Origin of the sequence: Embleya sp. NPDC127516, assembly GCF_044765325.1 — a bacterium.
Taxonomy (GTDB): domain Bacteria; phylum Actinomycetota; class Actinomycetes; order Streptomycetales; family Streptomycetaceae; genus Embleya.
Genome location: NZ_JBIWJT010000009.1, coordinates 228,289 through 343,631, shown reverse-complemented (window position 1 = coordinate 343,631; position 115,343 = coordinate 228,289). Strand labels below are relative to the sequence as shown.

Genomic DNA, 115,343 nt, shown 5'->3' with positions numbered 1-115,343 from the left:
TGTACACGCTCGCCGGCACCCACTCGGCGAAGCCCTCCACCCACGCGCACCCCGTCGAGGACTTCGCCGAGACACCGTGCGGGCTGCAGTTGGGGATGGGCGGCGCGTTGTCCTCGTAGACGTCGCCCATGATGGCGTGCGTGAGTTCGTGGACCACGGTCATGTGCGAGTCGGGGGCGTCCGCCTTGAGGTGGATCTGCTTGTTCCCGTAGTAGTTGCCGACCGTCGAGTCCGGTGCCCAGTTGAGCACGACCTGCCGGCACGTGGTGTCCAGGCCGTCCCAGCAGGTGTTGCCCGGTACCCACTTCCACGCGTCGTTGAGCGCGTCGAACGCGTGCAGCGCGCGCATCCTGTCGGCCGCGCCGGGCTTGCGGTCGCCGAACGAGGTGGTGCTTCCGTTGGCGACGTTGGAGACCGTGGGCGTGTTGAACGTGAACGCGTTCGTGGTGCCGGTGGCCTGGACGCGCCAGTTCTTGTTGGTGGTGGTGAGCTTGACGTAGACGTCCTGGCCCGAGTTGTTGCTCTCGGCGTTGTCGAAGCACAGTTTGTACTCGCCCTTGGTCCCGGTGAGGCCGGAGGCGAGCCGGTCGTGCGCGTTGCTCGTGTCGGCGTCCCACGCCTCGACGGTCATGTTGACCACCGGCCGGGTGACACCCTTCTCGTCGACGTACAGCCACTTGCCGGTCGCGCAGGCGGTCGGTGCCGCGGCGGCGGCGAGGGCGCGCGGTGCCGGCGGGTCGTCGCCGGCGGGTGCGGCCAGACCGGCCGGGGACAACGACTCGGCCGTCAGGTGCGGTGTCGATTCCTGCGGCGTGACGTCGGGCGAGACCTCGACGGAGTCCGCGTCGGTCGACCGCTGCGCGCCGAAGCTCGACATGCCCGGGGCCGCGCCCACGGTGAGCGGGATCAGGTCCTCGGCGGCGTCCACTCCCGCGCGCAGGTCGGCGGCGGCGCGCACCTTGACCTCCGCGGGACCGGCCGCCTTCGCGACGATCCGTCCCGTGTAGGTGACGGACTGCCCGGCCTTGAACGAACGCACGGTGCCCGCACGGTTGATGCCGCCCAGGTGCACGGGGTTGGGCGAGGGATGCGAGGACAGGGTCAGTCCCACGGGCGGGTCGACCCAGGCGAGGTTGGCGGGCAGATCCGCCTCGACGCGCACACCCTTCGCCGCGATCTGGGCGCTCACCACGAACCGGACGCCGGCGGTCTCGCCGACCGCGAGGGCGTGATCGACGGTGGCGTCCACCGAGAAGCAACCGCGCTCCTCTCCGGCCTCCGGCGCGTCCGGATTCGGGCGGGTGGTGCACGCCTGCGGTCCGGCGGAGCCCTTGGTCGAGCTCCCGTCCAGGGCCGCGAACGCCCCGGCCCCCAATCCGACCTGAATCGCCACGGCGCCGGCGACGACTATCAGCACACGTCGTCTGGACCGTACGGATTTTCGGTTGATCATGGTGGTCGAACCTAGCCACACACGTCGGGCGCCACTATCCGATGTGCGCGAGGGGACCGGGAAGTGCCGGCCTCGGCCGGATCGGGGCTCACGGGTGGCGCCGGGTCGGGAGGCTCGCGGGTGGTGTCGGGGCGCGGTGCGACGACCACGCACGGGGAGGACGGTCGGTGTCCTGCCCCGCGCGGAATCGGTGATCGGGATCCCGGGTGGGGGTTCGCGGCGTGCTGTCCAGGCCGCCGATCGCCACTGCCCGGGATACCCGATGTGGCCCACCGCGTGGATTACGGACGGGGCTCGGCGCTCCCTGCCGAAGTACTACCTCCGGCCAGGCCCCCGAGTCGCCCGCAGCCCGCCCGACCACGCGTGTGGGTGTGTTGCCCGAGACGCCGATCCATGTCGTTCGTCGTCTCTCGGGCAGCCTGTCGCATGTGCCCGGTGGTGCCAAGTGATGCAGCCCCAGGATCGGTTGGCGTCCGGGCCACGACGTCTGGGCCTGCGTCGAGGCGCGTCGGCGGCGCGCACACGGGGACTGCGCGTGCTCGGCGTCTGCTCGGCACGCGCCGACGGGCGGCTGCCTCCCTGCGCCTACTTGACGTAGAGCGCGAAGTAGCCCAGGAGGATGTCGTACGGACACTTCCAGGTCGAGAAGCCCTCACGCTGGTACTGCTGGCCGGCGTCCACACACTTGTTCCGGGTCGTGTAGTAGTCGATGAACAGCCAGCCGGCCGCCGCCTGGGCCGGGGCCGACGCCACCGTCGTCGAGGCCGGTGGGGCCTTCGCCGTCGTCGCCTGGGCCGGGGCGCCGAGCGCCGTCATCGACGCGATGGCGAGTGTCGTGGTCAGCAGTGCGGCACGCTTGCGCATGAGAAATTCCCTCCGGGAATGCGAGTGGAAGAGGCAAAGCGCCCCCGATCCTTGTTCGCAAACTCCGTACCGCGCAAGGCATTTGCCGGCTTTGCGGGGGGCAAACGCCGACCCCTCGGGCCGCCCGGACCACGCGTTTTCGGCCACCCGATGCCCTGCCGCACGCTCTCCGACCACACTCTCCGACCACGCTCTCCGACCTTGATTGCCGAGCACTCCGCCCCGCGAAGTCCGGCCCCGCCGTTACCGGCCGACCCGCTCCCAGCCGCGTCGGGGTTCCGTCGCGCCCGGCGAGCGGGTATCGCGGCTGCGATAGACGACATACGGGCGGAAGAGGTAGCCCAGTGGCGCGCTGAAGGCGTGCACGAGGCGGGTGAACGGGAACAGCGCGAACAGCAGCATCGCGAGCACGACGTGTACCCGGTAGGTGGTCGGTGCCTCGGCCATCAGCTCCGTTCTCGGCCGCAGGTAGGACAGGCTGCGGAACCACGGGGCGATCGTCTCGCGGTAGTTGTGCTCGTGCGGGCCCACCGTGTTCCACAACGTCGCGGCGGTGCCCGCGAGGATGGTGCCGGCGAGGAAGACGTACATCAGCTTGTCGTTGCGGGTGGTGGCCGAGAACACCGGGCCGGTGGTGCGCCGGCGCAGGATCAGCAGCACGATGCCGGCGATTGTCATCAGCGCGGCGACCAGCCCCAGGGCGGTGGCCGCGACGTGGTAGGCGTGTTCGCCGACGCCCACCGCGTCCGTCCACGACTGCGGGATCAACAGGCCCACGACGTGCCCGGCGATCACGAACAGCAGGCCGTAGTGGAACAGCGGGCTGCCGATCCGTAGCAGTCGCGACTCGTACAACTGGGAGGAGCGGGTGGTCCAGCCGAATTTGTCGTAGCGGTGGCGCCAGACGGTCCCGCCGACGAGGACGACCAGGGCCAGATACGGCAGCACCGCCCACAACATGGTGTTCATCGCTCGACCCCGCGCGCTCGATAGCCGTCCAGGCCCACGTCCTCGCGCGGTGGCCCGGTGTGCGCGAGGGCGCGGGCCTGGGCGCGGTCCGCGGGGGAGGCGCCGGGCAGCGTTGCGCACACCGCCTCCAGGACGCCCGCGTACGGGGTCCCCACGTCGAGCAGCGCGAACCGCAACAGCTCGATGCCGGGGCGGTGTTCGCCCAGCAGCGCCTCGCCGGCCGCGGCCGGTCCGGGACCGCCGGTGGCGGCGAACTCCAGCACCGCGGGCAGGAAGTCCGGCAGTTCCTCGCCGGTGAACTCCAGGCCGTGCTCGCGATAGATGCGCTTGAAGGTCACCAGTGCCTCGCCGCGCCGTCGGGTGTCGCCCTCGCGCCACCAACTCAGGTACAGACTCCGCCGGTTGCGCATATCGAAGACGGTCACGTAGTGCGCGGCAAGCTCGGCCGCCGGCCACGCGCACACGTCGTCGAGGAAGGCCGTCAGCAGTGCGCCGGCCGGCCTCGGACCGATCTGTGCCAGCGCGCCGCGCACCAGCGGCACCCGGGAGTGGAAGATCTCGTCCGGGTAGTGCAGGCACAACGCGGCGGCCTGGCGGATCACCGCCGTCGAGTACCGGTCGTCGAGCCGGGCCGACTTGGCCCGGAACCGGTTGGTGAGCGACCTCATCGGTGCGTGCCCCCCTCTTCGCGTTCGGGGAACAGCCCGGCCGGTCGACCGTTGCCGTCCCAGTTGAGCAGGTTCACCCGGGCGCCGGGGCCCGAGGTGTCCGCGGGCCGGTCGGCGGTGCCGCGGTCGCGCAGGGCGTGGAAGTTCTCCACGCTCACCGGTACCGGTCTCCCGGACGCCTCGCCGAAGGGCCCGGATCCGCCCATTCCCGGCCCGCCGTCGAAGTCCAGGCTGCATCCGCCGGGCAGCGCGGATTCCTCCAGGCGGCGGGCGTCGCCGATCGCGGCGGTGGGGATCACGTAGCGCTCGTCGTACTTGGCGATCGCCAACAGGCGGTACAGGTCACGCACTTCCTGCCCGGTAAGACCGGCCAGGGCGGCCACGGCCTCGTCCGGTTCCTCGTCGAGGTTGATCGCCCGCATGTAGGAGCGTATGGCCGCGAGCCGTTCCAGCGCCGCGCGGACCGGCGCGGTGTCGCCGGCGGTGAACAACTCGGCGAGGTACTCGAGCGGGACGCGCAGGGTGTCGATCGCGCCGAAGAGGTTGCCGGCCTCCTCACCGTCGAAGCCGGTCGAGGTCAGCGCGTCGACCACCGGGGACAGGGGCGGGATGTACCAGACCATCGGCATGGTCCGGAACTCCGGGTGCAGGGGCAGGGCGACCCGGTACTCGGCGATCAGCGCGTACACCGGTGAGCGGCGGGCCGCCTCGATCCAGGCGTGGGTGATGCCGGCCTCCTCGGCCGCGCGCCGCACGGCGGGGTCCTCGGGGTCCAGGAACACGCCCAGTTGGGCCCGGTACAGGTCCCTGTCGTCCTCGACGGAGGCCGCCGCCAATACCGCGTCCGCGTCGTAGAGGACGACGCCGAGGTAGCGCAACCGGCCCACGCAGGTCTCCGAGCACACGGTCGGCAGCCCCACCTCGATCCGGGGGTAACACATCGTGCACTTCTCGGCCTTGCCGGTCTTGTGGTTGAAGTAGACCTTCTTGTATGGGCAGGCGGTGACGCACATGCGCCAGCCGCGGCAGTCGTCCTGGTCGACCAGGACGATGCCGTCCTCGCTGCGCTTGTACATCGCGCCGGACGGGCAGGCGGACACGCACGAGGGGTTGAGGCAGTGTTCGCAGATCCTGGGCAGATAGAACATGAAGGTCTGTTCGAACTCGAAGCGGACCTTGTCCGCGACCTTCTCCCGGGTCTTGGCCACCATCGGGTCCAGGTGCCCGAGTTCGGCGGTGCCGCCGAGGTTGTCGTCCCAGTTGGAACTCCAGGTGATCTCCATCGGCTCGCCGCTGAGCAGCGAGCGCGGACGGGCGACCGGGATGTCGTCGCCGAGCGGGGCGTCGGTGAGGTTGCGGTAGTCGTAGGTCCAGGGCTCGTAGTAGTCCGCGATGGTCGGCATTCTCGGGTTGGAGAAGATCCGCGAGAGTCGGTGCAGCCGTCCGCCGGAAGCCAGTTGCAGCCTTCCGCGCCTGTTGCGCCGCCAACCTCCCTGCCACTGCCGTTGGTCCTCGTAGCGGCGCGGGTAGCCCTGGCCGGGGCGGGTCTCGACGTTGTTGAACCACGCGTACTCCACGCCGCCGCGGTTGGTCCAGGTCTGTTTGCAGGTGACCGAGCAGGTGTGGCAGCCGATGCACTTGTCGAGGTTCATCACCATGGCGATCTGGGCCATCACGCGCATCTCAGTACTCCACGTCCTGCGAGCGGCGGCGGATCACGGTGACCTCGTCGCGTTGGTTGCCGGTCGGACCCAGGTAGTTGAAGGCCCAGCTCAGTTGCGCGTATCCGCCGATCAGATGGGTGGGTTTGAGCAGGACGCGGGTGAGCGTGTTGTGGATGCCGCCGCGTTTGCCGGTGCTCTGCGCCTTGGGCACGCCCACGGTGCGATCCTGCGCGTGGTGCATGTAGACGGTGCCGGTGGGCATCCGGTGCGAGACCACCGCGCGGGCGGTGACCACACCGTTGCGGTTGACCGCCTCGATCCAGTCGTTGTCGCGGACCCCGATCGCCCGCGCGTCGGCGGTGCTCAGCCAGATGCCCGGTCCGCCGCGCGAGAGCGAGAGCATGAAGAGGTTGTCCTGGTACTCGGAGTGGATCGACCACTTGTTGTGCGGGGTCAGATAGCGGACCGTCACCTCGCGGTTGCCGTCCGGGCCCAGGCGGGGTTCGCCGAACAGGCGGTGCATGTCCAGCGGCGGCCGGTAGACCGGCAGCGCCTCGCCGAGTTCGTGCATCCAGTCGTGGTCGAGGAAGAAGTGCTGGCGGCCGGTGAGGGTGTGCCAGGGTTTGAGGTGTTCGGTGTTGAGGGTGAACGCGGTGTAGCGACGGCCGCCGGCCTCGCTGCCGGACCACTCCGGCGAGGTGATCACCGGCTCGGGCCGGGCCTGGGTGTCCGCGTAACCGATGCGCTTGCCCTCGTGTTCGGCGGCCAGGTGCGCCATCGGCTGTCCGGTGCGCGCCTCCAGGGTGCGGAATCCTTGAACGGCCAGCCTGCCGTTGGTCGTTCCGGACAGGGTCAGGATCGCGTCGCAGGCCCGTACGGCGGTGTCGACGAGCGGGCGGCCGTCGGCGACCCCGCCGCGCGCGGTGCCGTTGAGCCGGCGCAGGTCCTCGATCTCGGCCCGCACGTCGAAGGTGATGCCCTTGACCGGCAGGCCCAGCGCCTCGGCGAGCGGTCCCAGGGTGGCCATCTTGGCCGCCACCGCGGTGTAGTCGCGCTCGACCACGGTCAGGTTCGGCATGGTCCGGCCCGGCACCGGCGGGCACCGACCGGCGCGCCAGTCCGGCGCGGTCCCGCCGGGTTGGGCGATCTCGCCGGGGGTGTCGTGCTGGAGCGCGGTGGCCACCAGGTCGCGGCGGGTGCCCAGGTGTTCGCGCGCCAGTTCGCTGAAGCGCGCGGCGATCGCGTGGAACGTGTCGAAGTCGGTGCGAGCCTGCCACGGCGGGTCGATCGCGGGGGTGAACGCGTGCACGAAGGGGTGCATGTCGGTGGAGGACAGGTCGTGCTTCTCGTACCAGGTCGCGGCCGGCAGCACCACGTCCGACATCAGCGTCGTGGACGTCATCCGGAAGTCCAGCGACAGCAGCAGGTCGAGCTTGCCCTCCGGGGCCTGTTCGCGCCAACGCACCCCGCGCGGCCGGGAGTTCGGCGGCGCCTGCTCGGCGCGCAGCGAACTGTCGGTGCCCAGCAGGTGTTTGGTGAAGTATTCGGCGCCCTTGGCGGAGGAGCCGAGCAGGTTGGAGCGCCACACGGTGAGCACCCGCGGCCAGTTCCGCGGCGCGTCCGGGTCCTCGCAGGCGAAGCCGAGTCTCCCGTCGCGCAGGGCCTCGACCGTGTGCTCGACGGGGTCGGCGCCGGCGCGGTCGGCCTCGTCGACCAGGTCCAGCGGGTTGCGGTCGAAGGTGGGGTACGAGGGCATCCAGCCCAGCCGGGCCGACATCGCCAGGCAGTCCGCGCCGGTCATCCCGCTCAGGTCGCCCGCGCCCAGCGGCGAGGCCAGCACGTCGGCGGTGAAGCCGTCGTAGCGCCACTGGTCGGTGTTGAGGTACCAGTACGCGGTGCCGATCATCTGCCGCGGCGGCCGGGACCAGTCGTTGGCGCTCGCGAGGGTGGCCCACCCGGTGGCCGGCCGACACTTCTCCTGACCCACGTAGTGCGCCCAGCCGCCACCGTTGCGGCCCTGGCAGCCGGTGAGTTGCAGCAGGGCCAGGAAGGTGCGGTAGATCGTCTCGGAGTGGAACCAGTGGTTGGTGCCGGCGCCCATCAGGATCATGCAGCGGCCCTTGGACCGCTCGGCGGTGTCGGCGAATTCGCGGGCGATCTTGACCGTGCGCGCCGCCGGCACCGAGGTGAGCGTCTCCTGCCACGCGGGTGTGCCCGGTTGGGTCGCGTCGCCGTAGCCGGTGGGCCAGGTGCCCGGCAGGCCCTCGCGAGGCACTCCGTACTGGGCGAGGAGCAGGTCGAACACCGTGGTGACCAGGGGGCCGTCGGGGGTGAGTCGACGGGCCGGTACACCCCGGCGCAGCACCTCGCCGCGCCCTTGGCCGTGGGCGCCGCCCTCGGTGTCGAAGCGGGGCAGCAGCACCTCGACGCCGTGTGCGCGCGGATCCCGGTGCAGGGTCAGTCGCGGGCGGACGCCGGCCAGGTCGAGGTTCCAGTGGCCCTTCCCGGATTCGGTCCAGCGGAAGCCGATCGAGCCGCCGGGGACGACGGGTTCGCCGGTGCGCTCGTCCAGGAGCACGGTCTTCCAGTCCGCGCCCTCGTCCGCCGGGCCGGTCGGCCCGTGCGGGTGTGCGCCCGCCGCGATCGGGTCGGCGAGATCGGCGGCGCGCAGGAACTTGGCGGGGGTGTACGCGCCGGGCTCGTCGGCGCGTTCGGTCAGGGTGACCAGGAACGGCAGGTCGGTGAACTGTTTGACGTAGCCGTCGAAGAAGTCGACCGTCCGGTCGACGAAACACTCCTTGAGGATCACGTGGCCCATCGCCATGGCCAGCGCGGCGTCGGTGCCCGGGTGCGGGTGCAGCCATTCGTCGGCGAACTTCGCGTTGTCCGCGTAGTCCGGCGCGACCACCACCACCTTCTGCCCGCGATAGCGCGCCTCCGCCATCCAGTGCGCGTCGGGCGTACGGGTGACGGGCACGTTGGAGCCCCACATGAACAGGTACGCCGCGTCCCACCAGTCGCCCGACTCGGGCACGTCGGTCTGGTCGCCGAACACCTGCGGCGAGGCCACCGGCAGGTCGGCGTACCAGTCGTAGAAGGACAACATCGGCGCGCCGATCAGGCTCATGAAGCGCGCGCCGGCCGCGTGCGAGACCATCGACATCGCCGGGATCGGCGAGAACCCGGCGACCCGGTCGGGGCCGTGGGTCTTGATGGTGTGCACGTGCGCGGCGGCGACCATCTCGACCGCCTCGTCCCACGTCGCCCGGACCAGACCGCCCCGGCCCCGGGCGCGTTGGTAGCGCCGGCGGCGTTCGGGGTCGCCGACCACGTCGGCCCAGGCCAGGACCGGGTCGCCGAGGCGCTGTAGGGCCTCGCGGTACATCCGGAGGAGCACCCCGCGCACGTAGGGGAAGCGCACCCGGGTGGGGGAGTAGGTGTACCAGGAGAACGCGGCACCGCGCGGGCAGCCGCGCGGTTCGTATTCGGGCCGGTCGGGACCGACCGAGGGATAGTCGGTGGCCTGGGTCTCCCAGGTGATCACGCCGTCCTTGACGTACACCTTCCAGCGACACGAGCCGGTGCAGTTGACGCCGTGGGTGGAGTCGACGACCTTGTCGTGGCTCCATCGCTCGCGGTAGAAGACGTCGCCCTGTCTGCCGCCCCGGCGGTATTGGGTGCGCAGGTCCGGCGAGACCACCGCGTTGCGCCGGAAGAACCGGCCGGTGCGCAGGAGCAGGTCGCTCGCGGGACCGTCCAGGCCGGGTGCCGGGGGCGGGTCGAAGGGCGGCGGGCCGATCGGGAGCGGGTCTGCGGGTGAGGCGTCCGAGGATGACGGGTCTGCGGACGATCGGTCTGCGGGCGGGGGCGAACCGTTGTCCATGACGACCCTTCGAGGCGACTGCTCCGCGTCCTGAATGCGAGTCAATGTCCTATATATAACGGTTCGGTCATCGGATTCGGGTGCATAGCTCACCGTGTCCGGCCACCTGGGCGCAGAACACGCGAAGGGACCATCACACGTGGAGCAGACTCGGCCTGCGGCTCGGGCGAGGGGTGCCCGGGTGCCGCGCGCCGCCTGGGTCAACCTCGCGGTCGCCACCTTCGGCATCCTGATCAACTTCTGGGCCTGGGGCCTGATCAGCCCGCTCGGCCCCACCTACAAGGAAGACCTCGGGCTCAGTTCGTTCCAGCAGTCGTTCCTGGTCGCCGTGCCGGTCCTGGTCGGCGCGCTCGGGCGGATCCCGGCCGGCGCGCTGACCGACCGCTACGGCGCGCGGATGATGGTGCCGGCGATCAGCTTCCTGACCGTGCTGCCGGTGCTTGCCCTGAGCGTGTTCGACTCGTTCGCGATGCTGCTCGTGGTCGGGTTCGTGCTCGGTGTCGGCGGCAGCTTCTTCGCGGTCGGCGTGCCCTACGTCAACGCGTGGTTCCCGCCGGACAAGCGCGGTACCGCGATCGGCGTCTTCGGCATCGGCACCGGCGGCACCGCGATCGCCGCGTTCTTCACGCCCCGGCTGCTGCGCTGGGTGGACGACCCGAACTTCCAGTTCTACCTGGTCGCGTGCGTCCTGATCGGGTACGGCCTGATCGCCGCCCTGGTGGTGCGGGACGCCCCCGGGCGCACCGTGCCCGACCGGTTGTTCGGTCCGCGCTTCACCGCCGCGCTCAAGCAGCCCTCGACGCTGCCGATGGCGCTGCTGTACGCGGTGTCCTTCGGCGGGTTCGTCGCGTTCGGCGTGTACCTGCCCACCTACCTGCGCGAGGTGTACGCGGTGAGCCAGGACTCGGCGTCCACCCGCGCGGCCGGCTTCACCGTGATCGCGGTGTTGTGTCGGCCGATCGGCGGCGCGCTGTCCGACCGGATCGGGCCGGCGAAGGTGCTGATCGGGTCGTACGCGGTGCTCGGCGTGGCGGCCGTGTGGCAGGCGTTCAGCCCGGACCTGATGCCGCAGGGCACGATCGCGTTCCTGGTAATGGCCGGCATGCTCGGCGCGGGCAGCGGCGCGGTGTTCGCGCTGGTCGCCAACCTGACGCCGAAGGACAAGGTCGGCACGGTCACCGGTCTGGTCGGTGCGGCGGGCGGTCTCGGCGGCTTCGTGCCACCGCTGATCATGGGCTCGGTCTACAGCGGGACCGGCTCGTACGCGATCGGCCTGATGCTGCTGTCCGACGCGGCCTTCGCGGCCATGGTGTACTGCGCGGCGCGGCTCCTGGGGCACGATCGTCGACCTGCCGAATCGGCGGAGTCGGCGGAGTCGGCGGAGCCGGGGAAGTCGGCGGAGTGGCGAGCGGGCACGGGGGCCGGGGCCGAGACCCGTTAGGTCCCGGATCCGGCCCGGCGCGCACGGATCGCCGACCGTGCGCCGGCCGGTGGTTCGGCCCGCTCAGCACGCTTCCCGGGCGACGGGGCGCGGACGCGGCGGGTCGGCGTGCGGGTCCCGGGGTTCGGGGCTTGTGCGGGCGCCCGTGCGGGTTGCGCCGATGCCGGCGATCACCACGAAGACGACGCCGGCCGCGGGTACCGGACCGGGTATCTGGTCGAGCACCAGCAGGCCCATCAGGAGCGCGATGGTCGGCTCCAGGCTCATCAGCGTGCCGAAGGCGGACGTGGTGAGCCGGCGCAACGCGAGGAATTCGAGGGTGAACGGCAGTACGGCGCTCATCGCGGCCAGCCCCAGCATGGCCGCGAGCAGGGGCCAGGTCAGGCCACCGAACCCGGTGGGAGCGGCGACGAGGACGGCGAGGAGGCCGGCCACGGACATCGAGACGGCCAGCCCGTTCAGGCCGGTGACCCGATCGCCGATGTGTTGGGTCAGCAGGATGTACGCCGCCCAACAGACCGCGGCGGCCAACGCGAAGCCCACACCGGCGAGATCGGTGCCCGCGTGCCAGGGTTCGGTCAGCAGGAGCACGCCCGCGCCGGCCATGGCCGTCCAGTGCCTGCGTCCACCGCCCGATCCGTACAGGGAGACGGCCAGCGGCCCGAGGAACTCCAGGGCACTCGCGGTGCCGAGTGGCAGGCGCGCCACGGCGAGCATGAAGAAGAGCATCATGCCGCCGCTCACCGCACCGAGCATGACGCACGCCCCCAGGTCCCGGCCGGCGAAGTCGCGGCGGCGCGGGCGCACGAGGACCAGCAGGAGCACGCCGGCCCACGCCAGGCGCAGCCCGGCGGTTCCCAGCGCGCCGAGCCGGTCGATCAGCGGTACCGAGAGCGCCAGCCCGAGCTGGACGGTGGACATGGAGACCACGGCCATCAGGGCTCCGGTCGCCGGGTCCGGCAGGCGCGGCCGGGCGATCGCGAGGCGGGTGCGTGATTGCGGCGTGCTCATGGGATCAAGTAGATGACCTCGGCATTGTTCGTGTCCACGTGCCGATTCGAAACATATCGTTCGTCAATCGTGGACAATGGGGAGGTGGAGACCCGACGGCTGCAGATATTGGTGGAATTGGCCCGGCTGGGATCCATGCGCGCGGTCGCGGACATGTTGGAAACCACCACCTCGACGGTCTCGCAGCAGGTCGCCGCGCTGGCCCGAGACATGGGTGCCGCCCTGATCGAGCCGCAGGGGCGCCGGGTCCGGCTCACTCCGGCGGGGCGTCGGCTGGCCGAACACGCCGTGACCATCCTCGCCGCGGTGGAGGCGGCGCGGCACGACCTCTCGCCCGGCGCGGAGCCCAACGGCACCGTGCGCGTCGCCGGGTTCGCCACCGCCATCCGGACCCGTCTGCTGCCCGTGGTCATCGACCTCGCCGTCGCCCATCCGCGGGTCCGGGTCCTGATCCGCGAGCACGAACCCGCCGAGGCGCTGGAACTCCTGGCGGAGGACGGTACGGACCTTGCGCTCACCTACGACTACAACCTGGCGCCGGCCGCCGAGGACCCGAGCGTGCGGACCACCGCGCTGTGGACCGCCCGATGGGGGCTGGGCGTTCCCGCGCACGCCGACGCCGGCGAGGGGACGACAGCGGAGGTGTTCGCCCGCTTCGACGCCCACTCCTGGATCGTCAACTCCCGCAACACCGCGGACGAGACCGTCATCCGTACGCTCGCCTCGACTGCGGGGTTCACCCCGCACATCACGCACCAGGCCGACAGCCTCGACCTGGTGCAGGGCATGATCGTCGCCGGTCTCGGCGTGGGCCTGCTGCCCATGCACACCGAGCCGTTGCCCGGGGTGCGGCTGGTCCCGCTCGCCGTCCCGGAGGTGGAACAGCGCGTCTTCGCGGTAGCCCGCCACGGCCGGCTGAACTGGCCCCCGCTCGCCCTGGTGACCGATCTCCTCCTGCGGCGGACCGGCGAGGTCGCTGCCGGGGGACCGGGTGAGGTGTCCTCCGGGGGTGCGTGACGCGCCTTCCGGTGGGATGCGACGCCTCTTCCGGCGGCGTGTGACGCCTCTTCCGGTGGACCGCGTGACGTCCGCGCGCCGGCGGCGGCGGGGGCCGGTGCGGCCGTACGGGTGGAATCGCCGGGGCGTGTTCGGGGGCGCGGGGGCCGGGGCCGGGGCGGATGGTGATCTTGGCCGACAAAGTCCCCGCACTCCCGGAAGAGACGTCCCGCCATGCGTCGTGCCCCCGCCTGCCGACTCGCCACCGCCCTGTTCGCCCTCACCGCACTGGTCCCGCTCACCCTGACCGCGCCCGCGGCACAGGCCTCGCGGCCGACGACCGTCGTGGTCGCCGCGGACCCGCACAACGACGACCGTCCCCCGCACCACGGACTCGACCCCGCGCTCGTGGCCCGCCTCGACGAGGCGATCGAGCGCACCCGCCAGGAGGCCGGCGTGCCCGGCGTGACCGTGGGGTTGTGGCTGCCCGGACGCGGCAACTACGTCCGGTCCACCGGCGTGGCCGACAAGGAGACCGGTGCGCCGATGACGCCCGACCTCAACATGCGGATCGGCAGCGAGACCAAGACCTTCACCATCACCGCCCTGCTGGAACTGGTCGACGACGGACTGATCGGGCTGGACGACCCGATCTCCGACTACATCGACGGCGTCCCCGACGGCGAACACATCACCATCCGGCAGATGGCGGAGATGCGCAGCGGCCTGTTCTCGTACACCTTCGACGAGGAGTTCGTGACCACCCTGCTGGGCGACCCGACCCGCCCGTGGACCCCGCAGGAACTGCTGGCGTACGCCTTCCGGCACCCGAACGTCTTCGCTCCGGGTACACAGTTCCAGTACTCCAACACCAACACCGTCCTGCTCGGTCTCGTCGTGGAGAAGCTCGGCGGGATGCCGCTCGCCGAGTTCATCCACCGACGCGTCACCGGCCCGGCCAAGCTGCGCCACACCCTGTTCCCGGAGGGCGCCGAGTTCCCGTCGCCGCACGCGCACGGGTACACCGACCAGACGCTGTCCGGCGAGGTCGTCGACGCGACCGACTGGAACCCGAGTTGGGGCTGGGCGGCGGGCGCGATGATCTCCGACCTGCACGATCTGCGCCGCTGGGCCAAGGTGGTCGCCACCGGCACGCTGCTCTCCCCGGCTACCCAGGCGGAGCGGGAGAAGTTCATCCCGGTACCGAACTTCGACGACGCCGGGTACGGCCTGGGCCTGTTCCGGACCCACGGCTGGGTCGGGCACAACGGCTCGCTGCCAGGCTACGAGAGCGTGACGATGTACCTGCCGGAGCAGGACGCCACCATGGTGATCCTGCTCAACACCGACATCCTGCACGACGGTTCCGAGCCGAGCACGCTCTTCGCCAAGGCGATCACGTCCATCATCACTCCGGACGACGTCTACGATCTGCCGCCTCAGGGCTGATCGCAGCACGGTGCGACGCACCGCACCGCGCCACAGCACACCGCACCGCACCGCACCGTTTTGTTCGCACGGCAGCGTGTGCCGCGAGTCGCCCGGGTCTCCGGGGGGCTCGTGGCCGCGCTGCCGGCCGCGTTTCGACGTCGCACCGCTGTTCGGGCTTTGTCGGCGGCGCGATGGGTCGGTCCTATATCGTGATCCGATATCGGGGTCCGTAATGGATGTGAAGCGCGGTCGGGGAGCGAGCGATGGGGATGTCGGCGGCGTCTGCCGAGGCGGGGGAGCTGAAGCGCCATCTGGGCGTTTTCGACGCCGTGGTGATCGGGCTCGGGTCGATGATCGGCGCCGGCATCTTCGCGGCGCTCGCGCCGGCCGCGGGCGCGGCGGGCTCGGGTCTGCTGCCGGCTCTGGCGCTGGCCGCGGTGGTGGCCTACTGCAACGCCACCTCCTCGGCCCGGCTGGCGGCCCGCTACCCGCAGTCCGGCGGCACGTACGTGTACGGACGCGAGCGCCTCGGCGACTTCTGGGGCTACCTGGCCGGGTGGGGCTTCGTGGTCGGCAAGACCGCCTCGTGCGCGGCCATGGCGCTGACCGTCGGCTCCTACGCGTGGCCGGGCCAGGCGCACGCGGTCGCCGTGGCCGCGGTGGTGGCGCTGACCGCGGTCAACTATGTCGGGGTACAGAAGGCCGCGTGGCTGACCCGGGGGATCGTCGCGGTCGTGCTCGCGGTGCTCGCCGCCGTGGTCACCGCCTGCCTCACCGGCGGTACCGGCGACGGCGCGCACCTGCGGATCGGCGCGGACGCCACGTTCGGCGGAGTGCTCCAGGCGGCCGGTCTGCTGTTCTTCGCGTTCGCCGGGTACGCGCGCATCGCCACCCTCGGCGAGGAGGTCCGCGACCCGAAGCGGACCATCCCCCGGGCGATCCCGACCGCGCTGGGCATCACCCTGGTGGTGTACGCGGCCGTCGCCGCGGCAGTGCTCGCGGTGCTGGGACCCGAGCGCCTCGCGCACACCGCCGACCCGCTCGCCGAGGCCGTACGCGCCGCCGGCGTCCCCGAACTCGCGCCGCTGGTGCGCGTCGGGGCGGTCGTCGCGGCGCTCGGCTCGTTGCTGGCGCTGATCCTGGGCGTCTCCCGCACCACGCTGGCGATGGCCCGCGACCGGCATCTGCCGCACGTCCTGGCCGCCGTACATCCGCGATTCGAGGTGCCGCACCGCGCCGAGCTCGCGGTCGGCGCGGTGGTGGCCGTACTGGCCGGCACGACGGACGTGCGCGGCGCGATCGGGTTCTCCTCGTTCGGCGTGCTGGCCTACTACGCGATCGCCAACGCCAGTGCCTGGACGCTCACTCCGACCGAGGGCCGCCCGCCGCGGGCCGTGCCGATCCTCGGCACGGCCGGTTGCCTGGTGCTGGCCTTCTCGCTCCCCGTGGCCTCGGTGGTGTGGGGGGCCGCGGTGCTCGCGGCGGGCGCCGCCGGCTACGGCCTGCGCAGGAGGTTCGCCGGCGCCTGACGGATCGTCGGGTCGTCGTGGGGGAACCGGCCGCCGGCTACCGGCGGGGCCGGTCCGCTTCGGGCAACACCTCGCGGGCCAGTTCCGCCAGCGCCCGGCGGTCCTCGGCCAGCGCGGCCAAGCCCGCGTCGGTCGCCCGATACACGCGGCGGGTGCGGCCCTCGACCACCCGCTGCTCGGAGGTCAGCAGCCCGTCCGCCTCCATGCGGTGCAGCGTCGGGTAGAGCGTGCCCGGGCTGATCCGGTAGCCGTGACCGGCCAGTTCCTCGGCCATCCACGCACCGTGGATCTCGTCCTCGGCCGCGTGGTGGAGGATGTGCAGTCGCACCGCACCTCGTTGGAACTCCCGCACCCGTCGACCACCCCTCCCCGGGTCACCCACCAGGTGACGAATCCGATATCGAACTCCGATACTACGGGCGGTCGGTCACGGTGCGCGTCGGGTCGTTCGCGTCGCCGGCGGCCCGGTTTCGGGAGGGCCGGGTGGGAGTGGCGGCGACTTCGCGCGGGTCGGGGCGCGGTGACGGGCTTCCGGTTGCGCGGGAACGGTGAAACCCGATTACTCGACGTGTGCGATCGACTACGTTGAGGACATGGGTGGATCCGGAGCCACTCCGCAGCGAGTCCGGAGCGAGTCCGGAGCCGCGCGGCTCGGCCGCGACGGTCGAGGCGAGCCGGTCGAATCCGACCCTTCGGTGAGTCGTTCTTGTTCCTTTTCGACCCATGCGCGCGATGCCGCGCGCCCTATCCCGGGAGCAGCCCGTGTTGATCCGCCGTCTTGTCGTCGCCGTCGCCGTTGTCGTCGCGGTGCAATGCCCGATTCCCTCCGCCGTCGCGCGCACGGTGGACCACTTGACCGTGACGGTTGCCGACAACCCCGAGGGGGTGATCACGTACACCCTGGCATGTCACCCCGCGGGCGGCAGCCATCCCGAGTCGCGGGCGGCCTGCGATCGACTGGACGCCACGACCACCGGCGGACGCGACCCGTTCGCGCCGGTCCCCGCCGGCGCGCACTGCACGATGATCTATGGCGGACCCGCCACCGCGGCCATCACCGGCACCTGGGCGGGCCGTTCGATCGACGCCGGCTTCAAGCGTGTCGACGGTTGCGAGATCTCCCGCTGGGACAACCTCGTCCCGGTCCTGCCCCGGGCTCGCTGATCCCCCGCAGGCGCGCCCCCGGTTGATCCCCCGCGCCTGTCCCAGGCATGCGATGCCCGAACGAACTCCGTGACCGCGTACGAGTGGTGCGCGCAGGCGACGCCCGCGCGGCGGGCGTCAGGGCTTCGGGGAATGCGGCATTAGTGGCAATGTCACCGCCCGTTCGGCGCGCTCCGGGCGCGCCGGCGGCCGGGGCGTGGTGGAGTCGACGGCGAGCCGGGTCGTGGGCGCGAGGACGAACGCGCCCACGATTCGGACGAAGCGTCGGCGTGACAGGCCCGGACAGGAGCGGTGATGACTCCCGACATCCACATCGAGGACCAGGAGGACCGGGGCAGGCGGTGTCCGTTGGGCGCGTGCTCGTCGCACGCGTGCGGTGGACCCACCGACGAGAGCGGCGTGCCGATGCTCGGCCGGGTGCCCGGGATCGCCGAGGTCGACGACAGCCCGCCCGGGTGCGGCGTGCATCTGGGGGAGGCCTTGGTGACGCGGGACCCGGAGTTGTGGGTCGGCCTGGTGTTCGAGACGCCCACCGGTGACACCGATCCGGACCGTGAGGCGCGGGCGGCGGTGACGGAATTCGCCGAACACGTCGCCTTGGACGTCCTGGATCAGCGCGCCGAGGCGGTCGAGGACCCGGACGAGGTGGTGTTGCGGCCGGTGGACGCGGACGAACTCGCGCGGGCCGTGGAGTACGCCCTGGCCGCGGTCGGCGTCGCGTAGGACGCGTCGCCGGCATGGCGGGCGGGTCCGGGTCGGACCGGGCCTGCCGGCGCTCCACTCCGGAGCGTCGTGGGCCCGGTCCTCACCCTGGGTCCGGCCGCTTCCCCGCATCCGGTGGGCACGCCCGCCCAACGAGCCGGCGACCGCGCGGTGACGGGTGGAGGTGGCTCGCGGCCGTGCCCGTTCGTACCCGCGCGTGACCACGACCGGCCGGAAGCGCATGCCCGCGCCCGATGTGCCGTTGCCGAATCGGCAACGAAGTTTGCTGATGCGTGGGTCGCGGGCGCACGCTCGGGGTGGAGGTGATCGCCTTGAGCGATACGACGAACGATGTGCGCGCCACCTGGACCGGCGACGACGATGTGTACGACGTGGTGATCGTGGGTGCGGGTGCGGCGGGGCTGAGTGCGGCCCTCGTGCTGGGTCGGTCCCGTCGCCGGGTCGCGGTGGTCGGCGCGGGCGAGCCGCGCAACGCTCCCGCGGCGCACATGCACGGATTCCTGTCCCGGGACGGCATGGCGCCGGGCGAGTTGTTGGCGGTGGGTCGGGCCGAGGTCGCCGGCTACGGGGTGGACCTGTTCGAGAACCGGGTGGATCGCATCGACCCCGGTTTCGTGGTCGGGCTGGACGGCGGCGTGGTGTTGAAGACCCGCCGGGTGGTGGTGGCCACCGGGCTGCGGGACGAGCTCCCCGATCTCCCCGGCGTACGGGAACGCTGGGGCAGGGACGTGCTGTTCTGCCCGTACTGCCACGGGTACGAGGTACGTGACGCGCCCATCGGTGTGCTGGGTACCCATCCCGGGGCGGTGCAGCACGCGCTGCTGATCCGGCAGTGGTCGCACGATGTCGTCCTCTTCACGCACACCCTGGACCTCGGCGCGCCGGAGCGCGACCGGCTGGCCGCGCGCGGCGTCACCGTCGCCGATGGTGTGATCAAGCGCCTGGTGGTGGCGGAGGACCGGGTGTGCGGCGTCGAGTCGGTCGACGGCCGGGTCTTCCCCCGCCGCGCGGTCTTCGTGGTCCCGCGGATGGTGCCGCACGACACGCTGCTCACCGAACTGGGCTGCGCACGGGACGAGAACGGCCGGGTGAGCACGGACGACGCGGGCCGGACCAGTGTGTTCGGAGTGTGGGCGGTCGGCAACGTCTCCGACCCGAAGGCGCTTGTGATCACCGCCGCGGGGCAGGGCGCCGCAGCCGCGTTCGCCCTCAATCTCGACCTGGTCGCCGAGGACGTCGAGCGCGCCATGGCGGACCACACCCCCGCCGAGCACGGAGACCACTCACATCCGGCTCCCCAGCCCGCCCTGTCCGACTGAACATCGGGCGGCGGCGCCGGCGCCGGCGGAGTCCGCGACACCGGCGTCTCGGGGGAAGGGGCCTTCGCGGGGCGGTGGTGGCGGGGTCGAAAGACCGGCAAGGGCAATGTTCCTTCCGGAGCGGCGACCGGGTGCCGGGCAGGAGCCGACACGCCGGAGGGGGCTCGGACGCCGCGGCCATGGGGGAGCAGGGCGAGCGCCGACCGTGAACCGCGTCGTCGGATCGGTGGCGTCCGTCGCCGAGGGTGGCGCGGGCCGCGGTATGCCGGGCGTGCTCCAATATGGCGGTGACGACGCACGATGGCACACCCGGACGTTTCGAGGATGTCGTGGCGGATCGGCTCGTGCGGGGGTACGGCCTCGATGTGGCCGTCGTGGAGCGTGTCCCGTTCGGAGCGGAGACCGACAACTTCTCGGTCCGACTGTCGGACGGCGTTCGGGTCTTCGCCAAGGTCTACCGGGACGGCGACGACCTCGATCGGCACGCGGTGCGCCTGGAATCCACGCACTTCGCCCGTACTCAGGGCGTACCCACTCCGGCCATCGTCCCCGACCGCGCCGGACGCACACTCTCCCGAGAGCCCGGACCCGCCCTGTCCGTCTGGGAGTTCGTCGCCGCGACGACGTCCACGCGACCCTGGTCCCCGCGGCTCGCCGAGGACCTCGGTCTGACGCTGGGGCGCCTGCATCGCGCCTTCGCCCGGCACCCCGGGGCCTCCCGACTCGTCCCGGTCCGACCACTGTGGTGGGACCGGGACCCCGCACGCGCGCTCGACACCGCGGACGCGCTGCTGCGCCGTATCGGCGAGCCCCACACGGAGGCCGACGCCGCGCGACGCGACCAGGTCGCGGTACGCCGCGCGGACCTGGCGGCGCACGCCCCCGGGTTGACCGCGGGACTGCCCCCGGTGTCGATGCAGCCGGTGCACTACGACTTCACCCGTCCGAACGTGCTCGTCGGCCCCGACGACACGGTCGCCGCCGTCATCGACCTGCACGACTGCATCGCCCCACCGGCGTGGGAACTGGGCCGGATCGCGTTCGACCCGCTCACCGTGGCCACCACCGACGACTGGCCCGGCACGGCGCTGACCCTGGTCGCCGCCTACCGCTCGGAGAATCCCGACCTGCCCGCCGACCAGGTCCTCGCGTGCGCGCGGATGGCCCTGCTCCAGGCCATGCAGTCGTTCTACGGCGTCCGGGAGCACTACGAACGACCCGATCCCGTGCACCAGACGGACCTCGACGGCTACTGGCACCGCCGCTGGCAGATGACCCGCCGCCTCCTCGACACCCTGCCCGACATCGAGACCGCCCTCCGGACATCCGTGCGCTGAACGCGACCGTCGTGCACGGCGTGTTCGTCGTGTCCGGCGGCACCACACCGGCGTCGTCGGCGGCGGACACGCTCCATCGGGCGATTTGAACGGCGCGGGTCAGGCGGTGGGTTGGGGGAGGTTGCCGCAGTCGTGGGTGTAGAGCCAGGAGGTGGCTCGGCCGTGGAAGAGGGGGAACGCCACCGGCATCACCAGGTCGCGGATGCGTCGGGCGAGCGGGCCGGCGGTCTTGGCGTCGCGGTTGGCGGAGGCCGACTTGACCATCTTGGCGACGCGGTGCGAGCGGGCGGCGTCGTATGCCGAGAGCGCGGCGGCCGGCGAGGGGTGCGCGGCCAGGGACTGGGCCAGGACCAGAGCGTCCTCCAGGGCCATCGACGCGCCCTGGCCCGCCCCGACGGGGTGTGCGGCGTCGCCGAGCAGTGCGATGCGGTCGTTGTGGCGCAGCGGGATCGCGTCGAGCCGGTGCATCAGGGTGGGACGGTGCAGTTCGGCGGTCGCGGCGAGGATCGCGGTCGGGACGCGTTCGTGCCGGTAGAGCCCGGCCAGGCGGCCCAGCCACTCCTCGTCGGTGAGTGCGAGTTCCGGCGCGGTGGGGCAGGAGACCTGCGCCGCCCACCAGACGCGGCCGTCGGGGGCGGTGAGGTGGATGAAGGCGCCGTTGCGGGCGAATGTCATGTTGAAGGCGCCGGGTTCGAGGTCGATGCCGCGAGTGGTGCCCGGGGTGACGTCGCGGGGGATGCCATCGGCGATGCCCGAGATGCTGTAGAGGCCGGCGTACTCGGGGGTGGGCGCGTGCGGGTCGAGCAGCGAGCGGGTGGTCGACCGGAGGCCGTCCGCACCGACAAGCAGTGACGCCTGCGCCGTACGGCCGCCGGCGAAGACCGCCCGTACACCGCGCTCGCCGGCGACCGCGTCCACCAGGCACTCGCCGGTGACGACGGTCGCCCCGGCGGCCACGGCCTCCGCGCGCAGCGCCTCGACCAGCGCGCCGCGCATCAGGGTCACGCTGTGCAGGTCGTCGTCGGCGAGCCGACCGCGCGGGACGTCGCCCAGCAGCTTGCCCGAACTCGACCACATGCGCTGGCGTGGCACGGCGAAGCCGGCTCGCTGCACCTGCTCCAGTACGCCGAGGGAGCGCAACACCCGCAGGCCGTTGCCCGCCAGGCTCAGGAACGAGCCCACCCGGCCCGCCGGTTCGGCGTACGCCTCGTACACGGTGACGTCCAGTCCCAGCCGGCGCAGGGCTATCGCGCTCGCGGCCCCGGCCACCCCGCCGCCGATCACGATCACGTTCATGCCAACTCCTTGAATTCGGATTCAGTGAATCTCAATTCATCGAACTGGGGTTCACTATGATGACGGGCAGGCCAGACGTCAAGCCCGGGAAGGAGCGCCAGTCGATGGGCGTGCGCAAGGAGAAGGCGGCCGAGACCGAGGCGGCGCTGAAGGACGCGGCACGGCGGCTGTTCGCCGAGCGCGGCTATCTCGACACGAAGATCACCGACATCACGCGTGAGGCCGGACGCGCCACCGGTTCCTTCTACGCCCACTTCGCGGACAAGAACGCCCTGCTCCAGGCCCTGATGCGGGACCTGAACACGCAGGCCGACACCGAGATCGGCGTGGCGGACCATCCGGCCGATCACGATCTGACCGACCCCGAGCAGTTGCGTGAGCATCTGGCCGTCACCTGGCGGGTGATCCGCGACCATCTGCCGGTGGTGGTGGCTCTGATGCAGACGAGCTTCGCCGGCCCGCCCGGCGAGGGTCGCGCGTGGGCGAGCCTGGCCCAGGAGACCGGCATCCTGCGCGAGCACCTGGAATGGCTCCGCGGGCGCGGTCATCGGCTCCCGGGCGACCCGGAGGTGGTGGCCGCGGCCATGGGCGCGATGGTCTCGATGCTCGGGTTCGCGGTGATCACCGCGGGCGAGGACGGACCGCGGGCCGGCGACGGGGAGATCGTCGACACCCTCACCGCACTGCTCCTGCACGGCCTGGCGGGACCCGCGTCCGACGCGAGTCGACCCGCCGCCGATCGGCCCGGACTCCGGTGACCGGGTGGGCGCGCGGGTCGCGGCGCGCGTGGTTCAGGAGCCGGGAGCGGCGGCGCGGGTCAGTACGCCGATCGCGGCGGACTTGAGATCCGCCAGCGATTCGTCGAGTGGGAGCGGGAGTTCGCCGGCTTCCGCGAGGCCGCGTTCGGCGTCGGCGAGCGCGGCGGTGACCAGGAGTTGCATCAGGCGCAGGCGGGCGGCGTGGTGTGCGGCCGGCACGCCGGGGGCGCTTGCCGCCAGGCCGGCCGTCAGGCGCGCGACGACCTCGCGGATGCCGCCGGTGACATCGGCGCCCAGGGGCGGGGTGAGCGGGGTGCCCTCCAGCGTGAAGCGGTGCACGAACCGCGCGTAGTGGCTGTCCCGGGAGTCGGCGCGCAAGCGCTCGGCGAGGGGTCGCAGATAGATGTCCACGAGGGCGTCGAGGTCGTCGCGCCGGTCCTCGGGCAGGTTCGCGAGCAGTTCGAGGCGGCGGTCGTTGAGCGGGGCCAGGCGATCCTCGTACAGCGCCCGCACCAGTGCGTCGCGGCTGCCGAAGTGATATTGGACCGCGGAGTTGTTGCGCTGGCCGGCCGCCGCGCCGATCTCGCGCAGCGAGACGGCGGCGACGCCGCGCTCGGCGAACAGGCGCTCGGCCGCGTCCAGGATGCGCGCTCGGGTCTCGGTCTTGACATCCACGCGAGCAGTGTAAGACATTGCGTCTCAACCGATTAAGTCAGAGTGTCTCACGATCATGGCAGGTGTGCCCGTGTTCGACATACGCCCCCTCACCCCCACCATCGGCGCCGAGGTCCATGGCCTGGACCTGCGCCGCGATCTCGACGAGTCGTGCCACGTCGCGCTGGCGGACGCGCTCCACGAGCACCAGGTGCTGTTCTTTCGCGATCAGCGGATCACCGCCCACCGGCAGCGCGATGTCGCGGCCGGATTCGGCACCCTGCAACACTTCCCGTTCGGCGAACCCGCCGCGCCCGACCTGCCCGAGGTGATGGTGCTCGCCACCGGCGGCGAGGGGCCCAAGATCTCCAACGCCGACATCTGGCACAGCGACGCCACCTTCCTGGCCCGGCCTCCGCTGGGCACGATGCTGCGCGCGGTGTCGCTGCCGCCGAGCGGGGGCGACACGCTGTGGGCGGACATGGAGAGCGCGTACCTGTCGCTGTCCGCGCCGATGCGCGCGATGCTCGACGGGCTGACCGCCGAGCACGACTTCGCCAAGTCCCGGTCACATCGCGGCGGCGACAAGGACGCGCTTCCGCCGGTCGTGCACCCGGTCGTGCGCACCCACCCGGTCACCGGCCGGCGCTGTCTCTACCTGAACCGCATCTTCACCACCCGGATCCTCGAACTCAAGGAAAGGGAGAACGAGTTGCTGCTGCCTTTCCTGTTCGACCAGGCGACCCGGCCGGAGCATCAGGTCCGGTTCACCTGGCGGTCGGGCGACATCGCGCTCTGGGACAACCGCAGTACGCAGCACTACGCCACCTACGACTATCAAGGGCCGCGGGTCATGCACCGCATCGTCATCGAGGGCGACGAACCCCGCTGAGCCGCGCACACCGCCGAGTCACGCCGAGTCGCGAGGTGCGCCGAGCCCCGAGCCCCGAGCCGCGAGCCGCGAAGCCCGCCGGCCGTGAGCCGCGACCTGGTGCCGGACAGCCGACGGCGCCGCCCCGGATGGGAGGGCGGCGCCGTCGGCGGTGCGGTGAAGGCGGTCAGGACAGGACGAGTTGGGTCACCGACGGACCCGGCAGGGTGATCGACAGGCGGCCGTCGACGATCTGTCGGGGCGTCAGCGGAGTCGGCTTGGCGTAACTGGTGGGCGAACCGTGAGGTACGAGTGGTAGCCATATCCGGTCACGTCCGCGCTGAACGTGTCGGCCGGCACCGGTCGTTGGACGGCGGCCAGGTCGACGGACACGTTGTCGTCGGCGGCCTGCGCGGTCCCGGTGGACAGCGTGCCGGCGGTCAGGGCGAGTACCGCCCCCGCGGCGATGGCTATCGGAATCCTGCGGCGTCGCTTGTCGCGGTGGATCGACACGGAGCATCCTTCGGCGGTCGGAACCGGGCATCGATGTCGCCGGACGCGGGCCGGTGGTCCGCCTTTTGGGCCCGGCCGGAGCCTCGCGCCGACGTCGCCCAATCTATGGCGGATCCCGGTTCCGCAGATGTTCACGCGGGCCGCGCGCGAGCACTCGGGGCCGCCAATCGCTGGGCCTCGACGGCCGATTCGGCCGGCCCGGTCGTGCGCGGCGGCGCCGATCGTGAAGTACGAGCCATTTCGGCCCCGTTCGCGCAGACGGGCGCCGGGATCGACCTCGGCCCGCGAGCGTCGACCTGCCCGATTCGGCCGGCACGGTTGCGCGCCGAGTCACGCTCCGGCACCGACCCCGACCGGCGAGGCCCGTTTCATTCGCCGCGGCCCGCACGGTTTCGTTCGAGGTCGCGAAGCCGGGCCCGGGCGGTGTTCGCGGCGGACTTCTCGGTGCGTGCCAGTTCGTCGGCGTCCTCGTGCGCGCGTCGTGCGTCCCGGGCCTGTCGATCGAGCCGGCCGACCGTGTCCCGCGCCTCGGCGAGGCGGCGTTCGAGGTCCTCGGCGTCGGCGAGTGCCTCCCGATGCCGGTCGCGGGCGGCGTCGGCCCGCTGTTCGAGCACCCGCGCGGCTTCGCGGGCTTCCTCGGCCGCGGTGTCGGCGGCCTCCAGATCGGCGCGGGCGCGGGTGAGTCGGGCCTCGTGACGCTCGCGTTCCGCGGCGCGGCGCGTGGCCTCGCGGGCGCCGGCGGTGTCGTCGTCCTTCGCGTGCCGGGCCCGTCCCTTGCCGCTCGCGCGTGCGGGAGTGCTCGTGCTCTTTGTACTCGTGCTCTTCGTACTCGTGCTCTTCCGTGCGGGTGTGGCCCCGGGCGGCGTGGACGTGGCGAGCGGGCCGAAGTCCCCGGTGGGCTCCAGCGCGCCGGCGAGCGTGCCGGCCGCCAGTGCCCGGGCCGCGGCGGGGTCGGCGAGCGCGGCGGCGAGGGTGTCCTGGAGTGCACGGCGGGTCGAATCGGCGACGGCGGGATGTCCGCGCGTGGCGGCCAGGGCCTGCGCCTGCCGCTGGAGGGCGTCGATCACCTGATGGCGTCGACGGGAGAGTTCGCGCAACTCGGGGCCCTGGAGGTGCTCCTGGGCCTGCCGCATGGCCGCGCCGAGTTCGAGGAACGCCTCGATCTCCGCGCGCTGTTCGCGGACGAGCAGATTCGCCAACCAGGCGGCCTGCACGGGACGCCGCAGCTTGCCGATCCGGTCGGCGACGGCACGGTTCCCGGCCTTGCGGGCCCGGGCGGCGTACGCGTCACGCGCGGCGGTGAACTCGTCGGGCGAGAGCCCGTACAGCTCCCGGGCCACCGCGTCCTCGTCGACGGCTTCGGGCTCGGCGTCGGACCGCTTCGTACTCACGGCGTCCCTATTGCCGTTTCCGGTGCCCGTTCATCCCTGCCGGATCCCCGATGGCCGATCCGGGCAGCGGCTCGGGCGGTCGTGGTGGACCGCCCCGGGTCGAGAAGGAACGCCGGTCGGTACCTACGCGCCGGAGTCCGCGCCGGTCCTCCCGGCGCACGACGGGCACAGTCCGCGGTAGGTGACCTCGACCTGGGACACCGTGAAGCCGAATCGCTGGTCCGCCGGCAGATCGGCCAGCGGGCTGCCGGTGGGGTGGACGTCGCGGACGGTTCCGCAGGAGGAGCACACCAGGTGCTGGTGCGGGTGATGCGCGTTGGGGTCGTAGCGCTTGGCCCGGCCGTCGGTGGAGACCTCGATGACCTCACCGAGGGAGACCAACTCGCCCAGGGCGTTGTAGACGGTCGCCCGGGAGATCTCGGGCAGCCGCTGCGCCGCGCGGGCGTGCACTTCGTCGGCGGTGAGATGCACGTGGTCGCCGTCGAGGACCTCCGCAACGACACGCCGCTGGGAGGTCAACCGCCAGCCGCGCTCTCTCAGTCGCTCCAGCAGGTCGCTCATATGGGTTCACCTATTCGGTTCGGTGGGGTAGCCCGAAGTTTACCGGTGGACGTACGGACGTCCGGATTCCGGTTGGGTATGGGTCTGGCGTACATCTTGACTTGGACTCTGTCCATCGTAGGATCGGTTCCGGCGGTAGCCAAGGGGTAGGAAGACTCCAGGACAAGGGGTACGAAAACCGTATGACGGCAGGAGACACGGACATGACGGGACCACTGCCGAGCAGCCGCGCGGTGCCGGCCTGCGGGTGAGGATCGATCATGTCGCGCTGCTCCGGACCGTCGGGGATGGTGACCGCCTCGATATCGGGGCGGGCGAGCGTCGTCACGATGCGTGACGGAAGTCCGTATCCGCCTTCATCGCGTCGTCCGCGCCGAGGCTTCCTGCCGGGCCTGCCAGACCCGGCGGCCTCGCCGGCCCCGCCCGACCCGTTCGACCGCGCCCCACGAGCACGGGTCCCGGTCGACGGAGTGGACGGGGCGAGATCGACCGTCGCGAGACTTGTACCCCGACCGCTCCACCGCCCACCACCGCCCACAGCTCCTGAGCACCGCGATCAGCCTGGTCCGGAAGGGATCCCATGTCTGAGAACCATGATGCAATCGTCGTAGACGCGAAGACGGAGGGCGGAGGTGGTTGCCCGGTCGCGCACGAGCGGGCCCCGCACCCGACGCAGGGTGGCGGAAACCGCCAGTGGTGGCCGGAGCGGCTCAACCTGAAGATCCTCGCCAAGAACCCGGCCGTGGCCAACCCATTCGGCGAGGAGTTCGACTACGCCGCGGCGTTCAACAGCCTCGACCTCGCCGCCGTGAAGCAGGACATCGCGCAGGTGCTGACGACCTCGCAGGACTGGTGGCCGGCCGACTTCGGCAACTACGGCCCGCTGATGATCCGGATGGCGTGGCACAGCGCCGGCACCTACCGGATCAGCGACGGCCGCGGCGGTGCCGGGGCCGGTCAGCAGCGCTTCGCGCCGCTCAACAGTTGGCCGGACAACGCGAGCCTGGACAAGGCCCGCCGACTGCTGTGGCCGGTCAAGCAGAAGTACGGCCGGAGCCTGTCGTGGGCCGACCTGATGGTCCTCACCGGCAACGTCGCCCTGGAGTCGATGGGCTTCGAGACCTTCGGCTTCGGCGGTGGTCGGGTCGACGTCTGGGAGCCCGACGAGGACGTCTACTGGGGCCCGGAGACCACCTGGCTCGGCGACGAGCGATACACCGGTGACCGGGACCTGGAGAACCCCCTCGGCGCGGTGCAGATGGGCCTGATCTACGTCAACCCCGAGGGTCCGAACGGCACCCCGGACCCGCTGGCCGCGGCCCGCGACATCCGTGAGACGTTCCGCCGGATGGCGATGAACGACGAGGAGACGGTCGCCCTGATCGCGGGCGGTCACACCTTCGGCAAGACCCACGGCGCGGGTCCGGCGGACAGCGTCGGCCCCGACCCCGAGGCGTCGCCGCTGGAGCAGCAGGGCCTCGGTTGGAAGAGCAGCTTCGGTACCGGCGCGGGTGGCGACGCGATCACCAGCGGCCTCGAGGGCATCTGGACCAACACCCCCACGACGTGGGACAACAGCTTCTTCGAGATCCTGTTCGGCCACGAGTGGGAGCTGTTCAAGAGCCCGGCCGGCGCGCACCAGTGGCGGCCGAAGGACGGCGGCGGCGCCGGCACCGTCCCCGACGCGCACGACCCGTCCAAGAGCCACGCGCCGACCATGCTGACGACCGACCTCTCGCTCCGGATCGACCCGGCGTACGAGCAGATCTCGCGGCGCTTCCTGGAGAACCCCGCCGAGTTCGCGGACGCCTTCGCGCGGGCGTGGTTCAAGCTGACGCACCGTGACATGGGTCCGGTCGTGCGCTACCTCGGTCCCGAGGTCCCCAGCGAGACGCTGCTGTGGCAGGACCCGCTTCCGGCGGTCACGCACGAGCTCGTCGACGCCCAGGACATCGCGTCGCTCAAGAGCCGGGTCCTCGAGTCGGGCCTGTCGGTGTCCCAGCTCGTGTCCGCGGCGTGGGCGTCCGCCTCGTCCTTCCGCGGCAGTGACAAGCGGGGCGGCGCCAATGGTGCGCGGGTGCGCCTCCAGCCGCAGATCGGGTGGGAGGCCAACGACCCGGACGAGCTGGCCACGGTGCTGCGCGCGCTGGAAGGCATCCAGGAGGCGTTCAACGCCGATCGCACCGACGGCAAGCGGATCTCGCTCGCCGACCTGATCGTGCTCGCCGGTGCCGCGGCCGTCGAGCGGGCCGCCAAGGACGCCGGGTTCGACGTCGAGGTGCCCTTCACGGCGGGCCGGGTGGACGCGGCGCAGGAGCAGACCGACGTGGAGTCGTTCAGCGCGCTGGAGCCCACCGCCGACGGCTTCCGCAACTACCTCGGCAAGGGCAACCGGCTGCCGGCCGAGTACCTGCTGATCGACCGGGCGAACCTGCTCACCCTGAGCGCCCCCGAGACGACGGTCCTCGTCGGTGGCCTGCGCGTGCTGGGCGCGAACCACCAGCAGTCGTCGGTGGGCGTGTTCACCGCGACTCCCGGTTCGTTGACCAACGACTTCTTCGTCAACCTGCTCGACCTGGGCACGACGTGGAAGGCGACATCCGAGGACGCGAGCACGTTCGAGGGTCGCGACGCGACCACGGGCGAGCTCAAGTGGACCGGCAGCCGGGTCGACCTCCTGTTCGGGTCGAACTCCGAGTTGCGCGCGCTGGCCGAGGTCTACGCGAGCGACGACGCGAAGGAGAAGTTCGTCCACGACTTCGTCGCGGCGTGGGTCAAGGTGTCGAACCTGGACCGGTTCGACATCGCGTGATCAGCACGTCCGGGTCGGCCCGTGTGGGCCGACCCGGACGTGTCGGCTTCGGCTTGGAGCAACGAGCGGGTTCCGCTCGGCGGATCACCCGGACCGGGTCAGGGGGTGTTGCGCCCGCAGAACTTCCTCTCGGCCTCGAACGGATCGGCCGGGATGGTGAGGTGGGTGCGTCGCCAGGAGCCCTTCAGGTTGTCCAGGAAACGGCCCGCGGTCATCGGCGCGCGCGTGGACGCGGCGAGTTCGGCGAGTTCGCCGCAGCCCAGTGCGTGCCGCGCGGCCGTGACCTGTGCGGAGGTGACCGGCTCCGGCCGGGCGAAGTTGCCGGCGGGATTCACCGGCGCCGCCGGGTCCGCGTACGCCGCCAGGAGCCACGCGTTGCTCAGCGGTTTCGAATGCCCGGGCTTGGTCACCGGAAGCTCGAACCGCGCCCCGATCGGATTCACCAGGCCCCAGTAGTCCACCAGCCGCACGTCCGCGGGTGACAAGGCGCCGGCGGTGCCGAGGTAGACACCGATGACCGCGACCCGCGCCGGGATGTCCTCGCGCAGCGGCACCGTGATGATGTCGCCTTCCAGGCGCGGCCCGTAGTAGATCAACGACCGTCGGCCGGAAGCGAGTTCGGCCTCCACGGCGGCCTTGGTCAGCGGGTGGGTGCGCAGGAAGTCGCGGGCCGAGGCGGGGTGCGACGAGCCGGTGAAGCTCGCGTAGTAGGCGCGCTCGTCGCCGACCATCGACGTGGGCGAGGGGCTGTAGCGCAGGAGGATCCCGCTGATCGGGGACCATACGGCCAGAGCGAGGGCGGGCGCCGCCAGGGCCCTGGACAGCGGCAGTACGGCGACCGGCAGGAGCAGCAGGAACAGGATCGGTACGAGCATGCGCGCGTGCATGTAGTCGCCGCCCACCTTGACCACGTAGCCGAACAGGATCGCGGCGGCGGCCGGTGGCGCCAGGACGACGATCGTGTCGCCGCGTCGCTCGTGGAGGCCGCGCAGCGCGTACCCGGCGCCGATCACGATCGCCGACAGCGGGGCCCACAGCAGGTAGGGACCGGTGAAGTCGGTGACGTATGCCCAGCCGCGCTCCCACAACGACCCGTCGGCGCCCTTGGTGAGCGCCGGCATCGGGAAGACGATGCCGTAGTAGCCCATCCGGAAGATCTGGTAGGCCGTCGGTAGGGCGGCCGCGACGCCCGCGAGGGCGAACGTCCCGCGGATCGTGGGTCGTCGGATGAACCACAGCGCGAGCAGGAACACGACGGTGACTGCCGCCGCCTCCGGGCGGACCAGTGGGCCGAGGCCGATGATTGCCGCCGTGGCGAGCGCGCGGCGACGGGATCCGCCGGCGCGCAGCCGTACCAGCAGCCACCACGAGCCGGCCGTCCAGCACATGTTCAGACCGGTCTCCAGGCCGGACGTCGCGTACTCCCACATCGGCCGCAGACCGAGCGGGACCAGGATCCCGAACGGGACCAGCAGGCTCTCGGCGCGGCCGGCCCCGGTGTGCAGCCGCCGCGCGCCGTCCACGGCGAACAGCACGGCGGCGCAGGTCAGGAACAGCCCGAGCATCCACGACAGGGCCGTGGTATCGCCGCGGCGCAGGACGAAGCCGAACAGCGCGAGCAGCCACTGCCACAACGTGCTCGTCGAGGCCTCGGCGCGCTCGCCGGGGCTGGAGACGGGACCGTTGCCGGCCAGGATCTCGCGGACCACGCGGGTGAAGATCAGCGCGTCGTCGCACACCCAGCGGGCGTGATAGCCGAGGACGCCGATCGCCAGCGCCGTGACCGGGGCGAGGGCGCGGTTCCAACGCGGCCGAATCCCGGGCGCCTCGGCGGCGGGCGTCTCGGGTTCGTGCCGCGCCACGCCTTCGGGTCCGTGCGCTCCTCTCGGGTTTCGGCTCCCTTCGGGTCTCGCGGTGGACGCGGGCTCGGTATCGGCGACTGGGGTCATTCGGGCTCACCTGTAAATCTCGGGTCGGGTCGCGGGAACGGCGTTGCCTGGTCCGGGGCATGGCGAAATGGCGGCTCGGCCGCCGACGCCGGATGGGGTGCATGGGGAGTGTGACGGCATGCCGGCAGAGCCCTTGGCTCGGCGGCGGGCGCGCGTTTGTGGGTGGGGCCGGGTTGTCCCGGGAAGCGCGACGCCTGCGCGACGCGGCCTCGCTTGGAAAACGCGATGAACCCGGCGGGCCGTTACACCCGCGCCGGCAACGCACCCCGACAACATCCGAACGACCGGATCGCGAACCGCCCGTACGCGGCGCACGGGACGGGTACGGATCTCACGGCCGCGATGTCGGACGACGCACCCAAGGTGCCCTCAAGCGACGAGCCGGGGGATGAGGAATGGGCTTCTTCGACGGGGCTCGAATCCCATGGGGCGCGGGTTTTCGGGTGTCGGCATCCCGAGCCACGATGCCCGCCGGGCGGCCCGCGCGGGACCTACGAAAGATGTGTGTTCGGGTGCGAAGGATGGGTGTGGGAGATACGAAAGTCGACTGCCCGTCGGGGTCAACCGGAACCCGATCAAGCCAAGTCCCTAGCCCTACTCGGCCCGCCCCGCCGGGCGTTTAGTAAAGAGATCGTAAAGAAACCTTGGTGTCCCCTGTCTCTGCCGTCACTTGCGCCTCTAGTGTCCGGGACGCCCGGCCCCAACTCCCGCCGCCGCCGTGACCCGACGGTCGACGGGAGGCAGGCGTCGGGTTCTGCCGAATCAGCTCGACGTCGTGGGCGCGTACGGCACCACAGCACCCTGATCGGCGTCGCTTCGCGTCCGGGATCACCTTCCGGGCGGAAGGGGGACCATCTTGAGTCGAGCGATACCCGGACGCGGTGGCACACCACCGCGAGCCATCCGGCGTTTGCGTGGCCCGGTGACGTTATTGTCCGTCTCGCTCCTCGCGGTCACGGGACTGACCGCAGCGCCGGGCATCACGTCGTCCGCGGCGGCCGCACGTGTGGACAACACCAAGGCTGTGTGGAATCCCGGTCCCGAGGACCAGTACTTCAATCCCGTCGAGGCCGAGGACGGCCAGGGCGGCGGGATCGACGCCGAGCAGGGCGGTGCCGACAAGGCCCGCAAGGCCAAGGAAGGACCCGGCCGCAAGGAGCGCGAGGGCAACCCACGCGCGGCAGCGCAACTGCGCCTGCTGGAGGCCGAGTCCCAGCGCACGGGCAAGAGCCCGGAGCAACTCAGAGCCGAGAAGGCCGGCTTGGCACCGGGCTCGAAGCAGGATGCCAAGCTGCTGACGGTTCTCGTCGAGTTCAACGAGAACGCCAACGACGACTTCTCCGGGTTCAACCGCCGGGCGAGTGTCACCGACCCCTCCTGTGTGCTCGAACCTCCGGGCACGATCAAGAACGGGCCGCTGCACAACAAGATCCCCGACCCGGCGCTCACCGGGCGGGACAACAACTCGCAGTGGGTCAAGGACTTCAGCCCGGAGCACTTCAACAAGATGCTCTACACCAAGCAGGGCATCACCGATCGTATGCGGTTGGACCTGACCGGTCCCGACGGCAAGCCCGGCATCGACATCTCCGGCTACACGATGAAGAACATGTACGAGGAGATGTCGGGCGGCAAGTACACCGTGTCCGGTACCGCCACCCCGTGGATCAAGGTCGCGCACTCCGAGGCGTGGTACGGCGCCGGCCGCTGCGGGCAGCGTGAGCAGGACATGGGCGGGCACCCGGACAACCCCGCGGGCGCGAACCGGTTGGCGATCGACGCGGTGGACGAACTCGCGCGCAGCCAGCCGAACTTCCCGTGGGCCGACTACGACAAGGAGGACACCGGAGACGCGGACGGCGACGGGAACCTCCTCGAACCGGACGGCGTGGTCGACCACTTGGTCCTCGTGCACTCGGGCAAGGACAAGTCCACCGGCGGCGGCGCCGAGGGCACGTACGCCATCTGGGCGCACTCCAGCGCCGTGGCGGGCGGATACACGGTTCCGGGCACGCAACTGAAGGTCGCCAACTACATCGTGCAGCCGGAGGACTCCGGCGTGGGCGTGTTCGCCCACGAGTACGGCCACGACCTCGGTCTGCCGGACCTGTACGACAACTTCAGCGGTGGTCAGTCGGACGTCAACTTCTGGGACCTGATGGCCAACGGATCGCACTCCGGGCCGCTGTTCCAGTCGATGCCCGCGCACATGAGCGCGTGGTCCAAGTACTCGCTGGGCTGGCTGACACCCGAGGTCCTGAAGGTGGGCGACAAGCCCGCGCTGGTCACGCTCGGACAGGCGGCCCAGACACCCAAGGGCACCAAACAGGCGGTCCGGATCAATCTCCCGGACAAGGTGATCAGGTTCAGCACGCCGCACAGTGGTCAGAAGGCGTGGTACTCGAACAACGACCAGGACTGGGCGGACGTCAAGCTGGTTCGCGACGTCGCGGTCCCGGCGGGCTCCGACGTGAAGTTCCGCTGGTGGACCGACTATGTCCTGGAGGAGGACTGGGACTTCGGCTTCGTCGAGGTGTCCACCGACGGCGGCACCACCTGGACGCAGCTCCAGGTGCGTGACGAGGCCGGCACGCTCGTGTCGACCCCGCCGGACTACCCGGACCCCAACGGCAACCTCCGAGCCTTCGGCAAGAGCACCGGGTTGACCGGCGACAGCCACGGCTGGCGCCACGACCAGGTGGACCTGACGCCGTACGCGGGGCGGAACATCAAGCTGCGCATCGGCGTCGACACGGACGCGGCGACGCAGGAGAAGGGTTGGGTCGCCGACGACTTCTCGCTCACCAACGGCACCACCACCGTGTGGTCCGACGATGTCGAGCAGGGTGCCAACGGCTGGACTCCGCAAGGTGGTTCGTCCGGCGGCGGCACCAGGGGCGCGGGCTGGATCGTCACCGACGGCACGTTCAGCCGCGAGCAGTACTACCTGCTCGAGTGGCGCAACATGTCCGGCTTCGACCAGGGCCTGAAGTACACCTACACGTTCGGTGAGAACGGCAAGCGCGAGAAGCTCGCGTACAACGCGCCGGGCCTGCTGGTGTGGCTGCGGGACAGCTCGTACGAGAACAACGGCGTGCTGTTCAACATCGACAAGGCCCCGTCGTGGGGCGCCAAGGGCGAGTTGCTCCTGGTCGACGCGCACCCGGAGCCCTACCGCTTCCCGGACGCGCCGTCGAACCAGGCGGCCAACCTGGAACCCCGAGTGCAGTCGGCCAACGCGGCGTTCAGTTTCAAGGACACGCCCGGATTCCGGGCCTGCCGCACGGCCGGCGACCACTGCGCGCAATTCGCCAAGACGGAACCGGTGCGGTTCTTCTCCGACACGCTCGGCTACGCGCCGGGCGCGGAGGCCAACGGCACCGGCTTCGCGCCCAAGGACCGCAACGGTTCGACCGTGGTTCCGGCGCGGGCTCCGTACTCGACCAAGGTCACCAAGACGGACGGCTCGCCGGACTTCGCCAACTACGGCAAGCCGTTCTTCTCCTCGGTGCTCGGCTCCGGCAACCCCGGGTGGGAGAAGGCATACGGCGTGACCGTGTTCCCGGTCCTCCCATTGTCCGGTGACAAGGGCGCCGTCGTCTGGATCGCACCCGCCCGCAAGTAGCCACAAGTCCGCACGTGTGCGACATCGGCCCCCACGACGCGCTTCCGGTTGTGGGGGCCGACCCATCGGGGGCGATCCGCGCACGGCCCGGGGGCGCGGACGGGGCGGCCCGGGTGCGACCGGCTGCGCGGGGATAACATCCGCCGGATGGAGTTGCGTCAGTTGCGGTACTTTCTCGCGGTCCACGAGGAGCGGCACCTCACCCGGGCCGCGTACGCGCTGGGCATCCGGCCGACGTCGTTGAGCCAGCAGATCATCGCTCTCGAGCGCGTGCTCGGGGCGCCGCTGTTCGTGCGTACCCCGGGCGGCATGACGCCGACCGAGGCGGCCGACCGACTGGTGGCGGACGCGCGGGCCGCGGTGGAGGCGGCACGGCGGGCGAAGGAGTCGGTACACGGGCGGCGCGTGATGCGCGCCGCACTCACGCCGGGGGCGCCGCCCTGGGTCGCGCCCGCGTTGTGGCGGGCGGCCGGGGAGTCCGCGCCCGAGATCGCCGACCGACAGACGGGCGAACAACTGGTGCGGCTGCGCGCCGGCTCGTTGGACGTGGGGGTAGTGGTACTGCCGGAGGACCTGCACGACCTCGCGTGCGTGGAGGTCGGCGACGCGGAGTTGGGAGTCCTGGTCGCCGGCGGGCATCGCCTCGCGCGGCGGAGCACGGTGGACTGGGCCGACCTGTCCGGGAGCGCGCTGTTGTGGTTCGCGCGGTCGTCGGCGCCCGGCTACCACGACGCGACGCGTGCGGCCTGGACGCGTGCGGGGTGGCAGCCGAGAGTGATCCGCGAAGGTCCACCGCGGCGCGCGTTGTTCACCGCCGAGCTGGCCGGCGGCGACGACATGGTGGCACTGCGGCCCGCGTGGGACGCGCACGACGCAGACGGCCTGGTGTGGCTGCCGTTCGCGACGGACGCGCCGCGCATCCGGCACGCGCTGGTCTGGAACGCCGACGATTCGTACGCGGCGCGGTATGCCGCGACCGCCGCCGACCTGGTGCGTGAGGCGCGACCTCAGGCCCGTGCGGGTGCGCCTCGTGGACGGCGGGCGGTCGAAGGCGGTGTGCTGGGATCGACCGGGCCCGCCGCGTCGAGGATCCGATAGGTCGACGACGCCGGGGGCCGACAGCGAGGAGTCGAACAGGAGGCGTCCGCCATGGCGCTGACGGCATGGGGATTCATCTACACCGCTTCGGGCGCCGATCCCGACCGCGAGACCGTCGTCGTGACACCCGACTGCCGTTCCGTGTTCGTCGGTGTGGACCGGCCCGAGCAGGCGATCCGGGTGGCTCGGCGCCTGGTCGCGGAAGGTGCCCAACTGATCGAGCTGTGCGGAGGATTCGGGCCGGTGTGGGCCGCCAGGGTGATCGAGGCCGTCGAAGGCGCGGTCCCGGTGGGGGCGGTGGCGTACGGCGCGGAGGCGGTGGACCAGGTGCACGCGATCTTCGCGTGAGGCGCCGACTGGGCGCGTTCGCCTCGCGGCGCGCCGCGCGTGGTGGTCTCGTCCCATGGGTCCCACGAGTGGTCCCGTGACGCCCCAGTGGGTACAACGGTAGACATGGCCGATGATTCCGGCCGATTTCGGGGTGCATCGGTTCAGTCACCGTCCGGCAGGCGCCGGCGAAGCGTTGCCGGGCAGGTGTTCGTCCTGCAAGTCGCCGTGGTGTTTCTGCTCGTCGCCGGCGCCGTGCTCGCGCTGGTGGTGCAGTCCCGACACGACAGCGACCGCGAGGCCCGCAACCGGGCGGTCGCCGTCGCGCAGACGTTCGCCCACTCGCCCGGGGTGATCGCCGCGTTGCGTTCACCCGACCCGTCCGCGGTGCTGCAACCGCTGACCGAGGCGGGGCGGATGGCCGCCGGTGTGGACTTCATCGTGGTGACCGACACCCAGGGGATCCGCTACACGCACCCCAGGCCGGAACTGATCGGTCTGCCCGTCGTCGCCAACATCGAGCCCGCGCTGGCCGGGCACATGCTCGTGGAGAGCGTGAACGGCCCGCTCGGCCGCGAGGTGCAGGCGGTGGTCCCGGTCACCGCCCCCGACGGCACGGTCGAGGGTGTGGTCATCGCCGGGCTGCGGGTCAAGAACGTGACCGGCGTGGTCGACCGGCAACTGCCGATCATCCTGGCCACCGGTGCCGCCGCGCTCGCCCTGGCCACCGGCGGGACCGCACTGGTGACCCGGCGGCTGCGGCGCCAGACACGGGGCCTGGGCCCGGCCGAGATGACCCGCATGTACGAACACCACCACTCGGTACTCCACGCGGTTCGCGAGGGCGTGCTCATCGTCGGCGCCGACACCCGGCTGGTGCTGGCGAACGACGAGGCCAGACGACTGCTCGACCTCCCGCCCGACGCCGAGGGCCGGCGGATCGCCGACCTGCCCGGCCTCGAACCGGGCACGGCCGCGCTGCTGATCTCCGGTCGTGTGGTCTCGGACGAGGTCCATCCCGCCGGGGATCGATTGCTGGCGGTCAACCAGCGGCCCACGGATCGTCACGGCGGTCCGCGCGGGACGGTCGCGACCCTGCGCGACACGACCGAGTTGATGACGCTCTCCGGCAGGGCCGAGGTGGCGGGCAGGCGGCTGAAACTGCTGTACGACGCCGGGGTGGCGATCGGCACCACCCTGAACATGGTGCGCACCGCCGAGGAACTCGCCGACGTCGCGGTCCCGCGTTTCGCCGACTTCGTCACCGTCGACCTGGCCGCCCCGGTCCTGGACGGAGGGGAGCCGACCGGTAGCGGCGCCAACATGCGCCGCAGCGCCGTCGCCGGCATCCGCGACGATCACCCCCTGTACCCGCTCGGCACCCTGATCGACTTCGTCCCCTCGACCCCGCAGGCCCGCGGACTCGACAGCGGCCGGTCGGAGATCGTGGCCGATCTCGCGACCGCGGACGACTGGCACGCCCAGGACCGGGAGCGCGCGGGAGCGATCGTCGAATACGGGATCCACTCCCTGATCACGGTCCCGGTCCAGGCGCGCGGCTCGGTGCTGGGCGTGGCCAACTTCTGGCGGAGGGAAAAGCCCGAGCCGTTCGACCGGGAGGACCTGTTCCTCGCCGAGGAACTGGTCGCGCGCGCCGCGGTCAGCATCGACAACGCACGCCGCTACGCCCGCGAACACACTCTGGCGACGGCGCTGCAACGCAGTCTGCTGCCGCGTGCCCTGCCCGCGCAGAGCGCGCTGGAGGTGGCCCACCGCTATCTGCCCGCGCAGTCCGGGGTGAGCGGCGACTGGTTCGACGTGATCCCGCTCTCCGGTGCCCGGGTGGCCCTGGTCGTCGGTGACGTCGTCGGCCACGGGCTGCACGCCGCGGCCACCATGGGCCGGCTGCGTACCGCGGTGCACAACTTCTCCACGCTCGACCTGCCGCCCGACGAACTCCTCAGCCACCTGGACGACCTGGTCGGCCGGATCGACCAGGACGAGGCGGACCCGGACGTCGGGGCCGGCATCATCGGCGCCACCTGCCTGTACGCGATCTACGACCCGGTGTCGCGGCGCTGCGCGATGGCCCGGGCCGGGCATCCGTTGCCCGCGCTGGTGCACCCGGACGGCAGCGTGGAGTTCCCCGACCTGCCCGCCGGGCCGCCGCTGGGACTGGGCGGCATGCCGTTCGAGACCATCGAGATGGAGGTTGCCGAGGGCAGTTCGCTCGTCCTGTACACGGACGGGTTGATCGAGGACCGCACCCGCGACCTGGACGTCGGGATGGGGCTGCTGCGCCAGGCCCTGGCCCACCCCGGCCGCACCCCGGAGCAGAGCTGCGCGGCGGTCCTGGACGCGCTGCTCCCCGAACACCCCAAGGACGACATCGCCCTGCTCGTCGCCCGCACCCGCACCCTGGACGGCGCCCGGGTGGCCGAATGGGAGGTGCCGTCGGATCCCGCCGCGGTGGCCGGGATGCGCGAGGTGGTCTCCGCGAAACTGGAGGAGTGGGGGCTGGGCGATCAGCTCTTCGGCACCGAGTTGATCCTCAGCGAGCTGATCACCAACGCCATCCGCTACGGGTCCGAGCCGATCCGGGTACGGCTGTTGCGCGACCGGAGCCTGATCTGCGAGGTGGCCGACGGCAGCAGCACCGCCCCTCACCTGCGGTACGCGGCCACCATGGACGAGGGCGGCCGGGGTCTGTTCCTGGTCGCCCAGATCGCCGCGCGCTGGGGTACGCGGTACATCCCAGAGGGCAAGATCATCTGGGCGGAACAGCCCCTGCCCGACCCCGCAGAAGCACACGCCGCCCCGGCGCCCGCGGATACCGATCCCGCGGACACCAATCCCACGGACACCGATCCCGCGGACTTCGGGACGGCCCCGGCGAACGAACGGACTTCGTGATGACGCGGCGACCCGCCACCGGGAGGTGTGCCCGCTCGGGAAACACCTCGCGGTGGCGGACTTCCCGCGGGCGACCGCCGGTCAGGTGCCGGGTTCCACGGTCGGGAGGTAGCGCGGCGCCCGCCAGGCGTCGAGTCGGTGTTCGACCGCCGCCCCCAGGGACAGCAGCTCGCCGTCGCGGTGGTCGCCGGACATCAGCAGCAGACCCACGGGCAACCGGTTCACCAGGCCGGCCGGCACCGACAACGACGGGTACCCGGCCACGGCCGCGGGGGTGGAGGACGGGATCACGTCGTTGTCGCCGCGCGCACAGTCGGTCGTCCAGGCGGGCGGGTTCGTCGGGGAGGCGATCGCGTCCAGGCGATGGGCGGCCATGGTCTCGTCGATGGACCTACGCGAGAGATCCTTCAACTCGGCGCGTGCGGCCCGGTATTGCGGGTCGGTGGTGGGCGGCGCGAGCAGGGCCTGCTCGAACAACTCCTGACCCGCGAAGCAGGTCTGCTCCGCCGGGTGGGTGCGGTTGAACTCGATCAGTTCGGCGAGGTCGCGCGGTCCCCGGCGGGTGGCGAGGTAGGCGTCGATGTCGCGGTGGAACTCGCTCAACAGTGCGGGAAACTCCAGTTCGGCGAGTCGCTCCTGGTAGGGGAGTCGCACCTCGACGACCTCGGCGCCCGCCTTGCGCAGGCTGTCGGCCGTACGCGTCATCAGGGCGTCGACCTCCGGCCCGAGCGAGGGCAGCCGCCACAGTCCGATGCGCTTGCCGCGCAGCGCGCCGGGGCGTGTCGACGCCCGCGCGACATCGAGGGAGGCGGTGAGCTCCGGGGCGCCGCCGCTGATCACGGCGAGGGTGAGCGCGGCATCGGTGACGTTGCGCGCCATCGGTCCCGCGGTGTCCTGCTCGGCGGAGATGGGCACCACGCCGGCCTGGCTGACCAGTCCCAGGCTGGGCTTGTGGCCGACGACACCGTTCGCCCCGGCCGGACACACGATCGAGCCGTCCGTCTCGGTCCCGATCGCCACCTGCGCCAAGGACGCGGCGAGCGCGGCTCCGGAACCGGACGATGAACCACACGGGTTGCGGTCCAACACATACGGATTCCTGGTCTGACCGCCCACCGCCGACCAGCCCGAAGTGGGCTTGGCCGCACGGAAGTTGGCCCATTCGGACAGGTTCGTCTTGCCCAGGATGACCGCGCCCGCGTCGCGCAGGCGGGTGACCAGGGCGGCGTCGGCGTCCGGCGGGCTCCCGGCCAGTGCCAGTGACCCGCCCGTCGTGGGCAGGTCACGGGTGTTGACGTTGTCCTTGAGCAGGACGGGAATGCCGTCGAGCGGGCCGCGGGTCTCACCGCGTCGATGCCGGGCGTCGCTGGCCGCCGCCTGGCGCAGGGCGGTCGGATCGGTGCGCAATACCGCGTGGATTTTCGGGTCGACGGTCTCGATCCGCCACAGATAGGCGCCGGTCAGTGCCGACGAGGTCAACGAACCGCGCGCCATGCGCGCCTGTAACTCGGGGATCGTCACCGTGTCCAGATCGACGCCCAGCCTCGGCGGCGAGCCCGCGGCGGCCGGCGAACCGCCGGCGTCGGCGGCCTCCGCGGGTGAACTCGGCGCGGTCACAAGGCATCCCGCGACGAGGGCGGCGATCAGCGTGGCAACGCTTCTCTTTGTCATGGGAGTCATCGCACTACACGGCGGCATCCGGCACAAGGTCACCGGGACGCCCGGACACCGGGTTGCCGGGGACGCCATCCGGCACGGCGCGCGACGCACCGGGTGGGTCGGCGGGGTGTGGTCGCCTCGTCCGTCGGGTGTTCGTACTCACATCAGGTGGGCGCGGCAGGCCAGTTGTACCGCGAGGCGTTGTTGGGGATCCTCCAGGTCCGCGCCGATCAGTTCGCCCACCTTGCGGACGCGTTTGGTGACCGCGTTGCGGTGCAGGTGCAGTTCGTCGGCGGCCCGGGCGGGCGAGCCCTGATGGTCGAGGTAGGCCTGTAGCGTACGCAGCAGCGGCGCGGCGCGCTGTGGGCCCAACGCCAGCACTGGGGCCAGGAGTTCGTGCACCGCCTCGCGGGCCGCCTCGGAGGAGTACCAGTCCAGCAACATCCGGTCCAGACCCGCCGCGTCGTGCGCGGCGATCGGGCCGGACCCGCCGCCGCCCGAGCGCAACAGGGCGGTGCGGGCCTCGCGGGCGGACCTGCGCAGGCCCAGCACGCCGCGATGGGCCGCGCCCACCCCGCAGCGCAGGTCCGCGCCCGGGTTGCGCTCGCGCAGCACCACCAGGAGCCGGCCGGCGTCGGCGAGCGTCGCGCGCATGCCGTCGCGGCCCGGGTCGGTGGGCTGTGATCGAGTCAGCACCAGCGCCTCGTCGACGCGCGCGGCGTTCCAGGTGACCGGGCCCAGCGAACGCAACAGGCGCAGCGCGAGCGGCCCGGCGGCCTCCAGGAGGCGGTATCGGTCGGTGCCGGCCAGGGCGATCGGCTCCACCCGCAGGGCCAGGTGCCAACTGTCGACCGGCAGCCCCAGGGCCCGGCCGCGGCTGCCCAGGCGCAGTGCCTGGGCCTCGGGCACGGCCAGCAACTCGGCCAGGAGCTGGCCGCGCGAGCGCACCGGGACATCGTCGGCCGGGCCGGCCGCCGCCGCCAGCGCGCCCAGGGCGAGCACCGCACGCACGGCGCGGCCCGCCGCATCGGGTCGGTCCGGTGCGCTGAGCCAGACGTCGCCGTCGGGCCCGAGCGCCGACGCGCCGAACTCGCCCGGCTCCGGCGCACGCAGACCCACCGGCACCCCCAGAACCCGGGACGCGGCTCGGGCCACCCGCTCCGGGTCGCCCGCCACGGACGGCAACTCCCGGGCCGCCGCGTCCACCCGGGCCAGGGCGTCGGCCGCACCACCGCGGACCACTCGATCCACCGCCAGCACCAGCGCGGCCAGGTCGCCGTCGGTGTGCAGGATCGCGACCCGGCCCCGGTCGGCCAGCGCGCGGGCGGTGGCCGGGACGGGCGAGTCGGGCGTGATGGCGGTCAGCACCAGGCCCGCCGCGCCGGCCGCCGCGAGATCGCGCACCGCCACGTCGAGCCGATAGCCGCTGAGCGGTGTGGTCAGCACGACCAGGCAACCGGCGGGCGCGTGCGCCAGGCGATCCGCGCGCGTCTCCAGCCGCACGTCGGTCAGCGGGACGGCGTCGGTCGGTCCGGCCACGACGACGATCCCGTCGGTGTCGGGGCCGGAAAGCAGGTCGGCGAGTGTGGTCACGGCGCCCAGTGTGCCGGCAGCACATGTTTCGCTCGATCGGGTGCGTGTGGCACACATCCGACATGCCGTCCGTTCGTACCTTTGACCCATGGAACTCGACGCCGGACTACTTCCGGACTTCGCGCGCGGCTGCGCCGTCCTGGGTTCGGGCGGCGGCGGGGCCACGTCGGTCACCCTCGCGGGCGCCCGGCAGGCGATCGTCGAGCACGGCCCGGTCCGGATCCTGCACCCGCGGGACCTGCCCGAGGACGCCAGGGTGATGACGGTCGGCACCGTCGGCTCGTCCCCGGTGATGGCCGAGCGGGTCGGCGGCGTCGCCGAGGCACGGCGGATGTTGGACCGGGTCGAGAAGGTCCGGGGCGGACCGCCGGCCGCGCTCATGTCGAGCGAGATCGGCGGCTCCAACGGCTGCGTGGCGGTCGCCTGGGCCGCACGCCTGGGCTTGCCGCTGCTGGACGCGGACAGCATGGGCCGGGCCTTTCCCCGGATGGACCAGAACGTGCTCGAACTCGCCGGGATCCGGGCCACACCCGCCGTGCTCGCCGACGAACGGGGCCGCACCGTGGTCGTCGACCACGCCGACGGCCCCTGGCTGGAGCGGGTGGTCCGGGCCGCGCTGGACGCGTTCGGCGGTCAGGCCGCCTGCTCGGACTACCCCCTGACGGCCGGTCAAGCCGCCCGGCACGCCGTGCCGGGCTCGATCCGCCGGGCGCTGGCCGTGGGCGCGGACCTGGCCTCCGGCGTACCCGGCGACCCCGCGCCGCCGACCCGCCGAGTGGTCACCGGCAAGATCGCCGCGATCGAGCGGGTCTCGCACGCGGCCACCGGAATCCTGGTCGAGGGCCTGGGCCGGGACCAGGGCCGGCTGCTGCGGGTCGAGGCGCAGTCGGAATATCTGGCCGTCCTGGAGAACGGCCGGCCGGTCGTGGTGACGCCGGACATCATCGCGCTGGTGGAGACCAGGACGGGCGAGGCCCTGCAGGTCGAGGTGCTGCGCTACGGGCTTCGCGTGTCGATCCTCGCGTTGGACTGCGCCCCCGCCTGGCTGACCGAGGCCGGCCTGCGCCTCGGCGGCCCGGCGGCCTTCGGGCTGGACCTGCCCGATCCCGAGGGGAGCGTGCGATGAGCGCCCTTCGCACGATCGGTGTGGACGTGGGCCCGACCCACACCGACGGGGCACTGCCGGCCGGCGACGCCCCGGCGATCACGGTCAAGGTGCCCTCGGCGGAGCATGCGGTGGACAGCGTCCGGATCGCCGTGGCCGCGCTCCTGCGGGACGCCCCGCGCCCGACGAGGGTGACCCACGTGGCCATCGCGCTGCGCAGCGCCGCGCACGCGGTCACCCGCCGCGAGGGGCTGACCCGGGTCGGCGTCCTGCGCATCGGCGGGCCCGTCTCGGACGCGGTGCCGCCGCTGGCCGACTGGCCCGCCGACCTGCGCGCGGCCGTGCACGCGGGCAGCGCGATGGTCGAGGGCGGCGCCGGCCTGACCCGCGCCGACACCACCTTGCTCGACCGGGACGCGGTGGCCCGGTTCGCGGCCGGCCTCGCGGGCCGCGCCGACGCGTTCGCGGTCTCCGGGGTGTTCTCGCCGATCGACGACACCCAGGAACACGAGGCCGCCGAGATCATCCGCCGTGAGGCGGGCCCCGACGTGTTCGTCGGCCTGTCCGCGGGATTGGGCGGGTTGGGCCTGATCGAGCGCGAGAACAGCACGGTCCTGGACGCCGCGCTGTCACGGCACACCGCGGCCCTCGCCGACGCGTTGACCTCCTCGCTCGGCGCCCTGGGTCTGGCGTCCGCGCCGATCCTGGTCACCCGCGGCGACGGCACCCTGACCGCGCTGGACTACCTGCGGCTGCACCCGAGCCTGGCGTTGGGCAGCGGACCGGCCGGCACGCTGCGCGGCGCCGGGCTGCTGACCGGGCTGACCGATGCGGTGGTCGCCGACGTCGGGGCGCGGCGGATCAGAGTGGGCCTGCTGGTCGGCGGCTTCCCGCAGGAGAGCAGGCCCGGGGAGGTCATCGGCGGCGTTCCGGTGAGCTTCCCGATGCCCGACCTGATCCGGGTCCCGGCCGAAGACCGCGACGCGTTCGAGGAGGCGGTGGACCGGATGCAGCCCGGCGCGGCCCGACTGCCGCTGATCGTGGTCGGCGGCGGCTCGGCCGCGCCCGCCGCGGCGACGGCCCCGGCCGCGCACGTCGTACGGCCCGAACACGGCCCGGTGGCCGGGGCGTTCGGGGCCGCACTCAGCCCGGTCGGCGGCGCCTACGAGCAACTGGTGCGAGCCGGGGAGGCGGCCGAGGCGGACGCGGTGGAAGACGTCCGCGAAGGCGCGCGCCGCAGTGCCGTGCGGGCGGGCGCCGATCCGCGCCGGGTCGTCGTACTCCCGGTCGAACGGGTCCCCGTGCCCTACCTTCCCGGTCCCGCGTTCAGCCTGCGGGCCCGAGCGGTGGGACCTCCCGCGCCGCTGTGAGCGGCCCGCTCAACATACGCGCGGAGCACCACCCGTCCCGGTGAGCCGCGGCACGACACCACGCACACCCGCCCAGCCCAGGGCGGGTCTTCCAACCCCCGCCGAGCTCCACGACGCCCGGCACCGCACCTCGCCGCCCGGCGACACGTCCCCTTCCGGTCCCAGGAATTCGTGCCGGTCCCCAGGAATCCGAGGAAACGCATGACCACAGACAGCAGAACGACCGACGCGGGCACACCCTCGCCCAAGGCCGTCGACGCGGGTGCGCCCGACGCGTCGGGCCCGGACGAGGACTACCCGCTCGAGCGTGTGCCGCAGTCCGCGCGCTACTCGTGGTTCAACGTCGCGATCCAGCGCTTCGGCCAACTCTCCGACCTGACCCAGTTCCTGCTCGGCGCGACGCTGGGCGCCGGGCTGAGCTTCTGGGGCGCGTTCTGGGCCTTCACGCTCGGCTCGGTGATCCTGGAGGTGGTGTGCATCTTCGTCGGCATCGCCGGGATGCGCGAGGGCCTGACCACCTCGGTGCTGGCCCGCTGGACCGGGTTCGGCCGATACGGGTCGATCCTGATCGGCCTGGTGATCGCGGTCAGCCTGTTCGGCTGGTTCGGCGTGCAGACCGCGGTGTTCGCCGCAGGGCTGCACTCGCTGGTCCCGGGCGTGCCGTTGTGGGGCTGGTGCCTGATCACCGGTCTGGGTGTCACGATCCTGGTGCTGCGCGGGTTCCGCGCGATGGGCTGGACGGCCTTCGTCACCGTGCCGGCGTTCCTGGGCCTGGCGGGCTGGGCGATGACCGTGGAGATCTCCCGGCACAGCATGGGCGATCTGGTCGCCTCCCCGCCGTTCGGCGAGCACATATCGATCGCGACCGGCGCGACGATCGTGGCCGGCTCGTACATCATCGGTGCGGTCACCACACCGGACATGACCCGGTTCAACCGCTCCACCGCAGACGTCGTCAAGCAGACCCTGGTCGGCATCTCGCTGGGCGAGTACGTGCTGGGCCTCGCCGGTGTGCTGCTGGCGTACGCGGTCAAGTCTTCCGACGTGATCGCCATCATCACCGCCTCCTCCGGCGTCGCGGGCGTGCTGATCCTGGTGTCGGCCACCGTGAAGATCAACAACTGGAACCTGTACTCCGCCGCCCTGGGCCTGATCAGCGCCGTCGAGTCGACGATCGGGATACGCCTGAACCGCACCGTCGTGACGATCGCCATCGGCGTCCTCGGCAGCCTCGCGGCCGCCGCCGGCATCCTGGACCGGTTCACCGACTTCCTGACCGTGCTCGGCGTGGTGACCCCGCCGATCGCCGGAATCATGGTCGCCGAGTACTTCGTCACCAAGCGCTGGCGTGCGCAACTGGACGCCTCCCGCGCGATCGGCCGACTCCCGGAGACCGAACCCTCGTGGGTGCCCGCCACGATCGTCTTGTGGACCGCCGCCTCGGTGTTCGGTTGGTTGTGCGAGCACTACCAGTGGGCGGGAGTGCCGGCGCTGAACTCGCTGCTGGCCGCCGGGCTCGGATACATCGTGGCCGGTCGGCTGAACCTGGTGCAGCCGCACCGCGAACTGCCGGTCGAGCAACCGGCCCACCCGGCCGCGGCCCGCGAGATCGCGGCCGCCGGCGAAGCCGCCGCAACTCCGGCCTGAACACCCCCACACCGCCCGTTTCGGCAAGAGGAACCACCACATGCGCATCGGAATCGACGTCGGGGGCACCAACACCGACGCCGCCCTGCTGAGCGACGACAACCACGTCGTCGCCGGCACCAAGTCACCCACCACCGCCGACGTCACGTCGGGGGTGGCCGCGGCCGTCGCCGCACTGCTGGCCGCGCCCGGCGCCGACGGGCGGCCCACCGATCCGGCCGCGGTGGACGCGGTGATGATCGGCACCACGCATTTCCTGAACGCGCTGATCGAGGGCGAACGGCTGGCGCGGGTCGCGGCCGTCCGGCTCGGCCTGCCCGCCACCGAGGCGCTGCCGCCGATGGTCGACTGGCCCGAACGGCTGCGCGAGGTGGTCGGCGGCGGCACGTACCTGTGCCACGGCGGGCGCGAGTTCGACGGTCGGATGATCTCGCCGCTGGATCCCGACGAGTTGCGCCGGGTCGCGGCGGACATCCGCGCCCGGGGGCTGACCACGATCGCGATCAGCTCGGTGTTCTCGCCGGCGGCGGCCGAGGACGAGGTCCGGGCGGCGGAGATCCTCACCGGCGAACTCGGCGACGTACACGTGTCCCTCTCGCACGAGATCGGCCGAGTCGGCCTGTTGGCGCGCGAGAACGCGACGATCGTCAACGCCTCGCTGCGGGATCTGGCCGAACACATCGTGGACGCGTTCGGCGCGGCGCTGGTCGGGGCCGGGATCGGCGCGCCGTTCTTCATATCGCAAAACGACGGCACGCTGATGGACGTCGCACACGCGCGGCGCTATCCGGTCGCCACCTTCGCCTCCGGGCCGACCAACTCGATGCGCGGCGCGGCGTTCCTGTCCGGACTCACCGACTGTGCGGTCGTGGACGTGGGTGGGACCACGGCCGACGTGGGCATCCTGGTCGGCGGCTTCCCGCGGGAGGCGGCGGGCGAATCCGAGGCGGCCGGGGTGCGGACCAACTTCCGCATCCCGGACGTGCTTTCGCTCGGCATCGGCGGTGGCTCGCTGGTCGCCGCCGACGGCGAGGTCGGGCCGCGCAGCGTGGGCTACCGGTTGACCGACGAGGCCCTGGTGTTCGGCGGCGACACGTTGACCGCCACCGACCTGGCCGTGGCCGCCGGTGCCGCCGACATCGGCGACGCGAGCGCGGTGGCCGGTCTGGAGCGCGCGTTCGCCGAGCGCGCGCTCGCCCGGATCGCCGAACGGCTGGCCGAGACGGTGGACCGCATGCGCACCTCCGCCGCGCCGCTGCCCGTGGTCGCGGTCGGCGGCGGCAGCGTGCTGGTCCCGGGCGGTCTGCCCGGCTTCCCGGACGTGCGGCGACCGGCCCACTTCGATGTGGCCAACGCGGTCGGCGCGGCCATCGCGCAGGTCGGCGGCGAGGTCGACCGGGTCTTCCGGGTCCCGGAGGGCAAGCGTGACCAGGTGCTGGCGACGGCCCGGGAGGAGGCGGTGCGCCGGGCCGAGGAGTCCGGCGCGCGGCCGGGGACGGTACGCGTCGTCGACGTCGAGGAGGTGCCGTTGGCCTATCTGCCGGGCGGGGCGACGCGCATTCGGGTGAAGGCGGTGGGGGATCTCGACCTTGGGCGGCCGGTCTCGGCGTACCGCGTGTCGGGTGCGGGGGACGGCGGTGCGGTGGGCGATGGCGCGCTGGGCGATGGCGTGTCGAACGTGGGCGCGTCGAACGTGGGCGTGGAGAAGCATGGCACGTCGGACGCCGGTGCCGAGAAGCACGGTGCGTCGCAGGACGGCGCGGAGAAGCATGGCGCGTCGGCTGCCGGCGCGCGGAACGATGGTGCGTCGAACGAGGGCGCCGAGAAGCACGGTGCGTCGAACGAGGGCGCCGAGAAGCACGGTGCGTCGAACGACGGCGCGCAGGACGACGACGCGCAGGACGACGACGCGCAGGACCACGACGCGCAGGACCACGACGCGCAGAACGGAGTTCGTACGCATGCGTGAGATCGGCATCGAGCAGTTGGCGGATATTGCGCGTGGCGCGGGCATTCTTGGTACGGGCGGCGGCGGGGACCCGTACGTGGGCATGCTGTTGGCTCGCGAGGCGGTGCGGCGATACGGCCCGGTGACCGTGCTCGACATCGACGAGGTGCCGGCGGACGCGACCGTCGTGCCGATCTCGTCGATGGGCGCGCCGACGGTGTTGTTGGAGAAACTCCCTTCCGGCCGCGAGGAGATCAACGCGCTGCGCGCGTTGGAGGCGGTGTTGGGCCGTCGGGCCACCCACCTGGTGCCGATCGAGATCGGTGGCGTGAACTCGATGATCCCGTTGGCCGCCGCGGCACACACCGGGCTGCCGATCGTGGACGGCGACGCGATGGGACGGGCCTTCCCGGAGGCGCAGATGGTGTTGCCCGGCCTGATCGGGGTGCCCAATTCACCGATGGCGCTGGCCGACGACAAGGGCAATACGGTCGTCGTCCAGGCGGTGGACAACACCGAGGCCGAGCGGATCGCCCGAGCCGTGTGCGTCGAGCGCGGTTGCCAGATCTCGTGCGCGGACACCGTCCTGCGCGGCGACCAACTGCGCGACGGCCTGGTCCCGGCGACGCTGACCCTGGCCGAGAACCTGGGCCGCGAGGTCCGCCGGGCGCGCGCCGAACACCGGGATCCGGTCGAGGCCGCCCGCGAACTTCTGGGCGGCGTACACCTTTCGGCCGGAAAGGTGGTCGATGTCGAACGCCGCACCGAGGGCGGGTTCGCACGCGGTCGGGCGCGCCTGGAGGGAGCCGGCTCGGTACTGGAACTGGACTTCCAGAACGAACACCTGCTCGCGCGCCGCGACGGCCGGGTGGTCGCCACCACCCCGGACCTGATCTGCGTCCTGGACACCGAGACGGGAGAACCGGTGACCACCGAATCGTTGCGCTACGGACTGCGCGTCACGGTGCTGGCCGCCCCGTGCGACCCGCGCTGGCTGACCCCGGCGGGCCTGGCCCTGACCGGCCCGCGCTATTTCGGGTACGACCTGGACCACCATCCGTTGACCGATTGAGCGCGCGTGAGCCCGACGGGCGGGCCTGCGGGCCGGCCCGCCCGCCGGGCTAGCCGCCGTGGAGCCGGCACGACCGCGTCGACCGCTGCCTGCGCATGCGCGGGGAGCGGGGCAGGTCGCAATCGCTCGATCGTAGGATGCCTGCATGCCTTCTTTGGTCGATTGGCTACGCGCGGGGCCCAGGCCGGTCGGGATCGCGCCCGGGGATCCCCTGTTCGAGGCCGTCGTAGTGGCGGGCGATGTGCGCGAGTCGGCGCGGCTGACGCAGGTGGGCATCAAGGACGCCTCGGGGCGCGATGTGCGCGTCGACTACACGCACTACGACCCGATGACGGCCAAGGAAACCGCGATCGCAGCGATTCACTGGGCCCGGATGTATCCGGACAGCGAGGCGCTCGCCTTCATAGGAATGAGGGAACTGGGCCCGAACGGTGAGGAATTTCCCCCGGCTGTCATATTTGCCACGGAGCAGGGCGGAGGGGATTTCAAGTTCAGTGATTTCTACTATGGGAGTGACTACCGCTTCCGATTCACCGATCTGCACGGGGCGTTGGTTGGGTCATCGGGCTACTTCGGGCCAGAGGGCCGAGCCAACCTGTTGACGGGGGTGGCGCGGGAATTCGAATCCCATATACCGGACATCTCCCGATGGGGCACGATCCCCGCCATCCTCCACGAACTCGGGCACATCCGGGAGATGGATGCCATGAGGCGGGGCCGATACGCGCTCCCGAACATCGGACCGGGCGACCGCGAGCAGTCCGGCAGGCTGCACTGGCAAGCCCCGCTGTTCTCTTCTCTCCGCGGCCCGGTCGGCTTGGACACGCCACAGGGCCGATGGGCGACGGGTGGGAGGGGCCGGGCGATGTCGCCTGCGGTCGCCGGGGCACAAAGCCAGGACGCCCACATCTCGCCGGAGATGTCTTGGGCACTCAATGATCGGTTCCGCAACCACGGGTTTCGATCGTATTCCGCGGGCACCAAGCACGAGGCATATCCGGACGCGCTGATGACGCTCATGATGCAGGGTGAGGCCGCCGGTTGGCAGGTCCGATCCATCGCCCGTGCGCAGCCCGGGTCGAATGTGGACACGCTCCTCGCGGGCGCACCCGGACTGCGTGCCGCCGCCGTCGAACTGCGCGAACGGTCGGATCCGGCAACCGCCGCACCGTTGCGGGAACAGGTGCGGTTGTCGGCGCGGACGGTCGGTGCGGAGGTGGCGCATCGGGCCCGGGGTACCGTCGCGAGACTGGACCGCACATCGCCGGCGGTGGCGCGGAGCGACGCGGAATCGGTGACTGTGGAGCGTGTCGACCGGGCACTTCCTCGCCGGCGTGACACACTCGATCCGGCGCCGGTGCTGCCGCAACTGCCACGCGGGAGACAGCTTTCCTCGGCCACGTCCGACCCGAGTACCGACGCCCGCCTTGCCGTGACGAGGCACGGATTCGGCGCCGCTGCGAACACGAAGGCGCAGGCGACGAGCGCGGCTCCGACGCGCCTTCCCGACACGGGTCACGGTGCGCGTACGACCGGCGTCGGACGTGTCGAAAGCGACCCGTCCGGACGCGGGCTTGCCTGACTCGACCGCGTTGCCCCGGTGTTCGGCCGGGTCTGTCCGGGAGCCGTTCGCCGGCTGGCCCTTGGCGCCGACTCCGACCGGGACGGCCGGGTGTCGGCCCCGACGTGGGGCGGGGCCGACGGGGGGTGGGCCGGATCAGGCGGGGAGGGTGTCGACGGTGGGGACGACGGTGCCGAACAGGTCGGTGATGGTGGTCAGGGCGGCGGTCTGGAGGGCAGCCGCGGGCAGGATCGTGCCGTCCGGGGTGGTGAGCGCACGGGTGGCCGTGGCCTCGGCGACGACGGTGGGGCGGTAGCCGAGGTTGAAGGCGCCCTCGGCGGTGTAGTTCACGCACATGTGGGTCATGAAGCCGGCGATGACCAGGTCCTTGCCGCCGCCCGGCGCGGCGCCCAGGTCGGTCAGGGTCTTCTCCAGCGCGGTGAGGTGGAAGGAGTTGGGGAACTCCTTGACCACGACCGCCTCGCCGTTCGCCGGCGCGACCTCGTCGCTGATGGCGCCGATGTGGGCGCGGATGTCGTACGGAGTGTTCTCGCCGCCGTCGTTGAGGACGTGGACGACCGGGGTGCCGGCGGCGCGGGCGCGCTCCAGCAGGCGGGCGCCGGCGGCGAGGGCCTCCTCGGCACCGTCCAGGGCCATCACACCGGTGCGGTAGGTGTTCTGGAAGTCGACCAGGATGAGGATGGAATCGCTCAGGTTGGGCGGCCGGTTGTCCAGACCGATGACGTCGCGCAGGGTCGTGGAGGGCTGCTTCGTGGAGGGCTGGTTCGTGCTCATCGAGCGACCTTTCATGGGGAATCGGGCATGGCGAAGTTGTCCGCCTTGGCGGCATGCCGGGCGGACGGGGGTGGATGGATGGTTGTTCGAGGGGGGTCCGGTGGTCCGGCCGTCGGGTCGTCCTGTCGTCCCGCGGCCGGGCGCTTCGGGCGCTGGGGCCGTCAGGAGGTCCGGGTGCGGAAGCGTCGGCGGTAGGCGGCGGGGGTGGTGGCGAGTTGCCGTTTGACCGCCCGGTGCAGGGTCTCCGCCGAGCCGAGTCCGGACGCGGCGGCGACCCGGTCGAGCGGGTCGTCCGTGGTCTCCAGCAGGCGTCGGGCCACCTCGATCCGGGCGGCTTCGACGTAAGCGGCGGGGCCGGCGCCGGTCTCCTTCCTGAAGACGCGGGCGAAGTGCCGCTCGCTCAGACACATCCGGTCCGCGAGGACCTGTACGGACAGGTCCTCGTCGAGGTGCTCGGCGATCCACAACCGCAGCTCGTCGATGTCCCGGCGGGCGGAGGCGGGCCGGCTGAGCGGTACGGAGAACTGGCTCTGCCCGCCCTGCCGCTTGAGGTACATCACCAACTGCCGTGCCACCGCCAGCGCGACCTCCTCGCCCAGGTCCTCCGTCACCAGGGCGAGCGCGAGGTCCAGACAGGCGCTGATCCCGGCGCCCGTCCACAATCGGCCGCAGTCGTCGCGTACGAAGATCGGATCCGGATCCACCACGACCGCCGGATGGTCGGCGGCGAGCTGTGCGGCGGTCGACCAGTGTGTGGTCGCCGTCCTCCCGTCCAGCAATCCGGCCGCCGCCAACACATGCGCGCCCACGCACACCGACGCCACCCGCAGGGCATGCGGGGCGGTCTCCTTCACCCAGGCCACGACATCGGGGTCGATCCGGGCCACGGGGCCGTCGGCGGTCACGTCGACCGCACCGGGCACCAGCAGGGTGTCCACGTCCTCACCGACCTCGTCGAAGGCCAGATCGGCCAGCAGCCGCACACCCGCCGACGTCCGCACCGGGCCGGCGGTCGGCCCGGCGAGGCGGACCCGGTAGTGATCGCCGCTCTCGGTCTCCTCATTGGCCAGCGCGAAGACCTCGGCCGGTCCGGTGACGTCGAGGAGATCGACATCGGGGAAGACCGCGATGACGACACGGTGTGTGAGGGGCATGACCCCATCCTCACGGGGACGACCGATGACCGCAATGACGGGCAACTGTCACATTCGGACGTGCGGACATCGGACCTGCGGACCTGCGGACCTGTCGGTCGCCCGGGCAGCGCGTGGGGTCGGGCCAGGTGTCGTCGATGCGGCCTCCGGTGGCGGGGGCGGGCCGGCGGTTGACGGGCCGGTCGGGTGCGGTTCCGCTGCCGGGCGGGTCGCCGGCACTCTTCCCGAAGTCTTCGCGACGGCCCGTGCGGCTTCCGCACCTCCCCCGTCGAGGCCCAATCCTTAATCGACCCGGTACGTATGTGTGTGCTCCGCGTGCCGAGGGGAGCCCCGCGTCGGGGCTGCGGAGGCGCCGTTAGCATGCACAACAGGGCTTGCCTGGGGGGCAGTTGGGGCCGGTCCCGAGGTCGGCCCGAAGACGGACGAAAGAGGCGAGGAATGTCGGACGCGGAGTGGATGTCCCAGGAACCGCAGGACGACGAGTGGCCGGTGGTCGATTTACGGCTGGACGTCCCGCATTCGGCCCGGGTCTACGACTACCTCATCGGCGGCAAGACCAACTTCGAGGCGGACCGGGTCGCCGCCAAGGCGTCGGTGCAGGCGTGGCCGGCGCTGCCGATCTCGATGCGCACCACCCGTACGTTCATGCAGCGCGCGGTGCGGCGGCTCACCGAGGAGTACGGGGTCCGCCAGTTCCTGGACATCGGCACGGGCATCCCCACGTCGCCGAACGTGCACGAGATCGCGCAGGGCATCGCTCCCGAGGCGCGGGTCGCGTACGTCGACAACGACCCGATCGTGCTGACCCACGCGCGGGCCCTGATGTCGAGCACCGTGCAGGGCAGGACCTGCTACGTCGACGCCGATCTGCGCGACGTCGACTCGATCATCGGCGCCCCGCAACTGCGCGAGGTGCTGGACCTGACGAAGCCGGTGGCCCTGTCCCTGATCGCGATAGTGCACTTCGTCCTCGACGAGGACGACCCGCGAGGACTCGTGCGGCGGCTCATGGACGAACTGGTGCCGGGCAGCTTCCTGGCTCTCACGGTGTTCACCGGCGACACCGACCCGGTGGGCGTCGGCGGCGTCGAACGCGAGTACAACGCGCGGGGCATCCCCCTCCAGGTCCGGGACAAGGCGGAAACCCTCGCCTTCTTCGACGGCTACGACCTCCTCGACCCCGGCGTCACCCTGGTGCACCACTGGCGCCCCGACCCGGACGCCCCACCTGTACGCGACGAGGACATCGCCATGTACGCCGGAGTGGCCGTCAAACGCTCCTGACCGTTGTCGTGCGGGCACGTTGGAGAGTCGACTCCTCCGGCAGGGGCAGGGCCCGGCCGGAGGCGGCAGCCGCCACGCGCCGTCCGTGCCACGAGGGCCGGTGTGCCTCGGGGTGTCGCGGCCGCACGGCCGGCGTAGCGAGGCTCGGGTACCGAACGCGGCGACCACGTGCATCCACCGGTTCGACATCGCCTCTCGGTAGCTCTCGGGCGCGAGCATCGTGCCGGGCGGTGCCGGGCGGTGCCGGATGGGCCGGATACACACCCAGGTTCGTTCCGAACTCGACGAGCGTCGGGTGCTCCGGCAAGAGGGCGTGCCGCACGCCGCGATCCGTGACGACGACGCCGTTCGGATCGCCGGTGACGACGCCGAGGGTCAACGTCAAGGTGGGTGGCGGGAAGTGGCCCGGGTGGGGCCGTGGTCCAGCGCGGTGGCCGGGAGCCGTCAACGATGCAACTCGGCTTGGGAGGAAGGGGGACAGCCGTCCCGGATCCTTGCACGCGACGCGCACGATCTCGCGGGGAGGCTCGCCGTCTCGACCGTCGGCCCGCATCACCAGGCACTGGTCAAAGAACGATAATATGAGTAACAGGCCCAGGCTGTGCTCAGCATCGGCGCCGGTGCCCGGGACCGGGACCGGGACCGGCCACAGCGGCGAAGCCGCCGGCGGCGGAATCGGCACGTTGCGACGGGTCGCACGGGTCGGATCGGGTGCTTTGGCTATGGGTGGGGGACGGGGTTGCGGGCGAGCCAGTCCTGGAGTTCGCGGTGGCGAAATTGGTAGGCGGTGCCGGCGGTGCGCAGGAGTCCGGCGGTGGTGGCCCAGTGCAGGAATCGGCCCAGGCGCCAGGGCAGGGCGCGGGGGCCGGTGCGGACGCACAGCAGGAACAGCGCGTATCGCTGCGTGGCGGCGGTGGCCATGAGCATGATCGCGAGGAAGGCCACCAGTCCCAGCGCCGACCCGAACCGGATCCCGTCGCCGAGGCCGGAGCCGAGTCCTTCCGCGAATCCCAGGGCGAGCCCGACCGTTGCTCCGACTGCGAGGCCCGCCACGAGCGTGCCCGCGAGTTCGTCGCGCACGAGATCGCGGGGGTCTGCGACGGCGGCCCGACCGTCGTCGTCGCGCCCGCGCACGATCAGGCTCGCGACGCCGAGCGTGAGCGGCCACGCGAGCGTGAGCACGACGGAGGGATCGGTGTCGAAATCCCGGTCCAGGGCGCCGATGATCATCACGGCGAGGACGCCGGCGGCGCCGAGGGCGAGCAGGGTCAGGAGTTCGCGGCGGCCCTCGCGGGTGGTCAGCCGCCCCGGTACCAGGTGCGTGGGCCCGGGCCAGGCCGCGCCCCAGCGCAGGCCGAGCATGCCGGAGACCGACGCTCCGAAGAGGACGGCGACTGAGTTGGCGATCCAGGAGGATTCGTACAGCAGGGGGCTGGATTCACGAGCCATCACCGCCGCCGCCACCAGGCCCACGCACACCACCAGGACGGTGTGGATCAGCCGGGCGCGTCGAAGTCCCGCCAGCGGCCACAGTTCGTGCGGAACCAGATCGGTCCCCGACAGTGTCCTGCCGTTCAGCATCCGGGGGGTGGCGCTGTTGGCGGCGAGGTGGCGGGCCAGGACGGCGAGCCAGATGTGGACCCGGTCGGGGGAATACGCCGTGTCGCCGTCGTCGCCGGGGTGGTCTGCGGTGGCGCGGAGGTAGAACCCGTTGAGGTGGTCGCGCATGTCCTCGTCCCGGGCCAGAGCCGGTGACAGGAGGTTTCGTGGTTGGTGGCGGTAGGCCGCGCTGCCGGGGTCGCGTTGTTCGTGGACGGTGACCGCCATCGTCAGTCGCCACGGGGTGGACAGCCCGCGGGCGAGGGAGCCGGACGGCGCGGTGTCGAGGGCGTGGATCACCTCGCGCCACCGCCGGGGGTCCTCGACCCGGGCGAGGATGAACTCGCGGCCCTGGATGGGGGTGACGGGTGTGATCTCGACGCGGGCGGCGTCCTTGGTCCAGGTCTCCAGCGCCTCGTAGGGGCCGCTGCGGCAGGTGAGCACGATTTTGGCCCGGGCCCGGCCGAGTGCGTACGCGTTCAGGATCTCCAGGGCGCGCCGCGCTCGCGGCCCCCCGCGCGCGCTCCCGCCGGGACCCGGGCCGGGTGTGCCGCGGGGTTCGGTGTCGGTGCTGTCCATCTCGTCCAGCCCGTCCAGGACGGGCAGGATCATGCCCGCCTCGACCAACGCCCGCGCGGTGGCGGGGGTGAGCCGGTACACGCGTTCGAGGTGATCGCGCACCCACTCCTCGATCGCCGCACCGCCTGCCGCCGCACCGACTCCCGCTGAGGTGTCGGGGAGTCGGCTCCACGAGGCCAGGGACATCCGGACGGGGACCGGGTCCTTGGGGTCGCGGTTCTCCAGGAGGGCGAGCAGGAGTTCCAGGGCCAGGACCGTCTTGCCGGATCCGGGTGCCCCGGTAATCACCAGGCGGCGCGGGCGAAGTCGGCGGTAGTAGTCGACCACGGTGGCCAGCCGCCCGTCGGGATCCGCGCCGTCGGCGTTGTGCGCGGGGGCGGGGCGAAGGACGAAGCGGAGGTCGATGGGCGTGTGTTCGCCGCCCAACAGCCTTGCCCGTTCCGGGGTTTCGGCGCGGGTGACCGCGTCGGCCAGGCGGGCGGCCTGCACCGCGGTATCGGTGACCTGGAGCCGCAGCGCGGTCCGTGACATGCGCGCGGACCAGATGGCAACGCCCAGTCCGGGCAGGGCGATCGAGGCACTCAACCAGTCGACGTCACCGCGCTCGACGCCATGCGATCCCCACACGGCGAGCCAGAGCACCCCCATCGCGCACACGATCCCCCAAACCCACCCGGCCGCGCGTCCCCCACGGTGTCCCATGAATGCTCATCATGGCGACCAAAGGCGCGCCGCATCGGGTTTTCGCGGGATTACGACCCGCCGGTCGCTCGGTGGCGACGCGCGGTTGGGGACCGGCGCGTCGGCGAGCGTACGACGGCTTCGGGTCGCGGTGGCGCCGGGTGACGCCCGGCGGGAAGTCCCGCCGGGCGTCACCGTGTTCGGCTCGGGCCGCGTCTGGGGCCGCCGTCCCGGGCGCCTGTCGCGGGTGCGCCCCTCGGATGCCCGTGGCGGCCCGGTTCAGCAGGCCCCGAGGTCCTGCCAGACGCCCCACTGGCCGGTGGTGCCGGGCGTCTCGCCCGTCGTCCACCACTTGGCCTTCCAGGTGTGACCCTGGTGTGAGACCTGCTGCCCACCGGTGTAGATCGTGCCCGACGCCCATGGGGCCGCCGTGCACTGGTGGCCGTTCCCGCCGGTGACGGTCACGGTGTAGGTCGTCGTGTGGCTGCCGGAGGTGCCGGTCGCGGTGACGGTCAGGGTGTACGTACCCGACACCGCCGCCGAGGTGGTGGCCACGTTGAGCGTCGAGGAGTTGCCCACCATCACCGAGGTGGGGTTGAGCGAGGCGGTGACACCGGCCGGGGCGCCGTTGACGGTGAGGTTCACCGTCTGGGAGGCGCCGGCCGTCACCGCGGTCGCGATCGTGGAGGTGGTCGAGGCCCCGGCGACGACGGTCCCGGACGCGGGGGTCGCCTTCACCGAGAAGTCGTTGGTCGGGTTCGTGGTGCCGCTGGTGAAGGGCTCGAAGATGTGGCTGAAGTCCCAGGTGTTCTGGGCGATGCCGGAGCAGTTGTCCGCCGCCGGCTGGTTGGGGCAGTTGCCGTTGTCGCGCTGGAGGGCCCAGAACGAGAGGGTGTTGATGCCCTTGGCGACGGCCCAGCTGTAGACCTGTCGAGCGTTGGCGAGGGTGAACGTCTCGGCAGGCCCGAAGTCGTCGACGCCGATCATTTCGGTGACGCCGATCATGCCCCACAACTGGGCGGGGGTCTTGGTCGGGTAGAGCTGCGCGAGCGTGTTGTACAGGCCCTGTGCCGCGGTCTCGGTGTCGTTGGCCATGTTGTGCGTGGCGTTGTCGTAGTAGTCGAACGTCATGAGGTTGACGACGTCCACCTTGGTGCCGTTGGCGACGGCGTTCCTGAGCAGGGCCACGCCGTTGGCCGCCAGGCCGCGGGTGGTGGTGGGCAGCGTGTAGGAGATCTCGATCTTGCGCCCGTTGGCCGCGGCCCAGTCCTGGACTTGCTTGATGGCCTTGTTCCGCCGGTCGATGCCCGCCGTGTTGTCGAGCGCGTCGATCTCGATGTCCATGTCGAGCCGGGTGACGTCGTAGGTCGTGATGACCTTCTGGTACGCGGCGGCGATCTGGTTGACGTCGCTACAACTGTCGGCGATCTCGGTGCCGGTGGTGTCGGCCGTGTAGCCGCCGAACGAGGGGATGACGTCCCCGCCGTTGGCCTGAATGGTCCTGATGTCGGCGCCGAATGTCGAGGAGGCGATCGGCATGCCGGTGTCGCCGTTCCAGTACGGGGTGCAGGATCCCGCGGTCGCGGTCTGGAGGAACGCCATGGTCAGGTGCTTGGCACCGGACTGGGCGGCCAGCGCGGCGGGACTCTCACCGGTCCACGCCTCGAAGTAGGGGGCGAAGACGTGGGCCGGCAGGGGGGTTGCGGCCTGGGCGGGCCCACCTCCGAGCACGGTCAGGCTCACCGCCGCGGCGGCGGTGACGGTCGCGGCTACCGCCGCGCGGAATGTGCGTAAGAGTCGCATGTGCGTCCAGTCTGTATGCGGGGGACGTACCGCCGATTCGCGTGGCAAGGCGGCATGGGGTATGAGACAGCCCGGCGCTCGCAGAAGTCAATGGTCTGGACCAAAATTGGACTAGACCATTAATGTCGGAGGAAACCCTTTACCTCCAAAGGGAGTTGCTCGCCGGTCGATCCGCCGACCGGCCGGGCACCTGCGCGGCAGGTGCCGCGCAGGGCAGGGTGGGCGCAGGCCGGACGGGCCGGGCCCGTGGTGGTACTCGCCCGACCCGTACAGTCGTTGCCGCGTTGTACCCCAACCCGCCCCGCCCGGCCAGGAGTCCCATGAGCGACCCGGACAACATCCGCGCGACACTGCTGGTGCTCTACTCGAACCGAATCGACGAGTGCCGAAGCTTCTACACCGATCTCGGCCTGCGTTTCGTCGCGGAGCAGCACGGCGGGGGTCCTCGCCACTACGCGGCGACTCTCGCGGACGGCACGGTCTTCGAGATCTACCCGGCCCGTCCCGGCCGCGAGACCGGCGCCCTTCGGCTGGGTCTCGCCGTCACCGGTGCCGCCGCGACGCCTGCGCTCGCCCCCGGCCATCATCTGCTCTCCGACCCGGACGGCCGGACCGTCGACATCCGCGCGACCTGATCAATTGCTTTCCGGCGATGCGGCGTTCGGCGGAGTTCGTCGGTGTGCGTCGGTGTTCGTCGAATTGCGGTCGGTCGAACTTCGCGAGAACGATTCGCCGTATCGGAATTGCACACGCCGGCTCTTTTCGGCGCGCGTGACTTCGTCCACGCGCGGTGAGTGAAGACCGCGTGGTAGTCGCTGACCACTTCCGACTACATCGTTCTTTGGTGACTCGGAGGATTCGGTCGATCACCGGCGCCGATTTCCCGAGGCGTCGAAAACGCGACCGCCCCGGAGGCTCGAGGGCGCTCCGGGGCGGGACCCGCGACTCGATTCACCCGCGTCCGGGTCAGGGAGCCCGGAAGTAGTCGGGCTCGGCGCGCCTGGGTTCGCCGGGTTGCTGCGGCCCGCCGCGGGCCGGGTCGGTGAAGGCGACGCCGTCCGTCCGGCGCTGTGCGAGGCGTTCCAGGCGGGCGCCGAGTTCGGCCTCCTCGCGCAGTTCGCCGGTCGAGGAGGACAACGCGACGATGAACAAGGTGATCACGGTGAACAGGCTCACCCCGACCACGAGGGGAGCCAGGAACTGGGATGCCTCCACGCCGTGGAGGGCCGACGTGTGCGTATTCGACTCCAGGGACATCGCCGACATGCCGGTGTAGTGCATGCCGCTCACCGCGATGCCCATGATCAGCGACGCGCCCGTGACGGCCACGGCTCCCTTGACGTTGAGCGCGGCCCACAACGCGGCGGTCGAGGCGACCAGGGCGATCAGCACCGACAGCGCCACTCGGAAGGTGTCGTAGCCGATGTCGTCGTTGATGCTCATCGCGGACATCCCGACGTAGTGCATGATCGCGACGCCGGAGCCGGTGACGATCCCGCCGACGACCAGGCCGGTCGTCTGGGACCCGCGCCTGCCGATGATGGCCATCCCGACGCCGACCACCGCGATCGCCAGCAGGAGACTGACGACGGTGCGGGTCGCGTCGTACCGAATGGGTGTGTCGGTGACCGCGAATCCGAGCATTCCCACGAAATGCATGCCCCAGATCCCGGTACCGCCGATGGAAACGGACGCCAGGGCGAACCAGCGAACGCGCGGGGCGCCGGTGACCGCTCGGGCGCGGATCGCACACAAAAGCCCGAGTGCCGACCCGATGCAGGACATCAGATAGGCGACCGCCGGTGTGAGCAATCCGTTGGAGAAATGATCGATACTGCCCACGCTGGGTTACGCTCCGGATCGTTCCGAGTGCGATCGACTTGATCGGCCGCGCCAGCGTAGAACGATGTCGAAAGAAATATACACGCGGGTCGGTGAATTCTCGGTAACGCCCGTCGGCGCGCAATTTCGGCCGCACGCTGAGTGCACGACCGCATTACGGGGAGCGCCGAAGGCGCCCGATCGTCTCCCACTTCGGCCGGGGCGGTGTCGCGATCAGCGCCGCACGGCCAGGACGCGGGTGCGGAAGTCGTCCATGGACACGACCTTGTCCGGGTGGCTTGCCGGTCCGGGGAGGTCGGGCGGCCGAGTGGACGACCGGGCCTGGTTGTTCGCCGGAGCGGCGAGGTGGAGTCGGCATCGGTGCCTCCGTCGGTCATGGCGCACGCCCTTTCCGTGGTCCGCTCGGTCTCGCGTGCTCATCGCCGTGCCGGGGTCTGGAGGCTCCACGCGCGCCCGTCCGGGTCGCGGACGGTCATCTCCCTGGTCCCGAAGTGGATGCGGGCCCGAGGGTGACCCGAGATGTCGGATTCATGGGGGTTCGGGTTCGGGTTCGGTTCGCGGGGCGGGTCAGGGGCGTGGCGGCGTGGGAGCCGCGACCCCGTTGTCGAGTTCGAGGGACAGGCGTGCAGCGGTCTCGTGTACGGACTCTTCGGTGCGACCCAGGATGCTCAGGTCGGCGCACTCCCACGAGTCGTGCCGGGAGAGCCAGACGACGACGGCGTCCCGAGCGCCGAAGAAGTGGAACGTGTTCCCCACCTCGTCCCACGGCAACGGGCCGAGCGCGGGCAACGTCGCCCGGATGTGCCGGCCCCGATCCTCCGTCGTCCCGTACGCGGCCACGTCACCGGTGAACGCGTACCGCGGCAGGACGCGCACGAGGGCCATCTGCACGAGCCACTCGGTCATCGACCGACTCGACATCGCCCACTCGTGGCCCTGTTCCTCGGACTCCTCCCGCTCCTCGCCCTGCTCTTCGGACTCCTCCCACTCCTCCCACTCCTCCCCGGGGCCCACCCACACGGGCGGATCCGGCAGGTGCGCGTCGGCCGCCCGGAAGGCCCACGCGCAACAACCCTCGTACTCCGTCATGAAGATCGAGTGTTCCCCGAGCCGCCGCGTCGGCCAGTCCAGGTACGTCTCGTACAGTCCGCGGTCGAGGAGATAGGAGTTGCGGACCGAGCCGAGCCATTCGGCGAGGGCTTCCGGAACGTCGTCCGATATCGGTGGTTCGGGTTGCCAGGGATCGGTCAGCGCCTCGACGTGGCCGAACTCGCGGAGCAGATCGGAAACCAGGGTGCGGCGCCGCGGCCAAGGGGCGGACAGGCGTTCGGCGAATCCTTCGTAGTCGATCATGCCGCGCAACCCTATTCGAGGGCTATGCCGTGGATATGGTGCCTTCGGGGATCTCGGCGGTCTTCGCCTTGTCGCCGGCGGGCAGCAGGTGCTCGTAGCCGGCGCTGCGCCAGACCAGCCTCTTGAACTGTTCCGGCGCAAGGACGCCCCGCCACGGTGTGTCGCCGGGGCAGAACACCGCTTCGCACGCGGGGCAGTAGTGCGCCGGCTTCCACATCAGGTCGGCCCGCGCCTCGCCGGCCGACTCGGAGTGCTTGTCGTACCGATCGGTGCGGACCACCGCGATGGTCCCGACGAACAGCAGCACCGCCACCACCACCGCGCCGCCGATCGTGTACGGGGGCTTGTCGTTGGCCACGCCCGTGTACGCGAAGCCGATCGCCATGGCGACCATGACCATGCCCTCGGCGAAATGCAGGCAACCGTCGCCGGAGGTGTTCGGCCCCTTCGCCGGCCGATCGTGGAGATTCTTCCGCGAGGCCCCCTTGGCCACCATTGCCCGCTCCACCGAACGGGCTTCGGATCCACCGCAGTTCGAACAACGGATGCCGGTTGGTTGTGCTGCTCCTTGGTTCGCCATGCCCATCACGCTAGTCCGGCCCTGGGGGGCCGGTGCCGGGGCAGCCGGGTCACCCGCCGCGTCTCCCGCGTCGGCAGGTTCCGGTGAACACCCGGCCGAGTTGCTCGTCCAGCGCGGCCAGGACCCACGAGAGGGGTGCGCCTTCGGGGTCGATGTGCGTGTGCATGGCCGGCCCTTCGGCGAACGCGACGATGCGCAGCGTCTGTTCGCCGGCGTCCACGTCGACCGCCACCTCGCCGCCCTCGGTGCCGTCGCGGATCGCCCGGGCGACGCGCGCGGACGGCGGCGGCGGTTTCGCGTTGTACGGCGGCAGGGCGCGGGTCGTGCGCGGCCTGGCCGGTGAACGCCAGGCGGACCGGGAACTCGGCGCGGCGGGGCTCGTCGAGCGGCATCAACTCGGTCAACGCGCGCCGAAGCCCCGGATCGGTTGATCGGCATCGGACCGGCCGATCGCGGCGCCTCGCGGGGCGGGCGCGGGCGGCTATCCGGAATGCGCGTCGTCGGCGAATGCCGCGGGGCGGGGCGTGGGCGCCCCGGGGGAGGGGGTGGCGTGGGGTTTCGGGGGGCGGGGCCGCAGGAGTGCCGCTGTCCCGATAACGCGAGGGGGCGGTGGGCGGTTGGACGCGCGGCGGGGCATCACGTAGCTTCTGCGCCTGGGACAACTCGCTTGCCTGGTAAGGCATTTGCGCCCGATCCAGGTGATCCGCGCGCGCCCCGGGCGCCGGCGGGGAGGCCGCCCGACGCCGCTGTGCGGGGGCGATCACACCGACCGCCGGCCGTGGGCGCTCGACCCAGGAGGCAACGCGTGACCATCACCCCCCGCCACCGGCGAACCATGTACCTGTCGGCGGCGCTCGTCGCCATCTCCGTCGCGACACCCCTGACCCCGGCGTCGGCCGCACCCCTGGGCACCACCGCCGGGACGACCTACTACGTGGACGCCACGAACGGAGCCGACAGCCGAGCGGGCACCACCCCCGCGACCGCCTGGCGCACGCTCGACAAGGTCGGGGCCGCCACCCTTCGCGCGGGCGACACCGTCGCCTTCAAGCGTGGCCAGTCCTGGACCGGCACCCTGAAACTGTCCCGCAGCGGCACCGCGACCGCGGCGATCACGGTCGGCGCGTACGGCACCGGCGCCTCGCCCGTCGTGCGCGGCGGCGGCAGCTGTGTGGCGATCACCGGCGCCTACTGGACCGTGCGCGACCTGCGGCTGACCGGGTGCGACTGGGCCGGCGTCGAGATCGAGGGCCACCACAACACGGTGACCGGGATCCGCGCCGACGCCAACGTGGTCGGCGTCTCGATCGCGGACACCGGCCACCACAACACCGTGACCCGCAGCCAATTGGTCGACAACAACAAGATGAGTGTCAACGATCCCGGCGGCGACAACGACTCCGGCGCCTTCGGCGTGCTGCTCAACGGCGACGACAACGTCGTCTCGCACAACACCATCACCGGCAGCTACGCGGCCAGTTACGACTACGGCCAGGACGGGGCCGCCGTCGAGATCTACGACGGGGACCGCAACCGGATCGAGTACAACATCACCCACGACAACGAGACCTTCTCGGAACTGGGCCACGACACGGGCAAGACCGCCGACGGCAACGTCTTCGCGTACAACGTCGTCACCTCCACCCACGAATACGCCACGTTCCTGGTGGTCCGAGGCCCCGGGAGCGGGCTCGGCCCCAATCGTGACACCGTCGCCGTCAACAACTCGGTGAACCTGCCCGGCGCCAAGGCGCAGGGGTGGGTGTGCCACGACGGCTGCGCCTCGAACATCCTCAAGCTGCGCAACAACGTGATCTCGGTCGGCGGTCAGACCGGGTACGAGGACGGCGCGGGCGCGGACGAGAACACCGGGGTCTACAAGGGCGCGCAACACCGATTCACCCTCGGCGCCCGCTCGGTGATCGCCGACCCGCGCTTCACCGGCGGCACCGACCTGCACCCGCTCGCGGGCAGCCCGGCGATCGGGCGCGGGGAGCCGGCCGGCTACTCGGTGGACCTCGACGGCAAGCCGGTCCCGGCCACCGGCGCGACCGCGGGCGCGTACCAGTACCAGCCCTGACGGATCCCAACCGACACCCCGGCGCCGCGCCCATCGTGGCCGCGCCGGGGTGTCCCGCGATGACCGGCGTCGGGATCGACCGGGCCGTCGCCGTCGTCGCCGCCGGTGTCGGTGCGCGGCACGGCGTTCGCGGATCCGGTGTCCGTGATCGGCGCGGCGCGGTGATCAGATCGCGGTGATCCGGCCGCACTCGCGGCACGCGGCGTTGGCACTGGAGCCGTTCGACGAGGAGCCGCCGGACGAGCAGTGCGAACCGCCGCTTCGGGAACGGTGTTTATTTCCGCCACCACCACATCCGGTCGGCAGGCTGCCGAGCGGCACCACCGTCCCGCGTGCTCCGAGCGCCGCGACGAAGCCACCGGGACGGCGGGCTTCCGCCGGGTCGTGGTCAGCGACGAGTCAACGAGACGGGCCTTATTTCCCGGTCCGGCGTACGATCCGAAGGAGTGGAACCGGATCTGCCCCGGCCGGCTTCGGAACCGTGCGCGAGACCCCGGATCGACGGTGAGCCGGCCCGCGGACCTGCCTGGCGCAAGGGGGTCAGCCCCTTCGCCGTCACCGGGCCGGCGGCGCTCGTCACGGCCCTGGCGGCCGGGGGCCGCCCGGACCGGCCCCCGGCTGCCGGCCCCGGCGGCTCGGGCCCCACCGACCGCACCGGCGCGGGCCGCGCGAACGGCCGGAGCGGGGAAGAAACCTGCTTGGCGGGCAACCCGTTCCGCTTGTCGAGTCGGTGTGCAGTTCGCGCACGGCCGGACGCGGAGCCGCGGCGACGATCGCGTCCACGGGGCCCACGGCCCGGGTGACCTCCAGACTGACCCAGTCCGCCCTGCCCCAGAAGGTCGCAGCCGCCGTTTCCGGGTCGACCATTACCCTGCGGCGCGGTCGCCCATCCGCGTCGGGCGTCGCACCGGCTCGTAGCCAGTCGTCCAAAGGCACCACCGGCCCCCCTTGCCACCCCTGTCCAGGGTCGCCGGGGCCGAGCGTACCGAAGGGCCGGGTGGGTGACGCGGCCACCGCCGCACCGACATCGGCCGTTCGCCCGGCGATTCGGGGTGGGGATATTCGGTTCGCGTACCGGTGGGCCCGCGTCCTAGCATGCGCGGCATGGCCAAGACACCCGTGCTCACCCCGCGGTCGGACGACTTCCCCCGCTGGTACCAGGAACTGATCAACAAGGCCGAGTTGGCCGACAACGGTCCGGTGCGCGGCACCATGGTCATTCGACCGTACGGGTACAGCCTGTGGGAGCGGATGCAGCAGGAGATGGACGCCCGGATCAAGCGGGCGGGCGCCTCGAACGCGTACTTCCCGCTCCTGATCCCGCAGTCCTACCTGACGAAGGAGGCCGAGCACGTCGAGGGCTTCGCTCCCGAGCTCGCCGTCGTCACGCACGGCGGCGGCAAGGAACTGGACGAGCCCGTCGTCATTCGCCCCACCTCCGAGACGATCATCAACGACTACTTCGCCAAATGGGTGCAGAGCTACCGCGACCTGCCCCTGCTGATCAACCAGTGGGCGAACGTGGTGCGTTGGGAGCTGCGCCCGCGGGTGTTCCTGCGCACGACGGAGTTCCTGTGGCAGGAGGGCCACACCGCGCACGCCACGTATGAGGAGGCCCGGGACTACGCCGCGCTCATCCACCGCGACGTGTACGCCGAGTTCATGGAGAACGTGCTCGCCATGGACGTCGTGCCGGGACGCAAGACGGTCAGGGAACGGTTCGCCGGAGCGATCAACACGCTCACCCTGGAGGGCATGATGGGCGACGGCAAGGCGCTGCAACTGGGCACCAGTCACGAACTCGGACAGAACTTCGCCAAGGCGTTCGACATCCGGTACCTGTCCAAGGACGGTCGCCAGGAGTACGTCTGGCAGACCTCCTGGGGCTCCACCACGCGCATGGTCGGCGCCCTGGTGATGATGCACGGAGACGACGACGGTCTGCGGGTCCCGCCGATCCTGGCGCCGATCCAGGCGGTGGTGGTGGCGATCAAGGCCGACGACGCGGTGGTGGCGAAGGTCCGCGAGATCGGTGAGCGGTTGACGGCGGCCGGTGTCCGGGTGCGGGTGGACGACCGTACGGACACACCCTTCGGTCGCCGTGCGGTGGACTGGGAACTCAAGGGTGTGCCGGTACGGATCGAGGTCGGGCCGCGCGATCTGGACAACGGCACCGCCGTGCTGGTCCGACGCCACGTGGGAGGCAAGGAGCCGGTGGCGATCGAGGCACTGTCCGCGCTCGTGCCCCGGGCGCTCGCGGACGACCAGGCGTTGCTGCTGGCGCAGTCCCGCGAACGCCGCCGGGACCGCACCGTCGAGGTGACCACGATCGAGGACGCCGCGGCGGCCGCGGGCACCGGTTGGGCGCGCATTCCCTGGGCCACGCTCGGCCCGGAGGGCGAGGCGCGGCTCGCCGAACAGGGCGTGTCCGTGCGCTGCCTGATCGCCGAGGACGGGTCGGTTCCCGCGAGCGATGAGCAACCGGGCAACATCGCGATCGTGGCGCGGGCATACTGATCCCCGAACTGCCCCCCGCCGCACCGTGATTGCGGGCGGGGGGCACACGGGAGCGAAGGAGCACTGTGCAGCCCACCGCGTCGCCGGCGTCCGATGACCCCGAGTTGCTCACCGCGCCCACCGACCGCTGGGGAAACCATCGATGGTTCCCGGTCCGCAGGGTCGAGTCCTACGCCGACCTGAGTGTCGCGCTGCACGACGTGGTGGCCGATTCGATGCCGGTGATCACCGTCATCGGTGGCGCGGCGGGAGCCGGTGCGGCGACGGCCGCGGACAAGGCGATGTACGAGGAAATCCTGCTGAACGCCGCGAGGTTCTCGGCCGCCGTGATGTTCGGGGGCACCGATTCCGGCTGCCTCAAGGAACTCGGCGAGGCCAAGCGCCGGTTGTTCGCCGAGGGGCGACTGGCGATGGCCGACGCCCCGCTGATCGGCGTCGTGGCCGAGGGCACGGTGGCCCCTCCGGGATCGCTCTACGATCCGAACAAGAAGGCACCGCTGCAACCCGACCAGGACCTGATCCTCGTGGTGCCGGGCCAGGATTTCGGTGACGAGTCCTGGGCGCTCGCCCAGGCCGGTCGGATCCTGTCCCAGGGACAGGGATCGGCGACCGTGCTGATCAACGGCGGCGGGATCACCATCCAGGACGCGACGCATCGCGTCCACGACATGACCGAGAACGGCAGGCCCGTCCAGGACGCGATCCTGCTGGCCTACCGAGGCTCCGGCCGCGCGGCCGACGACATCATCGCGGCGAAGGAGAACGGCGGGGGACACCAGGACCCCCGCATCAATGTCATCGCCGCGCACAGCCAAACGCGCGCCTTCGACTCGGCAGCCGATCTCCGAGCGCAACTGGGCGCGCACTTCACGGCCGCCGGACACGTGGCCCGCGAGCCCGGCGATCCGAGAACGGCGAAAATGGCGCCGGAGGTCACCGTTCCGCCGGTTTCGCTCCGGGTGCCGTTCGTCGTCGCCGGGATGACGCCGATGCGGGCGTACGAGTTGGCCCAGATGACGGTCGGCAGCACCGGGCCGCGCCATCTGTCCCAGGCACGCACCGATCCGGATCTGCATCGAGCGTGGCGGGAGGCGACCAAGGCCTCCCGCGCGGCAGCGCTGGACAAGCTGAACCGGGACAACGCCGGCTACCGGGAGGACGATCGGGCGGGCGACGAACGACGAAGCGTCGCCGCCTACAACGCGGGTCTTCGGGAAGCCTTTTGGCGCACCCACGACCACATCCGGGACGGTGATCTCTCGGCGCCGGGCCGACTGACGCACCTGGCGGCCAAGGGCTTCGGCGCGTCCAAGCAGGCGGCGCCGCTGCGCCCCGGCGACGCGGAACCGGTCAACGGCGGCAGTTCGGACTGGACGCGGGTCGTGCTGCCCTCGCTCGCGCTCGGCGTCGATCAGGGCGGTGGCTCTTCCCACAGGCGGGTGGGGCGAAGCGCCGGCCAGGGAGTCTGACCCGCCCGGCCCGCCGCCCGTTCCGGCCCCCCGCCCGGCCCGCCGAACCGCCGACCTGTCGGGACCGGCGGCAGGGAACCCGTCGGGTCCCGGTTGCGTCAGTTCTGCGAACCTGCACGGACGCAACGAACGAGGGAGTGGCACGGTGACGGCACGACGGAGGACCGCGGCGGCGTTGACGACGGGGCTGGCGGTGCTGGGCCTGGCCGGTTGCGGGAGCTCGGGGAAGGATCCGGTGTCGTTGCCGACCCCCGAGCCCACCCGGTCGCAGTCCGCGACCGCGCCGCCGGTCGAGCGGGAGACCGAGGTGAACACCGAGGCGGTGGGGTTCCGGATCCGGGCCTCGAGTCCGGTACAGCCGACGACCGCGCCCGCGACCGAGGGGTGCGCACAGGTCGTGGTGCGGCTGGGCGATGTCACGATCGAGTCCAACTCGACGCGGTGCAAGGCGCAGACCCAGGCGCCGGGCAATGGCCGGCACGGCATGTACCGCACCGCCGCGGACGTTCCACCCGGCGCTGTGACGGAGACGATCCGTACGCCGCTCGGCGACGCCATCCTGTTCACCCAGCGCTACTTCGAGGCGACGAATTCGGTGACGTACTGGAACGAACCGGTCGCCATCGTGACCCTGCGGAACCCGAAGCAGGCGACCCATCCGACGCTGATCCTGCGTTCCGACAAGGGAAAGCTCGATCAGGCGGGGCTGCGGACGTTCGTCGAGACGAAGCTGTCGCCCTCGGGATGAGCCGGATGGCCGCATCTCGGCTTCGAGCCGGTCGGAGCCGGTGGCTTCGAGCCGGTCGGAGCCGGGCGGTGCGCGGATCGACGTCCGGAGAACGAGGATGGCCTGAAACGATGCCGCTGCCGTCGGCGATTCGGACGGATTCGGCGACCGTTCTTTGTCCGGCAGGACGAGCCGAGGTGTTCGGACGCTGCCTACCGTGAGCGTCCTCTGCGGCACCGAGCCGTTCTCCGAGGAGGTATCCAGCATGGGACGATCCGATGCGGTCGGGTCCACCGTCCGGATGGTGGGTCCGGACGCCCGTACACCGATCGGCGCCGAACCGGAGGGCGGGAGGCAGGCGTGGCTCGCCTTCCTGGGCAGTGGTGACCGGGCCGGGATCCCGCAGACCAGGCGCGCCCTCTCCCGGGCGGCCGGCGTGGGGACCGGCTCGGGGGCGGCGAAGGTCGCCGACCAGGGTCTCGTGAACCGTCCCGGCGGCGGTGCCCGATGAGACGCGGCGTACGCGCGGCCGCGACCACGGTCGCGTTGGGCCTGCTTGCCGTCGGCTGCGGCGGAACCGGCTCCGGCGGTGCGGGCGGTCGCGACACGATCACCATCGGCATCAACGCCGACCCCGGCAACCTGTCCCCGCTCACCTCGCTGACGAGAATCACGTCGTTGCTCAACCGGTTCTCCTACGATTCCCTGGTGAACGTCGAGCCCGACGGGCGGATCGTCTCCGGCGTGGCCGAGAAGTGGACGACCGACGCCGTCTCGGCGACCTTCACGCTCAGGCGCGACGTGACGTGCGGTGACGGCCGACCGCTCACCGCGTCCGCCGTCGCGGCCCAGTACAACTACGTCACCGACCCGAAGAACACCTCACCCCTGCTCGGCCTGGCGGTGACCCCCGGAACCGTCGCCACCGCCGACGACGCCACCAACACGCTGACGCTGAGGACTCCGGAGCCCACACCGTTCCTGCTGCGGGGCACCTCCGGACTGCCGTTGGTCTGCCCCTCGGCCCTCGCCTCGCCCGACTCGCTGACGCACGCCACCGACGGCACCGGTCCCTACCGACTCACCGAGTCGGCACCGGGCGACCACTTCACCTTCACCAAACGACCCGACTACATCTGGGGCCCGGACGGCGCCGGCGCCGGCGAGTTGCCCGAGCGACTGGTCTTCAAGGTCGTCTCCAACGAGTCCACCACGGCCAATCTGCTCCTGGCCAAGCAGATCGACATCGCCCCGGTCAACGGCGCCGACCGGGTCCGGCTGACGGCGGCCGGATTGAAGTACCAGATCCAGCGCGACCCGCTCGGCATGCTCTTGTTCAACGAGGCCGCCAACCACGTCACCGCCGACCCGCAGGTGCGTTGGGCCCTGACCGCGGCGCTGGACCTCAAGCAGGTGGGGGCGGTGGCCACCGGCGGCAAGGGGGCGCCGCCGGCCAGGATCGCCACCACCATGCTGCCGCCCTGCCAGGCCGACGCCGTCACCGGGAACGTCCCCCCGCACGACAAGGCCCGCGCCGCGGCGGCGCTGCGGGCCGCCGGCTGGGAGAAGTCCGGCGGGCGCTGGAGCAAGGACGGCAAACAACTGTCGATCGTGCTGCCCTTCCCCTCCACGTCGGGCTCCCAGGTCGTGTCCGCCGTCGAGCTGGCGGTCGCGCAGTGGAACTCGTTCGGTGTGAAGGTCACCCGCAAGCCGCTCACCTCGGCGACGACCGGCGAGGTGCTGGCCTCGGGCGAATGGGACGTCTCGTGGACGCCGGTCGCGCTCACCCAGCCCGACCAGCTCATCCCCTTCTTCAGCGGCCCCCCGGGGCCCGACGGGATCAACTTCGGCTCCGTCGACAACCCCGAGTACCAGCGCCTGGTGGGTCTCGCGATGGCCAAGCCGGATCTCTCCGGCTGCGACGAATGGACGGCCGCCGAAGCAGAGTTGGTCAAACGCGTCGACGTGGTGACCTTCGTGGACTCGCTCTCGCCCTACTTCAACACCAAGGGCACCACGTTCACGATCGACGGCGCCGGCATCGTGCCGACGTCCCTGCGCCGGGGCCGAGGGTGACGAATCCCGCCTCCCCGGCGGCGTCGACGTCGGTGATCGCACCGCGACGGTCGGGGGCGAGCACGCCTTCGCAGCCGTGACGAAGCCCCGCCCGAAGCCGATCGACCCGGCTTCGGGCGGGCGGACGCTCAAGCACTTCGGTGTATCGAGGGTGCCCGTTCGCTCCCGGGGCCACGGCGCCGAGGCTGCCGGGATACAGGTACTGGTCCTGCGGGACGGTGGTGCCGTGTGCCCAGGCGTCGAAGAACCCGGTGCGGGCCGGTCGGGCGGAGATCTTCTTGGCGAGTGCCTCGAACCGCGGCCGGGAGGCGTTGCCGTAGCGGTGCTCACGCTGCCACTGCCGGAGAGTTCCGAAGAAGGCGTCGTCCCCGATGGTCCGCCGCAGGGCGTGCATCATCATCGACCCTTATCCGAGCGCGGGAAGATGTCGGGAACCTGTCGGAAAGCCGTGACCGCACGGTGATTTCGTCGCGGAATCCCTTGGCCGCACGGTGATTTGGTCGCGTGTGCGGACCGCTGCGGCACGGTGGGGGAGCGGCTCGGCCGTCGGGACCCGGTGCGGATCCCGACGGTGGGGTCAGACGGTGACGCGGGCCCGTACGGTGGCGCGGACGTGGGGGCCGAGGGAGTTCGTGCCGGTGACGCGGAGGTCCACCTCGTCGCCGGTCACGGCGGTCACCTCGGCGTCGAGGGTGAGAGTGTCGCCCGTGTGGTTGGGCGCGAGGAGGTGCAGGTCGACCTCCAGGAGCCGGGTGGCCGGGCCGCCCCAGTCGGTGACCACTCCGCCGACGAGGCCGGTGGTGGCGAGGATGTTGGTGAAGATGCCGGGACGCCGGAGCGAGGTGCGCGTCCAGTCGGCGTCGTGGTGAGCGGCGTAGAAGTCCTGGGTGGCGAACGCGGTCGCGATCACGAAGGTGGGGGTGATCGGGATCGTGGTGAGGGGGGTACGGTCGCCCACGCGGGGGGCGGCCGTGAGCGGGCGGCAGGTCCGGCGGCTCGCGGGTGTGGGCGGGGCCGGATCCGCGGGGGTGCCCGGTGCGCCGACGTCGGATGCGGCTGCGTCCACCGCGGTGACGTCGGGTGCGGTGACGTCGGGTGCGCCGGCGGGTTCCGGCGTACGGAAGCACAGTACGGTCCAGTCGACCGTCGCCACGTCCGCCTCGTCCTGGTCGCGGAAGGTCATGCGTGTGGTGACGAAGTAGCCCGGCCCCAGCGCCGTCCGCTTGCGCGGCGACACCGTCGTGAGCACGCTCTCGCAGGTCAGGTGGTCCCCGACCGCCGCCTCGCGGTGGTACCGCTGCCGGCATCGGGTCGCCGCGCGGGCGGTGTACCCGTGCGCGGTGAGGAGTCGGTGTACGGCCGCCGCCGGGTTGTCGGTCTCCTGCTCGGTCGACCGGCCGTCGGGCGACCCGTTCTTCGACGACACCTCGTGCCCCGATGCGCCGGCCAGGTAGGGCGCGTACCCGGGGACCTGGGGCAACGTGGCGGCCAGGGCGGAGAGTCGGGGCATGGTCCAGGCCTGGATCATGGTCGGGGGCGCGACGATCCCGGCCCGCCCGGTCGCCGCGGCGGCCTCGGCGTCGCGGTAGACGGGGTTGGGGTCGCCGAGGGCGTCGGCCCAGGTATCGAGCATGGGCGCGTTGACCGGGTGCCGGGCGCGCACGACGGACCTGGTGCCGCGCGCCACACAATCCTGGAGCGTGCGTTCCGGTTCCACGGTGTCGGTGCTCATGCCCGCCTCGCCTTCCGGACGATCGCCGCCTGTCGGATGCCGTCGCCTACCCTATCGATCTACTTGACATTGACAAGCGATTGACCCGCGTCGATGATCGACGGGAGTGGTCGAGGGGCCACACGCGTGCACAAGTGCACAAGTGCACAAGCGCGCAAACGCGCACGCACAGGGATCGCGGAACTCCCGTCGTCGTCATGTGTGTCGAGGCACGCGCCGAGGTGCCGGGCCGAACGCGGTGGGGATGCGTTCGAGGATGCCGCCCGCGAAGACGTCGTACAGCGGCAGGGACGTCAGGTGCACGTAGCCGATGTGGCAGTCGCAGGTCTGCTCGGGGCACGGCGGCGCGGGTGCGAGACCGGCGCGGAACGAGCCGTCGTAGAGATTGCCCAGCACTGCGGGCACGAAATGGCAACGGCGTACGGTGCCGTCGCCGTCGACACTGATCACGGTGTCACCGGTGCGGCAGGGCACACCGAGGGCGGGATGCGGGTTTCGGCTGAAGCCGAAGTGCGGGTCCAGCGTGGCCCATTCGGCTGCCGCCGAGTCGGTGTACGCGTGCCCCTCGGCGGCGTTGACCCATAGGTACACGTCGGCGGGAAGATCGTCCCGCAGGCGCCGCGCGGCGGGCAGGTGTTCCGGCAGGCCGACGACGCCGACGCTGAGGCGCACGCCACGTGCGCGCAGGTCGCGGCAACGGTCCAGGAAGCGCTCGTGAGGGACCTGGTCGGGGTGATAGGTGGCCCAGAGCGCCAGGCGGGTGAGGTCGGCCGCCTCGGTCCACCGGGGATGCGCGCTCAGGTTGGTCTGGATGGCGACACGTTCGACGTGCGGGAGATGGCTCAGTTCGGCGAGCGTACGGCGGTACCAACTGCGGACGAGACCCTCGCCCCACGGGGTGAACAGGACCGACACGCGGTGCGGCGCGTGCGTCACCCAGTTTGCGAAGCGCGCCAACGCCGCACGATCGGCCCGCAGTTGCTCGGGACTATCGCGGCGCTTGGCGAACGGACAGTAGCCACAGTCGTAGTCGCACGAAGCGAGCGGACCCCGGTACAGGATCGTCAACGGGTCCGCGCGCACGCCGAGTTCGACCAGGGGCGGCGCGGCGGGGGGAGTGCCCGTCATCGCGGCCGGTATCCGTGCATCAGGGTGGAGGTCTCGGGCGAGAACAGCGCGGGACCGATCGCGTCGGACCAGGCCAGGCCCTCGTCGGTCAGGTGTATGCCCGCCGCGGAGACGGTCAGCAGGCCCGCGTCGGCGAGCGGCGCCAGTTCGGCGGCGAAGTCGGCCTCGGCGTCGGTGCCGAACTCGGCCCGATAGTCGGGTGCGGCCAGGCCGTCGGCCTGCAGCAGCGAGGTGAGCAGGTGGCGTCTGCGTCGTTCGCCGACGTCCAGCCGATAGCCCACGCGGGCACGGGTGAAGGCGTCCTGATCGAGCGTCACATAGTCGTCGATGATCGCACGCACCTCGCCGACACCGACCGCGTACTCGAACGAGTAGTGCAGGTCGGTGGTGTACGAGCGGGCGCCGCAGCCGAGGCCGATCATGCCGTCGCGCTGGCAGCGGTAGCCGCCTTGCGCGTCGCTGCCGGCCGCGTCGGTGCCGGCAGCGCCGGCCGGCCCGCCGGCGGCGTCGGGGAGGGCGTCCGCGCGGCGGAACATGCGCATCGAGACCTGCTCGTAGCCGGCCTCGCGCAGACGGTCGCGGCCCGCCCGATAGAGCGCGAGGCGGTCCTCGTCCCAGTCGGCGCGCGTGACGGCTCGGCGGCCGAGGCCGGTGAGCGGGCGCACATACAGTGGATACAGGTACAACTCCTCCGGCCGCCACGCGAGCGCAGCGTCGATCGAAGCGAGCCAACTCGCCCGCGTCTGGCCGTCGATGCCGTAGATCAGATCGATGTTGAGCGTCGGCACCGCGGCGTCCCGGATCGCCGCCAGCGCGGCCTCGACGTCGGCACGGCGCTGCGGGCGCCCGCTCGCTCGCGCCTCGGCGTCGTCGAACGACTGGACGCCGATGCTGACCCGCGTCGTCCCGCGCTCGGCCAACACCGCGAGGCGCTCGGGCGTCGCCGTCGCGGGAGAGGTCTCCACGGACATCGGGATCGAGCCGAGGTCCGCGCCCATCACCTCCGTCGCGATGTCGAACAGTCTTTCCAGTTCGGGCGCGTCCAGGTACGTGGGCGTTCCGCCACCCACCGCCGCGACCGCGAAACGTGCCTCGGGGATCGCCTCGCGCACGGCCCGCGCCTGCCGTTCGAGCGCGTCCAGGTAGCGCCCGACCAGTTCCGCGGGGGCGCCGGTGCGGGTGAACAGGTTGCAGAAGCCGCAGCGCATCTCACAGAACGGCACGTGCACGTACAGGAACAGCGCCGACAGGTCCTGGCCCCGCCACACATCGCCCAGCGTGGGCATCGGGGCGAGCGGGCGGTAGGCGGTCTTGTGCGGATACGAGTAGACGTACCCCGCGTACGGCGAGCCGAGCAGGTCTCGCGCAGACGACGGAACCACCAGGGGATCGGCGGTGCTGGACGATCCCATGAGCGGACGACCTCCGAGGACGTGGGTGAGTGCCGGGTGCGGTGTTCGCACGCCCCGACTCTAGGGGTGGGCGCCGACAGGCCGGCCGACCGCCCGGTGGCTTGGGCGGCGGGCGATGGTCGGGGCCGTCGCCCGCCGCCGATCAAGGCGTGCGCGGGGTCACCATTCGCCGGGGTCGAGGGTGAACTGGGCGTAGGGGACGGTCCACACGACCTCGTGGCCGATGCGGTGCCCGGTGTAGCCGTCCTCGCCGTACGCCGTGCCGTGATCCGACGTCAGGATGGTGAAACACGGGCGGCGGGCGCTCATCGCCCGGAAGAGCCGGCCCAGATGCCGGTCCACGTACTCCAGCGCCGCCGCGTGCGTCTCGCGGGTATCGCCCTCGGCGGCCGTCGCACCGGGCCGGTGGAACCAGTTCGGCTGGTGCAGCGCCGCCACGTTGACCAGCAGGAAGAGTCGCCGGTCGGGGTCGAGGGCGGCGACGACGCGTTCCGCGCGGGCCACCTGTGCCTCGAACGAGGTGGGCGAGGTGACGCCGAGTTCGGGATCCCAGTGGCTCTCCGCGAACATGCCGGGCAGTACCGAGCCGAGCGCGCCGCGTTTGTTGAAGAAGCCGACGCCGCCGACGCAGGCCGTGTGATAGCCCGCGCGAGCCAGCCCGGAGGGCAGATCGGGCTCGTCGAACACCCACGTGTGCGGCGCGGTGGACTCGCTGCCGCCGAAGCGTGCCGCGAACAGGCGTGGATGCGGGCCTTGCCCCAGCGGGGTGGGCAGGAATCCGGCGAGGAACGCGGTGTGCGCGGCGTAGGTGAAGCTGCCCGGGGTGTGCCGCGCCTCCCAGCGCCCGCCGGGCAGCACCCGGGCGAGGGTGGGCAGTCGGCCCGCCGCCACGAGTTCCGCGGCCACGTCGTAGCGGAGCGTGTCGAGCGTGACCATGAGCAGATCGTGGTGGCCGACGACCTCGTTCATGTCGGGATTGTGGCCGTGCGGGCCGTTGTTCCCGTGGCGCGGTGGGGGTGTCGTCAGTTCGGGCACGGCAGTCGTTCCCCGTCGGGTGTCTCGCGGTTCGGTATTTCGTGGTCCGGTGCCTCGCGGTCCGTCGCTTCGCGGTCCGGTGCCTGGAGGTGTGCCGCTTCGCGGGTAGGCGTTTCGCGGTCCGATGTCTCGCGTCCCGCCTGTCGTGGCCTCGCGGGTGGGTGCCGGCCGTCGACCAGGGCGCGGATCTGTTCCGCCCACGTGTCCCGGCCCCGGTGCAGCACCCCCGGCAGCAGATCGCCGAACGCGTTGACCTCGCCGACCGCGTGGCGGCGGCGGTCGACCGCGAACAGGAGGTCGACACCGACGTGCAGCGTCCGGGGAAAACACTCGGCCGCGCGAACACATGTCGTCATCGCCTCCTCCCAGGCGGCGGCCCCCACGGCGCGGCGGACCGCGTCCACGTCGACGCGGGTGTTGCCGAGGTGGAGGTTGGTCATCGGGGTACGGCTGCCGCGTGCGACGACGTGTGTGGCGCGGCCCGCGACGACCAGGACGCGCAGGTCGACGGCGAGTCCGTCGAGGGTGAGTTTGGGCAGCCAGGTCTCGATGTGCACGCCGTCCGCGCACAGTGCGTCGATCAGGGCCGCGACATCCTCCTCGTCGCGGTACTTGCGCACCCGCAACGAGTTGAACAGTTCGATGCCCGACGCGGTGCGCACCAGTTCGGTGGACGTGGTGGCCTGGACGCGCGTTCCCGAGGTCTCCAGGGCGACCACACCGGACGCCGACGAGCCGTGCGCGGGCTTGACGAACACGCGTGGCCGGCGGGTGTCGCGCATCAGGTCGCGCAGGTGGGTGTAGGAGCGCACGGTGACGCCGCGCCCCTCCGCGCCGAGCCCGGGCGGGACCGGGACGCCCGCGTCGTGCAGCCGCCCGTGCGCGCGCGGCTTGTCGAACATGACGGCGATGTCGTCGGGGTCGTTGACGAGCCACGCTCCGGGCGTCGCGGCCACGGCGGTTCGTACGCGTTCCAGCGCGCGCACAAAGGTCGCGTGGCGCACCGCACCGCCCTCGACGCGGTGCGGGTCGGACGGCCCGCCGAGCAGTGCGTGGACGACGGGGTTCTCGCCGGGGGAGTCGATCCGCACCGGCCCGGCGGCGAAAGCCGGTTGCACACCACGCAGTACGTCCTCCCACGGGACGACGCGCGGGGCCGGTAGCCCGGCGGCCCGCGCCGCCGCGTCGAATCCCACGACGCGCCGGTGCCCCGGGTTGGCGACGACGGTGATCACGGTCACGGCAGGTACCGCGCGGCGCGGAGGTCGGCGGTGCCCGTGGGGTCGATCGCCGCGACGACGCGCGGGCCGGCGGAACGTGCCCGGGCCTGACCGCCGGTCATTCGGAGATCTCCACGTATCGGGGGTCGCCGCCCCAGTCGCGGGGGCTTTCGGGGTCGGAGATCTCCACCGTCACACCGGATGCCCGCAGCGTCGCCCGCAGGCGCTCGGCCACGGAGTCGTCCAGGAAGTGGTGGCGGATCGTCAGATTCCGCAGCCGGCCCAGGGATCGGCTGTTCAGCAGCGCCTCGGCGCCGTCGTTGCTCAGGATTCCCATCGACAGGTCGAGCGATTCGAGCCGGGGCGTGACGGCGGCGCTCGCGATCGCGGCGGCGATCTCGTTCTGCAATTCGCTGTTCATCAACCCGAGATGCCGGAGTCGGGGCACTCGGGTCCCGGACAGGAGGTCGGCGAGGTCCTCGACGCGGGCGTCACCGCCGTAGTCGTCGACGCCGAGCCACATGTCGAGTTCCTCCAGCGCGGGGAGGTCGCTCATGCCGACGGCACGCACGATCCGACCGGACAGGCCGCCGCTCTCGAAGCGGAGTCGGCGCAGGTGCTCGTGACGCACCGGAGTCAGCGCGGGGGCGTCCTCGGTGGCGTTCTCACTGCCCCGAAGCACCAGTTCCTCCAGGTGCGGGAAGGCTTCGAGGAGCCCGGTGGAGGGGCCGATGCCGATCCAGGAGATCTCGGATTCCTCCTGCACCACGTCGCCGACGAACAGATGGCGCAGCGCCGGAAAACGGGCGGCGTCGCGGACCAGCAGTCCGGGCAGCGGATTCTCCTGGGACATGTCCACGTCCCAGGCGCCGACGATCAGCGCGGTGACTCGTGTGGTGTCGACGTTGGCGAGGAAGTAGGCGTAGAGATCGGCGAGTTCGGGATCGTCCTCCCAGTGGCGGTGGCGCAGCCGCCAGGCGACGGCGTCCGCGGGGTGGTCGCCGGGCGCGATGCCGTACGGCGGTGTGGGCTCGCCGCGGCGGGCCTCCTCGGGTTGCCTTCCGGGAACGGCCGAGGGCTGCTTCGAGTCCGGCGGCCGCAGGTCGGCGACGGGCAGGCCGCCGAAGTGTTCGAGATAGGTGTGGATGCTCATGTCGGGAGGTCACCTGCGTGGGTCGGATGCGTGCGGATCGGTGCGCGTAGGGCTCTTGCCTACCAGAGCGCACCGACGGCCGGCGCGGGGGGAGAGCCGAGGGGCCTGAGTCGGCAGACCCGCTCACTCCCGTCGGTGGTGCCCGGTGGGTCGGCTCGCCGCCGGTGCCGTCCCGGGACGGTGCGAGCGCGCCGGTGTTCGTTCGGCGGGTGCTTGCCGCGAAGGCTCCCGCGCCCCGTGTCACACTTTCTCGCCGACGTTCGTCTACATCGCATGGAGAACGAACCCGGGCCCGAGCCCACGTGGCGTGCGGAGTGGACGGCCGACCAGTTCGAGGGGCTGCGCCCGCACCTGCGGTCCGTCGCGTACGGCATCCTCGGTTCGCGCGCCGACGCCGAGGACGCGATCCAGGAGACCTGGCTGCGGGTCTCGCGCACCGAGCACGAGGACATCCGCGACCTGCGGGCCTGGCTGACCACGATCGTCGAGCGGATCTGCCTCGACATGCTGCGCGCGCGGCGACTGCGCCGTGAGCCGGGTACGTGGTTGCCGGAGCCGATCGTGCGCTCGGCCGACGCCGACGCGTACGACCCCGAACGCAAGACCATCGAGGCCGACGCCATCGGCTTGGCGCCGCCGATCGTGCTGGAGACCCTCAATCCGGCCGAGCGGCTCGCCTTCGTGCTGCACGACGTGTTCGGCGTGCCGTTCGACGAGGTCGGCCCCATCGTGGACCGCACCCCGGCGGCCGCCCGGCAGTTGGCCGGCCGGGCGCGGCGGCGGGTGCGGTCCGCGCCGCAGCCGGAGGGCGACCTCAAGCGGCAGCGCCGCGTCGTCGACGCGTTCCTGGCCGCCGCGCAGGACGGCGACTTCGACGCGCTCCTGGCCAACCTCGACCCGGACGTCTCCTTCCAACTCGACCCGGGCCCGAACCGGCACTCGGCCCCGCCCACCGTGGTCGGCGCCGAGAAGGTCGCGCGGCAGATGTTGCGCTCGGCCCCGTTCTGCCCTACGCCCGTCCCGTTCTGGTCAACGGCGCCCCAGGTCGGCTGGTGGGCGACCCCAACCGGCCCAGCGGCGTCGCCGGCTTCACCGTGGCGGGCGACCGGATCGTGCGGATCGACGTGATCGCCAACCCCGAGAAGCTCAAGGGAGTTCCGCTGGACATCGTCGACGACGCCGACCCGATCGACTACCCCGACTTCACCCGGGTGCCGCACGAGCCGCCGGCCGCGGACGACACCCACCTGCGCCCCGACGACACCGAGAGCTGACCCGGCGAACCTTCGCCGCGCGGGACGAGCCGCGCGCACCTCCCGTGACCACCTCGGGCGACGCCCCGGTTCCCGGCACGCCGTCGCCTGATCCCCGCACGCCCGAAAACCGAACCGTCATCCAGCCCTGGAGCACCCATGTCCACCGGCACCTTCGCATCGACCGACTCGACGGATCCGACGAAGTCCGCGGCTCCGACCGAGTCCGACGCCTCGTTCCTGACCACCGCACGGGGCAAACTCACCCTCGTCCTGCTGTGCGCGGTGGCCTTCCTCGACTTCGTCGACGCCTCCATCGTCAACATCGCGCTGCCGGCCATCCAACGCGACCTCGACCTGAGCAACCAGGGTCTGCAATGGGTGCCGTCCGGCTACCTCCTGACCTACGGCGGCCTGATGCTCCTGGGCGGGAGGGCCGCGGACCTGATCGGGCGCCGCCGGGTCCTGACCGGCGGCACCCTGGTGTTCGCCGCCTCCTCCCTGATCGGTGGACTGGCGCAGAGTTCCGAGGTGTTGATCGGCGCCCGGCTCGCCCAGGGCGTGGGCGCGTCGATGATGCTGCCCGCGGCCCTGTCGATCCTGACCACCTCGTTCGGTACCGGTCCCGACCGCAACAAGGCGCTCGGCGCCTGGGCGGGCACCGGCGCACTCGCCTCCGCCGTCGGCGTGTTCCTGGGTGGGGTGCTCACCGAGGGCCCCGGGTGGCGCTGGGTCATGTTCGTCAACCTGCCGGTCTGCGCGCTCGTGCTTCCGCTCATCCCCCGACTCCTGCCCGACGACAAACGCCGGGCATCGGTACGCGGCTTCGACTTCCTCGGCACCGCACTGGCCACCGGCGGACTGGTGCTGCTGGTCCACGGTCTGGTGAAGGCCCCCGACCAGGGGTGGTCGTCCACCCGCACCGTGGTCGAACTAGGGGTCGCCGCCTGCCTGTTGCTCGCCTTCGTCGTCAACGAGGCGGTGATCGGCAACCCGCTGATGCCATTGGGCATCTTCCGGGTCAAGGGCCTGGCCGCGGCGAACGTCACGCAACTGGTGGCCATGTCCGGCTTCATCGCGATGTTCTTCTTCATCACCCTGTACGTGCAGGGTGTCATGGGCTACTCCGAGATCAAGGCCGGATCCGCGTTCCTGCCGGTCACCGTGGGTGTGGGGATCGCGGCCGGAATGGCCCAGCCGCTGCTGGCCCGGGTCGGCACCCGTCCGCTGATCGTGGTCGGCTCGCTGATCGCCTCCGCCGGGGTCTGGTTGTTGTCCCGCATCCCGGTGGACGGCACCTACCTCGGGGACCTGTTGCCCGGCCTGGTCGTGATGTCCTTCGGGCTCGGCTTCGTCTTCGTCGGCGTCGCCACCGCCGCCAACGCGGGCGTCCCCGCCGAACAGGCGGGCCTGGCGGCGGCGCTGATGAACACGGCGCAACAACTCGGCGGCGCGTTCGGCCTCGCGATCCTCTCCGCCGTGGCGACCGCGGAGACCACCCACCGACTGGCCGCCGGCGACGCCGCGGCCTCCGCCTACACGGACGGCTACCAAAAGGCGCTCCTGGTCGGTGCGTTCCTCCTCGCGGGCGCGGCCGTGGTCGGCCTGTTCGTCGCCAACACCCGCGGGGAGGAGACGACCTGACCCACACGCGGATCGGCCGCGCGCCGAAGGGCCGTCCACCGGGCCGGCTCCGCCGGACGCCGCTGTCCGGAACCACGGTTCCGCACAGCGGCGTCCGGGCACACCCGGGCACACCCGGGCACACCCGGGCACACCCGGGCACGTCCGGGCATCCGTGCACGTCCGCACGTCCGACCGACCCGTCCGGAGGCTGGTCGGGGTGACGTCTGATCCTGGCGCGAGCGTGGCCGTGGAAGTGCACGGTGTGGACGACCGGCCGGGCGGGCGGGTCAGTTCGCGGTCGGGGTGGTGCTCGGGGCCGGTCGGCGGGTCAGGTGGGTCAGGGCGTTCGCGATGATGTCGAGACCGATGGATCCGTGTGCCGTCATGATCGACTCGGGGTGGAACTGAACGGCCGCGAAAGGGCGTTCGGTGTGCTCGACGACCATCGCGACGCCGTCGTCGGTGGTGGCGCAGACCCGCAGTCGCGGTGGCAGGTCCCTCGCGTGCACGTACAGCGAGTGGTAGCGGCCGACTTCGAACGAGTCCGGGAGGCCGGCGAGCAACCCGCTGCGGTGATCGGTGACCCGCACTCGCGAGGAGCGCCCGTGGACGGGACGGTCCAGGACGCCGAGCGTGCCGCCCAGGTATTCGACCAGGCCCTGCAATCCGAGACACACCCCGAACACCGGGGTGTCGAGCGCCTCGGCCGCGGCCAGTGTCTCGGCGACGCCGAAGTCGCTCGGGCGCCCCGGGCCGGGGGACAGCACGAGCAGGTCCGGCCGGGTGCGTTCCAGCACGGCCAGGTGGTGCGGCGGCCGGAACGTGGCCACCTCGGCGCCGCATTGACGGAAGTAGTCGCCCAGGCAGTGCACGAACGAGTCATGGTGGTCGACCATCAGGACCCTGGGCCGGGCAGCCGGCTCGGCGGTCGGCGACGGTCGCCGCCCGCGGATCGCCGCCGCAACCGGCGCCGGGACGCGGACCTCCGGTGCCTGCGCCTCGTCCAGGGCGGCCAGCAGGGCCCGGGCCTTCAGTTCGGTCTCGGCCTCCTCGGCCCGGGGGTCGGACGCGCACAACAACGTCGCCCCGGTCCGGACGACGGCCGCTCCGCGGCGGATCTGGATGGTGCGCAGCGTGAGCGCGGTGTCCAGACCCCCGTCGAAGCGGATCCGGCCGACGGCTCCGCCGTACCAGCGCCGAGGCGACCTCTCCTCGTGTTCGAGGTACCGCACCGCGGCCCGCTTGGGCGCGCCGGTGACGGTGACCGCCCACAGGTGCGCCAGGAACGCGTCCAGGGCGTCGAGTTCGGGTCTCAGGCGTCCCTCCACGTGGTCGACGGTGTGGATCAGCGTGGCGTGGAACTCGACACGGCGCCGGGCGGTGACCCGGATGCTCCCGGGTACGCACACCTTCGCCTTGTCGTTGCGGTCCACGTCGGTGCACATGGTGAGTTCGGACTCCTCCTTCTCGGATTCCAGGAGTCTGCGCACCTGTGCCGCGTCCTCCAGCGCGTCGCGGCCGCGCGCGATCGTGCCGCTGATCGGCGCGGACTCCACGACGAGCCCGCCCTCGCCGGCGTCCCCTCCCGCTCGGACCGCGACGAAGCGCTCGGGTGACGCGCCGATCAGGTGCTCACGCTCCCCGAGATTCATCAGCAGCGCGTACGGGGCGGGGTTGCGGGCGTACAGCCGCCGGTACACCGCCGACGGCGGTGCGGTCGCGGCGCGGCGGAACTCCCGGCCGGGCACGACCTCGAACAGGTCGCCCGCGCGGAAGGCCGAGCGGGCCCGCTCCACGACCCGGGCGTAGTCACCGGGAGCGTGGTCGTCCTTCGCGACCGCGCCGCCGGGGCGGAAGGCGGCGTCGGCGGTGGTACGCGGCAGTCCGTCGGTGCGCGCGCGACTGTCGTGGAACTCGTACCGGTGCCGGATCGCCGTGTCGTTGCGCTCGTCCACCTCGAGGAGTTCGTCCGGCAGGTGCAGGACCAGCACGCGGTCGCCGGGATCGCGTTCTCGCGCGATCGTGATGCCCTCCAACTCCAGGATCAGGTCGTAGCCGAAGGCTCCGTACAGGCCCAGGAGGGAGTCGGCGGGAGAGCGCATCGCGTCCACCAACTCGCGGAGCACCGTGAAGACCCCGGCCCGGCGGGTACGGTCCTCCTCCGCGATCGCCTCGTCCGCGGACGGCACGCTCCCGTACACCCGGTCCGCGCGGACCTCCCGATCCCGCAGGACGCCGGCGGTCGCCCGGGCCAGCGCGGGAAGCAGCACCCGACCCCGGGCGTTGAGCGCCCGCACGGCCAGCAGGGAACCGCGCGCGGTCACCTCGATCGGCGGGTCGGCGTATCCCACGACCGTTCCGTTCCCGAGGTGGGCGAGCATGCCGCGACGCCGGTCGAGCCGTTCCTCCAGTGCCGCCAACGCGGGGCCCGCCCGTCCCGCGTACGCGGATGAACGGCGCACTCGGAGGCCGTTCGGCAGGCGCCAGGACAACTCCCGGGACGTGCCGGCGGAACGGACGGCGAGCATTTCCGGTAGCGCCATGGCGAAGCCCCTCCGTGAAGTGGTGTGCCGACCGGCCACGTGCCGCGGTGCGCCGACGGGCCGTCGGGCCGCGATGTGCCGACCGGTCCATCACACGCGCCGGGCAAGTGCGCTCGCAACCGGCTGGGTTGCGCTGACGCGAACGTCCGGCCCCACATGCGGTGAATGTTGCTCAACCCCGCGACCCGGGGGCGCAACCGGTTGCCCCCGGCCGCCCGGCGTGGGTGCACTGGACCCGTTCCCGCAAGGCCGCCGCGTCGGCGTCGTCGACGCGCCGGGCGGGAGCGCTTCCCTTCTTCCCACCGAGAATCGGGACCCCATGCTCTCCGCCCGACACACCCTGCTCCCCCGATCGGCACGTATCGCCCTGGCCCGGGACACCCGGCTCGGGGGCGGCAACCTCTGGCGTACCGCGCTGGAACACAGCCGGGCCCCCGACGCACCCCTGCTCGTGTCGGACCCGCCGCTCGTGGTCGGCGACGGGAGCCGGCAGCGGGAGTTCGGCATCGCCGCGCTCGACGCCCTCGCCGACGCGTGGGCGTGCCACTACCTCGACCGGGGCGTACGGCCGCGCGACCGGGTCGCCATCTACATCGAGGACTCCTTCGAAGACCACGTGCACCTGGCCGCCCTCGCCCGGATCGGGGCCATCGCGGTCCTCGTCAACGGCCGGATGCCGCCCGAGCTCGCGCTCGGCCTGATGGAATGCGCCGACCCGGTCGGCCTGTACACCGACCCCGCGCACCTGGAACTCCTCGCCGGGCGGCACCGGGAACTGCCCGGACTGCGCTGGACGCACACCCGCGCGGACGCGGCCGGGCTCGGCAACCCGGAACCGCCCGACAAGGCGAGATACCGGCACGGCGACAACGACCCGATCTTCCTGTGCCATTCGTCCGGCACCACCGGCCGACCCAAACTGGTCACCTGGACCCACCGGCAGAGCGTCGCGGGCACCCGGTTCCGGCTCGCCACCCAACCCGAACCCGACGACTCGCTGTTGCTGTGCGCGGCGCCCCTCAGCCACGGGGCGGCGATCGCGATCACCTTCTTCGCGCTGGCGGCGGGCCTGCCCGTGGTCGCCTCCGCCGACCGCAGCGCCGCCGGCCTGTCCCGCGCCGCCGCCGCGCACCGGCCGACGACGATCTTCGCCTTCAACCACACCCTCGCCGAACTCGCCGTCTCGGACCCGGACCCGGCGGACTTCACGTCGGTGACGGACTGGGTGAACGTGGGCGACTCCGCCCACGAGGCGCACGTACGGTCGCTGGTACGGATGGGCGGGCGTACCGCGGCGGGCAATGCCGTATCGGGCTCGGTCTTCAACGACATCCTCGGCTCGTCCGAACTCGGGTGGGCGGCGCTGCGCCGCTCCACGGCACCCGACACACCCTCGTCCCCGCGCCACCTCGGCAGGCCCGGCTCCGCGATGAAGGTGGCGGTACTGCGCGAGGACGGAACGCACGCCGACGTGGGGGAGGTGGGCATGCTCGGGGTCCGCGGCGAATCGGTGACCACCGGCTATTGGAACGACTCGGACACCTACCACCGCAGTTTCCTCGGCGGCTGGTTCCTCTCCGGGGACCTGGTGCGCCGAACCGCGGAGAACCACTACTTCCACGTCGACCGCGTCGTGGACACCATCCACACCACGGGATCGCCGGGCCACTCCGTCCTGATGGAGGAGGTGATCCTGCTCGCGCTGCCCGAAGCGGCCGACTGCGCGGTGGTCGCGGGAGGCGATCGCGGCGCGAGCGTGCCGGTGGCGGTGGTCCGGCTGCGGGGCGGGCACGCGGACCCGGCCGGACTCCTCGATCGGGCCAACACCGCGCTCGCCGCGGCCGGTCAGCCCGACCTGGCCGCCCTGGAGCTCGCCGCCGACGACGCGGACCTGCCCGTCGGCGCGACCGGGAAGGTCCTCAAACGGCACCTGCGGGAGAAGTACCGGGACTTGCCCGGCCATCTGGCCGCCGCGGCACGGGGATCCGTGGCGGCAGTCCGGGAACCGAACCGCCCACCCCGGCGGGAGGAATCGACGACCCACCGAACCACCCCGGACGCGACCGCCACGCCGGCGGGTGTGCGTGCGATCGCCGCCGCGGTGCTGGAGACGGAACCCGAGCGGATCACGCCCGACGCGGCCTTCCACGCACAACTGGAGATGGACTCGCTCCAGAAGACCGAATTCGTCGCGCGGGTCGAACGCGCCTTCGAGGTGCGGTTCGCCGCCGAGGAGGCGGCCCGACTGGACTGCCTGGCCGACGTGCTCGCCGCCCTGCGTCGGCACGGCGTCGGCAGCGACCCGCGCACCGACGACGGCGTCGGCACCGATCCGCGTGCCGACGACGGAGGCTCCCGATGAACCCCGTCGACCTGCTCCTGCTGCGGCACACCGCGGCCGGCCGGGGCAGCCGTACGAGCGTCACCGACCGCACCGGTGCGATGACCTACGCCGAACTGACCGAGGCGGCGCGCGGGTACGCCGGCGCACTGGCGGCCGGCGGGATCCGCCGGGGATGCCGCGCCCTGGTGGTCTCCGACGACACGGTGGACGCGATCGTCGCCGTCCTGGGCCTGTGGTGGCACGGCTGCGTGCCGGTCGTGCTCAGCCCGATGCTCCGCGACGCCGAGCTCGTGTTCATCGCCGGGGACTGCGCCGCCGAGTACGCGGATCTCGATCTGGTGCACGAGCGCCGCGACGAACTGGCCGCGGCCCTGGGCCCGCTCGGCTTCCGCCACGAACAGCGGGACGGAGAGCGGGCGTTCGTCGACCCGGGCGCACCCGCGAGGTTCGTCGAGGGAGCCGAGGTGCTGGTGCAGTACACCTCGGGCAGCACCGGCCGGCCGCGCGGCGTCCGACACTCCATGGGCGGGCTGCTCGCCGTGCTGAACGGGTTCGGCGGCGTGCTCGGGCTGACCGAGTCGGACACCGTCCTGTCCACCGCCAAACTCTCCTTCGGCTACGGCTTCGGCAACTCGCTGCTGTTCCCGCTCGCGGCGGGCGCCGGCTCGGCGCTGCTCACCGGCCCCGTCGACGCGTTCAGCGTGAGCACCGCGATCGACCGGTACCGGCCGACCGTGCTGTGTGCCGTGCCGAGGGTGTACGAATCCCTGCTGGGCGCGGTCGCCGACCGAGGAGCGGCGCCGGACACCTCCGCCATCCGCCTCGCGGTCGCCGCCGGCGAGCACCTGCCCGCCGACCTCGCCCGCCGCACCACAAAGACCTTCGGATTCCCACTGGTCAACGGCCTCGGCGCGACCGAGGTCCTGCACATCGTGCTGGCCACCGCGGCCGACGCTCCGCCGCACGGATCCACCGGCAACCCGGTGCCGGGCGTGACGGCGACCGTCCGCGACGAACACGGGCAGCCGGTGCCGACCGGGACCCACGGCCGGTTGCACATCGCGTCCGCGTCCGCCGCGCTCGGCTACATCGACCGGCCCGAGGCCCAGGCGCGCACGTTCGCCGACGGCGGCGTCTACCCGGGCGACGTCGTGCACCGCACCCCCGACGGGGACTTCCGGCACGTCTGCCGTACGGACGACCTGCTCAACATCGGCGGCCACAAGGTGGCTCCGGCGGAGATCGAGGCACTGCTCAAGGCGACCGACGGCATCGCCGACTGCGCCGTCGTCGCCGACCGGGACCCGGCCGGCCTGCAACAAGCCGTGGCCTACGCCGTTCCCGCGTCCGGCGCCGCGCCGGAGGAGGTGCGCCGCAACGCCCTGCGCGCCCTGCGCGACCGGTTGCCGCCACACCGACGCCCCTCGCGGATCGAACTCATCGACGCGCTGCCGACCACCTCCACCGGAAAACTCGCCCGCTACCGGCTGCGCACCCCCGAGGAGACCCGATGACCTGGGACATCGTCGGAATGGGCGCGGTCACCTGTCTCGCGGACGAACCGCGGGCGATCCACCGGGCGTTGTGCCGAGGCGAGAGCGGAGTCGGCCCGCTGCGCGCGTTCGACAGCACCGGGTACCGGGTGAAGAACGCGTACGAGATCGACGATCGCGCCGTGCCGGGCCGTGACGAGCCCGGCCGGGCCACCCGTTGGCTGCGCGCGGCGGTCGCCGCCGCGCTCGCGGACGCGGGCCTGGGCGATGGGGGACCGGCCGACGGGTCGGGACCGGCCCACGCCGGACTCGGCGAAGCGGGGCGCACGGACGCGGACCCGGGCGGCGGCGCACCGCACCAGGGGTCGCGGCCCGGCGGGATGGCGGACATCCCGGTGATCGTCGGAACCACCCTGCGCGAACTGCGCTCGGCGGAACTGTGGTGGCGCGACGGCACCGAGTTGGAACCCACCGACCTGCACTTCGCCCGGGCGATGCGCGACGCGTTCGGGACCACCCGCACGCACACCGTGGCGAGCGCGTGCGCCGCGTCGCTGTACGCCCTGGGCATGGCCACCGACCTGATCGCGCTCGGCATGGCGGAGACCGTCGTGGTGGCCGGCACCGATTCCCTCACCGAGAGCGCCTTCGGCGGGCTCGACCGTGTGCAGAGCCCGGCGCCGCAGTCGATCCGCCCATTCGACCGCGACCGAAGGGGCATGGTCATGGGCGAGGGCGCGGTGGCCGTCGTGGTGCGCCGGGCCGGCGCCCACCACCGACCGGCCCACGCACAGGTGCGTGGCGTCGCGATGAACTGCGACGCCGCCCATCCGACGGTGCCCGACCCGGCGAGCGTGACCGCGGCCGTGCGCGAGGCCCACCGGCGAGCCGCGGTCCGGCCCGAGGACGTCGACCTGGTCGTCGTGCACGGCAGCGGCACCCGGCACAACGACGTGGTCGAATCCCAAGTCCTGGGCGAGGTGTTCGGACGGTCCCGGCCCGGACCGCTGGTCACCTCGATCAAATCCGGCCTGGGGCACACCTGCGGCGGCTCCGGCCTGATGAGCCTGGTCGTCGCCGTACTGGCGCTGCGGTCGGGGCAACTCCCGCCGATCGCCGGCCTGCGCGACCCGATCCCCGAAGCCGCGAACCTACGCCTGGTCGCGGGCGAGCCCGCCTTCGGCAGCTTCGCCACCGCGCAGATCAACGCGATCGGCCTGGGCGGCATCAACGCCGTCGCCGTCGTGGGGAAGGCGCCGTGATGCCCGCCGCGACGCCGCACGGGGCGGCACCGGTGATCACCGGCTGCGCTCTCGCGGTCTCCGGCCTGCGCGACGAATACGACCTGCTGGAGCCGGCCGAAGCCGGAGTCGGGGCCGCCACCGCGGACCGCGATCCGGACGCCGGTCGCGCCGGCGCGGGCATGCGGCACAAGGACCGCGCCTCCCGGCTGGCCCTGCACGCGGTGCGCCGAGCCCTGGACGGCGTGGCGCTGCGCGATCCCGCGGCCACCGCGGTCATCGTCAGCAGCAACTTCGGCAACCTCGACACCGTCTGCGACTTCACCGACACCATCGCGGCGGAGACCGTCACCGGCCTGAGCCCCATCCGGGTCCCGCACATGTCGAGCAACGTCACCGCCGGCTGGGTGGCAATCGCGCACGGCCTGCGCGGACCCAACATCACCCTGTGCAGCGGCACGACCGGCGGGCTGGACGCCGTGTTCTGGGCCGCGGCGCTGCTCACCGCCGGCCGCGCCGAGGCCGCCGTCGTGGTCGGCGTCGAACCGGACACCGCGCCGGTGGCCCGGTTGCACCGTGAGCACGGCGGCGGGCCGTGGTTGGACGGCGCGGCCTGTCTGGTCGTGGAAAAGCCCGAACACGCCCGCGCCCGCGGCGTGCGAGCGCGCGCGGTGATCACCGGCTACGGCCGAGCGGCCGGACGCGCCGACGCGGTCGGGCAGGCGACGAAGGCGTACGACCGTCCGATCGCACGGTGGGTGGCGGCCGGCGCGCAGGCGTCGGCGCTGGACCTGACCGCCCGGCTGGGTCGGTGCTCGGGCGCGCTGGGAGTACTGCAATGCGCGGCCGCGGCGGCCTGGTTCGACCGGTCGGGCGACGACTCGGTGCTGGCCGTCGCCGGCGACGACCACATCGGCGCCGGATCCGACGGCGAGGGTGATCCCAGCGGTGTGGCGGCCGTGCTGCTCACCCGCCCCGAACCGGTTCGCGCGGGAGGTGGTCCGCATGACACCGAGGCATGACGAACGCAGGGCCGTGCTGACCGGCCTCGGCGCCGTCTCCTGCCTGGGGGCCGGGGTCGGCGCGTACTGGAACGCGCTGCTCACCGGTGGCGCCGCACCGCGCGAGGTCGACCTGCCGCACCTGAACATGCGGGCCACCCGGATGTACCGGGTGCCCGGGGCCGCCGTCCCCGAGCAGCCGCGCCGGCACGCGGGCGTCCCGCTCGGCGCCGTGCCGCGGATGGCGGTCGCAGCCGCGCTCGAAGCCCTCGACGACGCCGGGATCGAGCATCCCGACCGCGCCGACGTGCCCGTGGTCATGGGCTGCGAAATGGGAAACGCGAGTGTGCAGGAGGAGCGGCGCGGCGCCGACGGGGCCGGCCGCCCGCGGTGGACACCGCTCGCGGTCGCCGCCGCGGCCGTGGGTGCGGCCATCGGCTCACGCCGGGGCAACATCAGTGTGGGCAACGCCTGTTCGGCGGGTGGGTACGCGCTCGGCATCGCCTCGGACATGATCCGCTCGGGTGAGGCGTCCGTGGTCCTGGTCGGCGCCGCGGACGGGGTCACCCGGGTCGGCATGGGCGGATTCGACCGGCTCGGCGCGGCCGACCCGCGAAGCTGCCGCCCCTTCGCCCGGGACCGGGCCGGTACCATGTTCGGCGACGGCGCCGCGATGGTCGCGCTGGAATCGGCGGCACACGCCCGACGGCGCGGGGCCCGCGCCTACGCGGAACTCGCCGGCGTGGCGTGGAGTTGCGACGCCCTGCACCCGACCGCGCCCGATCCGGACGCGGCCCAGCTCGTGCGTGCGATGCACGAGGCCCTCGCCGACGCGGGGCTGCGCCCGGACCAGGTGGGCTGTGTGCTGCCGCACGCGACCGGTACCCCGCTCAACGACGCGGTGGAGAGCCGGGCGCTGCGTCGAGTGTTCGAGCAAGTGGCGGACCCGCTACCGCTGTTCGCGCTCAAGGCGATGATCGGACACACCTCCGCGGCGGCCGGGATCTTCGCCTGCCTGACCTCCGCGTTGATCCTGTCCCGGGCGCGGATCCCCGCGAACGCCCCCATGGAGCAGGACCCGGAATGCGACGTGTGGCTTCCCCGGGAGGGCCCGCTGCGCCTGGAACGCCCGGCGGTCCTGGTGAACACCTGTGCCTTCGGCGGCAACAACTCCTCTTTCGCGCTTGCCGGAACGGGGTGGTCGGCATGATCGCCCCGGCGCGGATGCGCGTCACCGGCCTGGGGGTGATCACCCCCGGCGCGAACCGGCCCGACCGTGCGCTCGGACCGCGACTCGCGCCGATTCCCGGCTGGTTCGAGGTCGCCGAAGCCCTGCCCGGGCGCGGCTATCGCCGGTTGCCCGCCGGCTGCCTCCACCTGCTCGCCGCGGCCAGGGCGGCGGCGCTCGACACCGGCCCGTGGTTCACCGAGGTCCCCGCACACCGCCGGGCCGCGGTGGTGGGAACCAACAACGCCGGCGCGGCCCTGATCGAGGAGTTCGACCGAACGATCATCGACCTCGGTGCCGCCGAACTGCCGCCCGCCCGCGTTCCGTACATGGCGATGAGCATGTTCGCGGCCCGATTGGCGCCCGAACACCTGCTGCGCGGCTTCGACCTGACCACCAACTCACCGGCCGTGGCCGGGCTGGACGCACTCCAGAGCGCCGCACGCGCACTGGCCGCCGGGCGCGCGTCGGTCGTCCTGGCCGGCGCGGTGGAGGAACCACCCTCGGCCGCACAGCAGGCCGGCGCCCGATCCGGCGCCGTGCCGGCCGACATCGGAGCCGCGGTCGTGGTCTGCGAACCCGAGGAGACACCGACCGGCGGTGCCGGCGTGTACGGCTACTGCTCGACGTACAGCGCGTTTCTTCCCGACCCCGACAGCGCGCGGGCCGTCCTGGAGGTGTTGTGGGAGCAACTCGCCCAGGACGGTGCGGCGCCGCACCACATCGACACCGTGCTCGACGACTCCGCGATCGGCGCGGCCGTCGCCGCACGGTTGACCGAACTCGCCCCGGACGGCGAGATCACCACCGTTCCCGCGGCGACCGGCGGCGGTTGCCTGACCCCGGTGCGCCGCGTCGTCGGTCGGCTCGGCACCGCCGGCGGCCTCGCCGATCGCGTCGCGGTCGTCGCCGCCTCCGCCCACGGCCACCTCTCGATCACCGACATCACCCCGTACACCGGCCCCCCACGCAGCACGGACAGCACGGACAACACGAACAGCACGAACAGCACGGACAACACGGACGGCACGGACAGCACGCGAAAGACGCACGGCACGCCGCCGGCGACCACGAAGGGACACCGACCATGACCAAGCCCATCCCCACCCGCGAGGAACTGCGCGACTTCTTCGTCGAGGAACTCGAACTCGCCGACGAGATGGTCGCCTACGACAGCGAGTTCGCCGTCGACCTCGGTATCGACTCGCTCACCACGATGGAGCTCATGGTGCAGTTGGAGAAGCGCTACGGTGTGCGGCTCGCGGAGTCCGAATTCGCCGAACTCACCTCGGTGGACGCCGTACACGCCTTCCTGTCGGCCCGGCTCGGGGCGGCCTGAGCATGGCGGACACCGGGCGGCCGGTCGCGGTGGTGACCGGAGGATCGCGCGGCATCGGACGGGCCGTGGTGAACCGACTGGCCGCGGACGGATTCGACGTCGCCTTCTGCTACCGGTCCCGACCGGACGCCGCGGCGAAGGTCGTGGCAGAGGCCGGCGCGGCCGGCGCCACCGTCGTGGCGCACCGGGCCGACGTCTCGGCCGCGCACGAGGCCCGCGCCCTCGTCGCCGTCGCCGAGGCGCGACTGGGGCCGCTGTCGACCCTGGTCACGTGTGCCGGCGTCGTTCGCGACCGGCCGCTGGCACGCATGTCCGACCAGGACTGGGACGAGGTGATCCGCACCAACCTGGACGGGACCTACCACGTGTGCCGCGCCGCCGCTCTCGCGCTGATGCGGCACGGCGGCGGCTGCATCCTCACCCTGTCCTCGGTCGCCGCGGCGCACGGCAGCGCCGGACAGAGCAACTACGCCGCGTCCAAGGCGGGAATCGTCGGCTTCACCACGTCGCTGGCCCGGGAACTCGGCCGCTTCGGGGTGCGCTCCAACGTGGTCGCCCCCGGCCTGATCGACACCGACATGACCGCGGAACTGCCCGGCGCGGCAAAGGCGTCCATCCTCGACCGGATCCCGCTGCGCCGACCGGGCAGCCCCGAGGAGGTCGCCGACCTGGTCTCGTTCCTCGCCTCGGATCGGGCCCGATACATCAACGGTCAGGTGATCGGTGTGGACGGCGGGCTGATCCTGTGAGCACCCGACCGAAACCCTCACGACGGCGCAAGTGGTGCCCCGGAAGCAGGAGTTCGTCATGTACGACGTGATCGTCGTCGGCGCCCGTTGCGCCGGCGCGCCGACGGCCATGCTGTTCGCCCGTGCCGGATACCGCGTCCTGATGCTGGAACGGGCCCGATTTCCCCGCGACACGCTCTCCACCCTCTACATCCATCAACCGGGCAGCGCACTGCTCGACGCGTGGGGCCTGCTGGACCGCGTCACGGCCACCGGCTGCCCACCGATCACGGCCGCGACACACCGCATGGGAGAGGTGACCCTGGCGGGCGCGCCGACGCCGATCGGGGGAATCGGTGCGGCCTACGCGCCGCGCCGGTATCTGCTCGACACCATCCTCGCCGAGGCCGCGACCGCCGCCGGAGTCGAGTTCCGCGAGCGGTGCCGGGTCACGGACGTGGTCTTCGACGGCGACCGGGCCGTGGGCGTGCGATGGCGCACCGGGGCGAGCACCGGCACCGACACCGCCACGCTCGTCGTCGGCGCGGACGGCATGCGGTCCGTCGTGGCGGATTCCGTACGGGCCCCGGTGACCCGCGAGAACCCGGTGCTGAGCTGCGTCTACTACGGCTACTGGGAAGGCGTGCCCGCGGACCGGTTCGCGGCGTACGCCGTGCGCGGACACTGGGTGGGCTGCGTCCCGACCAACGACGGACGCACGCTGATCGGGGTCTATCGCCCGCAGGCCGCGTACGCGGCGCTGCGGGCCGATCCGGAGGCCGGCTACCTCGAGGGCCTGGCCGCTGCGGCGCCCGAACTGCACGACCGGGCACGGGCCGGCACCCGGGTGGAGCGGCTCTTCGGCTGCGGCGCGCAACTCAACTTCTTCCGCCGCGCGTTCGGCCCGGGGTGGGCGCTGGTCGGCGACGCCGGCCACCACAAGGACTCCATCACCGCGGACGGCATCACCGCCGCCTTTCGTCAAGCCGCCCTGCTCACCGCCTGCGTGGGCACGGACCTGCACGACGAACCACTGCTGCGGGCGGCGTTGCGGCGCTTCGCCGGACACCGCGACCGGCTGCTCGCCGACCGCTACACCGACGCCCTCGCGCTGGCGCGACTGCGTCCCGACCGCGGGCAGGGCCGGCTGGCGGCGATCGCGGACGATCCCGCGCTGACCCAGCGCTTCCTCGACCGGGCGGCCGGTCCCGCCCCGGACATGACGGACGTACTACAGGAGGGTCGGGTACGCATATGACCACCGGCTTCGGCATCGCCTTTCCCGGGCAGGGCACCAAGGCGGCGGCGCTCACCGCGGCCCTGCACGCCCACCACCGGCACGCGCTCGTGGCCCGACTGCTGGACACCTTCGACGCGGCCGACCCGGACGCCTTGGACCTGACCGACACCGCCGTCAATCAACCCGCCACCTGCGCCGTGGGCATCGCCGCCGTCGAGGCGGCATTCGGGCCGGCCGCCCGTCCACCCGTGACGGTCGGACACAGCCTCGGCGAACTCACCGCCGCCGCGTGCGCCGGATTCCTGGACGCGCACGACGCGTTCGATCTGGCGGTCGCCCGCGGCGCGTTGTGCCGTGCGCAGAACCTCCGCCGGCCCGGGGCCATGGTCGCGGTGGTGGGCGCCGGACCGGCCGACGTCGAGTGGCTGCGCCGCCGAGTGCTGGCCGAGCGCGGCGGCATCCTCGAGATCGCCGGCCTCAACAGCGCGCGCCAGGTCGTACTGTCCGGCGACCCCGCGGCCGTGCGCGAGACCGTGCGGCTGGCCGCCGAACTGTGCCTGCGCGCCGAGCCGTTGCCCATCGCCGGGGGTTTCCACAGCCCGCTCATGATGGACGCGGTCCCACTCTGGCGCAGCCGACTGGAGGCCGTCGACTTCCGCCCGGGCACCGCACGGTTCGTCTCGGCGATCGACGCGCGGGAGCACACCGACCCCGAGCAGGTTCGCGAGCGACTGGCGCAAGGGCTCGTGCTCCCGGTCCGCTGGCGCGAGGCGATGCACGCGGTCCGCGACCTCGGGGTCCCCGGACTGATCGACGCGGGACCCGGGGACACGCTGCTCCGACTCGGGCGCAGGGACCGGTCGACGCCCTTCGTCGGGATCGGCGAGCCGGCCGCGCGGCCGACGGCACCCGAGCGGGCACGGCCGCGGAGGTCCCCGCAGTCCCCGGCACACCCGCGGACACAGTCTCGGACGCCACTCGGCCACGATCACCGGACCGACCGCTCGCCCGATCCGTCGCGACCCGACACACCCATCCGCCGCCGACGCTCGGGAGGCGTCACATGATCCGCGAAGACATCCCCGCCCGGGCCCCCGCCCGAACCGGACCCGCGACGCGCGGCGCGGATCCGCGCACGGACGCGCTGCTCGACCCGGACATCGTCCCGGCCGCGTCCGCCCCGTCCGCGCCGCGCCGGTCCGGATCCGACCGCCGCGTTCTGCTCACCGGCGCGACCGGCTTCCTCGGCGCCTTCCTGCTGCGCGAACTCCTGGACCGCACCGACGACGACGTGTGGTGCCTGGTCCGCGCCGACACCCCGCAGCACGCGCGACATCGCCTCCAGGAGACGATGCGGCGCTACCTGCTGTGGGACGCCGACACGGCCGCCCGGGTCGTCCCGATCACGGGCGACCTGACTCGACCCCGCCTCGGGCTGGCTCCGCGACAATGGTCGCGACTCGCCGAACGCGTCGACGTCATCCAACACAGCGGGGCGCGGGTCAGTCACGTCGCAGGCTACGAACCGCTTCGCGACGCCAACGTACGAGGCACCGCGGAAGTACTGCGGCTGGCCTGCGCGGACCATGTGAAACCGGTGCACTTCGTCTCCACCGCGGCGCTGTCCACCGATCCCGCCGACCCGGCCGGGCAACCCCCGCCGCCCGGGACGCCGGCAGCCGGTTACGTGACGAGCAAGTGGGTCGCGGAGCGACTGGTGCTCCAGGCCGGCGAGCGGGGTGTGCCGGTCGCCCTCTACCGCCCCGGGCGGATCAGCGGCCACTCGATCACGGGCGCCTGCCAACTCGACGACGCCATCTGGAACCTGGTGCGCGCGGTCGTGCTCCTGGGAGCGGCGCCCGACGTCACCGTTTCCCGGGTGTCCTTCACGCCCGTGGACCACGTGGCCCGCGCCATCGTGCGCGGGCACGCCGCGGACCGGCCCGTGCCGCCCGTGCGTTACCTGCTGAATTCCTCCGGGATGCCGCTGCGCGAACTGTTCGGGCACGTGGCGAAACGGTTTCCGATCGACACGGTGCCGCCCGACGTGTGGCTCACCCGCCTGTGGGACGCGCGGCACGGATACGACGGCGCCCTCACCAGGGCGAGCCTGCTGCTGCCCTCCTACCGGGCCCTGCTCGGCGGAACCGCCCGCCCGCCCATCGGCGACGCCGGGGTCGCCCCGGACGGTGCGGGCGACGCCGACATCGTGTGCCCGCCGATCGACGGCGGGCTGATCAACGCCCATCTCGACTACTTCGAGTCCGTGGGTTTCCTGCCGTCCGCCGCCACACAATCCCCTGCATAATGGGCAACCGAATTTTAGGAAACAGTCGGGACGCCGGTCCTTTCCGACGGCGCCGGCCCGGTCGATACTCGAATCCTATCGTCGGCATAAAGAAACACCGATGCCGGAGCGAACAACCCTCACACGGCCTTGACGCGCGCCTCCCTAGTCTTATCGAGACACGATCCACGGGGAGCTCGACCATGGTCCAACCGTTCGCGTTAACGATTCCTCCTGCCATTCTCATCGTCAGTGACACCCCGGAGTATTCCTCCGACGGAACGCAACTCTTTCCCGGTCTGCGCACCACGATCGGCACGGTCGCCGGCCGCCGACCGGAATGGCTTCGGGTCGGGCCGGCCGGCCGCGACGCCGTGCCCCGCGAACTGCTTCGCGCCTCGGCCGCACGCGCCCACGCGTTGGTGCTGCTGACCGCCGTGCGCAACAACTCCTGCTCCGGCGAGATCAAACTCGCCCTGGACCATCTCGACGGCGGCCCGGTGCGGCGCAAACCGGTGGGCCTGGTCTCGGTGAGCGCCGCCCGCGACACCCACGCGGTGGACCATCTCCGGATCGTGCTGGCCGCGTTGGACGCGGTGGTCATCCCCACTGCGCTGACCGTGCCGGGCTACCCGGCCGCCGCCTCGCCCGAGACGCGGGCCCAGACGCCGCACGGCAGGCTGAGCGGTTTCGTCGAGGAACTCCTGTGGTTCACCGGCCGATTGCGCGCGGACGCGCCCAGCGCACCCACACCTGTCGAGCGCCCCGGGGTCGACCCGGTGGCCGAGCAGGTCGACACCGCCGTGGCCTTCATCCGGGAGAGATTCGCGGACAACGAACTGACACTCGGACTCGCCGCCCGAGCCGCGCACATGAGCAAATACCACTTCTCGCGGACCTTCAAAAAGCGGACCGGTCACAGATTCATAGATTTCGTCACGGAGCTGCGTATGGAACTCGCACGTGCACTGCTGATGGAAAGCAGCCTGCCGGTGGCCGATATCTGCGTCAAGGTCGGTTATCGGGACCTCAGCCATTTCCAGCGCACTTTCAAGGCCACCTACTCGCTGTCGCCTTCCGTGTTCCGCTCGGCGGCGCAGGCCGGATTCACGCCGAGCGGAATCGGAGCAGTCGAAACGCAGGATATCGCGGCACGCCAACCCGTCCTGTGCGCGCCGGGTGAAGGGAGCCGACATTGACCGGCCCGGTGCCGCACTACCTGTGCGGCCGATGGCACACACCCGCCGACTCCGGGACCACGCGCCGACACGCGGTGCACGGACACGAGGTCTTCCGGGTCACCACGACCGCGATCGACGCCGCCCCGGCGTTCGGGTACGCCCGCTCGGTGGGCATCCCCGCGCTGCGCGGCACCGACTTCGCCGAGCGGGCCCGGCGGACCAACCGGCTGGCGCGTCATCTCGCGGGCCATCGCGAGGAGTTCGTCCGCCTCCTCGCCCACCTGGGCAGCTCGCCGACCGACGCCGCACAGGACATCGACAGCGGGCTGGCAACGATGCGGCACTGCGCCGCGGCGCTCACCCGCCGACTGACCGACGCCGGCGCGACGGCGGACGGCCTGCTCTTGGCAGGAGACGGAGTGGACCCGCCCTCAGGAGTACGGGGTTCGGCGACCCGGTCCGTGCTCGACCGGCCGCCCGGTGTCGCGGTGCAGATCAGCGGCTTCAGCCTGCCCGCGACCACAATGCTCGGCGCCTTCGCCCACGCCTTCCTCGCGGGCACACCGGTCATCGTCCGGCCGTCGCACCGCACCGCCCAAGTGGCGGCGCACCTGGTGCGACGGATCACCGAGTGCGACGGAATCCCGGACGGAGCACTCCAGTTCGTGTCCGGACCCACCTGTCTGGCCGACCACCTCTCCGCCCACGACCTGCTCTCCTTCACCGGGACCTCGGCCACCGCCCGACGACTGCGCGGTCGGATCGCGACGCTTGCCGCCGCGCCGCACGAGAACTACGCCACGGACGCCCTGGACTGCGCGGTACTGGGTGCCGACGCCGCACCGGGCACGGCGGCCTTCGCGCTGTTCGTCGACCGACTGGTCGCCGCCATGACGGCGCACGCGGGTCAGACGCGGGCGGCGGTACGCCGCGCCTTCGTACCGGCGCAGCTTTTGGACGCGGTGGCGGACGCGGCCGCCGCCGCCCTGGACGAGATCCGACCGGGTGACCCCTACACCACCGGAGCGGACATGGGGCCGCTGATCGACTCGCCCCATCGACACCGCGTCCTGGCGGGTGTCGCCCGACTGCGCGGGGTCACCCGCACGATCCGCGGGACGCCGGGCCGGATCGCCGCGATGGCCGACGAGCGGCGGTTCGGCGCGTTCATGCCGCCGGTGCTGCTGGCCGCCGCCGACCCGGGACGCCGCGAGGTGCACGAGGTGGAGGCGTTCGGGCCGGTCGCCACGCTCGTTCCGTACCGCTCGTCGGCCGACATCCGCGACGCGCTCGCCCTCGGCGGCCGTGACCTGCACGGCTGGGTGGTCACCGACGACCGTGCGACGGCCCGCGACCTGGTCCGCGGGCTGATCCCCACGCACAGCCGCGTCGAGATCGTCGACCCGCGGGATCCGGGCGCCGGCCGAAGCGCTGCGGACGACACCGAACACCTTCGTCCGTTCCACCGCCACCTGAGTACCACGAACGTTCGGGCCTCGCCCGGGCATCTGGCGGCGGTCACCGATCGATGGGAACCGGGCGCCGCACGCGCGCACGGCCCGACACATCCCCTGCGCCGATACCTGAGCGACCTGCGCGCCGGCGACGCCGTGACGGTCGGCCCCCGCACGGTCACCCGGGCCGACATCGACCGCTTCGCCGAACTCACCGGCGATCACTACTACTTGCACACCGACGAGGCCACCGCGACCAGACACCCGCTCTATCGCGGGATCGTCGCCCACGGCTACCTGGTGCTGTCGCTCGCGGCAGGCATGTTCGTGCCGCCCGAACCCGGGCCCGTACTGGCAAACCGCGCGCTGGAGAACCTGCGCTTCCTGGCCCCGGTACGGCCGGACGACGCCCTGACCGTCACCCTGACCGCCCGGCGGATCACCGCACGCCCCGGTGCCCGTCACGGCGAAGTGCGCTGGCACGTCGAGGTCGTCAACCAGGACGCCCGGCCCGTCGCGGACTTCGACCTGATCACCCTGACCGCAGACCGGCCCGCCGACGCCGGGGACAAGGACGTGACGCATGCGCGCCACCACCATTCACGGCCCCTATGACATCCGCGTCGAGGACGTCCCCGACCCCCGCGTACAGCGGCCCGGCGACGCGGTGGTCCAAGTCCTGCGCGCCTGCGTGTGCGGCAGCGACCTGTGGGCCTACCGGGGCGAGTCCGCCCGTACGCCCGGACAGCGCATCGGGCACGAATTCCTGGGCACCGTGGTGGAAACCGGCTCCCACGTGCGCGCGGTGCGCCCCGGCGACCTGGTCATCGCCCCGTTCACCTGGTCCGACGGGGCCTGCGTCTTCTGCACGGAGCGCCTGCCCACCTCCTGCACCAACGGCGGAATGTGGGGCGCGGTCGGGTCCGACGGCGGCCAGGGCGAGGGCGTCCGGGTCCCGTACGCCGACGGCACCCTGGTCAAGGTGCCCACCGAGGCCGCCTCGGACGAGCGGCTGCTCGGCGCGCTGCTCGCACTGACGGACGTCATGGGCACCGGCTACCACGCGGCGGTGAGCGCCGGCGCACGGCCGGGTGCGACCGTCGCCGTGGTGGGCGACGGCGCGGTCGGGCTGTGCGCCGTCCTGGCCGCCCGCATGCTGGGCGCGGAGCACGTCATCGCGCTGGGCCGACACGCGGCCCGCCTGCGCCTCGCCCGCGAGTTCGGCGCCGCCACCACGATCACCGAACGCGGCGAGGCGGCCGTGACGGCGGTACGCGAGGCGACGGGCGGCCACGGCGTGCACGCCGCGATCGAGGCCGTGGGCAGCGAGGAGGCGATGCGTACCGCCATCGGCGTCACCCGCCCCGGCGGCGCCATCGGCTGGGTCGGCGCCCCGCACGGAAGCGACCGCGGACTGGACGTCGGCGCCCTGTTCATGAACAACCTCACCCTGCGCGGCGGCATTGCCCCCGTCCGGTCCTACCTCCCCGACCTGTTGCCGCGCGTGCTCGACGGCACCCTCGACCCTTCACCGGTGTTCGACAGCACGATCCCCCTCGCATCGATCGCCGACGGATACCGCGCCATGCACGACCGCAGCGCCCTGAAGGTCCTGATCATCCCCTGAAGATCCTGATCACCCCCTGAAGGCCCGGGATGCGTTGGCCTGTTCCCGTACCGCCGGTGCCCCACGCACCACCCACACGACCGTGAGCAAACGAAAGGCCGTGAGCCGCATGCAGATCATCCACCGGGACGACCTCGAGGCGATCACCTCCGTGGTCGTCGACGAATCCGTCCATGACATCGGACTGTTGAAGGACTTCCATCGTCATCCCGCCCTCAAGGAGTTCATCCCCGACCTCGCGCGGATCTCGATGAGTTGGGTACGGCTGCTCCCCGACCAAGCGCAGGCCGTGCACCGGCATCCCGTCAAGAGCATGGTCGTCGCGGCGGTCGGATCCGGGCGAACGCTCGGCGAAGTCCGGCAGGAGATCGGGCCGGGCGACATCGTGCTGCTCCCGCCGGGCGACGACCACGGCTTCGTGGGCACCGGACCGACCGGGTTCTGGGCCCTGTCGATCCAGTTCGAGGGCGCCGGACTGTACGAGAACACCGAGTCGCCGCGCGTGAGTTACCTCGCCGATCGGCACGAGGTGGCGGCCGTGCGCGCGGCGAACGAACGGTACATGGCCGGGTACCGGGACAGCGCCCTGATCCGCCTCGTCGCACATCCCGACGCCACCACCGGGGAATTGCGGCAACGCGCGCTGGACCACCTGCAACAGTGGTCCGACGGCTTCCAGCGGGTGATCGCCGCCCGCGTCGCGGGGGAGATCGACACGCCCTCGCGTCGGCTCGCCGAGGAACACCTGGCCGAGGAACTCGGCCACAACACGCTGCTGGGCGGCACGCGGGCCGGCCGCCCGGCCCGCCGTGATCCGGTCGTCGCCGCGGCATCCTCGTGGTTCGTGGACCGCATGACCTCCTCGAGCACCGTCGACCGCATCGTGCTGGCGCATCTGGTGCTGGAAGGCAGCGGTCTGGTGTTCCACAACGCCGGGTTGACCAGCTTCGCGGGCAGCCGCTACTTCGAACTCCACGACGGCGCCGATGTGGAACACCTGGAGGTGGGATATCGGGCGCTGGCCGACCGCGACGACTGGTCCGTGGAGCGGGTCGAGGAAACCCTGCGCGAGGGCTGGGAGATGGTCACCCTGTTCTCCGACCGGGTGGCCGAGCGGGCCCACAACGGTTGACCCACTGCGTCGGTGCCGGCCGATGGGTGGCCGGGTGGCCGAACGGCCCGCGCGGACCGATGCGTTCGTCCGCGCGGGCCGTCCGTCCCGAGGTGGGGTCACCACGGGTCCTTCGGGTTCCAGATCAGTGGCGGCGTGTTCGTGAGGATGCGTCGGATGATCGCCATCATGGGTGTTCACCTCCTCCCGGATGCGGGTGATCCGGTCACGGAACGGGTGGTGCGGCTCAGGGTGAACGGCTGGGGAGCCGCCGCGTTGGTCACGACCGGACGGGTGTCCCCGTCGACGACGGTCAGTCGCGCGCCGCCGGCCAGGGCGGCCACCGCGTCGGTGGCCATGGTCTGGGCGATCGCCGCGCCGGCGCAGATGAACGGGCCCGCGCTGAACGGCAGATACGGGCCGCGCTCGTCCGGGTGTGCCCAGCGTTCGGGCCGGAACGCGTCGGGACGATTCCAGTGTCGTTCGTCGTGGTGCAGGAGATAGGGGCTGACCGACAGGATCGCGCCGGGGCGCAACTCGACACCGCCGAATTCGACGGGATCCGGCACCGGGCGGCCGACCATCCAGACGAACGGGCGATGCCGCGCGGCCTCGCGCACGATCCACTCGGGGGGCCACGGCCACGGCGCGCCCGGCGCGCTGTGCAGGCCGGCCAGCAGTACGGTCCAGGCCACGGTGTAGCCGACGTTCCCCACGATCGACCGGAACAGCAGCACGTAGAGTTCGGCCACGATCCGGTCGTCGGTGTTCTCGGGGCACGCGCCGACGACCGCGTCGAGCAGGTCTCGCGGCGCGTCGGGATCGCCGCCTGCCGCGCGGCGTTGCCCGATGTGCTCGATCAGTGCCGCGAACAGCCGCGGACGCAGCAACTCCACGCGTACGCGCTCGCGCATCAGGGGCGAGCGGATCAGCAGGCCGGCGCCCACGGATCGGGCCAGCAGGTGTCGCAACCCGGGGGCCGCGGAGGGGTGGAGCAACAGGTCGGCGGTGCACCGATAAACCAGCGCGGGACCGGTCTCGGGCCACCGCCCGGCCGCGGGCAGTTCGGCCACCGCCTCGGCCAGGTTCTCCCGGTACTCCGGTAATCGTGGTCGCAGGACGTTCCGGACCGCGTGCCCGAGGGCGATCTGGGCCGGTCGTGAGGGCAGCAGGTCACCGTAGAAGGTGGACAGTCCCGCGTTGAACTCCGGGTCGCGCAACACCGCGAGCGCCAACTCCGGGTCGCCTACGCACCAACCGCCCCAGGGGAGCGGGAAGACCCCGGCCGAACGACGGCGGGAGAGGTCCTCGAGAAACCCCAGCGGATCCTGCCTGAACCGACGCGGAACTCTCCTGCCCATCGAGCGGTCCCCCTCGGGCACCTGTCGAGCGCGGACACGTCCCGCCCCACGGAACACGGACAGCGACCTCACGTCAGTATCGTGTGACCGCAACGCCCGGGCAAGGCATCGACACCGTCGATTCACCGCCCCGCGAGTCGGCCGATGATCGCCGCGCGAACGGCCCGGGGGCTACGATCCGTTGCCCCCGGCCCCGATGGGCTGCGGGATCGGCTCCCTCGCGTGGGATGTGGTCTCCTCCCCGCCTCGGCGACGGCGTCGGCGGCGACGCACGACGAGCGACACGAGAACGGCGAGCAGCAGCGCGGATGCTCCCACCACGACCCATGGCACGGCCCGCACTTCGGTTCGCGCGTGGGCGATCGGGCCGGTCTCCGCCGGGCCGGCGGGTACCGGCATCGGGTGCACCGCGAGGTCGACATCGAGCAGGAACGCCTGCGTCACACCGTCCAGGCGCACGGTTCGCGTCAAGGCGGCACCGGGCAGCAACTCCGGTAGCGGATCCAGCCGTTGGTGCCGCGTGGTCACGCCCCAGGGGCCGCGCGCGGTCAGCTCGGGACGGGCGCCGAGACGGACGTTGCCGGTGTTGCGCACCGTGTACGTGACGGTCAGGCCGCCGCCGAAGGGGTCGGGCGAGCCGTGCACCCGCGCGCTCAGCCCGCCGGTGCCCAGCGCGGGCCGCAGCGGGCCGTCGACCCGCAGGTACACGCGGGTGCCCACACGTCGGTCGACCAGCACTCGACTGCCGGCCGCGTCCTGTCCGGGAGTGGTCACGGAGGCGACGACACCACCGGTGTGGTCGCCGGGGGACGCGTTGTCCGGGACGGAGAGTTCGAAGGGTACGTCGCTGCGCGAGCGCGGCGGCACGGTGATCCGCGTCTGCTTGAGGCGGATCCACGCGCCGACGTCGGCGGACGGGCGTCCGGCCGCGAGCAGGTCGAAGCCGCCGGCCGCGGTGGTGAAGGCGTCCTGGGCGTACAGATCCACGGTCAGGGGCGCGTCGCCGGCGTTCGTGACGGCGACGTAGTCGATCTGCCGGGCGCCGGGCGCGAGTGCGTAGCGGAAGAACGGGCGGTCGTCCGGGCCCTGTTCGGTCGACGGCTGTACGGACCAGGTGGTGGGAGTGGGCGCGGGTTCGGCCGCGACGGTGGGCGTGGCGCACGACAACACGATGCAGGCGCCGGCGGCGACGAGCGCGGCGAGAACCCGGTGGAGGCGATGACGGGGGTGGGGCATGAAGGATTCCTTCGCGGCCCGGACCGGGCGGGGTCGGTGATGTCGGGTCCGGGTGGGCGCGGGGTACGGGGTGGCCCGTACCCCGCGCCGCCGGGGTGTCCGCTGTCGACACCGTCTCCCGCGCGGGCGCGGGGGACGGTGTCACGTCAGCGGATCATCGGAAGCGGAGCAGCTGAGCAGCGGAGCAGCGGAACAGTGGGTCCGCGGGTGCTCAGATCGCGGTGACCGTGAGGGTCGCGCTGTAGGTGCCGGGTGCGGTCGTGGTGGCCAGGTTCAGGCTCAGGTCGGCGCCGAGCACGGCGGTGCCGCGACCGTGGCCGGCCACCGCCCGGCCCAGGGTGCGCGCGGTCTTGACGCCGCCGTCGGCCGCGGGCGCCACCGGCGGGCCGGCGGTCACCTGCTGACCGTCGCCGGCCCGGACGACCTTCGGGGTCCAGCCCAGGGCCGAGCCGTCGAAGCCCGCGCCGCCCGCGCCGCCCGCGGCGGCGAAGTCGGTGACCTGGCCGCTGACGTTCCAGCCCGGGTCGGCCGTACGCAGGTCGGTGACCTGCACGGTGTTCAGCGCACCGGAACTGGCCAACCGGTCGCCCGCGGCGGTCAGTTCGGGCGAGGGCAGGGTGACCGTGCCGCCGTCGACGGTCATGGTCAGCCCGCCGGTGTTCTTGACGGTGGTGGTGATCACCTGGTTGCCGGACAGCGGGTCGCCGCCCGGGTTCGTGGCCCCGCTCGTGGTGAGGGAGACCTGATCGATGGCCCAGAAGCGGCTGTTGGTGCCGGTGTAGCGGAACCGGATCTGCGCGGTCTCGGCGCCGGCCGGGACGTCGAGCGTCAGACGCTCGACCTGGTTGGTGTTCGCGCGGTAGGACTTGATCGGCTTGGGCGCGCCGCCGTCCCAGGACACATACACGTCGCCGGTCTGCGGGCCGTCGACCTGGTAGTCGCTGACGTAACTCAGCTCCGCCTTGGCCTTGCCCTCGACCGGGTAGGCCGGGGAGACCAGGGTCGAGTCGAACTGCCCGGCGGCGTGCGCCTTGTCGTCCCACTCGTCGGAGTCGGCGACGGCGAACACGTTGCGGCTGCGCACGTTGCCCTCGCGGGCCTGGGCGTTGCCCTCGGCGCGGGTGAAGAACTCGTCGGTGGTGAAGGACCAGCCGCGCCATTCGGTCACGCCGCCGGTGGGCATCGCCGAGTTGTCGATCGACCAGCCCTGTGGCGTGGTGTGGGTGAAGCCCTTGACGCCGGCGGGGATGCCGGTCTCGTCGACGCGCTCGGACAGGGTCGGTCGCAGCGCGTCGAAGGCGTCCGCCTTGATCTCGTCGATCGGCTGCCCGTCCAGGCCCCACGCCGGGTCGATCCGCACACCCTCGTGCTTGAGCACGGTGGGCGCGATGTCGACGAGGCGCACGTCGTCGCGCACGGTGCCGGCGGGCATGCCCCCGCCGTTCGCGATGACGAAGGTCTGGCGCTCCTGCGGGGTGTCGCCGCCGTGGCCGCCGGAGTCGGTGTGGCCGTGGTCGGTGGTGACCATGATCAGCCAGTCCTCCTGGGCGTAGGTCGCCCGACCGCGCAGCGCGTCGAGGACCCTGCCGACCCGGGTGTCGGCCTCGCGTACGGCCTGTGCGTACTCGACGCTGCTGCCCCCGTTGTTGTGGCCGGCCCCGTCGACCGCGTCCAGGTGCATGAACGCGACGTCGGGGTTGCCGGTGGACAGGTACTGCGCGGTGTCGGCGGTGGCGAGGTCGTCGTTCTCGTCGGTGGACACGCGCACGTCGACCTTCGGCGAGAAGATCTTCGACGAGATCGGCTCCCACGCGCCGACCACGAGGGTGGAGGCGGCCGGTTGGGCGGTCTCCAGGCGGGTCGCGAAGTCGGGGTACTTGTCGTACTGAGATCCGGCGAACGAGTTGTCGTGCACGCCGTGCTTGTCCGGCCATACGCCGGTGGCGATGGTGGACCAGCCGGGTCCGGAGACGGTGGGTGCGAACGGCTGCGCGTACAGGTTGCTCGACGCGGTCACGCCGCCGGCCATCAGTGCCTTGAGGTTGGGCGCGTCGCCGCTTCGCAGCTTGTCGAAGCGCAGGCCGTCGATGCCGATGACCAGCGTCTTGGCCTTCTTGGTGCCGCCGGGCAGCGACGGCAGGGTTTCGGCCGCGGCCGGCGAGGCGGCGAGCGCGGCGCCGGCCAGGGCGAGTGGAACGGCGACCGCGGCGACTGCGGCGGCGGCGATCCCGCGTTTGGCTCGGGTGGATCCGTACACTTCGATAACTCCCTCGGTGGATGAACCGGAGTGGGGTCGGGCCGCGGCGGGGGCAATCCGCCGCAGGCCCGCCGGGCCGACCGCGTTCGCGCGGTCGGCCCGGCTGTCTCGTGTTGCCTACCGCGCACCTGCGTACTGCGGGTGGAGCGGGTGTCGCGTGCCGAGCTCCCCGACGTGCGGCCCGAGTTGCCTGTCGTTGCGGCCGCCGCGCGAGAGTGTGCGCAACCACCATGCAACGAGTCGGGGATCGGCCATCCACGAACGGCCGTCGATCGGCTGAACAACGAGAGAACTTCCGGTCCGAACCCGTTATCGTTCCGTGATATTCACGGCCGGGGGTGACGTCAGCAGGGGATGTCCAGATCGATGGTGACCGGGTTCGACGGCCACTGGTAGGACGCCACGGCGAAGCTGCCGTGGACGGTCGAACCGCAGCCGACGCTGCCGCTCACGCCGGAGACCTGGATCGTGGTGCTCTGGAAGATCGCGTTCTGGGTCACCGCACCGAGCGAGACGCCGGCGACGTTGCCGGACAGCTGCAGGATCAGCGGCTTCGGCTGCGGCAGCGGACTGCCCGGCGACGGAGGCCCCGCCAGGCCGACCTGGCCGAAGAGTCGCACGTTCTCGCCGGTGACCTCTGCGCAGACCTTGGTCGCGAGGCCGGACTGGAGGCCGTACGTGCAGGTCACGGAGGGCGGAACGGGATCGGCGGTCGCGATCGGCGCGGCGGCGAGGATGCTCGTGCCGGCTATGCCCAGCGCTGCGATGGCCTGGATGCACTTCATGGGAAACCTCCGTTGTCGTGACGCCCGACGTCGGGCGTAGCCGTATGAGGTGTGACATTGCACATCTCACATGGCACATCCTGGCACGAGAACGAGCGGCCCATCGACCATCGAGGGTGGATGTCGCCGTGATCTGCGTTACACACAGAGTCTGCGGGCTATGACTTTGAGTCACAGCCGGCCGAATCGTCACTCTCCCGTCCCGACACCGGCAGGCTCGGGTCGCGGCGCAGCGCGTCCAGGACGGCGCGCACCGCCGCACGAGGCGGTGAGCCGCGGCGGATCGCCGCCGTGATCGTGCGCGTCTGGGGATTCGCGAGTTCCCTGGTGGCGACGCGATAGCGGCGGTCGACCGCCAACCCGGGCAACAACGCGATCGACAGCCCGGCCTCGACGTGCTGCAACGTCATCATGTAGTTGCTGAACCGGCACACCACGCGCGGCTCGAACCTCGCCTGCCGACACAGGCGCAAGGCGAGGTTCGCCATGTACGACTGCGGGATGTCGAACGCCCACGGCTCGTCCGCGTAGGCCGCGAGGTCCACCGCCCCGCGGCCGGCCGCGGGATGCTCGGGCGGGACCACCAGCAGGACCGGGTCGGTGGCCAGCGGCACGAGGTCGAGATCCGGCCCCAGGGGCAGTTCGTCGAAGTCCGTGGTCGTGATGATGATGTCCGCGTCACCATTTCGCAGCGCGGGCATGCTCGCGTGCGGCTCCAACTCCAGCAGTTCGACATCCAGGTGCGGATGCTCGCGCGCCAGACGGGTCACCGCCGGCACCGCCATGGTGTGGATCGCGCTCTGGAACGCCCCCAACCGCACCAGCCCGGCGGGTTCCTCGCCGAACCCGCGCAACTCGGCCTCGACGCCGTCCATGTGATCGAGGATCGCCTGCGCCCGCCGCGCGAGGATCAGCCCGGCCGAGGTCAGCCGCACCCGCCGTCCGGTGCGTTCCAGCAGTTGGGTGCGCGTCTCCGCCTCCAGCACGGCGAGCTGCTGGGACACGCTGGACGGGCTCAGGTTGGTGGCCTGGGCGACCGCCCGGATGGTGCCCAGCGTGTCCAGCCGGCTCAGCAGGCGCAGTCTCCAAGGGTTCATCACGCCCTCATTGTCGGCATCCTTGTGCGGTTTTACCGAACAGCACGGCCGGAATCGTGAGATGGACGTGTCGCTCGAACGCGACCTACGGTCGTGGACATGGCTGCTTCGAGCACCACCCCGCCGTCCACCGAAACCTTCTGGGCCGACGCCCGGCGCCACCTCGTCCGCTACGGCGGCGAGTTCACCCGCGAGATCATCGACCACGCCGCCGGGAGCTTCGTCTTCACCGCGGACGGCCGGAAGATCCTGGACTTCACCTCCGGCCAGATGAGCGCGATCCTGGGCCATTCGCACCCGGAGATCGTCGCGACCGTCCGGCGCCAGGTGGCGACCCTGGACCACCTCTACAGCGGCATGCTCAGCCGCCCGGTGGTCGACCTCGCCCGCCGGCTGGCCGCCACGTTGCCCGCGCCGCTGGAGAAGGCGCTGCTGCTGACGACCGGCGCCGAGTCGAACGAAGCCGCGATCCGGATGGCCAAGCTCGTCACCGGCAGGTACGAGATCGTCTCGTTCGCCCGATCCTGGCACGGCATGACCCAGGCCGCCGCGTCCGCCACCTACAGCGCGGGCCGCAAGGGCTACGGCCCCGGCGCACCCGGGAACTTCGCCATCCCGGTTCCGAACGCGTACCGGCCCGACTTCACCACGGCCGACGGCGCACTGGACTGGCGCCGTCAGTTGCACGTGGCCTTCGACCTGATCGACGCGCAGTCGACCGGCAGCCTGGCCGCGTGCCTGGTCGAACCCATCCTCAGCTCGGGCGGCATCATCGAGCCGCCACCCGGGTACTTCGCGGCCCTGCGGGACAAGTGCCGGGAACGCGGCATGTTGTTGATCCTCGACGAGGCCCAGACCGGCCTGTGCCGCACCGGGTCCTGGTACGCGTTCGAGCGCGACGGCGTCGTCCCCGACATCCTCACGCTGTCCAAGACGCTCGGCGCGGGACTGCCGCTCGCCGCCGTGGTCACCAGTGCCGAGATCGAGCAGGAGGCGTACGACCGCGGGTTCCTGTTCTTCACCACGCATGTCGCCGACCCGCTGCCGGCGGCGGTCGGCAACACCGTGCTGGACGTGCTGATCGCCGACCGGCTCGACGAGCGCGCGCGAACGCTCGGCGCGTTCCTGCGGCAGGGCCTGACGGACATCGCCGCGCGCCATCCGGTCGTCGGTGACATCCGCGGCCGGGGCCTGCTGGCCGGGCTCGAACTCGTCGTCGACCGCGAGACGAAACAAAGTTCGGACGCGTTGGGCGCGCGGGTCACCCGGCGCTGCCTGGAACTGGGCCTGCACATGAACATCGTGCAGCTCCCGGGCATGGGCGGGGTCTTCCGGATCGCGCCTGCGCTGACGGCGACCGAGGACGAACTCGCGCTCGGCCTGACGATCCTGGACGAGGCGATCGGCGACGCCTGCGCCACGCGCTGAGCACACCGACTCCGCGCGCCCACCGACGAACCGCGGCGTGCCGTTCGACGCCGGTCGAACGAGGGTTGCGCAAAGGGGAGTTCGTCAGCCGGCCGGGCCGGCGAACGCACCGAGGGCGAGGCGGGCGAAGCGTTCGCCGATGCGCAGGTGGGTGGCCGAGTCCGGGTGCAGGTCGTCGGGCAGCGGCAGTTCGGCGTGGTCCGCCTCGCCGTAGAGCTCGAGGCCGTCCAGGTAGTGCAGGTTCGGGTCGGCGGCCGCGCGCTGCCGAACGATCCGGGCCAACTCGTCCCGGATCACGGTGAGGGTCAGCTTCCCGGCGGCGGTCTGCGCGGGATCGCCGGTGGCGACGAAGCGCAGACGCCCCTCACTCATCGCGCCGAAGTCCGCGGCGCTGGGTCCCGGGGTGTTCTCGTGGATGGGGCAATGGATCGGCGAGACCACCAGCAGGGGGGTGGTGGGATGCCCTTCACGGATCGTGTCGAGGAAACCGTGGACGGCCGGACCGAAGGCACGCAACCGCATCGCGTCGGTGTTGACGATGTTGATGCCGACCTTGACGCTGATCAGGTCCGCCTCGGTGTCGCGCATGGCGCGGGCGGTGAACGGGTCGAGCAGGGCGCTGCCGCCGAAGCCCAGATTGATCAACTCCACCTTGCCCAGAGCCGCCGCTCGGGCGGGCCAGGTCCCGGTCGGGGTGCGGGCGTTGGAGCCGTGACTGATCGAACTGCCGTGGTGCAGCCAGACCTTGCGGTCGCCGGCCGGTGGCAGGTGTACGGGGGCGTTGGTACGCAGGGCCACCAGCAGGGTGGTCTCGTCGTGCGGCAGCCAGATCTCGACGTCCTTCTCGTCGCCCGGCAGCCCGGTGAAGCGCAGTGTCCGCACCGGGCCGGTTCGGGTCTGTGTGGTTCCGGAGACCGGGTCGATGGTGAGTGTGTCGCCGTCGGTCGTGCCGGCCCGACCCGCGAGCCGCCCGTCGACCAGCAGCTCGTACACCCCGTCCGGGCGCGGCGGCGCTCCGACGTAGACCCGTTTGCCGGCCACGACGTCCAGCTCGACGGCGGTGGCCCGGGTGCGCAGGGCCAGTCGTACGCCGGAGGGCTGCGACTGCGCCATGGCGAGCTGGTCGTCGGGGATCTGCTCCCGGGCGCGTGCGGGCAGCCGGTGGGGCAGGACGCCGCGTTCGGTGTGCTCCACGTCGAGTGCGCCGCGCAGGAGTTCGGCGGTGATGGGGGTGGTGGTCCAGTCGTCCTCGGTGTGGATGCGTTCGGTGCTCATCTGCTCGGTGCTCGTTTCCTCGGTGCCCATTTCCGCGGTCTCTCCGATCAGGGCGTCGCCCGGCGGTGGGGTCGGTGGATGAGGCGGGTCGCTCAGGAGTCGGCGGGCCAGGTGCGCAGCAGCACGTCGAGCGCGTTGAGGATCTCGGTCCAGCTCTCCTGCGAGTCGGGGGCGCTGTGACCGAAGCCGCCCGCGCTCTCCAGCCCGACGTAACCGCTGAAGACGCTGCCCAACAGCCGCACCGCGTGGGTCTGCCGGGGTTCGGCCAGGTCGTATCCGCGCAGGATCGCCCGCATCATCTGCGCGTGCCGGACGCCGGCACCGGCGGCCGCGGTCTCCGGGTCGAGCCGGAACCGGGCGGCCTCGAAGCGGCCCGGGTGCGCGAGGGCGTAGTCGCGGTAGACGTTCGCGAACGCGATCAGTGCGTCCTTGCCGGCCCGTCCGGCCACCGCGGTGGAGACGAGGTCGGCGAGTTCCTCCAGGGCGAGCAGGGCGATCCTGGTCTTGAGGTCATGGGCGTTCCTGACGTGCGAGTACAGGCTCGCGGTCTTGACGCCGAACCGACGGGCGAGCTCGGCGGGGGTCGCCTGCTCGAAGCCGATCTCGTCGGCCAGCTCCGCCCCCGCCCGGACCAGACGCTCCGTGGTCAGCCCCACTCGTGTCATGCCCACTCTCCGAGTCCTCCGCCAATCCTGCCTTAGAGGATTATGCGCATGCCTAATTGCATTAGGCAATCTGGCGTGTGTCTTGGTTCGCCGGTTCGGGACACATCCAGGGGAGCGATCACGGACGTCGGCGGTTCGTCGGCCTCGGAGACCTCGCGGTCCGGACCGGGACGGATGGGCGGTCGCCGGCCCCGGCCGGCAGCGGTCGGCCATTCGGCGTAGCTCGACGCGCGGATGGGCCGACCGTGCTGGTCGACTGATCCGGCACCCCGACAACATCCAGCAGCGGAGGCCGACATGGCGATCGTCGTGATTCTCGAAATGCCCGGTATGACCCAAGCGATGTACGAGGCGAGTGCGGACAAGGTGACCGGCGGTCGCGGCCCGGTCGAGAAGCCCGCGGACTGGCCGGTGCCGGGCCTGATCTCGCACACCTCCGCCGCCACCCCCGAAGGCTGGTTCGTCGCCGACGTGTGGGAGTCCGAGGAAGCGTTCGAGCGGTTCAGCGAGATCATCATCCCGATCCTGCGCGACCTCGGCGTTCCGGACGTGCAGCCGCGGATCTACCCGGTATTCACCGTGGTGACCCCGTAGACCGTCTGCCGAACGGTCCTTCCGGGCTTGTCGAGATCACCGGGCTGCCGGGGGCAACGGTGACAAGGTCCGATTCTCCCGGATCTCCCGGATCTCCCGGCCTCGCGGGAGGTTGCGACCATCACCGGGCCGCGGGCGCACACCACGCAAGAGCCGGCCGGGTCCGGCGGCGAGGTGCCGGGGCGGGGGTGGTGTCGAGTGGGGGCCGGTGCGCCCTCGCCTGCGGGCGGGGGCGCACCGGTGTGCTTTCGGGCCGGTTCGGTCAGGGCCGTCGGCTCATGGGCGGGTGCGGAACCGGGGGGTCAGGGGGTGGTGTTCCGGACCGTGTTGTACATCGCCTGGGTGAGGTCGCCGAAGCCGTTGGACATCAGGTAGGGGCCGTAGGCCCAGTTGGGGGTGCCGCCGTGGACGATGGCCCAGGCTGCCTCCCACCAGGGCGAACTGCCCGTGGCGTTGGTGAAGCGGGAGGTGACCGCGATCTGGGTGCCGGTGCCGGTGGCGGGGTCGAAGTTCATCAGCCAGGGGCCGCCGCTGGAGCCGGGGGACATCGCCGAGGCCATGTCGTGGGCCAGGTTGATCGTCGAGTCGTCGATGGTCGTGCCGCGGGCGTACATCAGGGACCGGCCGTCGAAACCGCGTCGCAGTGAGGGGGCGACGCCGAAGTCGGCGGACGTGGTGCCGTCGCTGTTCCTGGTCCAGTACCAGTTGCGGGTGTTGTCGGTCGGATAGCCGAACTGGTGGAGCGAGAGCGGGTTGGCGGCCACGCCGAAGGCGATGTTCTGGCCGCCGGTGATCTGTTGGATCGGCGTGGGGTCGCCCGGGCGTTCGACGGTCGCCATCGCGACGTCACCGCCGGACCGGAAGGTGCTGTCGGCATCCCAGGTGGGGGTGATCCAGGCACGGGTGACGCCCCAGACGCCGTAGGGCGCGACGTCGTTGCCGGGCATGGGCGCGTTGCTCTCGTCGGTGCCGGTGAAGCGGGGTACGTTCGCGCCGTTGAAGGCGGGGATGAACACCGCGTTGGTGATCACGTCGTCGCCCAGTCCCGCACGGAGGTTGGCCGTCACCTTGAAGCAGTGGCCCGCGGTGACGATGGTACTGCGGTTGGCGCTGGTGATCACGTTCGCGGAACACGCCGAGGGCACGAGCGCGCCGTCGAAGGAATTGCGATACACCATCAGGAGCTTGCCGGTGGTCCGGGAGATCTTGCCCTGGCCGGTCCACGGTCTGCTCAGGTCGTCCCAGCCGCCCGGCGGCGGGAACGCGTCGGCGCCGTCCGAGTTGAGGCCGTACTTGGCGATCCGCGCCAGATTCCAGTAGCCGACCTCGGCCTGGAGCATCGCCGCGTGGTTGACGGGGTCGGCGGCGACCAGGCGCGGCAGTTCGACCGGGGCGCCGGCGTCGGCGTGCGCCGCGGGCGTCGCGGTCAGCACCGCGGCGGTGAGGGCGAGCACGCCCACCACCGTGGCGATCTTGCTTCGTAACGTGCGTCGTACGTGCATGGAGTGGTCCATGTCCTCTCGAAAGGGCAAGGCCACAAGGGCCGTTGCCTCGG

General features: G+C 71.9%; 89 protein-coding genes and 1 pseudogene (1 of these 90 running past the window's edge). 49 read left to right on the top strand and 41 right to left on the bottom strand.

Features of this window, described 5'->3' with window-relative positions:
* From ACIRL2_RS19985 to ACIRL2_RS19960, 6 genes are all read right to left on the bottom strand, one after another.
* A protein-coding gene (locus tag ACIRL2_RS19985) for a hypothetical protein (RefSeq protein ID WP_402233734.1) crosses the window boundary here: on the bottom strand, positions 1-1,417 show its 5' portion. The gene continues 311 nt to the left of window position 1, outside the view; the window shows 1,417 of its 1,728 coding nt (coding positions 1-1,417); its start codon is at positions 1,415-1,417; its stop codon lies beyond the left edge, outside the window.
* 621 nt (positions 1,418-2,038) lie between these two features.
* Complete coding sequence (locus ACIRL2_RS19980; RefSeq protein ID WP_395860643.1) at positions 2,039-2,317, bottom strand: hypothetical protein; 279 nt, start codon at positions 2,315-2,317, stop codon at positions 2,039-2,041.
* Positions 2,318-2,560: 243 nt separating this feature from the next.
* A complete protein-coding gene (gene narI / locus ACIRL2_RS19975; RefSeq protein WP_395860641.1) occupies positions 2,561-3,286 on the bottom strand; it encodes a respiratory nitrate reductase subunit gamma in 726 nt (241 codons plus the stop codon).
* Positions 3,283-3,954, bottom strand: coding sequence for a nitrate reductase molybdenum cofactor assembly chaperone (gene narJ, locus ACIRL2_RS19970; RefSeq protein WP_402233732.1), 672 nt, complete (start codon positions 3,952-3,954; stop codon positions 3,283-3,285). Before narJ ends, narI begins: the two co-directional genes overlap by 4 nt.
* The gene (gene narH, locus ACIRL2_RS19965; protein WP_395860637.1) at positions 3,951-5,636 is read right to left on the bottom strand and encodes a nitrate reductase subunit beta; all 1,686 of its coding nucleotides are present in this window, start codon (positions 5,634-5,636) and stop codon (positions 3,951-3,953) included. Before narH ends, narJ begins: the two co-directional genes overlap by 4 nt.
* Before the next feature lies 1 nt (position 5,637).
* The gene (locus ACIRL2_RS19960) at positions 5,638-9,546 is read right to left on the bottom strand and encodes a nitrate reductase subunit alpha (RefSeq protein WP_402233730.1); all 3,909 of its coding nucleotides are present in this window, start codon (positions 9,544-9,546) and stop codon (positions 5,638-5,640) included.
* A gap of 136 nt (positions 9,547-9,682) precedes the next feature.
* On the opposite strand from ACIRL2_RS19960, the gene ACIRL2_RS19955 reads away from it, so the two are divergent.
* Positions 9,683-10,942: a nitrate/nitrite transporter gene (locus ACIRL2_RS19955; protein WP_395860633.1), complete on the top strand. Its 1,260-nt coding sequence runs from the start codon at positions 9,683-9,685 to the stop codon at positions 10,940-10,942.
* Positions 10,943-11,005: 63 nt separating this feature from the next.
* Here the strand turns inward: ACIRL2_RS19955 and ACIRL2_RS19950 are convergent, their stop codons facing one another.
* On the bottom strand, positions 11,006-11,953 hold the full coding sequence (locus ACIRL2_RS19950) for an EamA family transporter (protein WP_402233727.1): 948 nt from the start codon (positions 11,951-11,953) through the stop codon (positions 11,006-11,008).
* A 69-nt stretch (positions 11,954-12,022) separates the two neighbouring features.
* Between ACIRL2_RS19950 and ACIRL2_RS19945 the strand changes: the two genes are divergently transcribed.
* The 3 genes from ACIRL2_RS19945 to ACIRL2_RS19935 all read left to right on the top strand — a co-directional run bounded on the left by ACIRL2_RS19945 (position 12,023) and on the right by ACIRL2_RS19935 (position 15,909).
* The gene (locus tag ACIRL2_RS19945; RefSeq protein WP_402233725.1) at positions 12,023-12,970 is read left to right on the top strand and encodes a LysR family transcriptional regulator; all 948 of its coding nucleotides are present in this window, start codon (positions 12,023-12,025) and stop codon (positions 12,968-12,970) included.
* 213 nt (positions 12,971-13,183) lie between these two features.
* Positions 13,184-14,398 carry a serine hydrolase domain-containing protein gene (locus tag ACIRL2_RS19940; protein WP_402233723.1) on the top strand — a complete coding sequence of 405 codons (1,215 nt, stop codon included), beginning with the start codon at positions 13,184-13,186 and terminating at the stop codon, positions 14,396-14,398.
* 245 nt (positions 14,399-14,643) lie between these two features.
* Positions 14,644-15,909, top strand: coding sequence for an APC family permease (locus tag ACIRL2_RS19935; protein WP_402233722.1), 1,266 nt, complete (start codon positions 14,644-14,646; stop codon positions 15,907-15,909).
* A gap of 37 nt (positions 15,910-15,946) precedes the next feature.
* Here the strand turns inward: ACIRL2_RS19935 and ACIRL2_RS19930 are convergent, their stop codons facing one another.
* A complete protein-coding gene (locus tag ACIRL2_RS19930) occupies positions 15,947-16,261 on the bottom strand; it encodes a PadR family transcriptional regulator (RefSeq protein WP_402233720.1) in 315 nt (104 codons plus the stop codon).
* A 410-nt stretch (positions 16,262-16,671) separates the two neighbouring features.
* Between ACIRL2_RS19930 and ACIRL2_RS19925 the strand changes: the two genes are divergently transcribed.
* From ACIRL2_RS19925 to ACIRL2_RS19910, 4 genes are all read left to right on the top strand, one after another.
* The gene (locus ACIRL2_RS19925) at positions 16,672-17,073 is read left to right on the top strand and encodes an SSI family serine proteinase inhibitor (RefSeq protein WP_402233718.1); all 402 of its coding nucleotides are present in this window, start codon (positions 16,672-16,674) and stop codon (positions 17,071-17,073) included.
* Between the two features lie 294 nt (positions 17,074-17,367).
* A complete protein-coding gene (locus ACIRL2_RS19920; protein WP_395860619.1) occupies positions 17,368-17,796 on the top strand; it encodes a hypothetical protein in 429 nt (142 codons plus the stop codon).
* Between the two features lie 311 nt (positions 17,797-18,107).
* Positions 18,108-19,115, top strand: a complete 1,008-nt coding sequence (locus ACIRL2_RS19915; protein ID WP_402233717.1) for an NAD(P)/FAD-dependent oxidoreductase — start codon at positions 18,108-18,110, stop codon at positions 19,113-19,115.
* Positions 19,116-19,402: 287 nt separating this feature from the next.
* Complete coding sequence (locus ACIRL2_RS19910) at positions 19,403-20,452, top strand: phosphotransferase enzyme family protein (protein ID WP_395860615.1); 1,050 nt, start codon at positions 19,403-19,405, stop codon at positions 20,450-20,452.
* A 99-nt stretch (positions 20,453-20,551) separates the two neighbouring features.
* On the opposite strand, the gene ACIRL2_RS19905 is transcribed toward ACIRL2_RS19910, so the two are convergent.
* Positions 20,552-21,748 (bottom strand): FAD-dependent oxidoreductase, encoded by a 1,197-nt coding sequence (locus tag ACIRL2_RS19905; protein ID WP_395860613.1) that lies wholly within the window; start codon positions 21,746-21,748, stop codon positions 20,552-20,554.
* Between the two features lie 59 nt (positions 21,749-21,807).
* Between ACIRL2_RS19905 and ACIRL2_RS19900 the strand changes: the two genes are divergently transcribed.
* Positions 21,808-22,506, top strand: a complete 699-nt coding sequence (locus ACIRL2_RS19900) for a TetR/AcrR family transcriptional regulator (protein WP_395860611.1) — start codon at positions 21,808-21,810, stop codon at positions 22,504-22,506.
* Positions 22,507-22,539: 33 nt separating this feature from the next.
* Here the strand turns inward: ACIRL2_RS19900 and ACIRL2_RS19895 are convergent, their stop codons facing one another.
* Entirely contained in the window at positions 22,540-23,181 is a 642-nt protein-coding gene (locus tag ACIRL2_RS19895) for a TetR/AcrR family transcriptional regulator (protein ID WP_395860608.1), read from the bottom strand.
* Positions 23,182-23,251: 70 nt separating this feature from the next.
* Between ACIRL2_RS19895 and ACIRL2_RS19890 the strand changes: the two genes are divergently transcribed.
* A complete protein-coding gene (locus ACIRL2_RS19890; protein ID WP_402233715.1) occupies positions 23,252-24,052 on the top strand; it encodes a TauD/TfdA dioxygenase family protein in 801 nt (266 codons plus the stop codon).
* Positions 24,053-24,295: 243 nt separating this feature from the next.
* Here ACIRL2_RS19890 and ACIRL2_RS19885 read toward each other — a convergent pair whose 3' ends face one another.
* The 3 genes from ACIRL2_RS19885 to ACIRL2_RS19875 all read right to left on the bottom strand — a co-directional run bounded on the left by ACIRL2_RS19885 (position 24,296) and on the right by ACIRL2_RS19875 (position 26,496).
* The gene (locus tag ACIRL2_RS19885; RefSeq protein ID WP_395860605.1) at positions 24,296-24,544 is read right to left on the bottom strand and encodes a hypothetical protein; all 249 of its coding nucleotides are present in this window, start codon (positions 24,542-24,544) and stop codon (positions 24,296-24,298) included.
* Between the two features lie 368 nt (positions 24,545-24,912).
* Positions 24,913-25,935: a hypothetical protein gene (locus ACIRL2_RS19880; protein ID WP_402233713.1), complete on the bottom strand. Its 1,023-nt coding sequence runs from the start codon at positions 25,933-25,935 to the stop codon at positions 24,913-24,915.
* Positions 25,936-26,058: 123 nt separating this feature from the next.
* A complete protein-coding gene (locus tag ACIRL2_RS19875; RefSeq protein ID WP_395860601.1) occupies positions 26,059-26,496 on the bottom strand; it encodes a Fur family transcriptional regulator in 438 nt (145 codons plus the stop codon).
* 580 nt (positions 26,497-27,076) lie between these two features.
* Between ACIRL2_RS19875 and katG the strand changes: the two genes are divergently transcribed.
* A complete protein-coding gene (gene katG / locus ACIRL2_RS19870) occupies positions 27,077-29,308 on the top strand; it encodes a catalase/peroxidase HPI (RefSeq protein WP_395860599.1) in 2,232 nt (743 codons plus the stop codon).
* A 98-nt stretch (positions 29,309-29,406) separates the two neighbouring features.
* Here katG and ACIRL2_RS19865 read toward each other — a convergent pair whose 3' ends face one another.
* On the bottom strand, positions 29,407-31,170 hold the full coding sequence (locus ACIRL2_RS19865; protein WP_402233711.1) for a hypothetical protein: 1,764 nt from the start codon (positions 31,168-31,170) through the stop codon (positions 29,407-29,409).
* A gap of 1,009 nt (positions 31,171-32,179) precedes the next feature.
* On the opposite strand from ACIRL2_RS19865, the gene ACIRL2_RS19860 reads away from it, so the two are divergent.
* The 4 genes from ACIRL2_RS19860 (at position 32,180) to ACIRL2_RS19845 (ending at position 39,220) form a co-directional block, all read left to right on the top strand.
* Positions 32,180-34,882, top strand: coding sequence for an immune inhibitor A domain-containing protein (locus ACIRL2_RS19860; RefSeq protein ID WP_402233709.1), 2,703 nt, complete (start codon positions 32,180-32,182; stop codon positions 34,880-34,882).
* A 147-nt stretch (positions 34,883-35,029) separates the two neighbouring features.
* On the top strand, positions 35,030-35,980 hold the full coding sequence (locus tag ACIRL2_RS19855; protein ID WP_402233707.1) for a LysR family transcriptional regulator: 951 nt from the start codon (positions 35,030-35,032) through the stop codon (positions 35,978-35,980).
* Between the two features lie 51 nt (positions 35,981-36,031).
* Positions 36,032-36,328: a DUF6506 family protein gene (locus ACIRL2_RS19850; protein WP_395860591.1), complete on the top strand. Its 297-nt coding sequence runs from the start codon at positions 36,032-36,034 to the stop codon at positions 36,326-36,328.
* A gap of 105 nt (positions 36,329-36,433) precedes the next feature.
* A complete protein-coding gene (locus ACIRL2_RS19845) occupies positions 36,434-39,220 on the top strand; it encodes a SpoIIE family protein phosphatase (protein WP_402233705.1) in 2,787 nt (928 codons plus the stop codon).
* An 81-nt stretch (positions 39,221-39,301) separates the two neighbouring features.
* Here the strand turns inward: ACIRL2_RS19845 and ACIRL2_RS19840 are convergent, their stop codons facing one another.
* Both ACIRL2_RS19840 and ACIRL2_RS19835 read right to left on the bottom strand, forming a co-directional pair.
* Complete coding sequence (locus ACIRL2_RS19840) at positions 39,302-40,891, bottom strand: amidase (RefSeq protein ID WP_402233704.1); 1,590 nt, start codon at positions 40,889-40,891, stop codon at positions 39,302-39,304.
* Positions 40,892-41,038: 147 nt separating this feature from the next.
* Positions 41,039-42,472, bottom strand: coding sequence for a PucR family transcriptional regulator (locus ACIRL2_RS19835; RefSeq protein WP_402233702.1), 1,434 nt, complete (start codon positions 42,470-42,472; stop codon positions 41,039-41,041).
* Between the two features lie 88 nt (positions 42,473-42,560).
* Between ACIRL2_RS19835 and ACIRL2_RS19830 the strand changes: the two genes are divergently transcribed.
* From ACIRL2_RS19830 to ACIRL2_RS19805, 6 genes are all read left to right on the top strand, one after another.
* Positions 42,561-43,598, top strand: a complete 1,038-nt coding sequence (locus tag ACIRL2_RS19830; RefSeq protein WP_395860583.1) for a DUF917 domain-containing protein — start codon at positions 42,561-42,563, stop codon at positions 43,596-43,598.
* Complete coding sequence (locus tag ACIRL2_RS19825) at positions 43,595-44,947, top strand: hydantoinase/oxoprolinase N-terminal domain-containing protein (RefSeq protein ID WP_402233700.1); 1,353 nt, start codon at positions 43,595-43,597, stop codon at positions 44,945-44,947. The genes ACIRL2_RS19830 and ACIRL2_RS19825 overlap by 4 nt, the downstream gene beginning before the upstream one ends.
* A 201-nt stretch (positions 44,948-45,148) precedes the next feature.
* Positions 45,149-46,594 (top strand): purine-cytosine permease family protein, encoded by a 1,446-nt coding sequence (locus tag ACIRL2_RS19820; protein WP_402233698.1) that lies wholly within the window; start codon positions 45,149-45,151, stop codon positions 46,592-46,594.
* A gap of 40 nt (positions 46,595-46,634) precedes the next feature.
* Positions 46,635-48,563, top strand: coding sequence for a hydantoinase/oxoprolinase N-terminal domain-containing protein (locus tag ACIRL2_RS19815; RefSeq protein ID WP_402233696.1), 1,929 nt, complete (start codon positions 46,635-46,637; stop codon positions 48,561-48,563).
* The gene (locus ACIRL2_RS19810) at positions 48,556-49,614 is read left to right on the top strand and encodes a DUF917 domain-containing protein (RefSeq protein ID WP_395860575.1); all 1,059 of its coding nucleotides are present in this window, start codon (positions 48,556-48,558) and stop codon (positions 49,612-49,614) included. The genes ACIRL2_RS19815 and ACIRL2_RS19810 overlap by 8 nt, the downstream gene beginning before the upstream one ends.
* A 145-nt stretch (positions 49,615-49,759) precedes the next feature.
* Positions 49,760-51,196: a hypothetical protein gene (locus ACIRL2_RS19805; protein WP_402233694.1), complete on the top strand. Its 1,437-nt coding sequence runs from the start codon at positions 49,760-49,762 to the stop codon at positions 51,194-51,196.
* Between the two features lie 135 nt (positions 51,197-51,331).
* Here the strand turns inward: ACIRL2_RS19805 and ACIRL2_RS19800 are convergent, their stop codons facing one another.
* Both ACIRL2_RS19800 and ACIRL2_RS19795 read right to left on the bottom strand, forming a co-directional pair.
* Positions 51,332-51,970 (bottom strand): isochorismatase family protein, encoded by a 639-nt coding sequence (locus ACIRL2_RS19800; protein WP_402233692.1) that lies wholly within the window; start codon positions 51,968-51,970, stop codon positions 51,332-51,334.
* Between the two features lie 161 nt (positions 51,971-52,131).
* On the bottom strand, positions 52,132-53,124 hold the full coding sequence (locus ACIRL2_RS19795; RefSeq protein ID WP_402233691.1) for a GlxA family transcriptional regulator: 993 nt from the start codon (positions 53,122-53,124) through the stop codon (positions 52,132-52,134).
* 438 nt (positions 53,125-53,562) lie between these two features.
* Between ACIRL2_RS19795 and ACIRL2_RS19790 the strand changes: the two genes are divergently transcribed.
* A complete protein-coding gene (locus tag ACIRL2_RS19790; RefSeq protein ID WP_395860567.1) occupies positions 53,563-54,408 on the top strand; it encodes an SAM-dependent methyltransferase in 846 nt (281 codons plus the stop codon).
* 720 nt (positions 54,409-55,128) lie between these two features.
* Here ACIRL2_RS19790 and ACIRL2_RS19785 read toward each other — a convergent pair.
* Together ACIRL2_RS19785 and ACIRL2_RS19780 are read right to left on the bottom strand one after the other, a co-directional pair.
* The gene (locus tag ACIRL2_RS19785) at positions 55,129-57,234 is read right to left on the bottom strand and encodes an NACHT domain-containing protein (RefSeq protein ID WP_402233689.1); all 2,106 of its coding nucleotides are present in this window, start codon (positions 57,232-57,234) and stop codon (positions 55,129-55,131) included.
* A 312-nt stretch (positions 57,235-57,546) separates the two neighbouring features.
* Positions 57,547-59,070: a chitinase gene (locus ACIRL2_RS19780; RefSeq protein WP_402233687.1), complete on the bottom strand. Its 1,524-nt coding sequence runs from the start codon at positions 59,068-59,070 to the stop codon at positions 57,547-57,549.
* 320 nt (positions 59,071-59,390) lie between these two features.
* Between ACIRL2_RS19780 and ACIRL2_RS19775 the strand changes: the two genes are divergently transcribed.
* Positions 59,391-59,705, top strand: coding sequence for a VOC family protein (locus ACIRL2_RS19775; RefSeq protein WP_395860561.1), 315 nt, complete (start codon positions 59,391-59,393; stop codon positions 59,703-59,705).
* A 331-nt stretch (positions 59,706-60,036) separates the two neighbouring features.
* On the opposite strand, the gene ACIRL2_RS19770 is transcribed toward ACIRL2_RS19775, so the two are convergent.
* The 5 genes and pseudogenes from ACIRL2_RS19770 to ACIRL2_RS19750 all read right to left on the bottom strand — a co-directional run.
* Positions 60,037-60,912: an MHYT domain-containing protein gene (locus ACIRL2_RS19770; RefSeq protein WP_395860559.1), complete on the bottom strand. Its 876-nt coding sequence runs from the start codon at positions 60,910-60,912 to the stop codon at positions 60,037-60,039.
* Positions 60,913-61,479: 567 nt separating this feature from the next.
* Positions 61,480-62,265 carry a hypothetical protein gene (locus ACIRL2_RS19765; RefSeq protein WP_402233685.1) on the bottom strand — a complete coding sequence of 262 codons (786 nt, stop codon included), beginning with the start codon at positions 62,263-62,265 and terminating at the stop codon, positions 61,480-61,482.
* A 22-nt stretch (positions 62,266-62,287) separates the two neighbouring features.
* The gene (locus ACIRL2_RS19760) at positions 62,288-62,761 is read right to left on the bottom strand and encodes a hypothetical protein (protein ID WP_402233684.1); all 474 of its coding nucleotides are present in this window, start codon (positions 62,759-62,761) and stop codon (positions 62,288-62,290) included.
* Positions 62,762-62,894: 133 nt separating this feature from the next.
* A complete protein-coding gene (locus tag ACIRL2_RS19755) occupies positions 62,895-63,065 on the bottom strand; it encodes a hypothetical protein (protein WP_395860991.1) in 171 nt (56 codons plus the stop codon).
* Between the two features lie 109 nt (positions 63,066-63,174).
* A pseudogene (locus ACIRL2_RS19750) lies at positions 63,175-63,237 on the bottom strand (hypothetical protein); the annotation flags it as partial.
* A gap of 413 nt (positions 63,238-63,650) precedes the next feature.
* Here ACIRL2_RS19750 and ACIRL2_RS19745 point away from each other — a divergent pair.
* From ACIRL2_RS19745 to ACIRL2_RS19720, 6 genes are all read left to right on the top strand, one after another.
* Positions 63,651-64,925, top strand: a complete 1,275-nt coding sequence (locus ACIRL2_RS19745) for a hypothetical protein (protein ID WP_402233682.1) — start codon at positions 63,651-63,653, stop codon at positions 64,923-64,925.
* 1,104 nt (positions 64,926-66,029) lie between these two features.
* The gene (gene proS, locus ACIRL2_RS19740; protein WP_402233681.1) at positions 66,030-67,442 is read left to right on the top strand and encodes a proline--tRNA ligase; all 1,413 of its coding nucleotides are present in this window, start codon (positions 66,030-66,032) and stop codon (positions 67,440-67,442) included.
* A 65-nt stretch (positions 67,443-67,507) separates the two neighbouring features.
* Complete coding sequence (locus ACIRL2_RS19735; RefSeq protein ID WP_395860550.1) at positions 67,508-68,911, top strand: hypothetical protein; 1,404 nt, start codon at positions 67,508-67,510, stop codon at positions 68,909-68,911.
* 145 nt (positions 68,912-69,056) lie between these two features.
* On the top strand, positions 69,057-69,659 hold the full coding sequence (locus tag ACIRL2_RS19730; protein ID WP_395860548.1) for a hypothetical protein: 603 nt from the start codon (positions 69,057-69,059) through the stop codon (positions 69,657-69,659).
* 244 nt (positions 69,660-69,903) lie between these two features.
* Positions 69,904-70,149, top strand: a complete 246-nt coding sequence (locus ACIRL2_RS19725; protein WP_395860546.1) for a hypothetical protein — start codon at positions 69,904-69,906, stop codon at positions 70,147-70,149.
* Positions 70,146-71,714, top strand: a complete 1,569-nt coding sequence (locus tag ACIRL2_RS19720; RefSeq protein WP_395860544.1) for an ABC transporter substrate-binding protein — start codon at positions 70,146-70,148, stop codon at positions 71,712-71,714. Before ACIRL2_RS19725 ends, ACIRL2_RS19720 begins: the two co-directional genes overlap by 4 nt.
* Here the strand turns inward: ACIRL2_RS19720 and ACIRL2_RS19715 are convergent.
* From ACIRL2_RS19715 to ACIRL2_RS19685, 7 genes are all read right to left on the bottom strand, one after another.
* Entirely contained in the window at positions 71,659-72,114 is a 456-nt protein-coding gene (locus ACIRL2_RS19715) for a hypothetical protein (RefSeq protein WP_402233679.1), read from the bottom strand. The genes ACIRL2_RS19720 and ACIRL2_RS19715 overlap by 56 nt on opposite strands.
* Positions 72,115-72,291: 177 nt before the next feature.
* Positions 72,292-73,446 (bottom strand): MaoC family dehydratase N-terminal domain-containing protein, encoded by a 1,155-nt coding sequence (locus ACIRL2_RS19710; protein WP_395860541.1) that lies wholly within the window; start codon positions 73,444-73,446, stop codon positions 72,292-72,294.
* A 195-nt stretch (positions 73,447-73,641) separates the two neighbouring features.
* Positions 73,642-74,574, bottom strand: coding sequence for an STM4011 family radical SAM protein (locus ACIRL2_RS19705; RefSeq protein WP_402233677.1), 933 nt, complete (start codon positions 74,572-74,574; stop codon positions 73,642-73,644).
* The gene (locus ACIRL2_RS19700) at positions 74,571-75,986 is read right to left on the bottom strand and encodes an STM4012 family radical SAM protein (RefSeq protein ID WP_395860537.1); all 1,416 of its coding nucleotides are present in this window, start codon (positions 75,984-75,986) and stop codon (positions 74,571-74,573) included. Before ACIRL2_RS19700 ends, ACIRL2_RS19705 begins: the two co-directional genes overlap by 4 nt.
* A 159-nt stretch (positions 75,987-76,145) precedes the next feature.
* Positions 76,146-76,955: an STM4013/SEN3800 family hydrolase gene (locus ACIRL2_RS19695; RefSeq protein WP_395860535.1), complete on the bottom strand. Its 810-nt coding sequence runs from the start codon at positions 76,953-76,955 to the stop codon at positions 76,146-76,148.
* A gap of 53 nt (positions 76,956-77,008) precedes the next feature.
* Complete coding sequence (locus ACIRL2_RS19690) at positions 77,009-78,262, bottom strand: STM4014 family protein (protein ID WP_395860533.1); 1,254 nt, start codon at positions 78,260-78,262, stop codon at positions 77,009-77,011.
* Positions 78,263-78,359: 97 nt separating this feature from the next.
* Positions 78,360-79,394, bottom strand: a complete 1,035-nt coding sequence (locus ACIRL2_RS19685) for an STM4015 family protein (protein WP_402233674.1) — start codon at positions 79,392-79,394, stop codon at positions 78,360-78,362.
* Positions 79,395-79,667: 273 nt separating this feature from the next.
* On the opposite strand from ACIRL2_RS19685, the gene ACIRL2_RS19680 reads away from it, so the two are divergent.
* From ACIRL2_RS19680 to ACIRL2_RS19670, 3 genes are all read left to right on the top strand, one after another.
* The gene (locus ACIRL2_RS19680; protein WP_402233672.1) at positions 79,668-80,522 is read left to right on the top strand and encodes a sigma-70 family RNA polymerase sigma factor; all 855 of its coding nucleotides are present in this window, start codon (positions 79,668-79,670) and stop codon (positions 80,520-80,522) included.
* Positions 80,519-80,668: a hypothetical protein gene (locus tag ACIRL2_RS19675; RefSeq protein WP_402233671.1), complete on the top strand. Its 150-nt coding sequence runs from the start codon at positions 80,519-80,521 to the stop codon at positions 80,666-80,668. The genes ACIRL2_RS19680 and ACIRL2_RS19675 overlap by 4 nt, the downstream gene beginning before the upstream one ends.
* Before the next feature lie 138 nt (positions 80,669-80,806).
* Entirely contained in the window at positions 80,807-82,291 is a 1,485-nt protein-coding gene (locus ACIRL2_RS19670; RefSeq protein ID WP_402233669.1) for an MFS transporter, read from the top strand.
* Positions 82,292-82,560: 269 nt separating this feature from the next.
* Here ACIRL2_RS19670 and ACIRL2_RS19665 read toward each other — a convergent pair whose 3' ends face one another.
* Positions 82,561-84,816: an anthranilate synthase component I gene (locus ACIRL2_RS19665; protein WP_402233667.1), complete on the bottom strand. Its 2,256-nt coding sequence runs from the start codon at positions 84,814-84,816 to the stop codon at positions 82,561-82,563.
* A gap of 319 nt (positions 84,817-85,135) precedes the next feature.
* Between ACIRL2_RS19665 and ACIRL2_RS19660 the strand changes: the two genes are divergently transcribed.
* The 15 genes from ACIRL2_RS19660 to ACIRL2_RS19590 all read left to right on the top strand — a co-directional run bounded on the left by ACIRL2_RS19660 (position 85,136) and on the right by ACIRL2_RS19590 (position 103,111).
* Positions 85,136-87,178 carry an AMP-binding protein gene (locus tag ACIRL2_RS19660; RefSeq protein ID WP_402233666.1) on the top strand — a complete coding sequence of 681 codons (2,043 nt, stop codon included), beginning with the start codon at positions 85,136-85,138 and terminating at the stop codon, positions 87,176-87,178.
* Positions 87,175-88,674 (top strand): AMP-binding protein, encoded by a 1,500-nt coding sequence (locus ACIRL2_RS19655; protein ID WP_395860522.1) that lies wholly within the window; start codon positions 87,175-87,177, stop codon positions 88,672-88,674. The genes ACIRL2_RS19660 and ACIRL2_RS19655 overlap by 4 nt, the downstream gene beginning before the upstream one ends.
* Complete coding sequence (locus ACIRL2_RS19650) at positions 88,671-89,915, top strand: beta-ketoacyl synthase N-terminal-like domain-containing protein (RefSeq protein WP_402233664.1); 1,245 nt, start codon at positions 88,671-88,673, stop codon at positions 89,913-89,915. Before ACIRL2_RS19655 ends, ACIRL2_RS19650 begins: the two co-directional genes overlap by 4 nt.
* On the top strand, positions 89,915-90,916 hold the full coding sequence (locus tag ACIRL2_RS19645; protein WP_402233663.1) for a beta-ketoacyl synthase N-terminal-like domain-containing protein: 1,002 nt from the start codon (positions 89,915-89,917) through the stop codon (positions 90,914-90,916). Before ACIRL2_RS19650 ends, ACIRL2_RS19645 begins: the two co-directional genes overlap by 1 nt.
* Complete coding sequence (locus ACIRL2_RS19640; RefSeq protein WP_402233661.1) at positions 90,900-92,105, top strand: beta-ketoacyl synthase N-terminal-like domain-containing protein; 1,206 nt, start codon at positions 90,900-90,902, stop codon at positions 92,103-92,105. Before ACIRL2_RS19645 ends, ACIRL2_RS19640 begins: the two co-directional genes overlap by 17 nt.
* A complete protein-coding gene (locus ACIRL2_RS19635) occupies positions 92,102-93,214 on the top strand; it encodes a beta-ketoacyl synthase N-terminal-like domain-containing protein (protein WP_402233659.1) in 1,113 nt (370 codons plus the stop codon). The genes ACIRL2_RS19640 and ACIRL2_RS19635 overlap by 4 nt, the downstream gene beginning before the upstream one ends.
* Positions 93,211-93,462: an acyl carrier protein gene (locus tag ACIRL2_RS19630; RefSeq protein WP_331770219.1), complete on the top strand. Its 252-nt coding sequence runs from the start codon at positions 93,211-93,213 to the stop codon at positions 93,460-93,462. Before ACIRL2_RS19635 ends, ACIRL2_RS19630 begins: the two co-directional genes overlap by 4 nt.
* A 2-nt stretch (positions 93,463-93,464) precedes the next feature.
* Positions 93,465-94,211: an SDR family oxidoreductase gene (locus tag ACIRL2_RS19625; RefSeq protein WP_402233657.1), complete on the top strand. Its 747-nt coding sequence runs from the start codon at positions 93,465-93,467 to the stop codon at positions 94,209-94,211.
* Positions 94,212-94,269: 58 nt separating this feature from the next.
* Entirely contained in the window at positions 94,270-95,448 is a 1,179-nt protein-coding gene (locus ACIRL2_RS19620; RefSeq protein ID WP_402233655.1) for an NAD(P)/FAD-dependent oxidoreductase, read from the top strand.
* Entirely contained in the window at positions 95,445-96,497 is a 1,053-nt protein-coding gene (locus ACIRL2_RS19615) for an ACP S-malonyltransferase (RefSeq protein ID WP_402233653.1), read from the top strand. The genes ACIRL2_RS19620 and ACIRL2_RS19615 overlap by 4 nt, the downstream gene beginning before the upstream one ends.
* Positions 96,494-97,738: a thioester reductase domain-containing protein gene (locus ACIRL2_RS19610; protein WP_402233652.1), complete on the top strand. Its 1,245-nt coding sequence runs from the start codon at positions 96,494-96,496 to the stop codon at positions 97,736-97,738. The genes ACIRL2_RS19615 and ACIRL2_RS19610 overlap by 4 nt, the downstream gene beginning before the upstream one ends.
* Before the next feature lie 182 nt (positions 97,739-97,920).
* On the top strand, positions 97,921-98,916 hold the full coding sequence (locus tag ACIRL2_RS19605; RefSeq protein WP_402233651.1) for a helix-turn-helix domain-containing protein: 996 nt from the start codon (positions 97,921-97,923) through the stop codon (positions 98,914-98,916).
* Positions 98,913-100,967, top strand: coding sequence for an aldehyde dehydrogenase family protein (locus tag ACIRL2_RS19600; protein WP_402233649.1), 2,055 nt, complete (start codon positions 98,913-98,915; stop codon positions 100,965-100,967). Before ACIRL2_RS19605 ends, ACIRL2_RS19600 begins: the two co-directional genes overlap by 4 nt.
* On the top strand, positions 100,936-101,979 hold the full coding sequence (locus ACIRL2_RS19595) for a zinc-dependent alcohol dehydrogenase family protein (RefSeq protein ID WP_395860500.1): 1,044 nt from the start codon (positions 100,936-100,938) through the stop codon (positions 101,977-101,979). The genes ACIRL2_RS19600 and ACIRL2_RS19595 overlap by 32 nt, the downstream gene beginning before the upstream one ends.
* Before the next feature lie 82 nt (positions 101,980-102,061).
* On the top strand, positions 102,062-103,111 hold the full coding sequence (locus tag ACIRL2_RS19590; RefSeq protein ID WP_402233648.1) for a hypothetical protein: 1,050 nt from the start codon (positions 102,062-102,064) through the stop codon (positions 103,109-103,111).
* A gap of 176 nt (positions 103,112-103,287) precedes the next feature.
* Here ACIRL2_RS19590 and ACIRL2_RS19585 read toward each other — a convergent pair whose 3' ends face one another.
* The 5 genes from ACIRL2_RS19585 to ACIRL2_RS19565 all read right to left on the bottom strand — a co-directional run bounded on the left by ACIRL2_RS19585 (position 103,288) and on the right by ACIRL2_RS19565 (position 109,826).
* Positions 103,288-104,451, bottom strand: coding sequence for a cytochrome P450 (locus ACIRL2_RS19585; protein WP_402233646.1), 1,164 nt, complete (start codon positions 104,449-104,451; stop codon positions 103,288-103,290).
* A gap of 171 nt (positions 104,452-104,622) precedes the next feature.
* Positions 104,623-105,687, bottom strand: a complete 1,065-nt coding sequence (locus ACIRL2_RS19580; protein WP_402233644.1) for a WxL protein peptidoglycan domain-containing protein — start codon at positions 105,685-105,687, stop codon at positions 104,623-104,625.
* 211 nt (positions 105,688-105,898) lie between these two features.
* Entirely contained in the window at positions 105,899-107,944 is a 2,046-nt protein-coding gene (locus ACIRL2_RS19575) for an alkaline phosphatase family protein (protein ID WP_402233643.1), read from the bottom strand.
* Positions 107,945-108,288: 344 nt separating this feature from the next.
* Positions 108,289-108,729 carry a hypothetical protein gene (locus tag ACIRL2_RS19570; protein ID WP_395860492.1) on the bottom strand — a complete coding sequence of 147 codons (441 nt, stop codon included), beginning with the start codon at positions 108,727-108,729 and terminating at the stop codon, positions 108,289-108,291.
* A gap of 158 nt (positions 108,730-108,887) precedes the next feature.
* Positions 108,888-109,826, bottom strand: a complete 939-nt coding sequence (locus ACIRL2_RS19565; protein ID WP_402233641.1) for a LysR family transcriptional regulator — start codon at positions 109,824-109,826, stop codon at positions 108,888-108,890.
* A gap of 99 nt (positions 109,827-109,925) precedes the next feature.
* On the opposite strand from ACIRL2_RS19565, the gene ACIRL2_RS19560 reads away from it, so the two are divergent.
* Positions 109,926-111,254, top strand: a complete 1,329-nt coding sequence (locus ACIRL2_RS19560; RefSeq protein WP_395860489.1) for an aspartate aminotransferase family protein — start codon at positions 109,926-109,928, stop codon at positions 111,252-111,254.
* 84 nt (positions 111,255-111,338) lie between these two features.
* Here ACIRL2_RS19560 and ACIRL2_RS19555 read toward each other — a convergent pair whose 3' ends face one another.
* Both ACIRL2_RS19555 and ACIRL2_RS19550 read right to left on the bottom strand, forming a co-directional pair.
* The gene (locus ACIRL2_RS19555) at positions 111,339-112,514 is read right to left on the bottom strand and encodes a GDSL-type esterase/lipase family protein (RefSeq protein WP_402233791.1); all 1,176 of its coding nucleotides are present in this window, start codon (positions 112,512-112,514) and stop codon (positions 111,339-111,341) included.
* 107 nt (positions 112,515-112,621) lie between these two features.
* On the bottom strand, positions 112,622-113,194 hold the full coding sequence (locus tag ACIRL2_RS19550) for a TetR/AcrR family transcriptional regulator (protein WP_395860487.1): 573 nt from the start codon (positions 113,192-113,194) through the stop codon (positions 112,622-112,624).
* Between the two features lie 297 nt (positions 113,195-113,491).
* On the opposite strand from ACIRL2_RS19550, the gene ACIRL2_RS19545 reads away from it, so the two are divergent.
* A complete protein-coding gene (locus tag ACIRL2_RS19545; protein ID WP_395860486.1) occupies positions 113,492-113,788 on the top strand; it encodes a hypothetical protein in 297 nt (98 codons plus the stop codon).
* A gap of 302 nt (positions 113,789-114,090) precedes the next feature.
* Here ACIRL2_RS19545 and ACIRL2_RS19540 read toward each other — a convergent pair whose 3' ends face one another.
* Positions 114,091-115,290 (bottom strand): trypsin-like serine peptidase, encoded by a 1,200-nt coding sequence (locus ACIRL2_RS19540; protein ID WP_402233638.1) that lies wholly within the window; start codon positions 115,288-115,290, stop codon positions 114,091-114,093.
* Positions 115,291-115,343 lie beyond the last annotated feature (53 nt).

What these genes read in the sequence shown, in the direction of transcription:
- ACIRL2_RS19980 (WP_395860643.1), bottom strand. Translation starts at nt 2,317, where the DNA reads ATGCGCAAGCGTGCCGCACTGCTGACCACGACACTCGCCATCGCGTCG.
- narI (WP_395860641.1), bottom strand. Translation starts at nt 3,286, where the DNA reads ATGAACACCATGTTGTGGGCGGTGCTGCCGTATCTGGCCCTGGTCGTC.
- narJ (WP_402233732.1), bottom strand. Translation starts at nt 3,954, where the DNA reads ATGAGGTCGCTCACCAACCGGTTCCGGGCCAAGTCGGCCCGGCTCGAC.
- narH (WP_395860637.1), bottom strand. Translation starts at nt 5,636, where the DNA reads ATGCGCGTGATGGCCCAGATCGCCATGGTGATGAACCTCGACAAGTGC.
- ACIRL2_RS19950 (WP_402233727.1), bottom strand. Translation starts at nt 11,953, where the DNA reads ATGAGCACGCCGCAATCACGCACCCGCCTCGCGATCGCCCGGCCGCGC.
- ACIRL2_RS19940 (WP_402233723.1), top strand. Translation starts at nt 13,184, where the DNA reads ATGCGTCGTGCCCCCGCCTGCCGACTCGCCACCGCCCTGTTCGCCCTC.
- ACIRL2_RS19935 (WP_402233722.1), top strand. Translation starts at nt 14,644, where the DNA reads ATGGGGATGTCGGCGGCGTCTGCCGAGGCGGGGGAGCTGAAGCGCCAT.
- ACIRL2_RS19920 (WP_395860619.1), top strand. Translation starts at nt 17,368, where the DNA reads ATGACTCCCGACATCCACATCGAGGACCAGGAGGACCGGGGCAGGCGG.
- ACIRL2_RS19905 (WP_395860613.1), bottom strand. Translation starts at nt 21,748, where the DNA reads ATGAACGTGATCGTGATCGGCGGCGGGGTGGCCGGGGCCGCGAGCGCG.
- ACIRL2_RS19900 (WP_395860611.1), top strand. Translation starts at nt 21,808, where the DNA reads ATGACGGGCAGGCCAGACGTCAAGCCCGGGAAGGAGCGCCAGTCGATG.
- ACIRL2_RS19875 (WP_395860601.1), bottom strand. Translation starts at nt 26,496, where the DNA reads ATGAGCGACCTGCTGGAGCGACTGAGAGAGCGCGGCTGGCGGTTGACC.
- katG (WP_395860599.1), top strand. Translation starts at nt 27,077, where the DNA reads ATGTCTGAGAACCATGATGCAATCGTCGTAGACGCGAAGACGGAGGGC.
- ACIRL2_RS19855 (WP_402233707.1), top strand. Translation starts at nt 35,030, where the DNA reads ATGGAGTTGCGTCAGTTGCGGTACTTTCTCGCGGTCCACGAGGAGCGG.
- ACIRL2_RS19850 (WP_395860591.1), top strand. Translation starts at nt 36,032, where the DNA reads ATGGCGCTGACGGCATGGGGATTCATCTACACCGCTTCGGGCGCCGAT.
- ACIRL2_RS19845 (WP_402233705.1), top strand. Translation starts at nt 36,434, where the DNA reads ATGGCCGATGATTCCGGCCGATTTCGGGGTGCATCGGTTCAGTCACCG.
- ACIRL2_RS19840 (WP_402233704.1), bottom strand. Translation starts at nt 40,891, where the DNA reads ATGACAAAGAGAAGCGTTGCCACGCTGATCGCCGCCCTCGTCGCGGGA.
- ACIRL2_RS19830 (WP_395860583.1), top strand. Translation starts at nt 42,561, where the DNA reads ATGGAACTCGACGCCGGACTACTTCCGGACTTCGCGCGCGGCTGCGCC.
- ACIRL2_RS19825 (WP_402233700.1), top strand. Translation starts at nt 43,595, where the DNA reads ATGAGCGCCCTTCGCACGATCGGTGTGGACGTGGGCCCGACCCACACC.
- ACIRL2_RS19820 (WP_402233698.1), top strand. Translation starts at nt 45,149, where the DNA reads ATGACCACAGACAGCAGAACGACCGACGCGGGCACACCCTCGCCCAAG.
- ACIRL2_RS19815 (WP_402233696.1), top strand. Translation starts at nt 46,635, where the DNA reads ATGCGCATCGGAATCGACGTCGGGGGCACCAACACCGACGCCGCCCTG.
- ACIRL2_RS19810 (WP_395860575.1), top strand. Translation starts at nt 48,556, where the DNA reads ATGCGTGAGATCGGCATCGAGCAGTTGGCGGATATTGCGCGTGGCGCG.
- ACIRL2_RS19805 (WP_402233694.1), top strand. Translation starts at nt 49,760, where the DNA reads ATGCCTTCTTTGGTCGATTGGCTACGCGCGGGGCCCAGGCCGGTCGGG.
- ACIRL2_RS19800 (WP_402233692.1), bottom strand. Translation starts at nt 51,970, where the DNA reads ATGAGCACGAACCAGCCCTCCACGAAGCAGCCCTCCACGACCCTGCGC.
- ACIRL2_RS19795 (WP_402233691.1), bottom strand. Translation starts at nt 53,124, where the DNA reads ATGCCCCTCACACACCGTGTCGTCATCGCGGTCTTCCCCGATGTCGAT.
- ACIRL2_RS19790 (WP_395860567.1), top strand. Translation starts at nt 53,563, where the DNA reads ATGTCGGACGCGGAGTGGATGTCCCAGGAACCGCAGGACGACGAGTGG.
- ACIRL2_RS19785 (WP_402233689.1), bottom strand. Translation starts at nt 57,234, where the DNA reads ATGGGGGTGCTCTGGCTCGCCGTGTGGGGATCGCATGGCGTCGAGCGC.
- ACIRL2_RS19780 (WP_402233687.1), bottom strand. Translation starts at nt 59,070, where the DNA reads ATGCGACTCTTACGCACATTCCGCGCGGCGGTAGCCGCGACCGTCACC.
- ACIRL2_RS19775 (WP_395860561.1), top strand. Translation starts at nt 59,391, where the DNA reads ATGAGCGACCCGGACAACATCCGCGCGACACTGCTGGTGCTCTACTCG.
- ACIRL2_RS19765 (WP_402233685.1), bottom strand. Translation starts at nt 62,265, where the DNA reads ATGATCGACTACGAAGGATTCGCCGAACGCCTGTCCGCCCCTTGGCCG.
- ACIRL2_RS19760 (WP_402233684.1), bottom strand. Translation starts at nt 62,761, where the DNA reads ATGGTGGCCAAGGGGGCCTCGCGGAAGAATCTCCACGATCGGCCGGCG.
- proS (WP_402233681.1), top strand. Translation starts at nt 66,030, where the DNA reads ATGGCCAAGACACCCGTGCTCACCCCGCGGTCGGACGACTTCCCCCGC.
- ACIRL2_RS19725 (WP_395860546.1), top strand. Translation starts at nt 69,904, where the DNA reads ATGGGACGATCCGATGCGGTCGGGTCCACCGTCCGGATGGTGGGTCCG.
- ACIRL2_RS19720 (WP_395860544.1), top strand. Translation starts at nt 70,146, where the DNA reads ATGAGACGCGGCGTACGCGCGGCCGCGACCACGGTCGCGTTGGGCCTG.
- ACIRL2_RS19715 (WP_402233679.1), bottom strand. Translation starts at nt 72,114, where the DNA reads ATGATGATGCACGCCCTGCGGCGGACCATCGGGGACGACGCCTTCTTC.
- ACIRL2_RS19710 (WP_395860541.1), bottom strand. Translation starts at nt 73,446, where the DNA reads ATGAGCACCGACACCGTGGAACCGGAACGCACGCTCCAGGATTGTGTG.
- ACIRL2_RS19705 (WP_402233677.1), bottom strand. Translation starts at nt 74,574, where the DNA reads ATGACGGGCACTCCCCCCGCCGCGCCGCCCCTGGTCGAACTCGGCGTG.
- ACIRL2_RS19700 (WP_395860537.1), bottom strand. Translation starts at nt 75,986, where the DNA reads ATGGGATCGTCCAGCACCGCCGATCCCCTGGTGGTTCCGTCGTCTGCG.
- ACIRL2_RS19695 (WP_395860535.1), bottom strand. Translation starts at nt 76,955, where the DNA reads ATGAACGAGGTCGTCGGCCACCACGATCTGCTCATGGTCACGCTCGAC.
- ACIRL2_RS19685 (WP_402233674.1), bottom strand. Translation starts at nt 79,394, where the DNA reads ATGAGCATCCACACCTATCTCGAACACTTCGGCGGCCTGCCCGTCGCC.
- ACIRL2_RS19680 (WP_402233672.1), top strand. Translation starts at nt 79,668, where the DNA reads ATGGAGAACGAACCCGGGCCCGAGCCCACGTGGCGTGCGGAGTGGACG.
- ACIRL2_RS19670 (WP_402233669.1), top strand. Translation starts at nt 80,807, where the DNA reads ATGTCCACCGGCACCTTCGCATCGACCGACTCGACGGATCCGACGAAG.
- ACIRL2_RS19665 (WP_402233667.1), bottom strand. Translation starts at nt 84,816, where the DNA reads ATGGCGCTACCGGAAATGCTCGCCGTCCGTTCCGCCGGCACGTCCCGG.
- ACIRL2_RS19660 (WP_402233666.1), top strand. Translation starts at nt 85,136, where the DNA reads ATGCTCTCCGCCCGACACACCCTGCTCCCCCGATCGGCACGTATCGCC.
- ACIRL2_RS19655 (WP_395860522.1), top strand. Translation starts at nt 87,175, where the DNA reads ATGAACCCCGTCGACCTGCTCCTGCTGCGGCACACCGCGGCCGGCCGG.
- ACIRL2_RS19650 (WP_402233664.1), top strand. Translation starts at nt 88,671, where the DNA reads ATGACCTGGGACATCGTCGGAATGGGCGCGGTCACCTGTCTCGCGGAC.
- ACIRL2_RS19645 (WP_402233663.1), top strand. Translation starts at nt 89,915, where the DNA reads ATGCCCGCCGCGACGCCGCACGGGGCGGCACCGGTGATCACCGGCTGC.
- ACIRL2_RS19640 (WP_402233661.1), top strand. Translation starts at nt 90,900, where the DNA reads ATGACACCGAGGCATGACGAACGCAGGGCCGTGCTGACCGGCCTCGGC.
- ACIRL2_RS19635 (WP_402233659.1), top strand. Translation starts at nt 92,102, where the DNA reads ATGATCGCCCCGGCGCGGATGCGCGTCACCGGCCTGGGGGTGATCACC.
- ACIRL2_RS19630 (WP_331770219.1), top strand. Translation starts at nt 93,211, where the DNA reads ATGACCAAGCCCATCCCCACCCGCGAGGAACTGCGCGACTTCTTCGTC.
- ACIRL2_RS19625 (WP_402233657.1), top strand. Translation starts at nt 93,465, where the DNA reads ATGGCGGACACCGGGCGGCCGGTCGCGGTGGTGACCGGAGGATCGCGC.
- ACIRL2_RS19620 (WP_402233655.1), top strand. Translation starts at nt 94,270, where the DNA reads ATGTACGACGTGATCGTCGTCGGCGCCCGTTGCGCCGGCGCGCCGACG.
- ACIRL2_RS19615 (WP_402233653.1), top strand. Translation starts at nt 95,445, where the DNA reads ATGACCACCGGCTTCGGCATCGCCTTTCCCGGGCAGGGCACCAAGGCG.
- ACIRL2_RS19610 (WP_402233652.1), top strand. Translation starts at nt 96,494, where the DNA reads ATGATCCGCGAAGACATCCCCGCCCGGGCCCCCGCCCGAACCGGACCC.
- ACIRL2_RS19605 (WP_402233651.1), top strand. Translation starts at nt 97,921, where the DNA reads ATGGTCCAACCGTTCGCGTTAACGATTCCTCCTGCCATTCTCATCGTC.
- ACIRL2_RS19595 (WP_395860500.1), top strand. Translation starts at nt 100,936, where the DNA reads ATGCGCGCCACCACCATTCACGGCCCCTATGACATCCGCGTCGAGGAC.
- ACIRL2_RS19585 (WP_402233646.1), bottom strand. Translation starts at nt 104,451, where the DNA reads ATGGGCAGGAGAGTTCCGCGTCGGTTCAGGCAGGATCCGCTGGGGTTT.
- ACIRL2_RS19580 (WP_402233644.1), bottom strand. Translation starts at nt 105,687, where the DNA reads ATGCCCCACCCCCGTCATCGCCTCCACCGGGTTCTCGCCGCGCTCGTC.
- ACIRL2_RS19570 (WP_395860492.1), bottom strand. Translation starts at nt 108,729, where the DNA reads ATGAAGTGCATCCAGGCCATCGCAGCGCTGGGCATAGCCGGCACGAGC.
- ACIRL2_RS19565 (WP_402233641.1), bottom strand. Translation starts at nt 109,826, where the DNA reads ATGAACCCTTGGAGACTGCGCCTGCTGAGCCGGCTGGACACGCTGGGC.
- ACIRL2_RS19560 (WP_395860489.1), top strand. Translation starts at nt 109,926, where the DNA reads ATGGCTGCTTCGAGCACCACCCCGCCGTCCACCGAAACCTTCTGGGCC.
- ACIRL2_RS19550 (WP_395860487.1), bottom strand. Translation starts at nt 113,194, where the DNA reads ATGACACGAGTGGGGCTGACCACGGAGCGTCTGGTCCGGGCGGGGGCG.
- ACIRL2_RS19545 (WP_395860486.1), top strand. Translation starts at nt 113,492, where the DNA reads ATGGCGATCGTCGTGATTCTCGAAATGCCCGGTATGACCCAAGCGATG.
- ACIRL2_RS19540 (WP_402233638.1), bottom strand. Translation starts at nt 115,290, where the DNA reads ATGCACGTACGACGCACGTTACGAAGCAAGATCGCCACGGTGGTGGGC.